The sequence below is a fragment of the Marinifilum breve genome (assembly GCF_003202155.1).
Lineage (GTDB): Bacteria > Bacteroidota > Bacteroidia > Bacteroidales > Marinifilaceae > Marinifilum > Marinifilum breve.
This window is the reverse complement of the sequence record NZ_QFLI01000010.1, coordinates 57,672-173,014: the sequence shown is the minus strand read 5'-3', so window position 1 is coordinate 173,014 and position 115,343 is coordinate 57,672. Positions and strand designations below refer to the sequence as shown.

The 115,343-nt window shown below is 35.4% G+C and carries 108 protein-coding genes, 1 tRNA gene, 1 pseudogene and 1 riboswitch (2 of these 111 cut by a window edge); of the genes and pseudogenes, 51 read left to right on the top strand and 59 right to left on the bottom strand.

The window, feature by feature from the left end; translation table 11 throughout:
• The 3 genes from DF185_RS19050 to DF185_RS19040 all read left to right on the top strand — a co-directional run.
• On the top strand, nucleotides 1-1,092 hold the 3' portion of the coding sequence (locus DF185_RS19050) for a CDP-glycerol glycerophosphotransferase family protein (protein ID WP_110362606.1). It extends 138 nt beyond the left edge of the window; only the last 1,092 of its 1,230 coding nucleotides appear in the window; its start codon lies beyond the left edge, outside the window; it ends in the stop codon at nucleotides 1,090-1,092.
• A 36-nt stretch (nucleotides 1,093-1,128) separates the two neighbouring features.
• Nucleotides 1,129-1,518 (top strand): FAD synthase family protein, encoded by a 390-nt coding sequence (locus DF185_RS19045; protein ID WP_110362692.1) that lies wholly within the window; start codon nucleotides 1,129-1,131, stop codon nucleotides 1,516-1,518.
• A gap of 79 nt (nucleotides 1,519-1,597) precedes the next feature.
• A complete protein-coding gene (locus DF185_RS19040; protein ID WP_110362604.1) occupies nucleotides 1,598-2,479 on the top strand; it encodes a lysophospholipid acyltransferase family protein in 882 nt (293 codons plus the stop codon).
• On the opposite strand, the gene DF185_RS19035 is transcribed toward DF185_RS19040, so the two are convergent.
• Nucleotides 2,476-3,948 carry an oligosaccharide flippase family protein gene (locus tag DF185_RS19035; RefSeq protein ID WP_165836077.1) on the bottom strand — a complete coding sequence of 491 codons (1,473 nt, stop codon included), beginning with the start codon at nucleotides 3,946-3,948 and terminating at the stop codon, nucleotides 2,476-2,478. The two genes, DF185_RS19040 and DF185_RS19035, sit on opposite strands and share 4 nt — an antisense overlap.
• A gap of 191 nt (nucleotides 3,949-4,139) precedes the next feature.
• Here DF185_RS19035 and DF185_RS19030 point away from each other — a divergent pair, with 191 nt between their 5' ends.
• From DF185_RS19030 to DF185_RS19005, 6 genes are all read left to right on the top strand, one after another.
• Nucleotides 4,140-5,012, top strand: coding sequence for a cell division protein FtsX (locus tag DF185_RS19030; protein WP_110362600.1), 873 nt, complete (start codon nucleotides 4,140-4,142; stop codon nucleotides 5,010-5,012).
• A gap of 101 nt (nucleotides 5,013-5,113) precedes the next feature.
• On the top strand, nucleotides 5,114-5,359 hold the full coding sequence (locus DF185_RS19025; RefSeq protein WP_110362598.1) for a DUF3098 domain-containing protein: 246 nt from the start codon (nucleotides 5,114-5,116) through the stop codon (nucleotides 5,357-5,359).
• A 55-nt stretch (nucleotides 5,360-5,414) separates the two neighbouring features.
• A complete protein-coding gene (locus DF185_RS19020; protein WP_110362596.1) occupies nucleotides 5,415-6,203 on the top strand; it encodes an undecaprenyl-diphosphate phosphatase in 789 nt (262 codons plus the stop codon).
• Between the two features lie 25 nt (nucleotides 6,204-6,228).
• Entirely contained in the window at nucleotides 6,229-6,933 is a 705-nt protein-coding gene (gene truB, locus DF185_RS19015) for a tRNA pseudouridine(55) synthase TruB (protein WP_110362594.1), read from the top strand.
• Nucleotides 6,934-7,014: 81 nt separating this feature from the next.
• Nucleotides 7,015-8,064 carry a tRNA preQ1(34) S-adenosylmethionine ribosyltransferase-isomerase QueA gene (gene queA, locus DF185_RS19010; RefSeq protein WP_110362592.1) on the top strand — a complete coding sequence of 350 codons (1,050 nt, stop codon included), beginning with the start codon at nucleotides 7,015-7,017 and terminating at the stop codon, nucleotides 8,062-8,064.
• 127 nt (nucleotides 8,065-8,191) lie between these two features.
• Nucleotides 8,192-8,416 carry a TM2 domain-containing protein gene (locus tag DF185_RS19005; RefSeq protein ID WP_110362590.1) on the top strand — a complete coding sequence of 75 codons (225 nt, stop codon included), beginning with the start codon at nucleotides 8,192-8,194 and terminating at the stop codon, nucleotides 8,414-8,416.
• A 43-nt stretch (nucleotides 8,417-8,459) separates the two neighbouring features.
• On the opposite strand, the gene DF185_RS19000 is transcribed toward DF185_RS19005, so the two are convergent.
• A complete protein-coding gene (locus DF185_RS19000; RefSeq protein WP_110362588.1) occupies nucleotides 8,460-8,891 on the bottom strand; it encodes a globin domain-containing protein in 432 nt (143 codons plus the stop codon).
• Between the two features lie 347 nt (nucleotides 8,892-9,238).
• Here DF185_RS19000 and DF185_RS18995 point away from each other — a divergent pair, with 347 nt between their 5' ends.
• Nucleotides 9,239-9,934 (top strand): TapB family protein, encoded by a 696-nt coding sequence (locus DF185_RS18995; RefSeq protein ID WP_133250089.1) that lies wholly within the window; start codon nucleotides 9,239-9,241, stop codon nucleotides 9,932-9,934.
• A gap of 66 nt (nucleotides 9,935-10,000) precedes the next feature.
• Here the strand turns inward: DF185_RS18995 and DF185_RS18990 are convergent, their stop codons facing one another.
• On the bottom strand, nucleotides 10,001-10,945 hold the full coding sequence (locus DF185_RS18990; protein WP_110362584.1) for an NAD(P)-dependent oxidoreductase: 945 nt from the start codon (nucleotides 10,943-10,945) through the stop codon (nucleotides 10,001-10,003).
• A 261-nt stretch (nucleotides 10,946-11,206) separates the two neighbouring features.
• Here DF185_RS18990 and DF185_RS18985 point away from each other — a divergent pair, with 261 nt between their 5' ends.
• A complete protein-coding gene (locus tag DF185_RS18985) occupies nucleotides 11,207-12,430 on the top strand; it encodes a hypothetical protein (protein ID WP_110362582.1) in 1,224 nt (407 codons plus the stop codon).
• Between the two features lie 375 nt (nucleotides 12,431-12,805).
• Here the strand turns inward: DF185_RS18985 and DF185_RS18980 are convergent, their stop codons facing one another.
• The 4 genes from DF185_RS18980 to DF185_RS18965 all read right to left on the bottom strand — a co-directional run bounded on the left by DF185_RS18980 (nucleotide 12,806) and on the right by DF185_RS18965 (nucleotide 17,041).
• Complete coding sequence (locus DF185_RS18980; RefSeq protein ID WP_110362580.1) at nucleotides 12,806-13,414, bottom strand: phosphoadenosine phosphosulfate reductase domain-containing protein; 609 nt, start codon at nucleotides 13,412-13,414, stop codon at nucleotides 12,806-12,808.
• 166 nt (nucleotides 13,415-13,580) lie between these two features.
• Nucleotides 13,581-15,395 carry an ATP-binding protein gene (locus tag DF185_RS18975; protein WP_133250088.1) on the bottom strand — a complete coding sequence of 605 codons (1,815 nt, stop codon included), beginning with the start codon at nucleotides 15,393-15,395 and terminating at the stop codon, nucleotides 13,581-13,583.
• An 82-nt stretch (nucleotides 15,396-15,477) separates the two neighbouring features.
• The gene (locus DF185_RS18970) at nucleotides 15,478-16,659 is read right to left on the bottom strand and encodes a winged helix-turn-helix domain-containing protein (protein ID WP_110362576.1); all 1,182 of its coding nucleotides are present in this window, start codon (nucleotides 16,657-16,659) and stop codon (nucleotides 15,478-15,480) included.
• A 25-nt stretch (nucleotides 16,660-16,684) separates the two neighbouring features.
• Nucleotides 16,685-17,041, bottom strand: coding sequence for a winged helix-turn-helix transcriptional regulator (locus DF185_RS18965; RefSeq protein ID WP_110362574.1), 357 nt, complete (start codon nucleotides 17,039-17,041; stop codon nucleotides 16,685-16,687).
• A 116-nt stretch (nucleotides 17,042-17,157) separates the two neighbouring features.
• Here DF185_RS18965 and DF185_RS18960 point away from each other — a divergent pair, with 116 nt between their 5' ends.
• The 3 genes and pseudogenes from DF185_RS18960 (at nucleotide 17,158) to DF185_RS23975 (ending at nucleotide 18,555) form a co-directional block, all read left to right on the top strand.
• Nucleotides 17,158-17,544, top strand: coding sequence for a hypothetical protein (locus tag DF185_RS18960; protein ID WP_207784699.1), 387 nt, complete (start codon nucleotides 17,158-17,160; stop codon nucleotides 17,542-17,544).
• 86 nt (nucleotides 17,545-17,630) lie between these two features.
• Nucleotides 17,631-18,212, top strand: a complete 582-nt coding sequence (locus DF185_RS18955) for a nitroreductase family protein (protein WP_110362572.1) — start codon at nucleotides 17,631-17,633, stop codon at nucleotides 18,210-18,212.
• Nucleotides 18,213-18,249: 37 nt separating this feature from the next.
• Nucleotides 18,250-18,555 (top strand): annotated as a pseudogene (locus DF185_RS23975) (monooxygenase).
• A gap of 234 nt (nucleotides 18,556-18,789) precedes the next feature.
• On the opposite strand, the gene DF185_RS18945 reads toward DF185_RS23975, so the two are convergent.
• Nucleotides 18,790-19,293 carry a (2Fe-2S)-binding protein gene (locus DF185_RS18945; protein ID WP_110362570.1) on the bottom strand — a complete coding sequence of 168 codons (504 nt, stop codon included), beginning with the start codon at nucleotides 19,291-19,293 and terminating at the stop codon, nucleotides 18,790-18,792.
• Between DF185_RS18945 and DF185_RS23635 the strand changes: the two genes are divergently transcribed.
• Both DF185_RS23635 and DF185_RS18940 read left to right on the top strand, forming a co-directional pair.
• Complete coding sequence (locus DF185_RS23635; protein ID WP_165836076.1) at nucleotides 19,281-19,418, top strand: winged helix-turn-helix transcriptional regulator; 138 nt, start codon at nucleotides 19,281-19,283, stop codon at nucleotides 19,416-19,418. The genes DF185_RS18945 and DF185_RS23635 overlap by 13 nt on opposite strands.
• A gap of 208 nt (nucleotides 19,419-19,626) precedes the next feature.
• Nucleotides 19,627-20,505 carry an FISUMP domain-containing protein gene (locus tag DF185_RS18940; protein ID WP_110362568.1) on the top strand — a complete coding sequence of 293 codons (879 nt, stop codon included), beginning with the start codon at nucleotides 19,627-19,629 and terminating at the stop codon, nucleotides 20,503-20,505.
• 72 nt (nucleotides 20,506-20,577) lie between these two features.
• Here the strand turns inward: DF185_RS18940 and DF185_RS18935 are convergent.
• The 5 genes from DF185_RS18935 to DF185_RS18915 all read right to left on the bottom strand — a co-directional run bounded on the left by DF185_RS18935 (nucleotide 20,578) and on the right by DF185_RS18915 (nucleotide 25,208).
• A tRNA-Arg gene (locus DF185_RS18935) sits at nucleotides 20,578-20,649 on the bottom strand.
• A 67-nt stretch (nucleotides 20,650-20,716) separates the two neighbouring features.
• Nucleotides 20,717-21,448, bottom strand: a complete 732-nt coding sequence (recO, locus tag DF185_RS18930; protein ID WP_110362566.1) for a DNA repair protein RecO — start codon at nucleotides 21,446-21,448, stop codon at nucleotides 20,717-20,719.
• Between the two features lie 6 nt (nucleotides 21,449-21,454).
• Nucleotides 21,455-23,710 carry a type IX secretion system anionic LPS delivery protein PorZ gene (gene porZ, locus DF185_RS18925; protein ID WP_110362564.1) on the bottom strand — a complete coding sequence of 752 codons (2,256 nt, stop codon included), beginning with the start codon at nucleotides 23,708-23,710 and terminating at the stop codon, nucleotides 21,455-21,457.
• A gap of 9 nt (nucleotides 23,711-23,719) precedes the next feature.
• On the bottom strand, nucleotides 23,720-24,301 hold the full coding sequence (locus DF185_RS18920; protein ID WP_110362562.1) for a non-canonical purine NTP diphosphatase: 582 nt from the start codon (nucleotides 24,299-24,301) through the stop codon (nucleotides 23,720-23,722).
• 79 nt (nucleotides 24,302-24,380) lie between these two features.
• The gene (locus DF185_RS18915; protein ID WP_110362560.1) at nucleotides 24,381-25,208 is read right to left on the bottom strand and encodes a universal stress protein; all 828 of its coding nucleotides are present in this window, start codon (nucleotides 25,206-25,208) and stop codon (nucleotides 24,381-24,383) included.
• A gap of 235 nt (nucleotides 25,209-25,443) precedes the next feature.
• Between DF185_RS18915 and DF185_RS18910 the strand changes: the two genes are divergently transcribed.
• The 4 genes from DF185_RS18910 (at nucleotide 25,444) to ahpF (ending at nucleotide 30,828) form a co-directional block, all read left to right on the top strand.
• Nucleotides 25,444-26,907: an adenylate/guanylate cyclase domain-containing protein gene (locus DF185_RS18910; RefSeq protein ID WP_110362558.1), complete on the top strand. Its 1,464-nt coding sequence runs from the start codon at nucleotides 25,444-25,446 to the stop codon at nucleotides 26,905-26,907.
• Nucleotides 26,908-27,072: 165 nt separating this feature from the next.
• Nucleotides 27,073-28,296, top strand: coding sequence for an aminotransferase-like domain-containing protein (locus DF185_RS18905; RefSeq protein ID WP_110362556.1), 1,224 nt, complete (start codon nucleotides 27,073-27,075; stop codon nucleotides 28,294-28,296).
• 309 nt (nucleotides 28,297-28,605) lie between these two features.
• Nucleotides 28,606-29,169, top strand: a complete 564-nt coding sequence (gene ahpC / locus DF185_RS18900) for an alkyl hydroperoxide reductase subunit C (RefSeq protein ID WP_110362554.1) — start codon at nucleotides 28,606-28,608, stop codon at nucleotides 29,167-29,169.
• A gap of 99 nt (nucleotides 29,170-29,268) precedes the next feature.
• Nucleotides 29,269-30,828: an alkyl hydroperoxide reductase subunit F gene (gene ahpF / locus DF185_RS18895; protein WP_110362552.1), complete on the top strand. Its 1,560-nt coding sequence runs from the start codon at nucleotides 29,269-29,271 to the stop codon at nucleotides 30,826-30,828.
• A gap of 97 nt (nucleotides 30,829-30,925) precedes the next feature.
• Here ahpF and DF185_RS18890 read toward each other — a convergent pair whose 3' ends face one another.
• From DF185_RS18890 to DF185_RS18875, 4 genes are all read right to left on the bottom strand, one after another.
• Nucleotides 30,926-31,942, bottom strand: a complete 1,017-nt coding sequence (locus DF185_RS18890) for a branched-chain amino acid aminotransferase (protein WP_110362550.1) — start codon at nucleotides 31,940-31,942, stop codon at nucleotides 30,926-30,928.
• Between the two features lie 109 nt (nucleotides 31,943-32,051).
• Nucleotides 32,052-32,846, bottom strand: a complete 795-nt coding sequence (locus DF185_RS18885; protein ID WP_110362548.1) for a DUF2797 domain-containing protein — start codon at nucleotides 32,844-32,846, stop codon at nucleotides 32,052-32,054.
• Nucleotides 32,847-32,849: 3 nt separating this feature from the next.
• Nucleotides 32,850-33,353 (bottom strand): peroxiredoxin family protein, encoded by a 504-nt coding sequence (locus DF185_RS18880; RefSeq protein ID WP_110362546.1) that lies wholly within the window; start codon nucleotides 33,351-33,353, stop codon nucleotides 32,850-32,852.
• 213 nt (nucleotides 33,354-33,566) lie between these two features.
• On the bottom strand, nucleotides 33,567-34,823 hold the full coding sequence (locus tag DF185_RS18875) for a peptidase U32 family protein (protein ID WP_110362544.1): 1,257 nt from the start codon (nucleotides 34,821-34,823) through the stop codon (nucleotides 33,567-33,569).
• 483 nt (nucleotides 34,824-35,306) lie between these two features.
• On the opposite strand from DF185_RS18875, the gene DF185_RS18870 reads away from it, so the two are divergent.
• The 6 genes from DF185_RS18870 to DF185_RS18845 all read left to right on the top strand — a co-directional run bounded on the left by DF185_RS18870 (nucleotide 35,307) and on the right by DF185_RS18845 (nucleotide 46,650).
• On the top strand, nucleotides 35,307-36,581 hold the full coding sequence (locus tag DF185_RS18870; protein ID WP_110362542.1) for a KamA family radical SAM protein: 1,275 nt from the start codon (nucleotides 35,307-35,309) through the stop codon (nucleotides 36,579-36,581).
• Nucleotides 36,582-36,893: 312 nt separating this feature from the next.
• Nucleotides 36,894-37,103: riboswitch (cobalamin riboswitch) on the top strand.
• 342 nt (nucleotides 37,104-37,445) lie between these two features.
• Entirely contained in the window at nucleotides 37,446-39,461 is a 2,016-nt protein-coding gene (locus tag DF185_RS18865) for a TonB-dependent receptor (RefSeq protein ID WP_110362540.1), read from the top strand.
• Nucleotides 39,458-40,621: a YncE family protein gene (locus DF185_RS18860; protein ID WP_110362538.1), complete on the top strand. Its 1,164-nt coding sequence runs from the start codon at nucleotides 39,458-39,460 to the stop codon at nucleotides 40,619-40,621. The genes DF185_RS18865 and DF185_RS18860 overlap by 4 nt, the downstream gene beginning before the upstream one ends.
• A 13-nt stretch (nucleotides 40,622-40,634) precedes the next feature.
• Nucleotides 40,635-42,350: a PKD-like domain-containing protein gene (locus DF185_RS18855; protein WP_110362536.1), complete on the top strand. Its 1,716-nt coding sequence runs from the start codon at nucleotides 40,635-40,637 to the stop codon at nucleotides 42,348-42,350.
• Between the two features lie 106 nt (nucleotides 42,351-42,456).
• Nucleotides 42,457-44,502 (top strand): hypothetical protein, encoded by a 2,046-nt coding sequence (locus DF185_RS18850; protein WP_133250087.1) that lies wholly within the window; start codon nucleotides 42,457-42,459, stop codon nucleotides 44,500-44,502.
• A gap of 96 nt (nucleotides 44,503-44,598) precedes the next feature.
• The gene (locus DF185_RS18845; RefSeq protein ID WP_133250086.1) at nucleotides 44,599-46,650 is read left to right on the top strand and encodes a hypothetical protein; all 2,052 of its coding nucleotides are present in this window, start codon (nucleotides 44,599-44,601) and stop codon (nucleotides 46,648-46,650) included.
• Between the two features lie 44 nt (nucleotides 46,651-46,694).
• Here DF185_RS18845 and DF185_RS18840 read toward each other — a convergent pair whose 3' ends face one another.
• The 9 genes from DF185_RS18840 to DF185_RS18800 form a co-directional block, all read right to left on the bottom strand.
• Nucleotides 46,695-47,210 (bottom strand): TlpA family protein disulfide reductase, encoded by a 516-nt coding sequence (locus DF185_RS18840; protein ID WP_110362530.1) that lies wholly within the window; start codon nucleotides 47,208-47,210, stop codon nucleotides 46,695-46,697.
• A gap of 70 nt (nucleotides 47,211-47,280) precedes the next feature.
• Complete coding sequence (locus DF185_RS18835) at nucleotides 47,281-47,943, bottom strand: HAD family hydrolase (protein ID WP_110362528.1); 663 nt, start codon at nucleotides 47,941-47,943, stop codon at nucleotides 47,281-47,283.
• A 5-nt stretch (nucleotides 47,944-47,948) separates the two neighbouring features.
• Nucleotides 47,949-48,338 (bottom strand): VOC family protein, encoded by a 390-nt coding sequence (locus DF185_RS18830; protein WP_110362526.1) that lies wholly within the window; start codon nucleotides 48,336-48,338, stop codon nucleotides 47,949-47,951.
• 82 nt (nucleotides 48,339-48,420) lie between these two features.
• On the bottom strand, nucleotides 48,421-49,212 hold the full coding sequence (locus tag DF185_RS18825; RefSeq protein ID WP_110362524.1) for a helix-turn-helix domain-containing protein: 792 nt from the start codon (nucleotides 49,210-49,212) through the stop codon (nucleotides 48,421-48,423).
• A 476-nt stretch (nucleotides 49,213-49,688) separates the two neighbouring features.
• Nucleotides 49,689-50,111 (bottom strand): hypothetical protein, encoded by a 423-nt coding sequence (locus tag DF185_RS18820; RefSeq protein ID WP_110362522.1) that lies wholly within the window; start codon nucleotides 50,109-50,111, stop codon nucleotides 49,689-49,691.
• Nucleotides 50,112-50,254: 143 nt separating this feature from the next.
• A complete protein-coding gene (locus tag DF185_RS18815; RefSeq protein ID WP_165836075.1) occupies nucleotides 50,255-51,049 on the bottom strand; it encodes an alpha/beta hydrolase in 795 nt (264 codons plus the stop codon).
• A 205-nt stretch (nucleotides 51,050-51,254) separates the two neighbouring features.
• Nucleotides 51,255-52,100 (bottom strand): DUF4349 domain-containing protein, encoded by an 846-nt coding sequence (locus DF185_RS18810; RefSeq protein ID WP_110362518.1) that lies wholly within the window; start codon nucleotides 52,098-52,100, stop codon nucleotides 51,255-51,257.
• A gap of 360 nt (nucleotides 52,101-52,460) precedes the next feature.
• Nucleotides 52,461-53,555 carry a TraB/GumN family protein gene (locus DF185_RS18805; protein ID WP_110362516.1) on the bottom strand — a complete coding sequence of 365 codons (1,095 nt, stop codon included), beginning with the start codon at nucleotides 53,553-53,555 and terminating at the stop codon, nucleotides 52,461-52,463.
• Nucleotides 53,556-53,720: 165 nt separating this feature from the next.
• On the bottom strand, nucleotides 53,721-54,629 hold the full coding sequence (locus DF185_RS18800; protein ID WP_133250085.1) for a carboxypeptidase-like regulatory domain-containing protein: 909 nt from the start codon (nucleotides 54,627-54,629) through the stop codon (nucleotides 53,721-53,723).
• 820 nt (nucleotides 54,630-55,449) lie between these two features.
• Between DF185_RS18800 and DF185_RS18790 the strand changes: the two genes are divergently transcribed.
• Complete coding sequence (locus tag DF185_RS18790; RefSeq protein ID WP_110362510.1) at nucleotides 55,450-55,902, top strand: nuclear transport factor 2 family protein; 453 nt, start codon at nucleotides 55,450-55,452, stop codon at nucleotides 55,900-55,902.
• 84 nt (nucleotides 55,903-55,986) lie between these two features.
• On the opposite strand, the gene DF185_RS18785 is transcribed toward DF185_RS18790, so the two are convergent.
• The 3 genes from DF185_RS18785 to DF185_RS18775 all read right to left on the bottom strand — a co-directional run bounded on the left by DF185_RS18785 (nucleotide 55,987) and on the right by DF185_RS18775 (nucleotide 59,839).
• Nucleotides 55,987-57,546, bottom strand: coding sequence for a M81 family metallopeptidase (locus DF185_RS18785; protein WP_110362508.1), 1,560 nt, complete (start codon nucleotides 57,544-57,546; stop codon nucleotides 55,987-55,989).
• Between the two features lie 281 nt (nucleotides 57,547-57,827).
• Nucleotides 57,828-58,508 carry a response regulator transcription factor gene (locus DF185_RS18780; protein WP_110362506.1) on the bottom strand — a complete coding sequence of 227 codons (681 nt, stop codon included), beginning with the start codon at nucleotides 58,506-58,508 and terminating at the stop codon, nucleotides 57,828-57,830.
• A gap of 2 nt (nucleotides 58,509-58,510) precedes the next feature.
• Nucleotides 58,511-59,839 (bottom strand): sensor histidine kinase, encoded by a 1,329-nt coding sequence (locus tag DF185_RS18775; RefSeq protein WP_165836074.1) that lies wholly within the window; start codon nucleotides 59,837-59,839, stop codon nucleotides 58,511-58,513.
• A gap of 177 nt (nucleotides 59,840-60,016) precedes the next feature.
• On the opposite strand from DF185_RS18775, the gene DF185_RS18770 reads away from it, so the two are divergent.
• Nucleotides 60,017-60,730 carry a hypothetical protein gene (locus DF185_RS18770; protein ID WP_110362502.1) on the top strand — a complete coding sequence of 238 codons (714 nt, stop codon included), beginning with the start codon at nucleotides 60,017-60,019 and terminating at the stop codon, nucleotides 60,728-60,730.
• Between the two features lie 50 nt (nucleotides 60,731-60,780).
• Here DF185_RS18770 and DF185_RS18765 read toward each other — a convergent pair whose 3' ends face one another.
• Together DF185_RS18765 and DF185_RS18760 are read right to left on the bottom strand one after the other, a co-directional pair.
• A complete protein-coding gene (locus DF185_RS18765; protein WP_110362500.1) occupies nucleotides 60,781-61,014 on the bottom strand; it encodes a zinc-ribbon domain-containing protein in 234 nt (77 codons plus the stop codon).
• Nucleotides 61,015-61,123: 109 nt separating this feature from the next.
• On the bottom strand, nucleotides 61,124-62,461 hold the full coding sequence (locus DF185_RS18760) for a YihY/virulence factor BrkB family protein (RefSeq protein WP_110362498.1): 1,338 nt from the start codon (nucleotides 62,459-62,461) through the stop codon (nucleotides 61,124-61,126).
• A gap of 144 nt (nucleotides 62,462-62,605) precedes the next feature.
• Here DF185_RS18760 and DF185_RS18755 point away from each other — a divergent pair, with 144 nt between their 5' ends.
• From DF185_RS18755 to DF185_RS18715, 8 genes are all read left to right on the top strand, one after another.
• Nucleotides 62,606-63,688: a serine hydrolase domain-containing protein gene (locus DF185_RS18755; protein WP_110362496.1), complete on the top strand. Its 1,083-nt coding sequence runs from the start codon at nucleotides 62,606-62,608 to the stop codon at nucleotides 63,686-63,688.
• Nucleotides 63,689-63,754: 66 nt separating this feature from the next.
• Nucleotides 63,755-64,438 carry a response regulator transcription factor gene (locus DF185_RS18750; protein WP_110362494.1) on the top strand — a complete coding sequence of 228 codons (684 nt, stop codon included), beginning with the start codon at nucleotides 63,755-63,757 and terminating at the stop codon, nucleotides 64,436-64,438.
• A gap of 3 nt (nucleotides 64,439-64,441) precedes the next feature.
• Nucleotides 64,442-65,698 carry a sensor histidine kinase gene (locus DF185_RS18745; RefSeq protein WP_110362492.1) on the top strand — a complete coding sequence of 419 codons (1,257 nt, stop codon included), beginning with the start codon at nucleotides 64,442-64,444 and terminating at the stop codon, nucleotides 65,696-65,698.
• 33 nt (nucleotides 65,699-65,731) lie between these two features.
• Entirely contained in the window at nucleotides 65,732-66,499 is a 768-nt protein-coding gene (locus DF185_RS18740) for a glycosyltransferase (RefSeq protein ID WP_243421798.1), read from the top strand.
• A complete protein-coding gene (locus tag DF185_RS18735; RefSeq protein ID WP_207784696.1) occupies nucleotides 66,496-67,134 on the top strand; it encodes a lipid-A-disaccharide synthase N-terminal domain-containing protein in 639 nt (212 codons plus the stop codon). The genes DF185_RS18740 and DF185_RS18735 overlap by 4 nt, the downstream gene beginning before the upstream one ends.
• A gap of 12 nt (nucleotides 67,135-67,146) precedes the next feature.
• Nucleotides 67,147-68,886 carry an ArnT family glycosyltransferase gene (locus DF185_RS18730; protein ID WP_165836073.1) on the top strand — a complete coding sequence of 580 codons (1,740 nt, stop codon included), beginning with the start codon at nucleotides 67,147-67,149 and terminating at the stop codon, nucleotides 68,884-68,886.
• Nucleotides 68,876-69,877: a GDP-mannose 4,6-dehydratase gene (locus DF185_RS18725; protein WP_110362488.1), complete on the top strand. Its 1,002-nt coding sequence runs from the start codon at nucleotides 68,876-68,878 to the stop codon at nucleotides 69,875-69,877. The genes DF185_RS18730 and DF185_RS18725 overlap by 11 nt, the downstream gene beginning before the upstream one ends.
• A gap of 440 nt (nucleotides 69,878-70,317) precedes the next feature.
• Nucleotides 70,318-71,661, top strand: coding sequence for a 4Fe-4S binding protein (locus DF185_RS18715; RefSeq protein ID WP_110362484.1), 1,344 nt, complete (start codon nucleotides 70,318-70,320; stop codon nucleotides 71,659-71,661).
• A gap of 43 nt (nucleotides 71,662-71,704) precedes the next feature.
• Here DF185_RS18715 and DF185_RS18710 read toward each other — a convergent pair whose 3' ends face one another.
• From DF185_RS18710 to DF185_RS18685, 6 genes are all read right to left on the bottom strand, one after another.
• The gene (locus DF185_RS18710; protein WP_165836072.1) at nucleotides 71,705-72,370 is read right to left on the bottom strand and encodes a glutathione peroxidase; all 666 of its coding nucleotides are present in this window, start codon (nucleotides 72,368-72,370) and stop codon (nucleotides 71,705-71,707) included.
• 79 nt (nucleotides 72,371-72,449) lie between these two features.
• Nucleotides 72,450-73,487: a glycosyltransferase family 9 protein gene (locus tag DF185_RS18705; RefSeq protein ID WP_110362482.1), complete on the bottom strand. Its 1,038-nt coding sequence runs from the start codon at nucleotides 73,485-73,487 to the stop codon at nucleotides 72,450-72,452.
• 266 nt (nucleotides 73,488-73,753) lie between these two features.
• Nucleotides 73,754-73,993, bottom strand: a complete 240-nt coding sequence (atpC, locus tag DF185_RS18700) for an ATP synthase F1 subunit epsilon (RefSeq protein WP_110362480.1) — start codon at nucleotides 73,991-73,993, stop codon at nucleotides 73,754-73,756.
• Nucleotides 73,994-74,093: 100 nt separating this feature from the next.
• On the bottom strand, nucleotides 74,094-75,605 hold the full coding sequence (gene atpD / locus DF185_RS18695; protein WP_110362478.1) for a F0F1 ATP synthase subunit beta: 1,512 nt from the start codon (nucleotides 75,603-75,605) through the stop codon (nucleotides 74,094-74,096).
• Nucleotides 75,606-75,699: 94 nt separating this feature from the next.
• A complete protein-coding gene (locus DF185_RS18690; protein WP_110362476.1) occupies nucleotides 75,700-76,674 on the bottom strand; it encodes a polyprenyl synthetase family protein in 975 nt (324 codons plus the stop codon).
• 52 nt (nucleotides 76,675-76,726) lie between these two features.
• Nucleotides 76,727-79,150 carry an efflux RND transporter permease subunit gene (locus DF185_RS18685; RefSeq protein WP_110362474.1) on the bottom strand — a complete coding sequence of 808 codons (2,424 nt, stop codon included), beginning with the start codon at nucleotides 79,148-79,150 and terminating at the stop codon, nucleotides 76,727-76,729.
• A 437-nt stretch (nucleotides 79,151-79,587) separates the two neighbouring features.
• On the opposite strand from DF185_RS18685, the gene DF185_RS18680 reads away from it, so the two are divergent.
• Entirely contained in the window at nucleotides 79,588-81,279 is a 1,692-nt protein-coding gene (locus tag DF185_RS18680; RefSeq protein WP_110362472.1) for a Na/Pi cotransporter family protein, read from the top strand.
• Nucleotides 81,280-81,663: 384 nt separating this feature from the next.
• On the opposite strand, the gene DF185_RS18675 is transcribed toward DF185_RS18680, so the two are convergent.
• On the bottom strand, nucleotides 81,664-82,083 hold the full coding sequence (locus DF185_RS18675) for an endonuclease domain-containing protein (protein WP_110362470.1): 420 nt from the start codon (nucleotides 82,081-82,083) through the stop codon (nucleotides 81,664-81,666).
• A gap of 223 nt (nucleotides 82,084-82,306) precedes the next feature.
• Nucleotides 82,307-83,059 carry a helix-turn-helix domain-containing protein gene (locus DF185_RS18670; protein ID WP_110362468.1) on the bottom strand — a complete coding sequence of 251 codons (753 nt, stop codon included), beginning with the start codon at nucleotides 83,057-83,059 and terminating at the stop codon, nucleotides 82,307-82,309.
• A gap of 134 nt (nucleotides 83,060-83,193) precedes the next feature.
• Here DF185_RS18670 and DF185_RS18665 point away from each other — a divergent pair, with 134 nt between their 5' ends.
• A complete protein-coding gene (locus DF185_RS18665; RefSeq protein ID WP_110362466.1) occupies nucleotides 83,194-83,892 on the top strand; it encodes a DNA-binding domain-containing protein in 699 nt (232 codons plus the stop codon).
• A gap of 196 nt (nucleotides 83,893-84,088) precedes the next feature.
• On the opposite strand, the gene DF185_RS18660 is transcribed toward DF185_RS18665, so the two are convergent.
• Both DF185_RS18660 and DF185_RS18655 read right to left on the bottom strand, forming a co-directional pair.
• Entirely contained in the window at nucleotides 84,089-86,146 is a 2,058-nt protein-coding gene (locus tag DF185_RS18660) for an ATP-binding protein (RefSeq protein ID WP_110362464.1), read from the bottom strand.
• 6 nt (nucleotides 86,147-86,152) lie between these two features.
• Nucleotides 86,153-86,818, bottom strand: a complete 666-nt coding sequence (locus tag DF185_RS18655) for a DNA-binding response regulator (protein WP_110362462.1) — start codon at nucleotides 86,816-86,818, stop codon at nucleotides 86,153-86,155.
• Between the two features lie 317 nt (nucleotides 86,819-87,135).
• Here DF185_RS18655 and DF185_RS18650 point away from each other — a divergent pair, with 317 nt between their 5' ends.
• The 6 genes from DF185_RS18650 (at nucleotide 87,136) to DF185_RS18625 (ending at nucleotide 90,577) form a co-directional block, all read left to right on the top strand.
• The gene (locus DF185_RS18650) at nucleotides 87,136-87,552 is read left to right on the top strand and encodes a hypothetical protein (RefSeq protein ID WP_133250084.1); all 417 of its coding nucleotides are present in this window, start codon (nucleotides 87,136-87,138) and stop codon (nucleotides 87,550-87,552) included.
• The gene (locus tag DF185_RS18645; protein ID WP_110362458.1) at nucleotides 87,549-88,556 is read left to right on the top strand and encodes a zinc ribbon domain-containing protein; all 1,008 of its coding nucleotides are present in this window, start codon (nucleotides 87,549-87,551) and stop codon (nucleotides 88,554-88,556) included. Before DF185_RS18650 ends, DF185_RS18645 begins: the two co-directional genes overlap by 4 nt.
• A gap of 10 nt (nucleotides 88,557-88,566) precedes the next feature.
• Entirely contained in the window at nucleotides 88,567-89,364 is a 798-nt protein-coding gene (locus DF185_RS18640; protein ID WP_110362456.1) for a zinc ribbon domain-containing protein, read from the top strand.
• An 89-nt stretch (nucleotides 89,365-89,453) separates the two neighbouring features.
• On the top strand, nucleotides 89,454-89,645 hold the full coding sequence (locus DF185_RS18635; RefSeq protein WP_110362454.1) for a hypothetical protein: 192 nt from the start codon (nucleotides 89,454-89,456) through the stop codon (nucleotides 89,643-89,645).
• 11 nt (nucleotides 89,646-89,656) lie between these two features.
• A complete protein-coding gene (locus tag DF185_RS18630; RefSeq protein WP_110362452.1) occupies nucleotides 89,657-90,163 on the top strand; it encodes a hypothetical protein in 507 nt (168 codons plus the stop codon).
• Between the two features lie 3 nt (nucleotides 90,164-90,166).
• Nucleotides 90,167-90,577: a hypothetical protein gene (locus DF185_RS18625; protein ID WP_110362450.1), complete on the top strand. Its 411-nt coding sequence runs from the start codon at nucleotides 90,167-90,169 to the stop codon at nucleotides 90,575-90,577.
• Nucleotides 90,578-91,194: 617 nt separating this feature from the next.
• On the opposite strand, the gene DF185_RS18615 is transcribed toward DF185_RS18625, so the two are convergent.
• Nucleotides 91,195-91,797, bottom strand: a complete 603-nt coding sequence (locus DF185_RS18615; RefSeq protein ID WP_133250083.1) for a hypothetical protein — start codon at nucleotides 91,795-91,797, stop codon at nucleotides 91,195-91,197.
• A 558-nt stretch (nucleotides 91,798-92,355) separates the two neighbouring features.
• Here DF185_RS18615 and DF185_RS18610 point away from each other — a divergent pair.
• From DF185_RS18610 to DF185_RS18590, 5 genes are all read left to right on the top strand, one after another.
• Entirely contained in the window at nucleotides 92,356-93,474 is a 1,119-nt protein-coding gene (locus tag DF185_RS18610) for a helix-turn-helix domain-containing protein (RefSeq protein ID WP_110362444.1), read from the top strand.
• Between the two features lie 103 nt (nucleotides 93,475-93,577).
• A complete protein-coding gene (locus DF185_RS18605; protein WP_133250082.1) occupies nucleotides 93,578-94,924 on the top strand; it encodes a hypothetical protein in 1,347 nt (448 codons plus the stop codon).
• Entirely contained in the window at nucleotides 94,857-95,561 is a 705-nt protein-coding gene (locus DF185_RS18600) for a hypothetical protein (protein ID WP_133250081.1), read from the top strand. The genes DF185_RS18605 and DF185_RS18600 overlap by 68 nt, the downstream gene beginning before the upstream one ends.
• Before the next feature lie 119 nt (nucleotides 95,562-95,680).
• Nucleotides 95,681-96,511 carry a hypothetical protein gene (locus DF185_RS18595; RefSeq protein ID WP_110362438.1) on the top strand — a complete coding sequence of 277 codons (831 nt, stop codon included), beginning with the start codon at nucleotides 95,681-95,683 and terminating at the stop codon, nucleotides 96,509-96,511.
• 3 nt (nucleotides 96,512-96,514) lie between these two features.
• Entirely contained in the window at nucleotides 96,515-97,513 is a 999-nt protein-coding gene (locus DF185_RS18590; RefSeq protein WP_110362436.1) for a S41 family peptidase, read from the top strand.
• Nucleotides 97,514-97,627: 114 nt separating this feature from the next.
• On the opposite strand, the gene atpG is transcribed toward DF185_RS18590, so the two are convergent.
• The 12 genes from atpG to DF185_RS18525 form a co-directional block, all read right to left on the bottom strand.
• A complete protein-coding gene (gene atpG, locus DF185_RS18585) occupies nucleotides 97,628-98,497 on the bottom strand; it encodes an ATP synthase F1 subunit gamma (RefSeq protein ID WP_110362434.1) in 870 nt (289 codons plus the stop codon).
• 79 nt (nucleotides 98,498-98,576) lie between these two features.
• Nucleotides 98,577-100,178 (bottom strand): F0F1 ATP synthase subunit alpha, encoded by a 1,602-nt coding sequence (gene atpA, locus DF185_RS18580; RefSeq protein WP_110362432.1) that lies wholly within the window; start codon nucleotides 100,176-100,178, stop codon nucleotides 98,577-98,579.
• A gap of 46 nt (nucleotides 100,179-100,224) precedes the next feature.
• Nucleotides 100,225-100,773 (bottom strand): ATP synthase F1 subunit delta, encoded by a 549-nt coding sequence (atpH, locus tag DF185_RS18575; RefSeq protein ID WP_110362430.1) that lies wholly within the window; start codon nucleotides 100,771-100,773, stop codon nucleotides 100,225-100,227.
• Nucleotides 100,774-100,841: 68 nt separating this feature from the next.
• Complete coding sequence (locus DF185_RS18570) at nucleotides 100,842-101,336, bottom strand: F0F1 ATP synthase subunit B (protein WP_110362428.1); 495 nt, start codon at nucleotides 101,334-101,336, stop codon at nucleotides 100,842-100,844.
• A gap of 99 nt (nucleotides 101,337-101,435) precedes the next feature.
• Entirely contained in the window at nucleotides 101,436-101,693 is a 258-nt protein-coding gene (gene atpE, locus DF185_RS18565; RefSeq protein WP_262493474.1) for an ATP synthase F0 subunit C, read from the bottom strand.
• Between the two features lie 61 nt (nucleotides 101,694-101,754).
• A complete protein-coding gene (atpB, locus tag DF185_RS18560) occupies nucleotides 101,755-102,837 on the bottom strand; it encodes a F0F1 ATP synthase subunit A (RefSeq protein ID WP_110362426.1) in 1,083 nt (360 codons plus the stop codon).
• A gap of 568 nt (nucleotides 102,838-103,405) precedes the next feature.
• Nucleotides 103,406-103,642 carry an AtpZ/AtpI family protein gene (locus DF185_RS18550; protein ID WP_110362422.1) on the bottom strand — a complete coding sequence of 79 codons (237 nt, stop codon included), beginning with the start codon at nucleotides 103,640-103,642 and terminating at the stop codon, nucleotides 103,406-103,408.
• A complete protein-coding gene (locus tag DF185_RS18545) occupies nucleotides 103,626-103,997 on the bottom strand; it encodes a bactofilin family protein (RefSeq protein WP_110362682.1) in 372 nt (123 codons plus the stop codon). The genes DF185_RS18550 and DF185_RS18545 overlap by 17 nt, the downstream gene beginning before the upstream one ends.
• Nucleotides 103,998-104,300: 303 nt before the next feature.
• Nucleotides 104,301-105,299, bottom strand: coding sequence for a beta-ketoacyl-ACP synthase III (locus tag DF185_RS18540; protein WP_110362420.1), 999 nt, complete (start codon nucleotides 105,297-105,299; stop codon nucleotides 104,301-104,303).
• A gap of 214 nt (nucleotides 105,300-105,513) precedes the next feature.
• Nucleotides 105,514-105,699, bottom strand: a complete 186-nt coding sequence (gene rpmF, locus DF185_RS18535) for a 50S ribosomal protein L32 (RefSeq protein ID WP_083464500.1) — start codon at nucleotides 105,697-105,699, stop codon at nucleotides 105,514-105,516.
• A gap of 16 nt (nucleotides 105,700-105,715) precedes the next feature.
• Entirely contained in the window at nucleotides 105,716-106,252 is a 537-nt protein-coding gene (locus DF185_RS18530) for a YceD family protein (protein WP_165836071.1), read from the bottom strand.
• Nucleotides 106,253-106,442: 190 nt separating this feature from the next.
• Nucleotides 106,443-107,531 (bottom strand): sensor histidine kinase, encoded by a 1,089-nt coding sequence (locus DF185_RS18525; protein ID WP_243421797.1) that lies wholly within the window; start codon nucleotides 107,529-107,531, stop codon nucleotides 106,443-106,445.
• Nucleotides 107,532-107,807: 276 nt separating this feature from the next.
• Here DF185_RS18525 and DF185_RS18520 point away from each other — a divergent pair, with 276 nt between their 5' ends.
• The gene (locus DF185_RS18520) at nucleotides 107,808-108,332 is read left to right on the top strand and encodes a YceI family protein (protein WP_110362414.1); all 525 of its coding nucleotides are present in this window, start codon (nucleotides 107,808-107,810) and stop codon (nucleotides 108,330-108,332) included.
• A gap of 1 nt (nucleotide 108,333) precedes the next feature.
• On the opposite strand, the gene mnmH is transcribed toward DF185_RS18520, so the two are convergent.
• Both mnmH and rsgA read right to left on the bottom strand, forming a co-directional pair.
• Nucleotides 108,334-109,365, bottom strand: a complete 1,032-nt coding sequence (gene mnmH, locus DF185_RS18515; protein ID WP_110362412.1) for a tRNA 2-selenouridine(34) synthase MnmH — start codon at nucleotides 109,363-109,365, stop codon at nucleotides 108,334-108,336.
• A gap of 91 nt (nucleotides 109,366-109,456) precedes the next feature.
• Nucleotides 109,457-110,383 carry a ribosome small subunit-dependent GTPase A gene (rsgA, locus tag DF185_RS18510; protein WP_110362410.1) on the bottom strand — a complete coding sequence of 309 codons (927 nt, stop codon included), beginning with the start codon at nucleotides 110,381-110,383 and terminating at the stop codon, nucleotides 109,457-109,459.
• Nucleotides 110,384-110,531: 148 nt separating this feature from the next.
• Here rsgA and DF185_RS18505 point away from each other — a divergent pair, with 148 nt between their 5' ends.
• On the top strand, nucleotides 110,532-111,299 hold the full coding sequence (locus DF185_RS18505; protein ID WP_110362408.1) for an exodeoxyribonuclease III: 768 nt from the start codon (nucleotides 110,532-110,534) through the stop codon (nucleotides 111,297-111,299).
• Nucleotides 111,300-111,668: 369 nt separating this feature from the next.
• Here DF185_RS18505 and DF185_RS18500 read toward each other — a convergent pair whose 3' ends face one another.
• The 3 genes from DF185_RS18500 to DF185_RS18490 all read right to left on the bottom strand — a co-directional run.
• A complete protein-coding gene (locus DF185_RS18500; protein ID WP_110362406.1) occupies nucleotides 111,669-113,255 on the bottom strand; it encodes an aspartate:alanine exchanger family transporter in 1,587 nt (528 codons plus the stop codon).
• 107 nt (nucleotides 113,256-113,362) lie between these two features.
• Nucleotides 113,363-114,073, bottom strand: coding sequence for a dipeptidase PepE (gene pepE, locus DF185_RS18495; protein ID WP_110362404.1), 711 nt, complete (start codon nucleotides 114,071-114,073; stop codon nucleotides 113,363-113,365).
• 46 nt (nucleotides 114,074-114,119) lie between these two features.
• On the bottom strand, nucleotides 114,120-115,343 hold the 3' portion of the coding sequence (locus DF185_RS18490) for a tetratricopeptide repeat-containing sensor histidine kinase (protein ID WP_110362402.1). 783 nt of this gene lie beyond the right edge of the window; 1,224 of the gene's 2,007 nt are visible here — the last part of the coding sequence; its start codon lies off the right edge, out of view — the gene reads right to left on this strand; its stop codon occupies nucleotides 114,120-114,122.

Here is a 115,343-nt window from a genome sequence, read left to right as displayed (position 1 = left end):
AACGACAATGTAAAATTCTTCTTCCTCTATTTGGCCGAGGAAAAACCCGATCAGGAATTCTATTTGCTAACTGCAAACAGGGATGTTTTCAACGAACTAAATCAGAAATACGACAATATTCTTTACTATCCTTCTTGCAAAGCTTATTGGATCATGCTGAGAAGTAAAGTGTTTGTGGTTGATAATTTTTCGTGGATGGACAATTGTCGTTTTCAGTTGTTTTGGAGAGCAAAAATTGTTCAAATATGGCATGGCATAGGCTTCAAGAAAATTCAACGCAGCAATAAGTTTTTCATTCAGGAAACCAGCTCATTGTATCGCCGATTCATTCTTAATTTTGTGGGTAAATTGCCAAAATATCAAGCGCTTATTTCAACTGGCAAATTCTTTACCGAAAAGTTCTTTAAACCAGCTTTTATAAGCGATCATTTTATTGATACAGGTTACCCTAGAAACGACATCATTGTAAATCCTAAGAAGTACGAGAATGCACTTTTAAATTCGGATGTAGAGACTATCCAAAAAGTAGCGGAAATGCGCAAAAATGGAATCAAATCGGTTCTGTATGCTCCAACTTTTCGCGATACAGGTGGCGATGGCATATCTGATGGGATTCTTGATTTAAAATCGCTAAATAAATTTGCCTTGCAGAACGATTTGGTATTTGTATTCAAGCTGCATCCTCTGCCACAATATCAAAGCATAAGCGATAATTTTGAACGAATTCTATGGTACGATAATGTAAAGGATGTATACCCTTTCCTTTCGGAAACCGATGCCATGATTAGCGATTATTCGTCCATTTACATGGATTTCATCTTGTTGAATCGACCAATTTTCTTCTTGCTTTACGATCGTGAAAAGTATGAAACCAAAGATCGTGAATTGCATACTTTCTTTAACGATTTTATTGTTGGACCAATATCTACTAACCAACAAAAACTTCAGAAAGATTTGATGGAAAATTTGAGCAATAAAGATAGCTTTGAAGGCAAGCGAGAAGAAATCATTCAAAAATCATACGATAACATTGATGATAAAGCTTCTGAGAGAATTTTTAATTTCATTCAAGAACATTATCTTCGCCAGTAAACAATGAACAGCCAACAAAAGACAAACAACAATCATATGAAACGCGTAATCACTTTTGGTACTTTTGATTTATTTCACATCGGACATTTAAGAATTTTAGAACGTGCCAGAGCACAGGGTGATTATCTAATTGTTGGAATCTCTACCGATGCTTTAAACTTCTCTAAAAAGCAAAAGAACCCTATCTACACCGAGAAAGATAGAATGAGAATCATTGAATCTTTAAAAGTGGTTGACGAGGTGTTCTACGAAGAATCGTTGGAGCTAAAAGGTGAATATATCAAGAAATACAATGCCGATGTTTTGGTTATGGGTAACGATTGGGAAGGAAGATTTGATGAATTCAAATCGCTTTGCGAAGTCATTTATCTAGAGCGCACTCCATCTATCTCAACCACCGAGATTATTGAAATCATCAAGGAATAATTTTTCCTTATTATCAAACTCAAATTTTATATTCCCGGAATGCTTCTATATTTGTGGGCGAACCACCAATATATTAAGCATGACACCACTATTGTATTACCTATTTCTAAAGCCAATATCTCTACTACCACTTCGTTTTTCATACCTGATATCAGATCTACTTTTTGTTTTAAACCATTATGTCATTCGATATCGAAAAAGTCTGATTTTGAACAATATTCGAAACTCATTTCCTGAAAAAAGTGATGAGGAACACAAAAGAATTGCCCGTGATTTTAATCGTTTCTTTTGTGATTTTATAGTAGAAAGTATCAGATGCTTTAGCATAGGTGCTGAAGAAGCTCAAAAACGATGTAGAATAAAAAATCTGGAAGTTATTGATGAATTGTATAGACAAAAGAAAAGTATTGTGCTTGCATTTGGGCATTACAACAACTGGGAAATGGTTGCGACTGCACTTGGCGGCTCGTTAAAACACAAAACCAGTGCAATTTACAAACCATTATCAAATAAATTTTTTGACAAGAAATTTAGAGAAACCAGAGGTAAATCAGGACTACAACTGATTCCTAAGCAAGAAACAAAAAGCTTTTTAGAAGATAAAAAAGACAAAACATATTTAGTAGGATTTGGTAGTGATCAATGTCCCAAGCGCAACAAAACAAACTTATTCTGGACTAAATTCCTAAATCAGGATACCGCTGTAATGTTTGGTACAGAAAAATATGCTGTTGATTTTGATTATGCCGTTGTCTTTTTAAATATTGAGAGAGTTAAGCGCGGATATTACGATGTAGAATTAAAGATCATCGAAGAAAACCCACAACAGGCTAAATATGGAAGCATCACAAAGCAACACACCAAACTGCTCGAAGATCAAATCAAACAAAATCCCGAATACTGGCTATGGAGTCACAAAAGATGGAAGTTACAAAAGCTAGATCATGAAATTTGTCATTAACCAAGCTTCATAAACTTTTTCACAAACTGATTAAAATCTTTCGATATGCCAAATGCGAAGGATAAGATTAGATATACTCCTCCAACTATGGATGATCTGATAGCAATATCGAAAACAAACCAATTCATTTTTGGTAATAATGTTCCCGCATAATAAGCAGCTACAGCAACTAACATCACCATTAGATATCGGTAATTAAAGGGTTGGAATTTGTATTTCTTTAGTAAGAATAAATATTTGGATAGGTTAAAAAAGAAAGTTGCTGTTACGGATGCAATGGCTGCTCCTGTAATTCCCCAAATCGGAATCATGATAAGGTTAGTAAGGATTACCAAAAGACCATAAATAGTCATGAATACAGCTTGCATTTTATAGTATGGCGACGATTGAATGACCACTCCACTCACTCCAGATGCCATTTGAATCACATGCCCGATACCAATAAAAAAGATAACGTATTTCCCATCAATAAAACGATCCGTTACAATTTCAATTACATTATCAATATTGATCCATATACCTACAAATAAAAGACATCCTACCATAAATTGATGTAATCCACTTTGAGAGTATATCTGAGCAATTGTTTTTAAATCTTTCTTTTTCCATGCCTCGGCAATAACCGTACTTGCAATTTTTTTTAAACTTCGGGCAGGCATCGAAACCAATACTCCAAAATTTGCCATTGTAGCATAAATCCCATTAGCACCCAAGCCTACATAGCTCACAATCATCACCTTGTCAATATGATTTGCCAACTTATCGCTCAAGCCATTTAAGATACCATAAAGAGAAACACTTATCATGGATTTCTTAAGTGTTGGACGAACAAATTTCAAATCTGACTTAAATGAAATTTTGCCTCTAAACCAAAGCAGTAGAAAGAGCAATACTGTTGGCAAACAATAAGCAATTACATACAACAGAACAAAGTCTGAAAAATCCAATATGCTTACCGAAAACAAAAGAATTATCGTAAGATTTAGGATTTTAAATACGATATCTCTAAAAAAGGTTCCTGAAACAGCATCGTATAACACCCGATTGTAAGCATCAAATAAATTGAAGAAAATGGTGAAAAATACCAGTGGAATCAGATATACCAAATAATCTAAGTACAGTGGAGATTCGTCCTGATATGCATCAACGGCAAAAGGATGCAAAATGAAATAGCTGATTAAAGCCAGAGCAAAGCCTGCCATTCCTACCCAAAACAAAATAAACAAATACCCGTTATGATTCCGGTTTTCATTTCTGAAATAGGGAAACAAACGCGCAGTAACATTATTGAATCCCAAAGAAGAAAATTGAGCAACTATGGCAGCCATTGGTCCGATCCAATTGATCAATCCAATCTGATCGGCTTCTAAAAACCTAGGAAATAGTATTCCCGTATTTATAAATCCCAAAATCGCTCCGATATATGAAACGAAACTTCCCTTAATGGTTTGTTGTCGAATAATTCCCAATGTACAATTGTTTGTTTGGTAGTGATACAATTACAAATTTAACAAAAAAGGTTTAGCGAATGTGTAAATGCATGAAATTGTGAATGTGTCTTGACTAGACTTGCGGAAACTTTCTCCTTTTGTTTAAAAATTGTATTTTCGCAAGTGACCAATTAATGATTGATCCTAATCGGTTTAAAACAAGCTAACATATGGCACAAAAAGAAAAAGGCTCAAAGCGCCGCTTGCGCTCCTCTTATATCACTTCTGTTATCAGTATTTCTCTGGTTCTTTTCATGTTAGGACTAACGGGTTTGCTAATTTTAAATGCGAATCAGCTTTCTAACTATGTGAAAGAGAATATTGGTGTCTCTATTATCCTAAAAGACAACGTAAAGGAAGTTGAGATAAGACGTCTACAAAAAAATCTGGATGCCACAGAATATGTCAAAGCAACCGAATTTGTCGACAAAGAAACTGCAGCAAAAGAGCTACAGGAAGAACTTGGTGAAGATTTTATTTCTTTTTTGGGTTACAATCCACTACAAGCTACAATCGATGTAAAACTATATGCTGAGTATGCCAATCCTGATAGCATTGCTGTTATCGAAAAAGATTTTACCAGGTACTCGCAAGTGCAAGAGGTTTACTATCAAAAATCATTGGTTCATTTGGTAAACGATAATGTAAAACGAATTAGTTTAATCCTTCTGGGCTTTAGTGCCATTTTATTTATTATTTCGTTTACACTGATCAACAACACCATACGATTATCAATCTATTCTCAGCGTTTAATTATAAACACCATGCAATTGGTTGGCGCCACACGAGGGTTTATTCGTAAACCATTTATAGGCAAAGGACTTCTTCATGGATTTTTAGGCGCATTAATTGCAAACGCAATGCTTTCTGGTGTTATTTATTTATCGCAAAAAGAACTAAGACAAGTAATAACTTTTAACAATATCGAGCTAGTAGGAGTATTATTTTTACTGATTATTCTAACAGGTTTATTCATCACCTGGATTTCAACTTTGTTTGCAGTAAATAAATATTTACGATTAGAATCAAGATCATTGTACTAAAGATTAGGAGTTAACAAAACTTAAGACATTTTAAATGCTGATTCAGTAAATTTTATTGTAAATTTGGCGTTGATTTCCGAACACGGATAAATTTTGAAAACATGAACAAACAAGATAACAAACCTGGTTTCGCTCTTGGCAAAGAGAACTACAAACTTCTTCTGATTGGTTTTGTAATTATCATTATTGGATTTTTGCTTATGATGGGTGGAGGGTCTGATGATCCTAATGTATTTGATGAAAGCATTTTCAGTTTCAGAAGAATTACGCTTGCTCCTTTGGTGGTATTGTTCGGATTTGCTTTCGAAATTTATGCCATTATGAAGAAACCAAAAGAAGACAAATAGCGTAATACCTATCTGATTCCGAATTTAATATCGGAAAAACATACTACTTAATTTTATGAATTGGATTGAAGCCTTAATCCTTGGATTACTCCAGGGACTTACTGAATTTTTGCCTGTTAGTAGCAGTGGGCACTTAGAGTTGGGAAAAGCTCTTCTAGGTGTTGATGCTGAAAATAATCTTGCTTTTACTGTAATTGTTCATGGAGCAACAGTACTTAGTACCATCATTGTTTTCAGAAAAGATATTCTTTCACTGTTTAAGGATATTTTTCATTTCCAATGGAACGAATCTACCCAATATCTTTTTAAAATTGCCATATCTATGATTCCAATCGGAATTGTTGGGGTTTTCTTTAAAGATGAAGTATCAGCACTTTTCGATAACAATGGCATTTTGCTTTTGGTAGGTTGTATGTTGTTGGTAACAGCAACTTTACTGGGTTTTACCTACTATGCAAAGCAAAAAGACAAAGAAATATCCTTTAAGGATGCCTTAATCATTGGATTGGCACAAACATTTGCCATTCTTCCTGGTATTTCGCGTTCTGGAGCAACCATTGCAACCGGATTACTGCTTGGCAACAGAAAAGCAGATATTGCAAAATTCTCTTTCCTAATGGTTTTGGTTCCGATTATTGGAGAAAATATTCTTTGTTTGGCTAGTGGTGAATTTACCTCACATGGCAACATTGAAGTTACACCTTTAATTGTTGGTTTCTTTGCAGCTTTTATCTCTGGATTACTGGCTTGCAGCTGGATGATTAAGCTGGTTAAGAAAGGAAAACTAATCTATTTTGCCATTTATTGCCTGATTATCGGAGTAATTGCTATTTTTGCAGCCTAATTGTAAAAATGGCAAATCACTTCTAATGATTCGATTCGAAACCGATAATGACTTTCAACAAGGGGCTTTTATTCTGCTGAATAAGCCATACAAATGGACTTCGTTTGATTTGGTGAACAAGGTAAAGTTCAAAGTCAAACACAAGCTTCGTGTGAAAAAAATTAAGGTTGGTCATGCAGGGACATTGGATCCTTTGGCTACCGGATTGATGATTGTATGCGTTGGAAAATACACCAAAAAAATTGATACTTATCAATCGCAGGTGAAAGAATACACTGCCACTTTGCAATTGGGAGCAACCACTCCTTCCTTCGATTTGGAGACAGAAATCGATCAGGAATATCCAACAGAACACATTACTCGTGAACTAATTGATGAAACATTAAAAGGTTTTATTGGAAGCATAGAGCAACGACCACCAGATTATTCGGCAGTTAAGGTAAACGGTAAACGTGCCTATGAATATGCTCGAAAAGGTCAGGAAGTTGAAATTAAGAAGAAAACTTTGGTGATCGATGAAATCGAAGTTCTCGAATTTGCAGAAAATGTTCTTAAGATTAGAGTGGTTTGTAGCAAAGGAACCTATATCAGAGCTTTAGCACGTGACATTGGTCAGGCTTTAAATAGCGGTGCTCACTTAACAGCTCTGCAACGTACTCAGATCGGCGATTTCAAAATCGACGATGCAATTGAAATTGAAGATTTTATAAAATTCTTAGAAAATTTATAACTATCTTGCAACTTTTTCGTAAAAGGGAATGCTTCGCGTTTTCCAATAACAAAAAATATATTTTAAAAGTCATTCAGCCTTATGAAGTTATCTAAGTTTAAGTATAAATTACCTACAGAACTTATTGCTTTACATCCAGCCTATAACAGAGATGAATCTCGTTTAATGGTACTTCACAAAGATACAGGTGAAATTGAGCACAAAATCTTTAAAGATTTGATCGAATATTTCGACGATGAAGATGTAATGGTGTTCAACAATACCAAAGTATTTCCTGCTCGTTTGTATGGTAACAAAGAGAAGACAGGTGCAGAAATTGAAGTATTCTTATTACGCGAATTAAATCGCGAACAAAGACTATGGGATGTTTTGGTTGATCCGGCTCGTAAAATCAGAATTGGTAATAAATTGTACTTTGGAGATGACGATTTGTTGGTTGCTGAAGTAATTGACAATACTACATCAAGAGGTAGAACACTTCGTTTCTTGTACGATGGACCATATGATGAATTCAAGAAAACACTTTTCGGATTAGGAGAAACTCCACTTCCAAAATTCATCGATCGTTCAGTAGAACCAGAAGATGCAGAACGTTACCAAACTATTTTTGCAAAACATGAAGGTGCAGTTGCAGCTCCAACAGCTGGTATGCATTTTAGCCGTGAGCTAATGAAGCGTTTGGAAATTAAAGGTATCGATTTTGCAGAGGTAACTCTACATGTTGGTTTGGGTAATTTCCGTACTGTTGACGTAGAGGATTTGACCAAACACAAAATGGATTCTGAACAAATCTTTATTGAAGATGAAGCTGTAGAGAAAGTAAACTCGGCTAAGAAGAAGAAGAAAAATGTTTGTGCAGTTGGTACAACAGTAATGAGAACTCTTGAAAGTTCGGTATCAACTATGGGAACTTTGAAACCATATGAAGGATGGACCAATAAGTTTATTTTCCCTCCATATGAATTCCATGTGCCAAACAGAATGATTACCAATTTCCACTTGCCACTTTCTACTTTAATGATGATGGTTTGTGCATTTGGAGGTTACGACAATGTAATGGCTGCTTACGAAGAGGCAATTAAAGAAAAATACAGATTTGGAACTTATGGTGATGCAATGTTGATCATCTAAGACAATCTATAAAATACTTTGCAAAGCTGGTGATTCATTAATCATCAGCTTTTTTTATGTAGTCTTAACATGAGTAGTGATAATTTTTACTATTTTACACATCCGTTTAACAAATTAAAATTTAACTATGGAAGTTGTTGTAGAAAGAAGCGACAAGAATTTTGTTGCGATGATACTATTGTGTCTATTCCTAGGAAATCTAGGAGTTCACCGTTTTTATGCAGGTAAAATTGGAACTGGAGTATTAATGTTATTAACATTAGGTGGATTAGGAATCTGGACTCTAATTGATTTAATCATCATTGCAGTTGGAAGCTTTAAAGATAAAGAAGGACGCTATATTAAAAACTAGATAGTAAAACTAAAAAAGAGATCTGTGTAACAGATCTCTTTTTTTATTCTTCGTTATTTATCATCCAGGTTGAAAATACATTCAGATAGTTCCAATAAGACATTAAAAGCTCATCTGAAAGACCAAGCTCTGGTAACAATTTCTGATAACATTCAAGCCAGATTTTTCTTCCTTCGGCCGTAATTTTAAATGGTTTGTGACGACGCACCAACATTGGCTCACCCCTATTCTGATTGAAATATTGTGGTCCTCCTAAAATTTGAATAAAAAAATCAGATGAGCGTAACTTGGCTGCTTCAAACTCTTTATCATCGGGAGGAAACATAGCTCCTATTTCACTTTCTCGCAAAAGACTGTAATGATCATCTACTAACTTTCTAATTCCTTCTTCACCCAGAATCGTTAATATTTCTCTATTTGGTCTGGTAACTTGAGGGCGTTCACCAAATTGATATTCTTTTATTTCCAGTTTCATCTGATTAAACTTTTATTTTTGGCCATATGGTCCCGAAAGCTTTCGGGATCTCGATGAATTTAAACATTCTTGTTTGCAATTTAGAATGCTAAAATTCATGTTCGTTTCATATTAATACTTGATTTAAACTTAAAAGTATCAAAGATTTTCTAAATCGCTACTGCTTTATTAAAAAAAAGACCCATCACTCTTAAATTTCAAAAATCTTCATAAAATTTATTTTTCTCACACATCATTATTTGATAAATTAGATAATCATTTAAAAGTTCCCACAAACTCTTATGGTTGCCACTTGGCGACTTGTACCATTTCACTTTAAACCCGGCTTTTTGCCACAATTAATTATCATGAAAAAGATATTTTATCTGATTCTTATTCTATTCTTGAACTCTAACCTTGTACTTAGCCAGGAATGCAACATTTACATTCCCAACACCGTAGGAACCGAGTTGCATTATGAAATGACTAATCAGAAAGGAAAAGTACTAGGCTCGTATACCCAAAAGCTACTATCGATTAAAAATAAAGGTGGTGAAACCATTTACTCCATGTTGCAAACCACGATGGATAAAAGTTCAAAAGACAAAGTTATTCTGTCGGACACCATTACATTCCGCTGTAAAGGCAATGAATTTTACATTGATATGGATCAGTACCTAAACCAAAAACAAATGGAGGCTTTCCAGAATATGGAGGTTAAAATTACCACGGATGATTTGATGTATCCCCCAAATTTAAAGCCTGGACAATCACTAAAAGATGGTTCAATTACCATTTCGATTGAAGGTGGAGTAATGAACATGAATATGACCACCAATATCGTGAATCGAAAAGTTGAAGCTTTAGAAAATATAGATACACCGGCAGGTAATTTTAAGTGTTACAAACTTTCTGAGGAGGTTCAAAGTAAGACTGGCTTTGTAAATGTTACCATCCGCAATGTAATGTGGATTTCGAAAGATATTGGTACCATTCGAAGTGAATCCTACAACAAAAAAGGAAAGTTAACCGGAATTACACAGTTGGTGAAGATTGTAAAGTAAAAAGTTCTGAGTATAAAGGAGAAAGTATTACTACATCTTACTTCCTCCTTTATACTTTATACTTAATTAGTTCATTATATTTCTTGGTTTACCCTGAAGCCAAAGCTTAATGTTTTCCATTACAATATCGATTCGTTTTTCGAACGATTCGTTAGTAGCATAAGCAATATGCGGAAGCATAATCAGGTTTGGTGCAGTAAACAAGATGTGTTCTTTGTCCAATGGTGGCTCTTTTTCGTAAACATCAACAGCTGCACCTGCAATTTCGTGTTCATCAAGGGCCCAGCACAATGCATCACTATCTACAACAGGTCCGCGAGCTGTATTAATTAGAATTGCTTCAGGTTTCATTAGTTTGAATTCATCCTTTCCCATTAAGCCTTTTGTTTCCGATGTTAATGGCACGTGCAATGAAACAATGTCCGACTCCTTCAATAAAGTTTCTTTATCGACGAATTTAACGCCTTCTACGCTCTTTTCGCTTCGACTATAGGCAAGAACATTACAATTAAAAACCTTGGCTATTTCGGCCACTCTAAGGCCTATTTCGCCAGCTCCGATAATACCTAATGTTTTTCCATTTAGCTCAGTTCCTAAAAATCCTCCACGATCACCTCCAAAACGAGTCATTGCATCTCCACCAACTATCTTGCGGTATACCGACAAAATCATGCCAATGGCAAGTTCGGCAACCGATTCATTAGAAAACCCGGCCGCATTGGAAACTAAAATGTTTCGCTCGTTGCAAGCTTGCATATCAATGTGGTCTACACCTGTAAATGCCACCGAAATCATGGAAAGATTTGGACAGGCATTAATAAAATTTTTAGTGATTGGAATATTGCTGACTACAATCGCATCGGCTCCTTCTGCTCGTTTGATGAGTTCTTGCTCGTCCTCATTTCGATCTCCAAAGAACACCAACTCGTGTCCCAACTCTTCAAATTCTTTTTTAAGTTGACCATATTTACAGGCGGTCATTCCTATTGGTTCAAGTATTGTGAATTTCATATTTTTACAATTATCAGTAAACAGTTAGTTGAGAACTGTTACTATTAATTATTATACATTTCAAGATTATTCAGACGTTTCACGATCATCAGACTGCTAAAGTAAAGATTTCATTTTTCAGAATCAATGAATTAGGGACTGATATCCTGCCATAGCTGTGTAAAAAAAGCATTCAGCAGGTAATTATTGGCTTTGAACGATTTAAATTTCATGCTTCGGATATTTTTCTGAATTTGTATCAGTAAATGAACAAATTACCAAATGATTGACCACACAAAAGCATACAACAAATTTCTAAATCAATTCATCAACAAATGGCTAAATTGCTCGGAAGAATTTCCTGTCAATAAGCCAAAGTTCTCTTTTATTGAGAAATACATCTGGGAGTTAAAATGCGAACGATTTCTCAGCTTTGTAAAATCGAACAGCGAAAAAGAAAATCTCGAAAATGAATTGCTTTTTAAAAAGTGTAAATCCTTCTTTAAAGAGGAGTTGTCATACTCCAATGATCAATTGCAATTGATTTTTTCTGATGATATGATTCATGCCACCAAGGATTTTATCCGAAAAGCCCTTCAGTTTGATTCGAACTTGGGTAACGAGGAACTTTTTCAGGCATTAAGAAACCAGTGGATTGTTTTTGGTCTTCAATCCTTGTTTGGATATCCTGTTCAAACCACTTCATCTACCCTGGCTTATAGCCTTCTTTATCCGTATACCGATAATTTCATTGATTCGCGAAGAATCTCTCATCAAGATAAGATTGAATTTTCGGAACGTTTTGAGATGCGATTAAAAGGCGAAGAAGTTATTGCAAAAAGTGAAGCTGAAGAAAAAATCTATCAATTGGTTGGAATGATAGAGGATGATTATTCTCGAATCAATTATCCAAAAGTGTATGAAAGTTTATTGGATATTCATCATGCCCAAACCAAAAGTATAGCACTAACGAGAAAAACGGTTTTAAGCGATATTGAATGCTTCGAGATTGCTGTGACTAAAGGTGCGGCATCGGTTATTGCGGATGGTTATTTAATTGCCGGGGAATTGAGCTATGATCAGCTTCATTTTCTATACGAATATGGCGCATATTTGCAGATATTAGACGATCTTCAAGATGCCAGAGATGATTTGTATGAAGGAGTTTTTACCTGTTTCTCTAAAAATCTGCATTCGCAATATCTCGATAGAATGCTGTGCAAAACGTATCATTTGGGAAAAGAGGTATTGGCCACCATTAAGAGTATATATCCAAGTGAAATTGCCTTCCAGGGATTGATTAAACGTAGTTTTGGATTGTTATTCGGTTCATCGGTTGTTACCAACCCTAAAGATTTTAGTCCCGAATTTATCCTTCAATGTGAACGTCACTCTCCTTTCCGATTTGCTTTTGCCGATAAACACAAAACTGAACTAAGTAATTTCTCGGTTCTTTTCGAAAAGAAGTTGGAAGAGTTTAAGAAAGAGGCTTTTTATGAGCTATAATGCTTGGGAATTAGTCTAATTTGATGGTAGGATTGATAAATCATGCTTCGGATTGACTTTTTAGTCGGTAGAATTGATGTTTTGAGTGGTAGAATTGGTTCTGCAAGCTCAAATTCGACAAATCTTGCGGTAGAATTGACAAATCAATTGGTAAGATCGATGATTTAGCCCTTCGGATGGTCTCAACGAGCGTAGATTCGTTTCCGCTAATGGTTTTATGCCTCCGCATTCGGTTTTATGCCCCCGCAGCCGGTTTTATACACCCGCAAGAGGTTTTATGGCTACTCAAACGAAAAAAACGCCTTCATCCACACAGGGACGAAAGCGTCTTTTTAATTCTTTGTAACAAACTTTAAGCAAGCCTACTGAAATACATTATCCGTGTAATCCACATTCGCGGTTACCAAGAACTTTTGTTGGATCGAAATATTTGGTTTCGATTCCTAAATTGTTCTCAGCAAGATATTTGTCCATATCCTCATCGCTCCAATCGTAAAACGGACTTACTTTTAACATACCGTCAGCTGATAAAGAAAGGATATCAATAGAATCGCGGAAAGCAGTTTGACCTTTTCTCAAGTTTGTGAACCAAACATCTGGTTTGTGCTCTTCCATTGCTCTGCGGAAAGGCTCCATTTTCACCTGCTCAGTAAATTCTTTGTGCTTAGGATCATTGATATCAGGAATACCCATAACCACATCGCGATGTGCTGCTGTTTGCTTAGGCACATACAATTTTACATTTAAGTCCAACTGCTTAATGGTTTCTTCGGCATGACGATAAGTATTAGAGGTATTGTATCCTGAATCACACCAAATTACCGGAATATCCTTCTTCACTTCGGCACAAGCGTGTAAAATTACAGCTTCGTATGGTCTGAAGTTGGTAGTTACCACTGCTTTTTTACCATATGCAATTGCCCATTCAATAATCTCTTTTGGAGTTTTACCTCTCAATTCCTCATTAAGTGCTTTAATATCCATTTTTATCTATATTAATCGTTTATTTTCTGATTTGTACCGACGAAATTATAAAAAAATCTGCTTCGAAATGAATTTATCCAAAAGATAAATCCATAATTCAATATGCATGAAAATAGCAAGGGTAGATATTAAAAGATTTTGGACAGGGAAGATACTTTTGGCTGGTCTATTTCGGGATTGTGAACGAAAATATGGATCCTTTGCCTAGCTCACTTGTGAGGCGGAAGTCGCCATTCAGCATTTGAACAAATGCTTTTGAAATGGATAACCCAAGTCCTGCCCCTTCATGCACTCTTGTTGCAGAAACATCGGCTTGCATAAAACGCTCAAATATTTGTTTTTGTTTTTCTTCCGGAACTCCAATGCCTGTATCTTTTACGTAAAACTCCATACACTCACAATTCTCAATACAACCAAACTCTATAAAACCTTTATTAGTATATTTAATTGCATTTTTAACCAGGTTTGAAATTATTGCATATAATTTTTCTTGATCTGTTTCAATAATTATTGGTGATCCATTCTTTGAATCTTTTAGGAAAAACTGCAATCCTTTTTCTCTTACTTCCGGTATGAAAAAAGAATGAATATGTTCCAATAGATCATTCACATTTGTTTTCTGAATTTTAAGCTCAACCAATCCCGCTTCGATCTTCGAAATATCCATAATATCATTGATGATATTAAGCATTCTTTTGCCACTGTCTCCTATAAGATCGATATATTCTTTCTGCTTATCTCCAGTTAAATCCGGATCTTTTAACAATCCTGCAAAACCAAGAATTCCATTCATTGGAGTTCTTATTTCGTGACTCATATTGGCTAAAAATGCAGATTTTAACCTATCACTTTCTTCTGCTTTTTCTTTGGCCTTAATAATTTCCAATTCTGCCAATTTTCTGTATGTAATATTGCTTGCAAAACAAGAAGCACCTACAACCTTACCTTTCTTTACAATCGGATTAAATGTAAATTGTACGTAGGTTAATTGCTCACCAATTGTGAATTCATCTTCAATGGTAAACTGTTCGTTTTTTAAAACTCTATAATAACGCAATTCCCAAGTTTTTCGAATGGGTTCAGGGATTAAATCAACAATACAATCCCCTGATTCAAGATGAATACCAAAAAGCTCGTAAAACCTATCTCTAAAAACCTGATTTAAGTACAAAATTTCATTTTGGGTATTGATAGCCCATATTCCATCTTTTGTCCCCTCAATAATTGCTGATATATTGGCATTAATTGCTTCTGTTGTCTTCTTCTCTTTCACCAATTCAATCGTACGCCCTTCAACTTTCTTTTCCAGATTTCTATTCAGATTCTTAATTAACACCTTTTCCTCATCTAATTTCAGATTCAGGAAGTAATTTTTTCTGGTCTGTAATTCCATATAATAGGCAGCAAACATTCCAATCAAATTAGCACTTACAAAAAAGAAATTGTTACTAATGATAACCGAATTCGAAGTTTCTATTACAAAATTTGCGATAACATTATAGGCTAACAAGATGAGCCATCCCGCACATGTGGCCCCAAAAAAGCGAAGTTTAACAAACAAATAACCAGAAAAGAAAATAAGAATTAATCCTGCATAGTATTCGTTGAATTCAGGTTCAAACTGAGTCATTGTAATGATCCCCATTCCACCAACCACATAGGCAATACCCAATAAAAATTGCCAAACTTTTCGAAATACTTTCAAAAAGCTTAGTAAGAAAATCAAGAAGATAAATGGGATAACCAAGTAAAAACGAAGCTTAATGAATGTTTCGGCATACTCAGGGAACATTAGAAAATCTAATAATCCGAAAAGACCGTATAGTATCATTACCAAAATCAGTGCTACACGAACTTGTACAATGGAATTCTTAAAGTATACTTTTCTAAAGTGTGATTCTATTTCGTTAGGAAAGGACAGAGTTATTCTATTGTAACTCATTTTCTCATTGATCATATTCTTAAGATCTATCCTACTCACGGGGCTAAATTTGAGAAATATTTTATTGATTCTTCAAATACAAGCTTTAAGTTAACAAAAAAATCATAATTACTTTATTTGCTTACATTGAAATTTTAAAACCCACAGGAGAAACTTTGTGAAAATGAATTTGTCCACAATTATTGAATTCCATAAATGATTCCAATTCCTTATTCAATGCCAAAGAAAATTTTTCGCCAGGTTTTAGCCTGGTTTCCAAAGCCAAGTGATTGATATGTAATATAGATGTCTTTCTGTCTGCCTTGCAATCCATTCTGGCAACCAATTTACCATCCCAAAGAATTGGCAAGGAAAAATATCCAAATTTACGTTTGACCTCGGGCACATAACATTCAATCTGATAGTCGTAATCGAATAAGGATTGTATACGCTTTCGCTGAATCAACAAGTTATCGAAGGGTGAAAGTATTTTAAGTTTGCTGCGCGACAAAGGTTTATTCAAGAGGTCAAGAGCATTTGGTAGAGCATAATAATTCGTCTCTCCTACTTTTATTTGCAGCAGTTCTCCACTGAAGTGCATTTCTTTCAGGTATCTTTCCACCAATGCTTTGGTATTTTTCAATAGGTAAGCCATTTCCGAAGCCAACCCTAATCCATTTGCCTCCAGATATCGAACAATCAGGAAACGAATGTACTCTTCTTCTGTTGGCATAGAAACATCAACATCTCTTGGAATTACCCTTTCGGTAAGATCGTAAACTTTATGAAAATTGTTTCTGCGGGGAATCATCAAATCGCCTTGCATAAACAGATTTTCCAAGGCCCTTTTGGCAGGCTTACTCGACCAATCTCTTCTTTTTTTGTCGGTATTCTCAAAATCTTTCGCCATCAAAGGACCTTCATCCTCAATTCGCTTCAAAATGGAATTCATTAATTTCTCATCTTTTTCGAACCAATGATTTTGTACTCCACTTGCTATTGCATGCTTACGTATCAAGCTAAAACGAAAATCGCGAATAGGCAGGTATGCAGCGGCATGTGACCAATATTCAAATACTTTTTTACCGGCAAGTAACTGGTCGAGATGTGAAGCTTGGTATTTTGGATTTCGAGCCCATAAAGTATGATGATGCGCTCGCTGAACCACCGAAATGGTATCAATTTGAATGTAGCCCAAATGCTCGATGGCCGAAAGACTGGCATCAATAGCTTTTCCCTTATGCTTTACCGGAGGGATTTGTTGAGATAACAAGACCAACTTTCTGGCTTGATCAAAAGAAAGAGTATCAGTAAATCGAGACATTGTTTTTATTCTATATGAGCAGAGATTATCCTATTATCGTTTGGCGATGTGTTAATCCCCAATCAATTATTTCCCCTATTAAACCATCTAATGTTCTGCCATGTTCTGTTATCGAATACTCAACAGTAATCGGTTTCGTATTTTTAACTGTTCGCGTAATTAACTTATTCATTTCCAGCTCATGTAAATCCTTCGATAATTTTTTGGGAGCTATTCCATTTAAAGTTCTTTTAAGCTCCATAAATCGCATTGTTCCATGCCGTAACAATGTACCAATTATCTGCATTTTCCATTTTCCCGATAAGAGTTCCATGGTATCTTTTATGGCTCTTATTTGCAAAACACATTGCTTGGATAAAATGACATCTTCTTTCTTCTCCATTTTTTCAGAATTTCCCTGTTAGTTACCTCGAGGATACCGGTTTCCTTGAGGAAATACATAGTAAATATACAGCATTCTATTTCTTTATTTGTACATGAAAATAAAATTAGATGGAGATGAAAAAAATAAGTAACAGTACTTTCCTAAAAGTACATAGTAGCATTTATGCGATTTTCGCAATTGGATTATTCTTTTTCCCTAAACTCATATGGCCTAATTATGGTGTACAATTAAATGACCAATATTCAACATTTTTATCTCAACACAATAGCATTTTCTTAGGCGGTATAGCAATTATAGGCTTTTTATTTAAGGATGCAGAAACTAAAAGTCTTACTGCACAAAAACTATTTAAAGGCTTGATGCTAACAAATGTTCTTGGCGTACTAATAACACTATATGCAGGTTTTACTAAAATCTTTGTTGGATTTGGATGGTCGGATCCAATATTTTTTGCCTTGCTGGCAATTTTAAGCTTTATAAAACTAAAAGACAATCAATAACACAAAACCAATGAGGCCCATCAAGAAAAGTCAATCAAAGTGCTAACATGTATGGGGCTGGTAGAAAAAATAAAAATTAAATCAGAATGGATGTAATAGATGTAATTAAAAATCGGAGAAGCATTAGAAAATATAAGGATGAAGAACTTGAGCCCGCCTTAATAGAAAAAGTATTGCAAGCAGCCAATTGGGCTCCATCAGCGGGGAATAGTCAACCCTGGGAATTCGTTGTTGCACGAGATGAATTTGCAAAAAAAATATCTGATGAGTTCTACAAGTTTGCCAAAGGATACATTCCTTTAGCACCTTATATCCCTGGAAAGGAAAAGCAAAAAATGCTGGAATACTCAAAAAATTTTGGAGGTGCTCCTTGCCACATCATTGTAAGCTACCCAAAACTAAAGGACAGCTTCAAAAGAGAAGAGGCTTTGAAAGCCAGTTGTGCAGCTATTCAGAATATACTTTTGCAAGCGAAGGCAATGGGTCTGGGTACTGTTTGGATTGGGAGCCGATTAAATCATTCTGAAAAGGTAAAAGAAATTTTAGCTATGCCCGAAGACAGGCTCATAGCTGGGATTATTCCAATTGGGTATCCTGATATGGAACCAATTGCACCACAAAGACAAAGTCCTGATTTAAAAGAAAAAGTAAAGTGGATGGGATTTTAAAATTCGATAAGTTATAAACAATTTAAAATAAAGTAAAATGGCAGTAATTATGTATGTAGATTTTCCTCACTCAGGACCTTTTGGCGAGGAAATGGCAAAGCAAATGAAAGATCTTGCAAATAGTATTAATGATGAACCAGGTGTAGTTTGGAAAATCTGGACTCAGAATGAATCTGACAAAACAGCCTGAGGTGTTTATGTATTTGACAACAGAGCAAATGCAGAAAAATATTTGGCAATGCATACCGAAAGACTAAACCAGTGGGGATATTCAGAAATTAGAGGGCGAATCTTCGAAATAAATGAAGAACTTTCAAAAATTAACAATGGGCCTTTCAACTAACGTTTAATAGTTTATCATACTGGCAAATTCATAAAAAAACATGCCTTTATATTCGACTTTCAATAAAACAAAAAAGGCAAAAATTTATTCATAAGTGACAAGAATACCTCTTTAATTGAAATAATTAAAGAGGTATTTATTTTTTTACCAAGCTATTTTCACCTCTCTCAACTGTTATGCTGCTTTTAAGCTTCTAGCAGGTAGGTCTGAAAAATCCGAATCTTGCGAAGTTTATTACCTTCTTGTATCAATTATATTCTGTAGTAAAAGTTTACATTTTCCACAATCGGTACCTGCTCCTGTCACTTCTCCAAGCTTTTCAACTGTATTGGCTCCATTATTAAAAGCATCAACAACCGCTTCCATAGTTATCATCTTACAACCACAAGCTAATCCCAATATTTTTTTTACATCATCAATACAATTCCCACAACCAGTACCTGCTCCTGTAATTTTTTTTATTTCTTCTACGGTACGAGCTCCATTAACCATCGCCATCCTAATATCACCATAGGTCACTTGTTTGCAGTGGCAGATAATTCTATTTACAGGAACCAGTAAAGCTGTTACGTATAAATCTCCATCAGTTTTAAGAGTATGCATCGAACCAGCTGGAGCAACTAAAACACCTCCTACGGTTAACTCTACTTCTTTTCCGTCTAGTATACCAATACCTTCTCCTTTTATACAATAAAATACTTCATCCTGAGCTGCATGTTCATGATATGGTACTTTCATATCAGAATGAATATGAAATTACAGAAAGAGGAAAATCATTATTAATACATATCAACAATTTGGTGGATTGGGCAGAAGAAAATATGGAAGCTATCATGGAATCGAGAACTAAGTTTGAGTCATAATTGTGATCTTAATTCCTTTACATCACTTATAATAAAGAAAAATACTAATAGTTTTTATAAAGGTCGAAGTAAAACAATAGATCAAACTTTTTACTTTATATTATTTAATTGTACAAAACCCAATAGTAAATTCATCATCGCTATTTTTCTCAGTATTTTACATCCATCAAAAAATGTTTTTTACGTATCTTACGTATAAAATATTGATATGAATAGAATTCTAACTGTATTAGCTTTATTTATATTATTTTCTTCATGTGATAAAGCGGAAGAAAACTCAGCTTCTATAGAGATATCATATCCTGATGGAAACGAATATTTCGTAAAGGGATTTGACTATAGTATTGTTTGGAGTTGTATCGTAGAAACTAGATTCAATATCGATTTGTTTAATAAAAATGAATTTGTAATGACAATAGCTTCAGATATCCCACACAATAAATTCAAGTGGAAAATTCCAAGTACTATCAAAGCTTCCAGCGATTACAGTATTAGAATTACAAATACAGAAAATTACATAAGCGAAAGCTCTACTTTTGAAATTAGAGACCAAAATGAAACTTCAGAATTCGTTGATAAAAGAGATGGGAAAAAGTACAAAACAGTAAAAATTGGTAATCAATGGTGGATGGCTGAGAACTTCCAATTCGAAACCAATGGAACTTTTTGTTATTCAAAAGAATTTTGCAAGGAGCACGGACTCCTTTATACTTGGAATGCAGCTATTTCAAGTGCTCCTGAAGGTTGGCATTTACCTTCTGATGAAGAATGGAAACAATTGGAAATCGAATTAGGAGTTACTGCTTCCGAAGTAAAACTTGAAGGTAGCAGAGGAGTTGGTCTTAGAACCAAATTGTACATTGGAGGAAGCTCGGGTTTCAATTTTCAATGGGCAGGCTATTATAACGCGCGAGTAGACGGAATTGGTCATACCGAATATGATACAAGATTCTGGACATCATCAAATCATCACAAACCAGAAAATATATGGGTTCGCTATTTTAATGCTTTTGAGGATGTGATTTTTAGAGTAAATATGCAAAAGGACTATGGTGCATCTGTTAGATATGTGAAAGATCTCAATTAAAGTATATAAATTGCAACACGAACAGAACAACATAAAAAAAAGCTGACAAAACTGTCAGCCTGCTCGATTAGGTAGCCCCACCAGGACTCGAACCTGGATCTATTGTTTAGGAAACAACTATTCTATCCCTTGAACTATGGGGCCATTTTAGTATTGCAAATGTATTTAATCAGCTTGGAAGATCAAAACAGAGCATAAAAAAATTTAATAATTAGTCGCCATTAAAAAGCTCCTCAATCACAGAAAGTGACTTAAGCGAAGATAATCCTTGACTTTGAAGTGCATAAAAATTTAGAATTCCCCGAAGGAGTATTCTTGATGTATTATAGCTAATTTTTAAATCATTAAGCTTATCAATTGAAGTATTAAACAAATCAAACAACACTTTACTTTCTTCCTTTTTTAAGCAATGAGCATGTGAATTAATTTCCGAAACAAATCGTCCATTGTCCATATCAAAGCAAGAGTTAAGTTCTGTCCAATTCATTTGAGGGTAAAACCCCAAAAAGCGAGTTAATTTGGTTAAAAAATAGAAGTGAAATAGCTCTACCGACTCATCCGTCAAATCAAGATATCGAATGCTATTGTACAAGAAAACAAATAGTTCTTGATTCGCTTCTTCCTCGCGTAAGACTTTCGAAAGAACTTCACTTAGAAAAAGAGCAATAGAACTTTTGTATACATCAAAAATCAGGCTATTAAAAGTTTCTGCAAGTCTGGCTTCTTTTAAGGACTGTATGTTTTTTCCCTCGCGATGGTACACTTCCATATCCAAAAGAAAAAAAGGTCGAAACAGATTGCTTTTGCTTTTCGACTTTTTTGAGTGACCACCTTTCACTATATAAGATTGACGACCAAACTTTTCGGTGTAAATATGAACAATCAGGCTGGTTTCTCCATACTGAACACGATTCAATACTATGCCTTTGGTTTGATACAGCATAATAGCTTAGTTAATGAATAGCAGCTTAATTACCTTAGATTTTGAACCATCGGAGTTGGAACAGAATATCAAATATACTCCAGTATGAACCCTTGATCCATTAAAGTTTTTTCCATCCCAAATAAATTGGCCTCCCTCCGATTTGCCTTCCCTAACCAAGTTTCCACTTACGTTGGTAATTTTCACAGTCGAATTGCTCATTAATCCACTTACAGTGATATCTCCTTTGTAAGTTTCTCTAACTGGGTTAGGATAAACATATAAGTCATTGTAATTTTCCGTTCCTTCAGTCACTTTTCCCCTGTATGATACCATTCCCTTATCTGTGACAAAGAAAACCTCACCTGTTCCTGGGTTAACCGATATCTTTTGAATGTTATTTGATGGCAAAGGACTATTCAATGTGTTAAAGTGAGTCAACTGCTTATCCCCATTTTCCGTGACCAAAAAAGCTCCTGAATTTTCTGTCCCAAGCCATTTCTGATTTGCCCCATTTACTTCGATACATTGCACATTCTCGGTAGAAAGTAAATATTGAGTTGAACCATCAATGGTAATCACGGGACGATATGCGAAAAAATTTCCATCTCTAAATATGGTTCCTGGATCTGAATACACAGCAACTCCACTTGATGTACCTAGCCAAACACTCCCTTTTTGATCTTCTGTAATATCATGAATTTGTGAACTGATATTGGAATTATTCTCATCGCGCACAAAGAAGTTACTCTTTACATCGTCATCATTATTCGCTATTGTACGATTGACATTAAACGCAAACAATGAACTTCCCAATCCTCTTAAAACCCATTTATCGCCATTCTGAAGTGCAATAATTTTTCGTAAATCCGAACGATTATCTATACTGCTATACGACAAAGAAACCCATTCCTTTTCGCTGGTTAAAGCTTTAATACTCCTTCCCGAATTGGCATCCAAGATCCATAGTATGCCTTCATCATCGGAATCCATAGAAACAATTCCATTATTGTCTAATGGTGAGTTAGAAGAATGATAGTAATTTTTTAATTCCTTATTTTCGAATTCAAATATTCCATCCCCCCAGGTACCAGCATAAATTATCGATTCATTTCTCGGATTACCCGCAATGCTTGTGATACTCTTTTTATCTTTTAGTTCCTCAACACTACTATCAGTAAAGTTCTCCCATTCCAAATTTGAAAACAGATACAACTCCGCAGGTAAATCCTCATTTGCCAAGCCAGCACTTGCCCATGTTTGCTTTCCAATAGAATATACTGATGTTATCTCTGATCTTAATGGTCCATCAGGTTTAATTTGTATAAATTCACCATTTGTGTGCTCTAAAAGAGAATTCTCATGATCAGCAATGAAAACTCTATCATTTTCCAATAAAATATCTCTAAAATTATTGATTTCAGAACTTGAAATAATGGCTATTTCATTACCAGAAGAATTAAATTCCTTTATTTCTTCATTTAAAACAACATACAACCCATTAGTAGAAGTTGGTATTGAATAAATAAGCTCTGAATTTGTGTAAAATAAATTCCAATTTTCATTACTGTATTGATATATCTCACTAGAAGATCCAATTGAATTTCTCAGAACATATAGTTCTCCATCAAAAACACTAAGCTTAGCACATGCCCTTGTATAATTTGGAATATTTGTAATTCGAGTCCAATTATTAAAATCTGCTAAATTGCCTGAATTTAAGTTGGCATTATAAATTCCATTTTCTGTTGCAGCCCAAATGCTAGTTTCGGTAGTAATTATATCATTTACTTGGATTTGAGATCCATTTTCACCAATCAAGTAGGTATCGGAAACTTCTTGTTTTCTCAAGTTAAGGTCTACAATTCCAAAACTAGTTCCAAGATAAGCAATGTTGTCTTTTACATGTATCGATCGAATCTGTTTATCGGCAAAACCATCAAAATTCTTAATGTCATCGATGTTTACAAGTTCGTTATTTCTTAAAAAATCTACATTTCCATTTGCGTAGACCAAAACGAGAGTCTCATTTTCATCAGACCAAGCTATAGATGACACATCAGAATCTGATAAAGTATTTGTTTTACTAAATGGTTTTATTTCATTATCAACTAAGGAATAAGAAAACAATCCTGATTCTGTAAGACAGAAAATATTATCTGAAGATGCTACCAACTGTTTTGCTTTACGATATGGTAAATGCTCACTCCACCCCACAAAAGTTTGCGATTGTACTGAGCTAAAGTAAAAAATCAACACAAAAAGGATAGCAATCTTTCTCATAGCAACTTATTAGTTTTTGTAATCCAATAAAAACTGAACCAATTTCTGAACAGCCAAACCTCTATGGCTAATTTTATTTTTTTCGCTCATTTCCATTTCAGCAAATGATACATTGTATCCCTTAGGTTCAAAAATTGGATCATAGCCAAACCCATCTTTACCTCTCTCAGACTCAAGAATATAACCATCAACTATTCCTTCAAACTGATATTCCTTATCATTTAAAAACAAAGAAATTACAGTTCTAAATCTAGCAGAACGATCTTCAATTCCATCCAATTTAGTCAATACCTTTTTCATATTGGCTTTTGCATCCTTATCTACTCCTGCATAACGAGCAGAGTAAACTCCAGGTTCATTATTAAGAGATTTGATTTCCAAACCTGTATCATCAGCAAAACAATTCACATTGTACTTTTTATAAATGTACTCTGCCTTTTGGGTTGCATTCTCTTCAAGGGTTTCATAGTCCTCTGGAATTTCATCATTACAATTGATATCCTTTAAACTTAGCAATTCAACTTTCTCACCAAGTAGCTGCTGTAACTCCTTTAATTTATTTATGTTATTGGTCGCAAAAACTAATTTCATCTTACTTTATCATTTACATCAAACAAAAAACAACGGCTAAAAAACCGTTGTTCAAATATAGATATTAATAAGATAAGCTTTAGTAAAAACTACCGTATTTAGATAAATCGGTTCTTGGGTTTACACACATCACCGGTATGTGAGCCGAATTGGCTATCACAAACTGTTCGTGTGCACCAAGCATATAGTCCTGGAAAGAAATATTTTTTGTGGTCATAATCAATATGATATCTGCATCAATTTTCTTTGCAAACTCAACTGTTTCCATCGCAAAATCATTGCCTCCATCGGCAGTGTCAATCTCATAATCGATTCCTCTACTTTCCAGGTATTTTTTAGCAAAAACCAAATTGGCTTTTGTTCTTTGCAACATCTGCCCTTCAGGCATCTTAGGCGTAATAATTCGCATTTTGGCTTTAAAGAACTTCCCTAAAAATTCAGCCCAACTTAATTTTTCCTTGTTCTCTTTCTTAAAATCAACTGGTAAAACAACCGAAGAATATTTTTTCTGTACGGGAGGAGCCTGCACAACAACAAATGGAACTCGGGAACCAACTATTACTTTAAGGGCCCAACTTCCTGTAAGTTTCTGCATACCTTTAATTCCATGAGTTCCCATAAGAACCAACATGGCATTCATTTCTTTGGCAACATCATTTATTGTTGTAAATATACTTCCATCACGAACAATGAATTCAGGTCGAATGTTTTTCTCCTTGTAGATTTTTTCAACAGCTTCCGTCATCTTGACTTTGGCATCCTCAACTTGAGATTCTTTCTTAACAATATGAACCAAAATAACCTCAGCTTCAACATTTTCCGCAAAAATACTTGCATGATCAAGAGCATATTCAGCAACGGTTGAAAAATCCCATGCAACAAGTAAAGATCTTTTTGTACTTTCCATAGTTTAGTTTAAAAGGGAAACAGTAAAAATATGTATTAACATAACTGGATTCAATTTAGGTATTTTTTGTTAAAACAACAAATTTATTCCACCAGTTAAAGTTTGTTGATTATTTTCTGTTTCAGTCCGATAATTAAAAATTCTTACCTATTTTTAGTCTCATCCTTTATATTTGGTTAATAATAGATCTGGAATGACTCATTACACTCTCTGCATACTTCTTGTAAAATCTAATATGGTGCTGCACATATTGGGACAAGTTGAAATTGGTTTATTTTCACAGAATTTAATCCTGTTTGGCTTGCTTCTCTCGATAATAGTAGTGTTTCTTTTTTTGTGGTTCAGAATTGAACTTCGAAGACAAAGAAGCGAGATTGAAAGAGAATTTTACAATAAGAATCAAGAGTTAATATTTAAGAAAGAAAAAGCAGAAAAACTGCTTGCTAATCTTCTTCCCAAACAAACCGCAGAGGAATTACAATCCAAAGGGAAAGTGAGTTCTCGAAGATTTAGAATGGTCACGGTTTTATTTTCTGATATTCATGGTTTTACCAAAATTGTAGAACAAATGAATCCCGAAGATCTGATTGATGAACTGGACAAATTCTTTATGCACTTTGATTCTGTTGTTGAAAAATACAATATCGAAAAAATAAAAACCGTTGGTGATGCTTACATGTGTGCCGGTGGTATCCCGAATAAAAACAGAACAAACCCAATTGAAGTGATTTTGGCAGCATTGGAAATTCAACAGTACATGAATAAGATGAAAATCAATTCAAAAGATGGTAAAAAAGCCATTTGGGGATTGAGAATTGGAATTCATACCGGACCTGTTATTGCTGGTGTTGTAGGCACAAAAAAAATCAGTTACGATATTTGGGGTGATACTGTAAATACAGCAAGCCGAATGGAATCTTCAGGTGCTGTAGGAGAAATTAATATTTCTGGAATGACATACATGTTGGTAAAAGACTTCTTCATCTGTGAATATCGAGGCCGAATGCCTGTGAAATACAAAGGAAACATTGATATGTACTTTGTGAAAGGGTTCTTACCAAATATGTCGTCAGATTTGAAAGGCTTACTTCCAAACGATTATTTCCTTACAAGTTTTCAAATGCTTCGTTACGATGACTTGGAAGAAACCATTCTTACAAAAATGGAAAATGAACTTCCAAAGAACTTGTATTATCACAACCTGAAACATACCATAGATGTGATTACGGAAGTAGAGATTATTGGCCGAAAAGAAGGAATTACGGAAGCTGAAATGCTTATCATTAAAACGGCAGCCCTTTTCCACGATACTGGTTTTATACTTTCTTATAACGATCATGAGGATTTCAGTGTAAAACTTGCCAGACATATCCTTCCGAAATACAAATACACCGAAAAACAAATTGATGAAGTTTCGAGTTTAATAATGCATACCAAACATCCACCACAACCTGAATCTTTATTGGAGATGATCATGTGTGATGCTGATTTGGATTACCTTGGAAGAACAGACTTCATTCCTGTTTCAGGAAATTTATATCGAGAACTTAAAGAATACGGCAAAATTAAAAGCATTGATGAATGGAATCGACTGCAAATCCGATTCATCTCAAATCATCAATATTTTACAAAGACAGCCAGAAGTATGCGAAATGTTAACAAGAACAAGCAGCTTGAAAAGCTTAGAGAGCTGATTTGATTGTTTTAAAGTTTTGAATGCATATTTATTATAAATTGTCATTCTGAAATCCCATTTGTTTATGATTCTATGGTTTTACCACTATAAAAACGTAAATTTATTAGTGGTCAAAATGCCTGATTTTCAAAAAATCACAACATAAACTAATCAAAAAGGGGGATCAAAATGATAACTAACTTAGAAAATATTCTTTCCGACAGTGCAAAAGGAATGAAGCGGTCGGTAATCAGAGAACTGTTAAAATTAACCCAGCGAGATGATATCATTTCCTTTGCTGGAGGCTTGCCTGCTCCAAGCTCTTTTCCAATTGATGATTTAAAGAAAATATCCTGTAAGATCCTTGATCAAGAAGGAAGTTCTGCCCTACAATATGGTGCAACCGAAGGTGATCGTAAACTTCGTGAAATTCTTACCAAACGATACCAAGATCAGGGTTTACAAATTACTACAGACAACCTTGTAATCCTTACTTCATCTCAACAAGGGTTAGATTTGGCTGGGAAGATATTTTTAAACCGAGGTGATAAATACATTTGTGGATTACCAAGTTATTTGGGCGGTTTAGGTGCCTTTTCAAGCTATGGAGGCATTCCGGTTGGAATTAAATTTGATGAACATGGAATGCGATCTGATTTATTAGAAGAAACTTTAGAAAAAATGCAGGAACAAGGCGAAATACCGAAGTTTATCTATGTTATTCCCGACTTTCAGAATCCTGCTGGAATCACAATGCCAGAATTTCGCAGATTGGAAATCATAGAAATAGCAAGAAAATACAATATTCTAATTATTGAGGATAGCCCATATAGAGAATTAAGATTCGAAGGAGAAGCTCAAAGAATGATGTACGAACTTGACAATACAGGACAAGTAATGAGTTTGGGAACTTTTTCGAAAATCTTTGTTCCTGGTTTTAGAATCGGATGGATTGTTGCTCACGAAGCCATTATTGACAAATTTGTAAAGGCCAAACAATCAACAGATTTATGCACAGCTCCTTTTGTACAAAAGATTGCTGCAAAATATCTTGAAGAAGGTTTATTCGACAAAAACTTGAAGAAAATTATTGAAATGTATCACCGAAAAAGAGATGTAATGCTCAAAGCTTTTGAAGATTTTATGCCAGAAGGTGTAAGTTGGACAAAACCTGAGGGTGGATTATTCCTATTTTTAAGATTGCCTAAAGATATGGATGCCGAAGATCTCTTTAAAATCGCTATTGAAAAAAATGTAGCTTTTGTTCTTGGTTCGGTATTCCACTGCGATGGAAGTGGTAAAAATACCATGAGAATTAATTTTTCGTTCATGGATGAAGAGCAAAACAGAATTGGTGTTCAACGATTGGCAGATTCAATTAAAGCATTAATGAATAATCGAGTTGAAATTTAAAAGCAAATCATTATTTTAGTAACATTGTTTGAGTTCATATTGAACCAAACACTTAATAGATTATAAATCCTAATTCTCACCTTACAATGAGAAAAACGAGTGCAATTCAGTTTGTGCTCGTTTATTTTTCACCATTACCCCACTTCTCTTTAATTCTCATTATAACCTATAAACAAACACCTTAATCTACACATATCGATTATTTCTATGTTTTTAGTATTATTATCTATTTGATTTATATCGAATCGTGAATTAGATTTGCAGCAGATAATAACAAAACAATAAAATAATCACATAAAAAAACAAAGTATGTCACAAATTGGAAAACAAGTAGTAGATTTTGAAGTACAAGCATTCGCAAACAACGATTTTAAAACCGTTAAGAAATCAGACTTATTAGGTAAATGGTCTGTCTTTTTCTTCTACCCTGCTGATTTCACCTTCGTGTGTCCAACTGAATTGGAAGATCTTGCAAACCTATATCCTGAATTTAAAGCTACAGATTGCGAAATTTACTCGGTATCAACTGATACGCACTTTGTACACAAAGCTTGGCATGATACTTCGGATACTATTAAGAAGATTCAATATCCAATGCTAGCAGATCCAACAGGAGTTTTATCTCGTGGTTTTGATGTAATGATTGAAGAAGTAGGTTTGGCTGAACGTGGAACTTTCATTGTAAATCCAGAAGGAGAAATTGTAGCATACGAAGTAGTTGCAGGTAATGTAGGTAGAAACGCGGATGAATTACTACGAAGATTAAAAGCATTACAATTTGTTGCTAAAAATCCATCAGAAGTTTGTCCCGCCAAATGGAAAGAAGGAAACGAAACTCTGCAGCCTAGCATCGACTTAGTAGGTAAAATTTAAGAATAAAATATACCCTAATCTGTCTCGAAGTAATCTTTAAAATATATCCGATTAAAGTTGAACCACTTTGAGGCAGGTTTTCCCAAAATCAAAAAAACTATGCTGGAACAAACAATAAAAAATCAGGTAATTGATTTATTTTCATCGCTTAAAAACCAATATACATTTCAGATACAAATAGCATCATCTCACTCTAATAAGCAAGAGTTGATCTCGCTTTTAGAAGATGTTGCATCATGCAGCGATAAGGTAAATCTAGAGATATCAGATGCTGATGGATTGGCATTTATCATTCTGAAAAATGGAGTGGAAACCAATGTCACTTTCAAAGCTGTACCTAATGGTCATGAATTTACAACATTACTATTAGCAGTTTTGAACCTTGATGGAATTGGAAAAAACTTGCCAGATGAAATGCTAACAAAAAGAATTCAAGCGATTTCTGAAAAAGTAGAACTAAAAAGTTTCATCTCGCTATCTTGTACCAATTGTCCTGATGTTGTTCAAGCATTAAACATTATGGCTTTCCTGAATCCGAATATTTCACACGAAATTATTGATGGAGCCATTAATCAAGAAGAAGTAGACCAATTAAACATTCAAGCAGTTCCAACGGTTTATGCAAATGGCAAACAATTGCACGTTGGTCGTTCATCTCTTGGTGAATTACTAAATAAATTGGAAGAACAATTAGGAACTGAATTCACACCTGAATCCCAACAACAGAAAAAGTATGATGTAATTGTAGCTGGTGGTGGACCTGCTGGAGTTTCTGCTGCAGTATATTCTGCGCGTAAAGGTTTCTCGGTAGCCATTGTTGCCGAAAAAATAGGCGGCCAGGTAACTGAAACGGTATCCATTGAGAATATGATTTCTGTTCCAAAAACAAGCGGAGCTGAATTATCAGGTAACCTAATGAAACACTTACATGATTATCCAATCGATATTCTGGAAAATCGTGTAATAGAAAACCTGGAGCTTGTTGATGGTATTAAAACCATTACTACTTCATTAAATGAAACAATCACAGCTCCAGCATTGATCATTGCAACCGGAGCTAGCTGGAGAAAATTAAATGTACCAGGCGAAAGCGATTATATTGGTTCTGGAGTAGCTTTCTGTACGCATTGCGATGGTCCATTCTACAAAGACAAAAAAGTAGTTGTAATTGGCGGAGGAAACTCTGGATTGGAAGCTGCAATTGATCTATCTTCAATCGCTTCAGAGGTTCACATTCTTGAATTTATGGATGAATTAAAAGGCGACCAGGTTTTACAAGATAAAATCAAAGAATTATCGAATATTAGCATCACCACCAATGCACAAACATTAAGTATTGATGGTGATGGAAACAAGGTAAATGCCTTAAAATACAAAGATCGAATATCCGAAAAGGAAGAAGTCTTAACTACCGATGGCGTTTTTGTTCAGATTGGTTTAACTGCCAACAGTAAAGTGTTCGCCGATGCGGTTAAAACCAATCAAATTGGCGAAATTGAAATTGATTCGCACTGCAGAACCAACCAAGCCGGCATATACGCTGCTGGGGACGTTTCTATCGTTCCTTACAAACAAATTGTAATTGCAATGGGAGAAGGTTCAAAAGCTGCTCTTTCGGCTTTTGATGATCAAATAAAAGGATTACTTCTGGCAAATTAATCCAAATTAATTACGAAATTACTTACAACAACAACGAAAAAGAGCATCAGGAAAACCCGATGCTCTTTCTATATTTTAAAAGGAATGTAGTTGTCGATTAAAACTCGATAATTGTATTCCAGTTGTGTTTGTCTTCAACAGTTCCGTACTGAATGCCGCGAAGAGTTTCGTATAGCTTGAAGCTTACCTCTCCTGCCTCATCACCATATTTGTAGTCAATCTTATTATCAGCATCAACAATTTTACGGATTGGAGAAATTACAGCAGCTGTACCACATGCACCAGCTTCTGAGAAATCTGCCAATTCTTCAACTGTAATAGGACGACGCTCTACGTTCATACCTAGATCTTCAGCAATCTGACACAAACTCTTGTTTGTAATAGATGGAAGAATGGTATTCGACTTTGGAGTTACGTAAGTGTTATTCTTAATTCCGAAGAAGTTCGCAGGACCACACTCATCAATGTATTTCTTCTCTTTAGCATCTAAGAATAATACTGCTGAGAATCCTTCATCATGAGCTCTTGTTCCACCTCTTAACGAAGCTGCATAGTTACCACCCACTTTATAGATACCTGTTCCTTGAGGAGCAGCACGATCGTATTCACGATAGATCACATAGTCAGTTGGTTTGAATCCTTCTTTAAAATATGGTCCAACAGGCATTACAAATACTGCGAAAGTATATTCATCTGAAGCCTTCACTCCAACCTGAGCACCATTACCAAATAATACCGGACGAATGTAAAGAGAAGCTCCTGATTCATAAGGAGGAATCCATCTTTCATTCAATTTGATAGCTTTGATTACAGCTTCACGGAATAAATCCAAAGGCATTTCAGCCATCATAATACCATGAGATGAGCTTTGCAGACGTTTACCATTTTCGTCAATACGGAAAACTCTAACTTTTCCATCAGGACCTTTAAATGCTTTTAAGCCTTCGAATGCTTGCTGTCCGTAGTGCAAACCTGTTGATGCAATGTGAACATTGATTTGATCAGAAGAAGATACTTCTAATTCTCCCCATTTTCCATCACGATAGTGACAACGAACATTGTAATCAGTTTTAGTATAACCAAAACCAAATTCTTTCCAGTTAATGTTTTCCATTTCAGATATGAATTTAGCAATTAGTGTTTTTGTTTCTTTAAGTTTTTCAAGTCTACACAAATGTATTAAGAAATTTGCTCTTTTTACCTACAATTTCTTGCATTTTTTATCAAATTACTTTCAATTCGATAAGATATCCGTTGTGTTTTCGAATATTTATAACTTTTCCTTCTTCAAAAATTAAGTATTGACCTTTTATACCTTTCAAAACTCCTTCGAATTCTTTTATTTTATCAAACCCAAAGCTGGTAATTTTTTTAGGCAACTCATCAACAGGATAATTGATGCTGTAAATTTCATCCTCCTCACTCAAATATTGTTTCAATTCTGGATGTAGCTTATCCGCTGCTTTCTTTTTTTCCTCCAATAGATCAATATCTGTGGAACCATCCTGTTTTAGCATTTCGCGCCAGTTGGTCTTATCAGAAAAATGCTCCTTTAAAGCCACCTCCATAACACCAGCTATATGTCTGTTTGGAGTTTTGGCAAGCTTTATTGCCTTGCTAGCCCCTTGATCAATCCAACGTGTTGGAACTTGCGATTCGCGGGTAACACCTACTTTTAAATTGCCAGAATAAGCCAAATAAACGTAATGTGGTGTCAACGAATTCTCTTTTGACCATGCCATATCACGTGAAATTCCCAAATAAGATAAATCCAACTCAGGACGAACAATGCTGGGATCGGTTTGAGGCAATGTGGTAAAACACGAATAACAATATCCTTGCGAAAAGGATGTTTTGGTTTTCTTTCCACAATGGATACAATTGATTTGATCCAAAAACTTCAAACTGATCTTCTTACCAATTAGTGAGTTCATTTCAGTTAAATCATCGCCGATAGGCAATTGATACTGCACTTGCTCCCCTAAATCGGTGTGCATTTTTCTAATATTTCCTTGCATGGATTATAAGTTTTCCTGAATGGTTTTAATCATATGGTCCATTTCTTTTTGATCGAATCCAACCCCTTGCCAAATGATTTTTCCTGTTTTATCGACAATAAAGTTACGAGGAATGTACTGACTGGCAAATTTTGAATAAACTTCACGCTTTGGATCCGGTGCAATGGGGAAGGTAAAGCCTTTCTTCTGATTCCACTTAGTCAATTCATCCTTTGTATGTTCGCGCCCAATTGAAACCATAGCAAAATTTTCATCCTTAAATTTCGGCCACATCTGTTTTTGAACTTCCGGCAATTCTTTCATACAAGGTCCACACCATGTTGCAAAAAAGTTGATCAGAACCACTTTACCTTTCAAATCTTTTATCGAAATTTCTTTCCCATCAAGTGTAGTAACTGTAAATTCAGGAACTTGATCTCCTGTTTTTAATAATGATCCTTGGTAATTCTTGGCTGTAAGATTTAATGCAAAGAATAAGAAAATAAATGTTAGAACAATTTTATTCATCTCTGTTTTGGGTTAATTATTTAGATTCCATTACAGTCGCATGAAGTCATCTTAAAATCTTAACCATAGTAGATGCGACTATTTAAAAACTGTAATATCACCTAGGGCGTTGCCCTAGGCTATAAATATTTTACCCCTTCAGGGTAATTCTTTATTATTGAATAATCCCTTTGGACTATTTGACCTTTTGGCTATTTGACTGTTCGAGACTTTCTACTGTATCAAATCATTAGTAACCTCAACAATCTTGTACAATTTATCCGATCGACGAATCATGGTATCCAAAGCAATGGAGAAACTATCTCCTTTTACTGCTTTTTCAACTGGCTTCAAATCTACACGAATCTCTTTGATTGTAGTTTCAACTACACCAGTGGTAAGTCCAGTAACCAAGATGTTATCTCCAACTTCCAACTCATTGGATTCCAACAGAAACTCCGCAACCTTAATCTTCGTGAAATAGTTTGTTCCTTTACCAATAAGTACCTTACGTTTGGTAGCACGGTTTCCGTATTCGTTACTCCACTCTCCCAGCTTTTGCCCCAGGTAATATCCATCCCAAAATCCACGGTTGAATACGGTTGACAAACGCTCCATCCAGGCATCAATCTTCTCTTTATTGTAGGATTCATCCAAATAAGAATCAACTGCTTCGTTATAACAACCAACAACAGTCTTCACATATTCCGGTGAGCGAGCACGACCTTCGAATTTCAAAACTCGAACCCCTGCATCCAACATTTTATTTATGAAACCAATGGTACACAAGTCTTTTGGCGACATGATGTATTCATTGTCAATTTCCAATTCGTTTCCGGATTCTTTTTCGGTTACCGTATAAGCCTTTCTGCAGGTTTGCATGCATGCACCACGATTTGCAGATGAGTTCTTCTCGTGTAGACTTAGATAGCATTTGCCCGAAACTGCCATACACAAAGCTCCATGAGCAAACATTTCGATCTGTACCAATTCTCCTTTTGGACCACGAATATCCTGCGCTACAATCTGATCGTAAATGGCTTTTACCTGATTCAAATCCAGCTCACGCGCCAATACAACAACATCAGCAAATTGTGCGTAAAACTTAACTGCTTCAATATTGGTAATATTACACTGAGTAGATATATGTACCTCAACATCAATCGATCGTGCGTACATTATCGCCGAAACATCGGATGCAATAATTGCCGTTACACCACTTTCTTTAGCAGCATCAACAATTTTGTACATCAACTTAATATCATGATCGAACAATACCGTGTTAACGGTAAGGTAAGATTTCACATTATTCTCTTTACAGATATTGGCAATTTTCTTTAAATCTTCAAATCCAAAGTTATTTGCTGATCTTGAACGCATGTTCAATTGCTCAATGCCAAAGTATATCGAGTTCGCTCCCCCTTGTATGGCCGCCATTAAAGATTCATACGAACCTACAGGGGCCATTAATTCTATATCACTTCTCTTCATTAAATTACTGATATGCAAAAAATACTTATTTAGAATGCATATGTAAGCTGTTAAATTACTTATTTAGCCCAATTATGCCTTCTTCCTGATCTTCAGCAAAAGTAATCTTTATCACCCATTCCTGCAATATAAATTAGGAAGGGCCTAAAGTTAAATCTATCACTAATACAAACACTTAACTCTCCAACAAGCTTGTTTAAAATTTTTAAATATTATACATTTGTGCCACAGCTATTTGATACGCTGGGACATTAGTCTTCCTTTACGGCTGACAATGAACAGTTTATATGGAAAATGTCCCAATTTTTCCCTAACTTGAATCTGGGGAATCTCATTTGTAGCCTTTAACTCTTACGAGTTACACACATATATCTGCGCTACCATATCCTAATAGCTTGATTTTGAGTAAATAATTACAACCAGGGGGAGTAATCGTGTTTACGCGCGCTTACTTGTTAAAACATCAAAACCAGATATTAGCCTATGAAGTATAGAGCTTACACACTGAAGACCTTTAAGAATATTCCTCAGATTAGTAAACTGAGCGATGAGCAGATTTTTGATATTGAAGTTGTTGGAGAGGTCCTTCCTTTTAAAGCAAATAATTATGTAGTTGATGAGTTGATCGATTGGGACAATTTCGAGAATGATCCGATTTATATCCTGACTTTCCCTCAAAAAGATATGCTTTCAGCTGAGCACTACAATAGAATGGCTGAATTGATTAGAAGCGGTGCTTCACGTCCTGAAATTACCAAAGCTGCCAACCAAATTCGAATGGAATTGAATCCTAATCCAGCAGGACAGGTTCACAACGTTCCTGAATTGAACGGTGAAAAGTTGGTTGGTATTCAGCACAAATACGACGAAACCATGTTGTTTTTCCCTTCTCAGGGACAAACATGTCATGCATACTGTACTTTCTGTTTCCGTTGGCCACAGTTCACAGGTATCGATGAGCTGAAATTTGCCATGAAACAGGTGGATTTAATCATTGAGTACTTGCGTCAGAATCCTTCGATTACCGACTTGTTGTTTACAGGTGGAGATCCAATGGTAATGAAATCGAGAGTATTCGAACAATACATCGATGCAATTCTTGCTGCTGAGATTCCAAACTTGAAAACAATCCGTATTGGAACCAAAACATTGGGTTACTGGCCATATCGTTACACTAGCGATGATGATGCTCAACAGTTGTTGGATGTTTTCAAAAAGATTCACGACAATGGCTTGAACCTATCAATTATGGCTCACTTCAATCACATTAATGAAATGAGTACTGAAGCTGTAGAACAAGCTGTGAAGAATATTCGTGCTACGGGTGCAGTAATTCGTACTCAGTCTCCATTAATGAAGCATTTGAATTTTGATGCTGATATGTGGGCTCGCATGTGGAGAAAGCAAGTAGATTGGGGAATGATTCCTTACTACATGTTTATTGCACGAGAAACTGGTGCTCAGGAATACTTTGCTGTTACATTAGAAGAAGCTTGGAATATCTTCCGAAAGGCTTATTCTCAGGTTAGCGGAGTATGTCGTACAGTTCGCGGACCAAGTATGTCGGCTAATCCTGGAAAAGTACAAGTTTCTGGAGTTACCGAAATTAATGGTGAAAAAGTTTACGTTCTAAACTTTATCCAGGGAAGAGATTCCGATTGGGTTGGACGTCCTTTCTTTGCAAAATATGATCCTAAAGCACTTTGGTTAGATGATTTAAAACCAGCTTTCGCTGATAAATTCTTCTACGAAGAATAGATAAATTATTATTATATTGATCAAAGCCTTCTCTAATGAGAAGGCTTTTTTTGTTGTTATATTTTACTTTTTTTAGACTTCAACAATCATTTGCCAAGACGAAAATGATTACTCTTAAAATATCAAAATTATTGTTTTGTAAATTTCTATGCAAAAACTTCTTACACCCCTTCATCTATATAATTAGATTACCAATAAAACTACATAATTTTAACACATCAATCTTAACTTACTTGTATTTTTCAGAGCTTTAAGTCTGATATTAAGAATATTTATTTGACAAGATTTTTTTGGATATTATTTAATAATAAATACTTTTGCACTCGCAAGGGTTTTCCACCTTTACCGCTAAAGGTGAAAATTAAAAGGGAATGCCGTGAGATTCGGCAACAGTTCCCGCTGCTGTAAGTTCCATTCCTTAGGGAAAAATTTACTTAATATCCTACGCCACTGGTTTATTAAACTGGGAAGGCTTTTAAGTAAGGAATAAGTCAGAAGACCTGCCTTTGTTGACAATAGATTTTGCAGTCTACGGGGATATAGACTACTATCAACTATAATATCAGGTTTTCACTGTCTTTTCATACATGTATTAGAAAGCATGACTGTTATCTGTAGAATCTATAATTTATTTAATGTTATTATGATTCCTAAAGAACAGATATGCTTAGAAAACAACCAATTAGTTCTACTTTAAAATTGAAGATAAGGTCCTATCCAAAATATCTTCATACAAAGTTATGCAGAACAGCTATTCAAAAAAAACATCATTCAGGTGATGTAAGCTGCCTCCCACTTTTCCATTCAATTTATATAATCCGAATCGTCCAAGTATAGATTTTTTCCATCTTTATTTATAAAGTCATGAAACAACTCCTAAGGCTTAGCTTTATAGTACTTTTTAATATAAGTCTAAGTCATACAACTAATTCACAAACAAAAGTAGATACAACCAAAATATACAATCTTCTTGAAGTTAATATTATTCGCGATAAAATTCGAAATGAAATTATTCCAGTTCAAGTCTTGTCAGGCAAAGAACTAAAAAGTCTTAACGCCTACTCTGTAGCTGACGCCATTAGATATTTTTCAGGAATTCAAATAAAGGATTACGGTGGAATTGGTGGTCTAAAAACGGTTAATGTTAGAAGTATGGGTAGTCATCATGTTGGTGTTTTTTATGATGGCATTCAAATTGGCAATGCCCAAAATGGTATTGTCGATCTGGGTAGGTTCTCTTTGGACAATATGGAATCCATATCAATCTATAATGGACAGAAAAGTGCTCTATTTCAGCCTGCAAAAAACTATGCTTCAGCAAGTGCTTTATTCTTGAGAACCAAGACACCGGTCTTTAAAAATTCAAAAACAAACCATCTAAACGTAGGATTCAAAACCGGATCCTTTGATTTATATAATCCAAGTGTTTTGTGGGAACACAAATTCAATGATAAGATAAGCAGTTCATTCAACACTGAATTCATGTATACATCTGGAAAATACAAATTTACCTATGCGAAAAAGGATGGGTACAAAACCACTGAAACCAGGAAAAATGGTGATGTTAAAATGTTACGTATTGAAGGGAGTCTATTCGGTAAAATTAAGAATGGACATTGGAAAACAAAACTGTACTTATATGATTCAGAACGTGGATATCCAGGGGCTTCTGTCAGAGAAGAGCCTGGTAAATTTAAACATCAAGACAGGCAGTGGGACAATAACTTCGTTGTTCAAGGATCATTTAAGAAAAAACTAACAACCAATTATAGCCTATTGCTGAATGCTAAATATGCTTACGACTATATGCACTATTTATCAGATCCCAGGTTAGATGTTTCTACGATGTATGTTAATAATCACTACAAACAACAAGAAGCTTATTTTTCTGCAGCACAACTTTATAGTATTAACTATTTATGGAGTGTTTCGCTAGCAAGCGACATACAGTTCAATATCCTTGATGCCGATTTAACTAATTTTGTTTACCCTGAAAGATATACCATTTTGAATGCCTTGGCAAGTTCTTTCTGTTTTAATAAGCTAAAAGTTCAAGGAAGTCTGTTACATACAAGGGTTATAAACTCAACTAAAGTTGAGGGGGGGAAGGCTAAAAACATGAGTGAATTTACTCCAACACTTGTACTCTCCTACCAACCTTTTTCTGAAGACAAGTTTCATATTCGAGCTTTTTACAAACGAGTTTTCAGAATGCCTACATTCAATGATCTGTACTACACTTTTATCGGCAATAAAAATCTAAATCCAGAATTTACCTCACAGTATAACATTGGAGCTACCTATCACAAACAATTCGAATCTGGATTGGTAAAAAACATCAAGATTAAAGTAGATGCCTACTACAACGAAGTAGAAGATAAAATCATTGCCATACCAACCTCAAATCAATTTAGATGGACAATGATCAACCTTGGAATAGTTGAAATTAGAGGAATCGATGCTTCAGTCTCCACAAAGTTCAAAATTAGAGATTTCTATATAAACACATTGCTTAACTACACCTATCAAAAAGCTCAGGATTTCACAGACAGAAACAGTGAATGGTACGGTGGTCAAATTCCTTATATCCCTTGGCATAGCGGATCATTAATTACAAACATTACTCATAAAGGTTGGGGATTCAACTATAGTTTCATCTATACAGGTGAAAGATATGAAGCTGTTGCAAATATAAAAGAAAACTATGCCCAACCATGGTACACTCATGACCTTTCTCTTTCTAAGGAGATAAAGTTTAACAAATATTTTTTAAGAATTACCGGAGAAGTAAATAATGTTCTAAATCAGCAATATGAGGTAGTACAATGCTATCCAATGCCTGGAACCAATGTGAAATTTAAATTAAATCTTATCCTATGAGAAGAGCCCACATAAAACTTTCAATTTTGTTATTAATCATGGGTGTATTTCTTGCATCCTGTCGAAAAGATGAAGAGGTAATCCGCCCTACAGAAACCGAAATTACAACACCAGACGATTCAGGTCCTATCAAAGGTTTCTTCCTTTTAAACGAAGGAAATATGGGAAGTAATAAAGCCACATTAGATTATTTCGATTATGAGACCGGGAAATACCACAAAAATATTTATGCCGATCGAAATCCTGGTGTTGTAAGAGAACTTGGCGATGTAGGCAATGACATTCAAATTTATGGCAATAAGTTGTATGCTATTATCAATTGTTCGCATTTTGTTGAGGTTATGGATGTTTGTACCGTGAAGCATATCAAAGCTGTATCCATTCCCAATTGTCGTTATATCACATTTAAGGGCAAATATGCCTACGTAAGTTCATATGCTGGCCCTGTAAAAATTGATCCCAATGCTCGTCTTGGATATGTTGCCAAAATGGACACTACAAACTTAGAAGTTCTTGATACTTGCGTTGTTGGATACCAACCAGACGAGATGGTAATAGTTGGGAATAAACTATACGTAGCCAACTCTGGCGGCTACAGGGTTCCTAATTACGATAGTACGGTTTCAGTGATTGATTTAGAAAGCTTTAAAGAGATCAAGAAAATAGAGGTTGGCATAAATCTACATCGAATGGAACTCGATAATTATGGCAATATCTGGGTATCATCACGTGGTGATTACTACAATACTCCTTCTAAAACTTTTGTTATCGATTCCAAGACGGATATCGTTACTGATGAACTCGATTTATTGCCCAACAGCAACATGACCCTATGTGGTGACTCACTATACATTTACAGCACTGAATGGAGCTACATAACCAATAGTAATACGATCACTTATGCTATCATGAACGTTAAAACCAAACGTGTAGTTACCCGAAACTTTATTAAAGACGGAACCGACAAAAAGATTAAAATACCATATGGCCTTATGGTGAATCCTGAAAATGGTGAATTCTTTGTTACAGATGCCAAAGACTATGTAACACCTGGAACTCTTCATTGTTTTGCAAGCGACGGAATTAGAAAATGGTCAGTTACCACTGGCGATATTCCTGCTCACATGGTATTCACGCGTAAAGCAGTAATAAACAACTAAATTTTTTTATAAAATGAAAAAAACAATTCTTAATGGCGTACTATTGCTACTATGCAGTATGGTACTCTGTTTGCATTCATGTGACGATGATGATGTAGAAGCATTACCTCCTACAATTGGCTTAGAGGGTGATAATGTAAGCTTTAATGTTAAAATAGGGAAAACATTAAACATTTCGCCTGTCTACAAATTTGCAGAAGATGCAGTATTTGCCTGGAAAATTGACGGGAAAATTGTAAGTACTTCACCAGCTCTTGAATACGAAGCCAAAGAACTTGGAGATAAGTTCTTAACTTTAGATGTAGTAAACAGTGTAGGATCAGCATTTCTGGAAATGAAAATTTCTATTGTAGATCTTATTCTACCTAAAATCTCTATCAACATTCCTGAAAATGGTTTCACCATTGTAAAAGGATCCAATTTAGATTTAAAACCAAACGTTGAAAATGGTGACAACTCAACGTATTCATGGTCAATTGATGGACAGGAAAAAGCAACTACCAAAGACTATTCTTTTTCCTCGGCTGAAGTAGGTGACTTTACACTAACAATAAAAGTTACCAATGAGGACGGATCAGACCAGATCAGTATTCCAATTAAAGTATGCAATGCTGAAGATTTACCTTTTTCATGGGTGTTCGATCAAACTGAATACAACATGTCTAAAGGCAGAACAATCAGACTAAAGGCATACGACATAAGCAATGCTTTCGGAGGTGAATTTATTTGGACTGTAGATGGAAAAGAAGAGCAGAAGGGTGAACTAGACTGGTACGCTTTCTCAAGTAGTGAACAAGGAAAACATACCGTTTCCGTGACCATGAAAAACGACTTTGCTCAAGTTACACAAAACCTAATCGTTAATGTTTGTGCTCCAGAAGGAACCTATAAAAGACAAGCTTCTTCGGCAATCTCATCAAGTTGGAACAAAGTATATAGTTTCTTACCAGCTCCTGGACAATTTGTAAACGAAAATTATAATGTGTACACAAATGAAGAAGCTGTTCAATATGCTGAAGAACGATTACAAATAGGAGGATATGTTTCCCTAGGTGGGTTTGGCGGTAGCATTGTTTTGGGTTTCGATCACAGTATTGAAAACGACGGTGACTATAATATTCAAATCAAAGGAAATTCATTTAAAGGATCATCGGAACCTGGTATTGTGTGGGTAATGCAGGACGAAAATGGAGATGGTCTACCTAATGATACCTGGTATGAATTGAAAGGTTCAGATACAGAAAGCAGCAGTACAATAAAAGACTATGCCGTAACATATTACAAGCCAAAAAGCCCAGGACTACCTGTACAATGGACAGATAATCAAGGTAACAATGGATGCGTTGATTACTTGGGAAGCTTTCACACGCAAGATTACTACTACCCTCTTTGGGTCGAGACCGAATCCTATACTTTAAGAGGAACACGATTAGAGGCAAAAACCAAAGAAGTTTCACCAGGGTACTGGGAGAATGATGAATTCGAATGGGGGTATGTTGATAATTATAGTTCTGTAGACAGATTAACGAATGACGATAACCAATACGCTGGTGCAAATGGTAATCACTTTAAGATTAGCAATGCAATTAAATATGATGGATCACCAGCAAATTTGAAATATATCGACTTTGTAAAAGTTGTGGTTGGTGTCAATACTAAAGCCGGATGGCTTGGCGAAATGTCTACTGAAGTATTTGGTGTTAATGATTTTAATTTAATAAAGAAATAGAAAGAAACCATCTGAATTTTAGCTCCGAACTTAATTTGCGAGTTAAGATTCATCAAAAGTTCTTCCCGATAGTTATCGGAATTGACAAAAATAAAATGATAAACAAATGAAGTCAATTATAAATAAATATTTAATGATTGTCATATCAGCTTTACTACTTTTTAGCTGTTCTGATGACGACAATCCCTTTGAAGGTAATAATGCTCACATCATCTCTTTTGCCTTAACAGTAGATGGTGTAAAATATCCAGCTTCAATAGCCAACAATGAAATCATTATTACGGTTCCTCAAAACATTAATTTAGCATCAGCCAGTGCTGAGTATACAGCCAGCGAAAATGCAAGCCTTCAACCAGATCCTAAAACTATTAGTAACTGGAACGAAGAGCAAATTTTCAGGGTTAATGCATGGAACAATGAGTTTGAAAGTTATAAATACACTATAAATAGAACGGATGTAGTTGACCCAAATAATGTTGTCCTATTAACACAAGATGATGTTGTTGAGTTTGCTAAAAAGGAAATCACTAAAATCAGTGGCAACTTGATCATTGGTCATACTACAATGCCATCTGTTGAATTTGATACCATTAAAGATCTTACTCCACTAAGTAAGCTTACTGCTGTTGATTTGAACATTGTGATTAACAGTTCGGCTACAACATGCAACTTTGGAGGATTAAGTAACATCAAAAATGCAGGTGGTATCTATTTTGGATCAGTACAGGAACAAGCAAAAGCAATTAAAATCACTGAGTTAGAGTTTTACAATTTAGAAAAGCTTAACCGATTGGTTATTAATTCTGATAGTGTTCAATCAGTATCCTTTCCAAATCTGAACACGGTTGATGAAGTTTATATCAACTCAAAAGAACTAAAAGCAATAGATTTTTCTTCTCTTGAGAAATGTTTAGGTGATTTTAACTTGAAAGGAGTTCGAAATAGCAACTACGCAGAGAAAAATTCAAATACCTCTATTCGAATAATTGGTCTTCCTAAATTAAAGCATGTTGGTGGTAACCTTTGGATTGAAAATTTCTGGAAAGCCCAAGAATTAAATCTATCTAAATTGAACAAGGTTGATGGTGATCTACAATTGCAATACATTAGATCCATTGCAAAAATAAGTTTACCTGAACTAAATTCGGTAACCAAACTTTTAAACATTAAGAATAATGATGGATTGACTGAATTTTCAGCTCAAAAACTAAGTTCAGCTTCTTCTATCTACATTTCAAGTTTAAATGAATATAGCTTGAACCTTGCAAACATCAATTTGCCAATCTTAAATGAAATTGAAAAGGATCTTACAATTCGCTTTGCTTCTTCTAATAAACTTAATTTTCCTGAACTAAGCACTGTAAAGGGTGAACTAGCTGTTGAAACGGCTCCATTCTTGGAAACTATTTCTGTACCAAAACTAAGCAATTGCGGTAGTTTAGTGTTATCAGGAACAAAAAGTCTTTCCAATTTTGAAAACCCAAATATGACAAAACTAAATAGTCTACAACTAGCAGCCTGTAGCAAACTAAAAGAGTTAAATACTCCTGCTGTACTTGATGGAAATTTAGGACTTAATTTCGAAGGAAAAGATTACGATATCACAACACTTATTGGCTTAGAAGAGGTAAAAGGAACACTAGAAATCAATTCTTGTGGAGCTAAAAATGTTAACATTACAGGAATTAAAAAAATCAATAAATTCTATTTCAACTATTCAAGTGAGATTGAAGCCTTAAGTTTTTCAGATCTCGAGGAAGTAACAGAAGACTTTGAGATTAGTAGTCTTGAGAACTTAGCAAGTTTTGCAGCTCCTAAGCTATCAAGCGTGGGAAATGATTTTATCATTAAAGCTTGTGTAATTCTAACGGATATTCAGCTGCCTAAATTAACAAGCATTACCGGACAGTTAATATTTTACGGTGGAAGCAGCAGTTGGAATGCATCTAATAGCATAATTACAAACATGGATGCTTTTTCAGCATTAAGCAATGTGGGTAGCGTGGATATTAATTATGCTGGAAACTTAAACGATTTTTCGGGTTTAAAAAATGTGATCGGATCTTTGACCGAAGACAAATGGTCTGTTCAGAACTGTATGTATAATCCTGATTATACAGCCATGAAAAACGGTAATTACAACAACAATTAAGTCTTAATAAATGATTTTGCAATGACGAAATAATAAGAACAAATTAATTATTTCAGTCCTGCATTTTCTATTTAGTTAAAAAAGAAATTACAAAAAATGAAGAATAGAATAATAATGGCCATATTAGGCCTTTTCATTGGTCTTTGCAGTTGTAGCGATGACGATAGTCCATTCGAAGGAACTGACAGTTATATCAGTTTTTTCCAGTTGGAAAAAAATGGAAAACAATACAATGCATTAATTACAGGCGATAACATTACAATTGAAATTGACGCCAATGTAGACTTAAGCAATGCTAATGCAGAATATAAAATCTCTGAATTATCCGAAATCACACCAGATCCTAAAACGGTAAACAATTGGGAAGAAGCTATTGACTTTACTGTAAAATCGTACAATAATGAAGAAAAAACATATCATTTTTCGCTCGTTAAAAACGAAGTAAGCAGCAATGGTGACGTGAGTTTATTAACACAAGATGATGTTGATGCATTTTCAAGTTTAGGTGCAACAAAAATCGATGGTAATCTAATTATTGACGATGTTGAGAATCTTGATATATTGAATCAAATTACAGAAGTGTCGAAAAACATTGTGATTAAAGATTCATTTGGACTGGAACAATTCAATGCTCTTAAAAACCTTAAAAAGGCTGGAAACATCTATTTTGGAAACCCTAACAAAGCTTTCAACCCTAAACAAGAAATGGAGATTCATTTCGAATCTTTGGAATCTGTAGGTGAAATTTATGTGAATACAGCCAAAGTTAAGAACGTTGATTTTCCAAAACTTGAGAATGCATATGCAATTACAATCAACTCCAGTTCTATAGAATCTGTTGCATTGTCATCTCTAAACAATGTTTATGGTAATTTAAGTATTCAATCAGAAAGAAATGATGTTATTGAAGGATCAAACAATGTTCTAAAAGAACTCCACTTAAACAAACTTACATCAGTAATTGGCAACATCACTTTTAGTCAATTAAGCACAAACGAACTAATTGACTTATCAAAACTGACCAGTATTGGTGGAAAATTACAGATAAGTAATCTAGCAGCCTTAAATAGCTTGAAACTTGATGTGCTTAACAATGTTGATAATGCAATAAACCTGGAAGGACTTGATGCTTTACTTGGTTTAAACTTGCCAAAATTAACACTAGCTGGCTCTATCATATACAATGGTGGTTGGAATGGAGCTGTTCTTGAAGAATTAAATCTTCCAAACTTAACCATGGTAAGCAATGATATCACCTTAACTGGCATTGTTGCTTTGCTTAAAGTAGAATTTCCAAAATTAACTGAAACAGGTTCTTTTGAGCTTTCAGGTAGTTGGGGAAAAGCTTTCGTTGAGGAAATCAAATGTCCTGAACTTACAAGTGTGAAAAACGAATTGTCAGTTTCCTTTGTGGCTGTAAAAGAATTCACATTCCCTAAACTTACTTCTTGCAAATCTATAAACCTAGATAATGTCACCCAAATAAAGAGTCTCGACTTATCACAGGTCACTAATCTTGAAAAAGTAGAGTTGGTAAGTGCCTTTGCTCTAGAGAAGTTTACCTTACCAAAAAGTATAAATGAATTGGTACTTAATGGAGGTAATATGTCCACAGTTTTCCCAACACTTGAAGGTATTGAAAGCATATCTGAAAAACTGGAAGTAACCAACTACAATCTGCCTAAAATTACAATTGCATCGGTTAAAGACTTAAAAGCGTATTCTCAAACCTATGCTCCTGGTCAAACTGATTTGGAATTTACCGATTTGGAAATCATTAGTGAATTAGAACTCGCATTGGATGAGTTACATACTTTAAAAGCTCCAAAGCTTAAAAAAATGGACAAATTAAACCTTAAGAATCCATGTGCATTGGAAACCATTGAATGGCCACTTTTAAAAGAGATTACTAGCGAATTAAAAATAGAAGTAGACTTTTGGTACAATTGCCCTATGGCCAATCTTAATGTGTTTACAAGCGTAACAAAATTAGGTAGCGTAGATATTGCGAACTGTGCCATGCTAAACGATTTTTCAGGTTTAAAAAATGCAGTAGCTTCTTTAACTGAAGAGAAGTGGAAGATAGAAGGTTGTGCATACAACCCAACTTTCCAAAATATGAAAGATGGCGAGTTTATAGGCCAATAAAGACTAAAACAAGGATATCTCAAATCTTTACTTCCCCTTGCATTTCATTTTGCAAGGGGATTTTTTGTGATTACTCCCATCACCTCATCATAAGAGTGCGGAAGCTTATAAACCAAAATCTCTTTGTCTCGATTTACAAGAAAAAAAACAGGAATACCTCCTGTGAAGATCTTTTCATTAGGAAAATTGGAGTTAAGAAACTGCCTGATGCCAATGGATTGAAATTTGCCTTTATCAGGACCGATAAAGTTCAGGAAATAGGAATTGTTGTTTAAACCACTTGCCTCTACCAAGGAGTCCACCTCTGCCCTGTTTTTACTTACTGCAATCAGCAACAATTGGTACTCTTCCTCATTGATGTCTTGTATCAACTTAGGCAATGTTTTCTCCAGACTCTTTCTGCAGCCACTACACCATGTAGTCCAAATGTATACCAGTGTTTTCTCCTTTTTTGAGATGATCTCATCGAACTTCTCCGAATCGATAATTCTTTTCTTATCAACAGGATGGCTGCATGAAAAAGAAATCAGTAATAATGTAACTAGCAGTAGATATCTCATGGCATTGCGATTAAGATACTTTAAGTTACAATTTGTGTTTGAGGAAATAAAATCCTTTTACCTAAAGCCATTAAGAATTGATACCTACACAATATCGATGAACAGAAATGGATTTCCTTTTTTTACAATCAGTCGAAATACTAAACTTTTTTAATTCATGAATCAAATCCATACCTTCTTCTACATGAATCGTCTTAAAAACTAGGTTATTTGCCGCTTTTATATTATTCACATTATCATCTATAAAAAGCGTCTCTTCTGCCTTTAGCTCGTATCTCTCCAACAACAAGTTGAAGATTTCTTCATCTGGTTTCACCATTTTCTCTTCTCCTGACACCACTATCCCCTTCAATTCTTTAAAGAATTCAAATCGAGAGTAAACCAAAGGAAAGGTTTCTGCAGACCAATTTGTCAAGCCATACAACTGATAGTTTTGAGATAATACAGGAATTAAACTAGTATGTTCCCTGATCTCACCTCCTATCATCTCTATCCAATCATTTTGATATTTTCTGATCTCTTTTTCGTTATGAGGAAACTTTTTCACCCGTTCTGCAATTGCTTCATCAAAGGAAATACCAGCATCCAATTTTTGATTCCAATCAGCATGACACACCTCCTTTAAAAATAGTTCCAATTCATGCTCATTCCCAAACACTTTTCGATACAAATAACGTGGATCCCAATCGATCAGTACTCCACCAAAATCAAATACAATATTCTTTATTTCCATCTTGACTATTCCGTTATTTCCACACGATTTCCCTCACAATCCAACACAACACTTTCATAGTAGCCATCTCCTGTTGTTCTAGGTTCACCAACTATTCTGCATTGATCTGCTCTCATGAGTTCAGTCAGTTCATCAACCTTGTCTTTGCCTCCCACCGAAATCGCGAAATGAGTAAATCCAAAACAACTCTCCCTATCCTTACTTTCTTTGGTAATATCATCCCTATGCATCAACTCAATCCTGCTCTTTTCCCCTTCAAAGGATAAAAAATAAGAAGTAAACCCTTTCTTTTCGTTGTGGTACTTTTTGCTGCTAATCATCTTAAAATACTTCACATAGAAGGATCTCATAGATTCTAAATCACGAGTCCAAATTGCCAAATGTTCTATTCTCATGTCTTTTTGATTTTACACCATTTAAATTTCAAAAGACAAAGCTATACTGCTTCCAGCAAGCAGAATTGTATATTTTAAGCACTTAAAATAATCTGAAGTTGTAATTAATGATTTGTGTATCCTTATCCGCCGATTGGATCAAGGATTGGTAGGTAGACGGGGTACAATGAAGAAACAATTTGAATTCACGTATAAAATGGGCCTGATCGAAATAACCAGCATCAGCACCTATCTCGGTTAGTTTATCCTTACTATCAATTAAATTGCATAACGATTTTCGGAATTTTACTAGACGTTCAAACTTTTTGGTACTTAAGCCTGTAATAATGGAAAACTTTCGGTTTAAGGTCGTGTAGTTAGTATCATTCAATTTGCAATATTCTTCAATCGACATGGAGTCCTCACTCCATCGAACAGTCTGGTAATAATCTTTTAGGGGTTTAATTCTTTGATAGGAAAACTCATCGTAAAGCACATGTAGCATATGATAGACTTCATTCAACAGTTCCTCATCATTCACGGCTTCAAGTCCCAGTTTTCCTGGAAGTGTTACTTCCATCATTTGATTCAGTAAATCCTTTCCTTCGCATTGCAGAAAAGGAAATGCTCCAAATGGATAAAAGCGAATGCCCAAAAGTTTTGTTCCTGCAGGATAATGCACACAATTGGTCTGCAAACTAATGCCTTCAAGCACATTCTTACCATTGGGCCTGCCATTCCAATTGTATTCAGAGCCTTCCAATGGAACCAGTAATTGCATGTACTGACTTGGTGGTATTAGCACATCAATTGCTTCATTGCCAGATTCAAGTACCCAAATTCGTTCTATCAAATCGGAATACTGTTTGGGCTGATATGTTCTGATATCCAACATCGCTTACAAATATAACTTGATTTTCACAAAACAATTGTAATTAGGTAAACCACAGAGTACACAGAGGAACACAGAGAATTTAGACATACTTGACCCTATGGGCTCTGTGCATGTCTTTCAGATTAAACAAATTCTCTTCTTCACTTAAGAAAGATGTACTTGTCCTGATGCAATTTCATTCTTAATTTATTTAAGATTGTCTTATTCAATTCTAAACACAGGGGAACACAAAGAAATAATAATCCTCTGTGTTCCCCTGTGTACCTTTGTGGTTGTTTCAACGATTAAGTATCTCAATAATGTCATTTCATATCTGTGTTAAAAAGTAGCTAAAAATAAAAGGGAACAGCACAATGCCATTCCCTATAAATTTTGTTTCTTATAAATTGATAATCTTAGCTTATAGCTTCACTACCTTGCTTAGAAATAATGAATATCACAGCTATAAGTATTACATAGAAATCTAAATCCTAAAATTAAAAGTTTAAACTAATTCCAAATTTAGGAAGTAGTTTGGTTTTATCTTCAAAATCAGAATTCAACTCCAATCCTAACATTAGATTTATATTTTCTGCTAAAACATCCTTTTTAACAATGTACAAGGGGACTCTAAAATTTCCAAATTCTCCATCTATTACAGATGCACCAACTCCCCAAGAAAGGTTTACATCAGAAGCTAACTCAACAGATAAATCATTACGAACAAACAACGATACTTCTGTATTATCAAAGTATTCATTCTCAGCTTGAATTCTTAACTCGGGATAAAATTGTCCTTGCGTAAACAATGCAATTCCTAATTCATTTTTGTGATAATAGCTTGCAGTCCAATTTTTAGTTTGTGCAGAACTTACAAAGAAAATTCCAATAAGTGATGTGATTAGTAAAAGCTTTTTCATTACAATTTTTTATTTAATTTAATTTTCTTGAAAGTAATATTTATAAATAAATCAAACAAATATTCTAATAAGCTTTTAAAAGATTAGGGAACAGCACAATGCCATTCCCCCCATCAAGTCTGTGTGTAATAAACTAAGCCTAACTAATTCTTTATATCATTTAAAAAAGCACCAATTGCAGTCCAGTACTCCTCTCCTCCTTGCTGATTGATCCAAAGCGCACGTGAACCATGATGCCCCGGACCTTCTGGAATAAAATGTACCTGCTTTTCTATCATTTTATGCTTCTCCAACAATTCTTTTACGTATTTGGCTTCATAATTCGAACTGGTAATAAACATTGGCTTTTCAAATCCTTCCAGCTTATCTATAAGAGATCCTTTTTGATCCGCCATGTAATTTCCCGGACTGAAAGAGATCACTGCTGAAACTTCATCCAGTTCTACACCCAAGTAAAGTGCTAAGGTGGAAGAATAGGAAGATCCCCAAAGAATCACCTTATCCGAATAAGTCTGACTCACATATTTGATCGCTGCTCGGATATCTGGCTCTGCATCCACATAAGATATCTCCAATCCTTTTTTAAGGGCACGCAAGTAAGTTTCGTTTTGTGTTTTTCCGATAGGTCCACCCGAACGCTGATCAATTGCCATGCAGTTAAAGCCCATTTCGTTCAGCTTCTCAGCAATTCCCGAATACTCGAACTTGTTGAACCTGGCTTGGTGACAAAGCAGAATGAAAGGTGATGTTTTATCAATTTGATACAGATGAGCTGTAATCATCAAAGAATCCATCGATGGAAATTCCACGACTTCTGGATACTCAACTTTCTTTTCCGTTTCAGATACTTGAGATGTATCATCATCTTTTGTGGTCTTTTGCTGACAGGATACCAGGAATACACCCAGAACGATCAGAATAATAGGTAGTCTTTTCATCATTTTGTGTTTAGTGTGCTATATCAATGATGATTAAATGTAAGAATACCCTATGTGAAAATGAATTTTATTTTGAATTGGCAGTTAGCGGTTATCAAGGAATGATTTAGACGCAGATCATTATGATGTTTTATGATTGACTTTGATTTCTTTCGAATATGAGGTTGTTGCTAAGCACCTTGTAAATACTTAGCAACTTATTGAATTACTCTTTATTTTGCTTTCTCTTTCTTCTTATTCTTTTTAAGAGATAGATAATCAAGACGATTATAATCCAGAATGGCCAAATCATAACCAGATCTAACAGAAAATCAACAAATCCATACCAACCTTTCGATAATGATTGCTTAATTCTTTCTGAGAATTTGTCGCGTTTATCTGGGTTGTATTTAAAGTCTTTTTTCTTGTGAATGTTTAATTTAAGTGTACTATAATCAACCAAATCACCTAAATACTTCAATCGACCCGATGTACTTTCAATTTCCTCTTCTATGTAGCGGATTTTTTCTTCTATTTCAAGTATTTCCTTTACAGTTTTGGCCCTTTTTAAGAGATCCTTATATTTCTTCGCATACGCTCGTTTGTTCTGAAGTCTTGTTTCCAAATCAATAAACTGTTCCGTTACATCTCTGGCATCGATTTCTTTATACAATACTTCTCCCTTACCCTGCTCAATTGCACTTATAAAACTTTCAAAATGCACAGAAGGAATTCTAACTGTTAAGTTATAAATGGTTTCCCAATCTGTATTATTCAAATTTTCGTTGGAATAATACGCACCATACAATTTCACAACAGAATCGACTCTTGCCTTGGCAGCATCAACATTTGTAACCTTTAGGCCTATTCTACCATCTTTAATGATTTTCTTTTTAACGACTTCCTTATTGTCTATAGGCATTAGCGGTGCACCACCTTGCTGTCGTGTAATGGGCACTAATTCTTCTTCTGCCATTTCTGACAAAGCTAAAATTCCATCTGAATTATCAGCTTGATTACAAGAAGTTATCATCGCAGCAAAAAGCAAGAGTAAGTATAAAGAGTTCTTCATTGTGTTTTGTTTTGGATTAGTTAATTATTGGGTAAAAATTAATTTAATGATTAGACAATAATGAGTTTCATCGCTTTTTCAAGTTTAGTTTTTCCCTCCTAGGGAACCGTAGCGTAGCGGAGTTCGTGAACACAGTTGAAAATTGAATTAATGTGAACAAAATCCCGGCAGGGAAAAGGGTGAAATAAGAACAATATAATCAAAAATACACCCTTCTGGCTGTCGCCTCCGTCAAAGCTTTCGGGATTCCCTAAATAAAACCTTTCCATTATTTTTTAATTTATCTTTTCAATCCTTGATTCGCATTAATTACGAACCTCACTAGAATTATTCAGAAAAAGAAATTCACTTCATAAATCACTATAAACTTGGAGTATTTTTATCATGGTAAACTATTGTTTTATTCATAGAGTTGATACGTCCCTGCGTCAACTCCTTACCAATAATAAGATACCTTCTTTCCAATTCTTTTCGAAATTCCGGATCAATAATATTGTCCATACCCCATGAAATCATATGTTCCGATAATGGATTGTAAAAAATAAAATGATCAAAAACCTCATTCCATTTTAATTTGATCCTGATATATGGATAATCATCAAAACGATCATTTCCAAATGGCGAATCTTTCAATGCAAAGGCTACAGGTTTATTATCATTTGCTTCAAATGCCAGATCCCATTTTTTATGTGCATGAAATTTACCTTTAATGGAATAACGTCGGTTGGCATAGCTATTTAAAAATACATTTGTTAATTCATCTGGAAACTCTTCTTTCAAATATCTTCCAACATTATCTGTCTTCCTGTTCTTTTTCCAGTATATGTTCCCATAGGCATGTCTATAATTCATAATTATTAATGCCTTGCTATTTTTGTGTGATAGATACCAATTGCTAATATTCTTAGCCATAGCTCGATCCCTATCATTTAATGTTTCTTTAAAATCCTGATAATCCTCTTTTGTTTTAATATTCTTCCACGAAAATTTCATATCAGCACCTATAATCCTGATTTTCTTTTCAAGGCTACGATCTCTATTCAATTGTGCAACTCTCATAATAAAAGAATAAAAATTTGTTTTTTCCCACAGTACATCAAAACTTAAGTACTGATAGATGTGCTTTGTTTTTGCCTCAATTTGAGCATCTGATAAGTCATTTGCCAACAGCAAATCATCCAATTCACTTTGAATGCTTACCGATGGACTTTCAAAAATGATATTTCCCACTTCTTCAGAAAACCAATCTTGAGAAACAATATCATACAACAAATCATACTGAGTAATTTCTCGATGATCTCTTTCACATATCATTACCAAATCTTTCTTCTGAAATAATGTTTCCATGTAATCAATTGGTGATGAACCATTCTGCTTCAAAAAATCTACATATGGGTTTTGTGCATTGATTACAATTGATAACAAAGCAAGTGATAGGGTTAATAATGTCTTCATTTTTTTGTTATTGGTCTTCTACTAATGATTCAGATTAAACTCTGTTTTATAAACTCTATAGTATCCCAAACCTACAAAATTATATTCAATTCATCACTCTTTTATAAAATATAATATTCCATTATCCTTATAACCCCTCCCTGATAACTGATAACTGATAACTGATCATTGTTCACTGTTCACTGCAACCATTACTACATCCAACCTGTACACAGAATCGTTTGTAATCATCACTGCCTTTTTAACCGTTTTATAGTTCTTGCAAGTAAAGACCAGGTTATGCTGTCCACTCGTTAGATTCTTGATGAAATAATTGCCCTTTGTACCTCGTTTCACCATTGGCTTTTTCTTGTCTACAGAAAGTCTTGGCCGATGTATTGGACGGCCTTCCTCATCCTTTATTGTTCCTGCCAGACTAATCTTCCTCCTGGGAATCTTATTGTACTTCAATACACTTTCCATTCTAGAAACCAACTTGGGATTTTCACCAGCATACTTCCCCTTTACATAGGGAATGATCACATCATTCAGCAAATTTTGGTATTGCTTTAAGCTTTCCTGAATTTTCTCTCCTGTTCTCTTCAATTTTTTCTTGTTCCTTTTCGGATCCTCCAACAAATCATCGAACATGGCAATGCTGTTCATCAAGGCTTCTTTCAATGCACTCCCAACTCTGGCCTTTTTACTTTCATCAGGATATTCATCAAGAATTCCCTTCAGTTTTTCTGAATTTATTAATAAATTTATTCCTGAGTATTTGTAAAGCTGGTTCTTGCCAAAACCTTTTAAGGAAGAGAAAGGAATGAATTCATGAAAGTTACCATAGCTTTTTAGCAGGTTGGCTACTTGAAAACATTGGTTCTCCAATTGTTCACGATGAGATTGTTTGTAATAAGCTTTTTTACCTTTGTGAATTTCCTGCTTAATCGTAAGCTCTTCTAACTGACTCACAAGATGAAGGAGCTTGTTGTGGGTTTTAAGATAGAAAGTATCGTTTTGTAAGACTGAGCTTTCTGCTCCGAACTTTTGCAAACGTAAAGCTTGTTTGAATATTCGCATTTGGGCTTTGTCCATATCGTGTGATTTGAGTATTGGATTTATTTTGATTTGATGTATTGCTTCTTCTTTACGCACACTTACACAAGCACACAAATCATCAACCCTTTCTCTTCAACACCTTGCTTACGCAAGCAAATCATCAACATTCGCTCAGCCCACATAGGATTTCGCTTTTAAAAGCCATCCTTTCGCACCACACACAAAGGCATTCGCACTGCAACGGTTTACCTCCGCGTTAATCTCATTTACCCTCTCTTTACGAAGCTATGCCCTCTCGTTTCTCTCATGATTAATTTCTGTAGGCCTTAAGCTTGTTTATTTCTCTTCATACATTATTTCTATGTTCGAAACCATCATTTCCATCATGGCCAAATCAAAAAACAAAAAGCCTAATGGCATTTTTTCTTTGCTTACATGCAATTACTAAGGTAACAATAAGTTTTTTAATGCTTTATAAATAATTTCATTTTTCTCTTAAGACATTTTTTGGGGCTCATGATGAGTTTCTTAATGCTTAGACTTTGTTTCTCAATTCTCTCTTTTAGTCTACAAAAGGACAGGATCATATTCCAGAGTCTTACCCTTATTCCCGAGTCTACTTGTTGTATATTCCTACTTGCTAAAGGTTCTTTCCTTCTCTTTACTTCCATCCCGACAAAGCTTTTTGCTGTATGCAGACATTACAAAGCTCTTTGCAGTACTTTTTAAACCGTTTACAAGAGGTTTTCTGGCCTTTCACAAGCCAATGCACTAACTTTGTATTAATCCTATCTATCGGCGCTTCTATCCTCTTCTATCTATAAAAAAACTTTATACCCTTAAACATCAATCCACCATGAATACAACAAGATTACTACTTTTAATGCTGTTGGCTCTTTGTACCTGCCAGCCTCAAGAAAACAAACCCGATATAGCCAAAGAAAAAGAAGCGGTACACCAAGTGATGCAAGATTTCTTTACGGCACTTGAAACCAGGAATTGGGACCTTTTGAAAAGCTCTTCTACCAGTAACTTCATTCTCATTGAAGATGGATTGCACTGGACCAACGACAGTCTCATACACGCCATGGATAACAAATGGGCTAATTTCGATGTTCGTTATAAATTTAACCTGATTAAAACCGAAGTGAATGCGTCCATGGCCTGGATGTATTACGAAAACAATGCCATGGTAAGTTCTCCTGATACCATCTTTCCTATCCATTGGCGAGAAAGTCTCATTTTCCACAAGGTAAACGGTGAATGGAAGCTGGTTTTGGGTCATTCCACTACTATCCCTAAGAATTAGGGATTAATACGTGTCATCTGCGAAATTCGTGGTAAAAAAAAGAGACGTACGGCCGTACGTCTCTACTGTATATTTTTATTGTATTTATTCGTTCGATAGTGGTATCATTCGTGCTGATAGATCCGGATTTTCCATATCTGCATCGAAAGGGAACATTGGGCGTTTAATGCGTTTGTGTCCCAAACGAATCAAATCCTGATCAACTCCACCTGGTGTTAGCGCCATCAACCAATCGCCACGCATGTTGTACAATTCAGGAACCAAATAACCAATCTTCACCATCACGATATCCGATTCTCTCGGATTTAATCCCAGATTGGTAAAATCAGCTTCGTGGTGATATGGTTTACGGATTTTGGTTACAATAACATGCATGCTTCCTACTTTCACTACCACTTCGGTTTCGGCATGCTTGTCGCCATGTTTAATCTTTTCAATCTTACCTTTCAATTTCACAGGTCCCGAGTAGCGTGAATCTACATTTGCGCCAGCTTCGGCCTCAATCATGGCTCCCTCGCCCAACTTCACAGCCTTTTCAACGAATTTTGGTCCAGGAATCGATGCGTAAATCAAAGATGGTCCGTCTGCCTTCTTAAATTCAGGTCTCTTTAAAAGCTCTGCCAAAGTCCATGTTACATCACCCGCACCACCTGCAGTTGGGTTATCGCCCATATCACTAATGATAAATGGCTTCTTATCACTTTTAATGGCTGCTTTTAAACTTTCATGCAAACTAGCCACCGGCGCTACAAATTCGAATTCTTTTCTTACATCCCAGAAACTTTTTGCCAGGTATTCGGCTGCTTTGGCAACCTCTTCCTTGCTATCTCCATAAGCAGTAACTGTAGCGGTATTTCTTGGTGCATCGCCCCATGCATAACCTACCCAAATGGCAGCATCTATCACACCTTCCTGTTTGGTTAAAGGATCAATCTTAGCATACAGGCTTTTTCCCGGCTCAATACGAGTACTGGTTTTCTCTCCCGGCAATAATACCGGAACCGGAATCCATGCTTTGTATTTTGGTTTGCCTTTTCCGCTCTCTAAACGATCCAAAAGGTTTTTCACGGCTCTTCTTCTGGTTTCCATGGCATCTTCGTGCGGAGCCAGACGGAAGCAGGTTATCAAATCGGAATGCTTTACCAATTCAGGAGTTACATTACCATGCAAATCCATGCTGGTTGAAATCATACAATCCGTTCCAACCACTTCTCTAATACGAGTGATCAGATCTCCTTCCGGATCATCCATTCCCTCAACACTACTCGCTCCGTGAACATCCAAAAACAAGGCATCGAAAGGTCCATTCACCTTTAGTTTTTCCAATATTTCGCTTACGAAAGTTTCGTAGGTTTCCTTGGTTACTACTCCTCCAGGAATTGCACGTGCCCTTAGGGTTGGAACCCATTTGGCTTGATTTCTTAATGTAGAATCTTTCCCGAAGAATGGATAGTAATCGAAGATCTCATCTCCCCTTAGTTGTTTGAAGGAATTCACATCGCTCTTGGCAGGTGAAAAGGTACTCGACTCAATCCAAAATCCAGCAATGGCAATTTTAGGCAGATCTTTCTTCTCTTTCTTTGCGCATGACGAAATCAAAAGCATGCACAATGCAAAGATCGCGATAACAGACTTGTTGTTCATTAGTTTGAAATTTTAGATCCCGATAGTTATCGGGATCAGATATGGCTTTTGGGATACCTTAATATCTCAATATTCAGGTAAAAATAATGATTAATGCGATTCGATGGATGAAATCAGTTAATTATTAAGGTTCACTTTCTTAATTGTTCATTATTCATTCTTAAAACACCTCTCTCCCTGTCGGGTCCCGATAGCTATCGCGGATCCCCTGAAAGGGAGAAAAAAACAAATTTACTTGTTGCAAGTTGGAAGCTATCCTCTTAATTATTAATTACTCATTGTTAATTGTCAATTGTAAAAATAAATCCCTTTCCATGAATATTGTCAATGCTTATGCGAGAGTCTTTAGCCAAATACTTTCTTAATTTTGAAATAAAAACATCCATACTCTTCCTGCTAAATTCATCATTTGTCCCCCAAATCTCATTCAATGCTTTCTTTCTTGAAAGCAAGTTATTTCTATGCTCACATAACATGAAAAGCAATTCAGATTCTCTGCTTGTTAGCTTTATGACTTCATCCTGATATTTTAACTGGAATAGTTGAGGTTTAAATTCGTAAGTACCTATTGCAATACTATCATTTTCTCTTTCACCATTTTTGTTTTGGCTCAGAATTGCATTAATCTTAGCAACCAACAGTTCTTCATCAACTGGTTTGGTTATATAATCAATCGCACCTAGTTTAAAGCCTTTCAGTTTATCAATCTTCAACGATTTAGCACTAAGAAATATGAATGGTAGATCACCATGGTTTTTCACCATAACTTTCGCCAATTCAAATCCATCAATTCCAGGAAGCATGATATCCAAAAGTGCCAAATTAAAATTGCCATTCTCTAATAAGTTCAACACTTCTTCAGCTGTCTTGACCCATACTACATTAAATTCCTGCATTGTCAGGTACTCAGATAGTATGTATCCAAAACTTTGATCATCTTCTAACAGTAAAATTCTTTTCATACTTATAGCTCAATAACAAACTCACAACCATTGGGATAATGATTTACCAGTTCTATATTTCCTTTGTGTCCTTCAACTATGCTTTTCACATAACTTAATCCGATACCGAATCCTTTTCCTTTGTATTGATTTCCTTGATTTGCCCTAAAAAAACGATCGAATATTTGTTCTTCATATCTGGGATCTATTCCCGGACCATCGTCTTTAATCCTAATCGTCCTCTGTTCCCCATCATCATTTGTTGTAATATAAACACAAACCCCTTCTTGAGAATACTTCAAGCTATTCTCCACAATATTCACAAAAGCACTTGTGAGCATTTCTTTGTCTCCATAAATCAAGGATTGATTAGAGCCTAAGTTAAATTCAATCTTTGCAGCATTTCTCTCAATAAGTATCTTCAATTTCTCTGGAATACCTTCAATGATTTCATGTAGATCCAGTTCTTGATTCTTAATTTGTGAAAATTCACTTTCAAACATCGAAATTCGCAGCAATTTGTCTACTTGCTTTTCCAACAGTTCACTCTCTTCTTCAATAATCTTGTGATAAGAATGATTCTTTTCCGGATTATTCGATTGCCTGAGAACCTTTGAAGCCAAACGAATTGATCCTATCGGCACTTTGAATTCATGAGACAGATTATTAAAAAAATCTGTTTTTATTTGACTCATTTTCTTGTGCTTCGCCAAGGATCTTAATAAATAAATTAATAGCCCGAAGAGAATAATCAATAAAGCAATACTTAAGCAAAATTGCCACATTAATGTGATCATGATATCAGACAACTTCTGCTCTTGATATAGAGAAATCCATAAATCATTGTCATTTGATTGTCTTAAGCCTTTAACCGGACTAAAGTATTGAAAACTTGACTCTCCATATATCCTTGACTGATACTCTTCTTCAGATTCTCCTTCCCTTTTGTTTGTTCCATCTTTAACTACAGAAAAAGAAACAATATCACTTATACAAGATTTTATATCCGATGATAAAAGCTCTTTCCTATACTTATAGGCATTACTAAGAAATACTCCATTTGATTGGTGTTGGTATATCGCAAAATATACTTTCCCGTAAAAACCATGAAGCATTAATATCGAATCGATTTTATTTGTAATCTTCTCCCTGGGTAAATCAACAACAAGAATATTCTGTCCATGAAATAAATTGTGATCAATACCATTTACCTCCATAGCTATAAGGGGAGCCAATTGTTTCAGCTTTTGATGCGTTTCTTTCTTTTGATAATCAACTGTTGAAGAGAACCAATTTACCTGAATAACGATAAGAAGAATCATTATTGCAAAGGCAACTGAACTTAGAAGCAAATAGTACTTTTTAGAAGGAATCATTTATCAAAAATAGAAATATTTAAGACTTATTTATCCCTTCTTAAGTTTTCATTAAGTTATTTAAGTTTTTGTTTAAACACTTTAATATATCGGTATCAAAAACATTAATTCGCTCTTTGTTTCTTTGAGATATAACAACAAAATCAACTCATTATGGAACGAATTTATCTTATTATCATTCTACTTGTAACTCAAAGTTTTTCAGTTATTGGCCAAACATTAATTAAAGAAACAGATTTAAGTAATGATGAAATTGCCTATCTTCAACAGCTTTCTGAAAAAATTGCATGCAACGATCAGAAGTACAGAAACTACTTGGCGAATAAGACATTGGATGATCAAATCATTGCAAAAATTGATTCCGTTTTTGACAATCATGGAATGCAAGAGGGATTATCCTATAAATCATCTCTCAACTTATCTCTTGATAAGCAAGTAAGAGATTCGTTATGGCAATTACAGCACCAATTGGATTTCGAAAATCATCTTTTACTTCGTGGCATGTTGAATACCTATGGATATTTATCCAAATCAATTTTAAAGGAAAAACACTACATACAAGTACTGCTATTGCTTCATCCTCCGAAAGATTGGGATGTGAGGTTATATCAGAAAGCTTATTCAAAGCTGTTTTTACATGAAATAAAGGAAGGGCGTATGCCTGCTAAAGATTTCGCAAACTTTTATGACAATATGCAAGCTAAAATCTTGAGAGAGCCGCAGCTTTATGGTACCAATCAGCAATTCGATCCTAACAGCAAGTCCATTCTTCCTCCTATGATTGAAAACATTAAAGAAACCAATAACGCCAGAAAAGAAATAGGTTTACCTCCATTAAAGGATGGTGAGTACAGATTATTCAAATAGGAATTACATGCAGGTCGATTTTTTTTAAAGTCGACCTTTAAGCTTATTTGTTATCTCATTCTTTCATATTCCTCTTTCTCCAACTGCCTTCCATTCCTGCAAATCGGACAATAGTAGATGTATCTGGTTTTGATCGGAAAAACTGAAATGAAGAACAAACTGGCAAAAGTCGCATTCTTTTCCAATGTCCAATGAGTAGTATTATTGCAGTTATAGCAATGTTCCTGCTGGTAAGATTGTCTTTGTTCTATTACTTTATCGTTGGCTCCGAAGATGAAGATCATATTTTTGCTAAAATTTTAAATATCAAATATTATTAATTGATCATTGTTAATTACTAATTATTCTATCAAGCGGTGTTCTTCTCTCCTAAAGGAGAGAGATAGAGTGAGGTTAGATATCCTTTAATAGTATTTCTCTTCCCTCAACCGAGAAAGAATTTCTATACTCCGCTACAATGAGTTTAAGATCGGCATAGACTTCTGTTTCCAAAACCGGGATATTATCAGAACCTGCCTTTTCTAATGAATCAATAACCTTACTAACCGTCATCTCATTGATATCAAAGGCAGGTTGATAAGCCATTTGTTTGTCCTTCTCAGTGGTTAGCTCCGAAATCAAACCAGAATTTAGCAAATTGAATAGTATTTCGCGCACCAAACGGATTGGCATTTCCAGTTGATGCGATATTTCTTGAGAACACAATGGCTTGTTATCCTGTTTAAAGTTTTGAACGATGAGGTTCAACACATACAAACTCAATAGTCTTTTGTAATCGTAAGAGATCTCTGTGGTTTCAGCTTCGTATTCGTAGTTCTCTACATTTTGCTCTGCAAAGGATATTTCTGCTCCAAACAACACCACCAACCAACTCAATTGCAACCACATCAAGAACAAAGGCAAGGCAGCAAAACTACCATACACGGCATTGTAAGTGGTTACCATTCCCTGAAACTCGATATACAACACCTGGAACAACTGATAAATGGTTCCGGCAATAATACCGGCAATCAATCCCGATTTGAACTTCACATGCGTGTTTGGCATGAATGTATAAAGCAGCGTAAACAATACCCACACCAAGAAGAAAGGTGCCAAATTGATCAGGAAAGTTAGAAATGGACCTACAGTTTCCATTAAGCCACTTCCTTGAGTGATTTGTTCAATCATGGTCTTTAGCACCACTGTCACCCCGCTCGATCCAATCAATAGAATCGGTGCAAATATCATCAAAGCAGTATAGTCACTAAACTTTCGTCCCCAGGTTCTTGACTTTTTAATGCGCCAAACATCATTGAATGATTCTTCGATATTACTTAAAACTTTTACTACTGACCAGAATAAGATTACAAATCCCAAACCTGCAATTAATGATCCCTTGGTATTTTCCAACATTTTATTGGCGAATTCTATCAACCAGGTCAGTACTTCTTGCTGACCAGCTAAATTGGCTTTCAATTCCGCTTCAAGCTTTGCTTCCAAATTGAATCCTTTCGCAATACCAAAACCCATTGCCAATACCGGAACCACCGATAATAATGAATAAAAGGTTAGTGCCGAAGCTCTCAATTGGCATTTGTCCTCATAAAAGCCTTTCACTGCCAAAAGGTAAATTCGCAATTGCCTGATTAGGAAATATCGGTGTCCCGATAAATCTTTCAAACGCATGTTCCACACTCCCCTGCTCAGGAAGTTCATAGTCAGGTCAAAATATTCGCGAATCTTACTCATCAACAATGCTTTTTATAATAGTTTTTATAGTTCGCAAATTAATCAAAAGCATATGATTTGGCAAATGCTAAACATGGCTAAATCAGTACAGTCATATTTGAATTATTTTATAATTTTAACTCATCATCCATCAAAACAACACTTATGAACTTTACTAAATCATTACTGGCATGTCTTTTTGTCCTTCTAGTTTTATCATGCCAGAGTCAAAAAACAGAGTATGATAAGCCTATTGAACAAGCCATTGAATTGACCAATGACTTTATCGCTAAAAATAAAATTCCAGGATTGGCCATTACCGTTTCAGTTAAAGGGGAGAACATTCTTTCCAAAGGATTTGGGTATGGAAACCTGGAATCTCAAGCTAAAGTTGATCCTGCCGTAACAAAGTTTCGCATTGGAAGTATTTCCAAACCAGTGAGTGCTGATGCACTTATTCAATTGTGGGATCAAAACAAACTTCAATTGGATTCATCCATTCAATACTATTTGCCTGATTTTCCAAAGAAGCAAGCTAAAATCACCAGTAGAATGGTAGCGGGTCATTTGGCAGGCATTCGACATTACAATGGGAATGAATTTTTAAGTGCCAAACACTACGATAATATTGATGACGCACTTGAAATCTTCGAAAATGATCCTTTGATCTCTTATCCTGGAAAGGAATATCATTATTCAAGCTATGGTTGGAACCTGTTGAGTCGTATAGTCGAAAAAGCTTCCGGAGAAGAATTTCTTTCCTACATGCAAAAACATGTTTTTAATCCATTGGAAATGCACAATACCATTGCCGATCATACTGATAGCATTGTTGTTAATCGCACTGGATTTTATCAAAGAACCAACGATAATAGAATCATAAATGGTCCGTTTGTTGATAACAGCATTAAATGGGCAGGTGGCGGCTTTTTGTCAACATCAGAAGATATCATGAAATTTGCCATCGCTCATAGCAAACCGGGTTACCTGAGTCAAAAGCAAATTGATGAATTGACTCGTTCTCAAAAAACATCAGAAGGTAACATTACCGAATACGGAATTGGTTGGGCGAGCGGAACAGATCATAAAGAGCATTATTACTATGGTCATTCAGGAGGTTCCATTGGTGCAACAACCCACATGATCATTTATCCCAAAGAAGAAGTCTGTGTAGTAGTTTTAACCAATCTTTCAAACGTAAGATTTCTAAACTTCAGTCATGAAATTGCCAATCTATTTATGAAATAGGCAAGATTTCGAGCAAATTCACGTTTATTTGCAATATAATGACCCCATTTCTTAATTTCCACCCACATGAATAGAGAGATCTTACTGATTGAAGATGATTTAAGCTTGCAAAAAACCATTGCCGACTATTTGAATTCCTCAGGATTCACATGTATTTGTGCCAATACAATAGCGCAAGGAAAAGAGTTTTTCGATAAGAAGTTTTATCCCATTGTATTGCTTGATTTAGGTTTACCCGATGGAGATGGTTTGGATTGCATTCCCTTTATCAAATCCATTTGGAATGAAACTGGTGTAATCATTATTTCGGCACGTGATAAGCTGGAAGATCGTGTGGATGGATTAAACCTTGGTGCAGATGATTATTTGGTTAAACCTTTTCATTTATCAGAGTTGAATGCAAGAATAAATGTAATTCTAAGAAGAAATCCTCATTTTGAGAAAAGCAGTCTGCAATTTGCTGACATAAAGATAGACACCTACTTAAACAGCATTAGCATATCGGGAGTCCCGGTTGAGTTTAGTCGCAAAGAATTCGATCTACTACTTTACTTTTTTGAGAATCAAAATCGTGTCCTCACAAAAGAAAATCTATACGAGCATGTTTGGGGGGAAAACTCTGTTTTCATGGATAATTCTGATTTTATTTACACTCATATTAATCGCTTAAGAAGGAAGATTAAAAAGCATACAGGTAAAAACTATATCAAAACAGTTCACGGTATTGGATATAAGTTGGAAAATCAATAGACTATGAAGTTACTTACCAGAATTAATCGCAACTACTTAAAGTTTGGCAGCATACTATTTCTTCTAATAGATGTTCTCGTCATTTTTGTAGTATCCCATACAGAACGGAAAGAAACCTTTAAGGATATGAAGAATGGGGCAATGGAAGTGGTAAGAGTAATTCAAAATCATGGGCACTTTCCTGATATTCCACCTGTATATTCTGTCGACATATTGGATTCTGATCAGGTAGTAGAAGGAGTTTTTAAAGATACTCTCATGTTTGATCCTGAAGATCAGCATATGGATGACTTTCTGGAGTACAAGTTTTCAACTAAAATTAATGGTACGAACTATCTTATCATACATCGACACAGAACCTTTACTTATCCAGAACTTATTTTTGAGGTTACTTTAGTCATTACCAGTTTTCTGCTAATAATCTTCTTGGCTTTATTTTTCTATACTCGTGTAATGAGTAAACAAATATGGGGCATATTTGAAAGGAATTCTGAGATTCTAAAACAATACTCCTTCTCTACTCCAAACAAACTGGTACTGGAAAAAACCAATATTGATGAGTTTGACAATTTGAATGGTATACTCCAAAAAATGTCGGACCGCTTAAGTAAGGATTATATCGCTTCAAAAGAATTTTCAGCCAATGCAGCTCATGAACTGCAAACACCTCTGGCAATTATAAAAGCAAAGTGTGAAGATCTTTTTTCTAAAGATGAACTCTCAGAAGAAAGCTTACATTCCATTCACGAGATATACAAATCTACAGATCGATTATCAGGTATCACCAAAGCTTTATTATTGCTGGCTAAAATAGATCACGGACAATTCAATGAAGAGGAAAAAATCTGTCTGAAAGAGATCATAGTCGAAAAGTTAGATTTCTACAAGGAAGTTATTGAAGAGTATGGCTTGAAATTCAATTTCACCATTGAGAACTCTTGTCAAGTTTTCATGGACAAACGATTGGCTACCCTCTGGGTTCAAAATATTCTTGTTAATGCCATTAAGTACTCTCCAACTCATAAAGAACTTGATATCTCTTTGGACCAAAATAGAATTTCAATCAGCAACTACGGAGAGGAAGCGATCCAACAACCGGAACAAATCTTCAACCGTTTTTATAAAGAAGGTGATGGGAAAGATTCTTCAGGAATTGGTTTGGCAATTGTGAAGAAAATTGCGGATCATTACGGAATGGAAATCAGCTATTCTTTTAAGGATTTTAAACACACTTTCACATTTCAATTTCCAGCATGTTAGATTTTTGTTAGATCTGTGACAGACTTTTGTTCCATGTTTTTATTTGGAATGGAAGAACTAACAGATCATATCATGAATTTATCGCATCCAAAATTTGAGCTTACCATTGTTGTTCCCGTATACAACGAGGAAGATAACCTAGCGCGAGTTAAAGAGGAATTTAATTCATATTTTTCCGCTTCACCCTATCGCTCTAAGGTGTTATTCGTAAATGATGGATCATCTGACTACAGTCAAATGATGATTGAAAAGATTTGTAAAAGCTCTGATCGTTATCAATACATCGAGTTAAATCAAAACATGGGATTGAGTGCCGCTCTTAAGGCAGGAATTGATCATGCTGAAACCGAGTTTGTAGGATACATTGATTCTGACCTGCAGACCTCTCCTTTCGATTTTGATTTCCTAATGGAATATCGTCATGATTATGCTTTGGTTACAGGCTATCGAAGAGACCGAAAAGATAGTTTTGTAAAAAATATGAGTTCGACCGTTGCCAATAACTTCCGTCGATTCATGACCAAAGATAAAGCCATTGATACAGGATGTCCTTTAAAAATCATGCAAACAAAATATGCCAAGAAGATTCCATTCTTTACTGGCATGCATCGATTTATTCCGGCCTTAATCATGTTACAAAATGGTGAAATGAAACAAGTTCCCGTTCGTCATTTCCCTAGAATTGCAGGTGAAGCAAAATACCATTTGTTCAACCGAATGATTGGTCCTTTTAAAGATTGTTTTGCCTATCGATGGATGAAAAAAAGATACATCAATTATGAAATATCAAACCAGGGATGATAGAAAGTTACCATATTTATGCCATTGGATTTCTGGCTCAGGCTCTTTTTTCAGCCCGCCTAATTGTCCAATGGGTAAAATCTGAGAAAGCTGGAAATTCTCTTTCTCCTGCCATATTTTGGCAGTTGAGCATTTTGGCTTCCTGGCTATTGTTTGTATATGGTTTATTGCGTAACGATTTTGCAATCATCTTTGGGCAAATCATTGCCTACACCATCTATATTCGTAATCTACAGTTACAAAACCGCTGGGAAAAATTGCCTTTAATTACACGAATACTGGCTCTTGGTACTCCAATTATAGCAATAGCGAACATCATATATAACTGGGAATTGCATCAAAATCTCTTGTTTAAGAATGATGATATTCCTGTCATGCTATTGATTTGGGGAATTGCGGGACAAATCATTTTCACCTTCAGGTTCATTTATCAATGGATTTATTCGGAACAAAAAGGAGAATCCTGTCTCCCTTTAGGATTTTGGATTATTAGCATTATCGGATCATGTATGATTTTGTCTTATGCTATCTATCGAACAGATCCGGTATTGTTTATCGGACAAGGGTTTGGAATGATTGTGTACACTCGAAACATCATTCTGATCAGGAAATATAAACTTCATCATAAAACCTGAAAAATGACATCAATGAATATTAAATCAATATTAGATAACAATAGATACGGACATGGCATTTTGCTAATTGTTGTTTGTTATATCTCGTTCTTCCTGTTCAACGATGAGTTCTTCGTGAATATCATGGAAGCACGAAACTTTGTGACAGCTCGCGAAATGATTGAAAAAGGCAATTGGCTTGTACCAACAATGAACGGAGAATTGCGATTGGCAAAGCCTCCATTTCCCACTTGGATTACCGCAATATTCGGAAGCATATTTGGTATGGAAAATTTAAGTATGCTTAGATTTCCAGCTGGAATAATGGGCTCATTGATGGTATTGTTTATGTACCAATTTATTATTAGTTTAAACGGAAATAGAATAAAAGCTTTAACAAACTGCCTAATTCTTGTTAGCAGCTTTTATGTACTTTATATGAGCAGAACAGGAACTTGGGATATATTCTGTCACAGCTTCATGTTGGGTGCCATCTGGATTATTTACAGCGCCTTTAATCATCATAACAATGATAGTTTATGGATTAAGTTTTCGTTCGCCGGCGTTTTGTTAGGATTGTCCTTTCTAAGTAAAGGTCCAGTGGCATTTTTTGCTCTTCTTCTACCTTTTTTAATTGCGTATTTCTCAGTTTATAAGAAAATAAACTTAAAACAATACTGGAAACCCATTGCTCTTTGTCTGCTTATATTTGCAATCATTAGTTTTTGGTGGCCAATTTACATTTCAATTGCACATGCTCAAGAAGCTGCCGCTGTAGCTAAACTGGAATCTGGTTCTTGGATAAATCGCCATGTTCGTCCTTTCTATTACTATTGGAATTTTCCTATTCAATCTGGAGTTTGGACAATAGCCATTTTTACCAGTTTACTATTTCCCTACGCAATCAAAAATTTCAAGGCAAAAGAGGAATACAAATTTGCATTGATATGGACTTTATCATCTGTGATTCTTCTTTCATTAATCCCTGAGAAAAAAGACAGATATCTTTTGCCTGTATTAATTCCAAGCGCGTTATTGGCAGGACAGCTATTTCATCATCTATACCTTGCTTTTAAGAATGAAAGTGCTAAAAAAGCAGACCATATTTTATTTGGGATTAATACATGGACCATTGCCATTGTCGCTTTTTCGATGCCAATTATTGTTTTTGTAATGTTTCTAAGGGAGAACTTGATATCAATTCATTCTTTCGCGCTTTTTTCTATTTTTTCAGAGATCATTGCAATGCTTGTGGTAATCTGTTGGATCAATCGAAATGTAAGAGGCATGGTACTCAACACAACAGCATTGTTCCTTATCGTTGTAATCTTCATTATTCCCAACACAGGTGGAATCTTAAATAGAAATCCTCATTTCAAGAGCATAGCTGAGATTAGAAAACTCACTAATTTCCATGAATACAACTATTATAGTATAGGTGAAGATCATCTCGCAATTGAATTGGTTTATGAAATAGGTAAAGAGGTAAAACAATGGAATACCTTGGAAAAACCTGACCTACCTGAAGAGAAACCCTTTTTGGTCATCTCAACTGAAAACCCAAAAGCTTTGTTTACCAAAGCCCAAATGAACAAAATTAAACTTGACATTATAGGTCAATACGATAACAATAAGAACAGGTTTGGGAAAAATCGATACAAAGAACATTTTAAGAAATATGTCAGTTTGGTAAGTCCCATTTCAATTGCTGACAAAACATTTTCAGAAGCTACCGCTATAGAAATGAATAAAACAAAGGACTATGGAAATTAAACAAGAAAACAGATTAAAAGAAAGCATTCTTGTAACAGGATGTGCTGGATTTATTGGTTCGCATTTGTGTGAAAAGCTTTTAAATCTGGGTTATCAGGTTGTAGGTGTCGATAATTTTGATCCCTATTATTCCATAGATTTAAAGATGGAGAATATGGAAGGATTTAAAAGAAACAAAGCTTTTAAATTTTACCAATTAGACCTTTGTCAAACTGGTGTATTAAACATGATACAGGAAGATGTATCTCTCATTGTCCATCTGGCAGGAAAAGCTGGTGTTCGACCATCAATTGAAGCTCCCCAAAGTTATATCGATAGTAATATTACCGCTACCCGAAACATCCTTGATTTCATGAATGAAAAGGGAATTAAAAAACTGGCCTTTGCATCATCCTCATCGGTGTATGGAAACAACGCTACAGTTCCATTCACTGAAGATCAAAATGTCGATCATGTGATTTCTCCTTATGCTTTTTCGAAAAAAGCTTGTGAAGTTTTGAATCATAGTTATCATCACCTCTACCAACTAGATATCATTAACATGAGATTCTTTACCGTTTTTGGTCCTCGTCAGCGACCAGATCTGGCAATCCACAAGTTTCTGAAATTGATGATAAATGACGAAACCATACCCGTATTTGGAGATGGTAGTACAGCAAGGGATTATACTTATGTAGATGATACTGTTGATGGAATTGTTAAAACTTGTGAGTTCCTTTTTAAAAGCGAAAATGTATTTGAAACTATTAACCTTGGTAACAGTTATCCAATACCCTTAAATCAAATGATAGAAGCCATCTCTAAAGCTTCTGAAATTATCCCAAACATCAACCGTCTTCCAATGCAAGCTGGTGACGTAAATCAAACATTTGCTGATATAAACAAAGCCAAAGAACTTATTGAATATTCTCCTAAAGTTTCATTTGAAGAAGGGATTAAACTTTTCGTAGAATGGTATAAGAAAATAAATGTTAGAGAAATCGTTGCATAATCATTAGATTGAGAAATCTGCAATTCATATTATTACTTGCACTTCTTTCCTCTATTTCGGAAAGGATTATTCCACATAAACATGATATTCATGCTGAAACAGGAGAGGTAATTGAATTTTGGAAGAACAATACATCTCAAAACGAAGAGAAAAATACTGACGAATTATTACATGCTGTTTATTACCTAAATTTTAAGGATAATAACCAAAAACTTCCCTTTCCACACTTAGAATTCACAGAGGCTAAAAACTGTAACTGCTCCTCGGTTTTTTATGAATTTGAAATTCTTACTCATAACAACGTAATATTATATGAATCAGATCGCTTTTTATATTTGAATAATTCATTATCCCCACCTTCATTAATTTAACACATCCAATTTCTACGAATCAGTATGCCTATTGATTCCCAATTCTCATGTTAAATTACAAATGAAAAAATGATTGAAAAATTATATAAATCTAAACTCTACCCTCTTGTATTTCAAATCCTATCACTGCTAATATTTACATTTCTTGTTTTAGGAGCAATTAATGTTACAACCAGTGACCCTGCTCTTGTAAAACAATTACGAAATACCAACTTATCCAATTTAATTGTATGGTCGTATTGGTGGCCTGTAATTGTGTTAACTGCCGTATTTTTCGGACGACATTGGTGTAGCATCTGCCCAATTGAATTTTTATCAGCAATTGCTAATCGTATTGGTTTGAAGCGAAAAGTTCCCAAATTCATGAAATCAGGATGGATGATTACCATTTTATACGCATTTATTGCCATAGTTGCCATACATACCTGGGGAATTCATCGTTATCCTAACCTTATGGCTTATTATCTTTTATCACTAATGGGCTTGGCTGTAATCTTGTCAATCATTTATGAAAAAAGAGCCTTTTGTTCCTATTTATGTCCTGTAGGTAAACTATTAGGATTGTATTCTCTTCTGTCTCACTTTGGCATAAGAGTTAAGAATCAGGTCACTTGCCATTCATGTAAAACCAAGGATTGTATCTCAAAAGAAAATCAATACAAACTTGTTGGAAGATCTTGTTCTTCAAACTTGTATCCGGCTAACATTACCAATAACAGAACTTGCATTCTTTGTACTCAATGTGTAAAATCCTGTTCAAACAACAATATCACTCTCAAAAGAATTAAAAGTTCTTACCAAAATTTCGACTCAAAAAAGCTTTTATGGTCTGAAATAGGAATGTTGATGGTACTTCTTGGTTTTGTTTGCTATGAGAACCTTTCATCTTGGGAAACAAGTAATACCATTATTCGTTTCATACCCTCACACCTCAACAAATTAATCGGTAGTCTGGCTATTCCATACGGCTTGTTTGAAGCATTGATTCTCTTCCTTCTTGTTCCTGCTATTTTTATGGGATTCATCTCTTTCCTACTTAAAGTAAATGGTAAAACTTCATGGAAACAAAGCCTTCAAAAACTTGCCATTCATCTTTTGCCATTGGTGGCATTTGGACATGTATTCAAGGCCTTGCTAAAAACCAGTTCCAGAATTCCATATTGGCAATATGCCCTCGAACAACCAGATGGTTTGCAATATGCAAATCTTATTTTCAATAAGGAAATTGCTCTCAATCCGTTAGCTTGGGTGAACAACCTGGTTCTTGTTTTGGGAATTTTGGGGCTTTGTTATGCGACATATATATCTGTAAAAAAAGTAAGTAAAACCGACTCAGATAAATGGATTCTCTATATCACTATCCTTTTCCATCTTGTGATATTTTTAATTGGTCCTATTTCTAGCTTTTTTTAAAACTATAAAATAAAAAAGAGCTCCAAATTGGAGCTCTTCATTATTATAGTAATTTCTTAATATCTTCTTCCATACTTTCAGGAGTGATATTGGGTTCTATTCGCTGAACTACCTTACCATCTCTGTCGATTAAAAATTTTGTGAAGTTCCATTTTACGCCATTACCCTCATAGATTTCAGGAAATTTTTGACTTAAGAAGCCCTTGAATTTCTGTCCCGACTCTGAATCATCAAATCCCTTGAATTCTTTTTCTGAAGTCAACATTTTATACAATGGATGAGCATTCTCGCCACGAACTTCAATCTTTTCAAACATTGGAAAGCTCACTCCATAGTTTTTCTGACAGAACTCTCCAATTTCCTCAGCTGTTCCTGGCTCCTGTCCTAAGAATTGGTTACAAGGAAAACCCAAAATCACCAATCCTTGATCTTTGTATTTTTGATACATGGCTTCCAAACCTTTGTATTGTGGTGTTAAACCGCATTTACTGGCCGTATTAACCACCAAAACCACTTTTCCTTTGTATTTCTTTAATTTTACCTCATCGCCTTGCAGAGAGTTCATTTTATAGCTGTAAAAATTTTTGCTCTCACATTTCTTCTTGGAACAGCATTCCTTTTTACATTCTTTTTTCTCTTTACTTTGGGCAATTGCCTGACTGGTATAAACTCCTACTAATACAATAAGGAGTAATGCTACTTTTTTCATGAATTCTTGTTTTGATTTGCAAACTAAGATATCATAAAAAATAAGAAGTCGGAAGAATTAAAATACTTATTGGTCTGATTTAAGATTCCATTAACATTTTCACCTCATCTGCAAGCCACTTAGGAGTAATATCGACCATACATTGCTGGTAAATATTCATCTTACATTTTCCGGATCCATCCTTTGTACAAGGACGACATTTCATATCAACTTCGAGGGTTTTAATGTGGTCTCCTGTGGTAAATCCAAATGCAGTTGGTCCCATTAAAGAAAGAGCTGGTATCTTAAATTTATCTGCGGCATGCAAGAACCCTGTATCACCAGATACTACCAAATTTGATTTTTGAACCAGGTAGCAAGATTCCAATAGATTGGTTTTTCCACTCAGGTTCAACACACGTTCAGGAGCAACTTCTACAATCTCCTTGCAGAACATATCATCCGGACCGGCCAGAATCATAAAGTGATAATCAGGAAGCAAATCAACTAACTTCTGCCAGTGAGAAACGGGCCATCGTTTCATTTGCCAGGCAGCCGATGGAACCAAAGTCACTAATTTTCTCTTGTCTCCTTTTAGGTTCTTAAAAACCTGTTGCTCCATCTTTTCTTTCAATTCCGTAGGAAAGAACCAGTCTTCATTGAACTTGGAGTAATCCTTAATTCCCCATTTTTCCAATGGTTTACGAAACGAGAGCATTCCTTTAAAAGGCATTGGGAAACAATCAATTCCAAATTTGAAGAGTAAGATCCTTTTGAATCTTTCCTTACTTCTCATGGTAAATTTGGGTCCGATTCCTAAATAGCGCTTCCAAATTGGTACCAAAACAGACTTTAGAATGAGAGAGCGGATATTTGAGTGTGCATCATATATATAATCGAACTTTTCCTGTTTAAGCAGTTTTGCTTGCTTTAAAATGCCTTCAAATCCATTTTGGCGATCAAATCCCCAAACTTTATGAATTCGTTGATCCATGGCCAAAAAAGAGGACATATCTTTTCTCGCAATCCAATGAATTTCTGCGTCGGGATAGTGGTTTAAAATACCGTCAACAGCTGTCATGCATTGAATGATATCTCCAATAGAACTAAATCGAATGATTAGAAATTTTTTAGGCATTTTATCGTATCAGGTATTTCGTAACTAGTACCGAGATGATTTACACTTTATTTAATCTAAGATAGACAAAAGTAGAAAATTTTTGCTTAACAGTGAACTATGAAGGTTCATATTCTTAAAAATGCCATTAATACTTAGATAATAGCAATTAATGGAATATTAATACATTATAATAAACGAAAAAAAGAGACTTTGATTTAACACCAAAGCCTCTTTTTTTAATATCTATCATCAGCACTAATTCTTTGTGTGCTAACTTTTATCATCTAACTATCTGCCAATACTGAAATTACATTTTTCTTGCATTCAACTACTCCTCCACCAATCTCGAAGAAAATATCATCTCCTTCATATGGTCTCAATTTGATGGTCCCTTTTTCTAAAGTGGATACAATTGGAGCGTGATTTTTCAGTATTTCAAAAGATCCATCTTTTCCCGGAAGTTGAACCAAAACAACTTCTCCTGAGTAAAGACTCTTTTCTGGTGTTACTATTTCTAAATGCATGTTTATCAATTATCAGTTAACAATGATCAGTTAACAGGAATCAGATACAAATTAAGAATCTATGTAACTTTTACCTTTTAACTTTTACCTTGAAGCTTGATTATGCTTCTGCTTCAGCTAGTAATTTTTCACCTTTCTCAATTGCTTCTTCAATCGTTCCTACAAGGTTGAATGCTGCTTCCGGATATTTATCCACTTCACCATCCATAATCATGTTGAAACCTTTGATTGTATCTTCGATTGATACCAAACAACCTTTCAAACCAGTAAACTGTTCTGCAACGTGGAATGGCTGTGATAAGAATCTCTGAACACGACGCGCACGATGTACCACCAACTTGTCATCTTCAGAAAGTTCCTCCATACCAAGAATTGCAATGATATCTTGAAGCTCTTTGTAACGCTGAAGAATCTCTTTTACTCTTTGAGCACATGTATAGTGAGCATCACCCACAACATCTGGTGTTAGAATTCGAGATGTTGAATCCAAAGGATCTACCGCTGGATAAATACCCAACTCAGCAATCTTACGATTCAATACAGTAGTAGCATCCAAGTGAGCAAATGTTGTTGCTGGCGCAGGGTCAGTCAAGTCATCTGCAGGTACATAAACTGCCTGTACTGATGTAATTGATCCTCGCTTGGTAGAAGTAATACGCTCCTGCATGATACCCATCTCTGTTGAAAGAGTTGGCTGGTAACCTACTGCTGAAGGCATACGACCCAGAAGTGCTGATACCTCAGAACCTGCCTGAGTAAAACGGAAAATATTATCAACGAAGAAAAGAATATCGCGACCACCTGATTTTTCATCACCATCACGCAAACTTTCCGCAACTGTTAATCCCGACAATGCAACACGAGCACGCGCTCCAGGAGGCTCATTCATCTGACCGAAAACCAGTGATACCTGTGACTTATCCAAAGCATCTTTGTCTACTTTAGATAGATCCCATCCACCTTTTTCCATATCTTCCTCGAATTCATCTCCATAACGGATTACTTTCGATTCGATCATTTCACGAAGCAAGTCATTACCCTCACGAGTACGCTCACCTACTCCTGCGAAAACAGACAAACCATCTTGTCCGATTGCAATATTATTAATCAACTCCTGGATCAATACGGTTTTACCAACACCGGCACCACCGAACAAACCAATCTTACCACCTTTTGCATATGGCTCGATCAAGTCGATAACTTTAATACCTGTATAGAAAACTTCCGATTCGGTACTCAGTTCTTCAAAAGCTGGAGGTGTTCTGTGAATAGGATATCCACCCTCTTTATCGACAGCATCAATCCCGTCGATTGTTTCACCAACAACATTCAAAAGTCTACCTTTGATTTTATCACCGGCAGGCATAATTATAGGAGAACCTGTTGCAATTACATCCATTCCACGGCGTAAACCATCCGTTGAATCCATTGCAATTGCGCGCACAGTATTTTCACCAATGTGCTGTTGACACTCAACTACCAAATTTTTACCGTTTTCCATCACGACCTCAAGAGAATCGTAAATCTCAGGAAGCTTAGCACCTTCCTTTTCAAAACTTACATCGATTACAGGTCCGATTACCTGTACAATTTTGCCTGTATTTTGTGACATTTACTATTAAATTTTTGGATCATTAATATCGCGTGATGACAAATTTAAAATTTTTTACGAATAAAGGAGAATCTTATCTTAAATTTTAACACACTTAAACGGAACGATTTACTAATTTCTTCACCAAAGTGTACAATTCTTTTTTCTTTTCGGCTGGAACATTCACCTTATCCAAATACTCTAAACAAAGGCTAAAATACTCATCGATCTTCGCTTGCGATTGATCTTTCACCTTCAGTTTTTCATATATAGACCTAACTGCAGTAATTTTTTCTTCTGCATTAAAATCTTTGGCTGAAATCCATTCTTCCAATTCCTTTTTATCATCACCTTTTGCCAATTCAAACGCTTTTATCAACAAAAAAGTCTTTTTGTTACAAAGAATATCTCCACCAATCTTCTTACCAAATACTTCTTCATCACCAAAAACATCCAGATAATCATCTTGCAATTGGAAAGCCATGCCCAGATTTACTCCAAAGTGATAAAGTAAGTCAGCATCTTTAGCATCAGCATCGCCCATTACCGCTCCCATTTTTAAGCTTCCTCCCAAAAGTACAGCTGTTTTCAAGCGAATCATTTCCAAATACTCATCGATCTGAACATCGCCTCTATCCTCGAATTCCATATCGAACTGCTGCCCTTCACAAACCTCAAGAGCCGTTTGGTTAAACACGGTAAGAACATCACGCAAATGGCGATCTTCACAACTTACAATGTATTGGTATGCCTTGATAGACATGGCATCACCGGAAAGAATGGCAACATTACTGTTCCACTTTTCGTGAACCGTAGCCTTGCTTCTACGAATTGGTGCATTATCCATTACGTCATCGTGCAATAGGGTAAAATTGTGAAATACCTCTATTCCAATGGCTGGTAGATAAATTTTCTTTAAATCTTCTTTAAATAAATTGGCACTAAGCAATACCAAAATCGGACGAAGGCGCTTGCCACCAATCCCAAGAATGTACTTCATGGGTTCGAACAATCCTTCTGGGGGTGTAGAAAACTCCAGTCCATCAATTTCTTTCTGCACTATATCCTGGAGTTCTTTGAAACTATACATGTGAGCTATAAGTTTAGTGTGTAATTTTTACAGCTCACTAAAATATAAAAAATTAGCTCGCAGCAGATTCTTTTTCCTCTTCTTTATTTTCAATTACTGCAATTCGAAGATCATCCAATTCAATATCTTCTTCTTCATCAAAAATTTGAAGAAGAGGTTCTTTAAACGATCGGTTGGTAATTGCTTTTTCAAGAGTTAACAGCAAAGATGGCAGCAAGACCAAATTCGAAAGCATAGCAGAAAGCAAGGTAAGAGATACCAAAACGCCTAATGATACGGTTCCACCAAACTCAGACAATGCAAAAATTCCAAATCCAAAGAAAAGAATAATGGATGTATACATCATACTTTGGCCTGTCTCACGAAGAGCCAAAACAACCGATGAACGAATGCTCCAATTGGTTGCTTTTAGTTCCTGACGATACTTTGCAAGATAGTGAATGGTATCGTCTACCGAAATACCAAAGGCAATACTAAATACCAATATGGTAGATGCTTTAATAGGAATGCCAAAATAGCCCATTAGAGCTGCTGTAACGATCAATGGCAACAGGTTTGGTATTAACGCTACCATAACCATCCTTTTGGATGAAAACATCCAGGCCATGAAAGAGGCTATCAAGAAAATTGCCAAGGCCAAACTCAAAAATAAGTTTTTGATCAAGTATTGAGTTCCCTTAAAAAAGACAATGCTCGATCCGGTTACATGCACTGTGTATTTGTCTGTAGGGAAAATTTCATTTACATGTCCCAAGATGGTTTTTTCCATTTCGGCCATCCTGGTAGTTCCAATATCTTTCATTCTAAAACTCATTCTGGTAACAGATTGAGTAGAATCAACAAAAGTTTCCAATACTTTGGAATCGGCACCAGTTTCGGCCTTTGCCAAGTAGGAAAGAATAATATCCTTAGTCTGGTTACTTGGTAGTTTATAGTATTTCTCTTTTCCGTTAAAATAAGCCTGGTTGGCAAACTTTGCAGCTTCTACTACCGATACAGATCCTGATATTTCAGGGTAAGCTCGTAAAGAATCATTTAGTTTATTTAAACGTCTTAAAGTAGAAGTTTTTAGTACTCCAGCTTTTTTCTTGGTTTCTATCATCACCTCTAAAGGCATGATACCATCCATATTGTTTTCGAAGAACTTAAGGTCCTGATAAATTTCATTATCATGTGGCAGGTCATCTACCATGTAACCTGTACTCTTCATTTTGCTAATGCCATATCCTCCAAGAACCAAAAGCGTAATGGCAACAGCATATACCAAGCTTCTATGGCCCAATACAATCTTCTCTAATCTACCAACAAACCAAACAGTCATCTTATTATCAAGGTGCTTGGTAGCCTTTTGATCTGGCGGAGCCAAAAAGCTAAAAATAATAGGAATCAATAGTAGCGACAGAACAAATACTACCATGATATTTAAAGCAGCAATAACACCAAACTCTTTTAAAATCTGACTTGAAGTCACAATGAATGTAGCAAACCCTGATGCCGTTGTAAGATTGGTAAGAAAGGTTGCATTACCAATTTTGGCAACTACCCTTTGCAATGCCTTAATTTTGTTGTTGTGACGAATGTACTCTCCATGATACTTATTAATCAGGAAGACCGAGTTTGGAATTCCAATTACCACCAAAAGTGGTGGAAGCATCGCAGTAAGCAAGGTAATTTTGTAGTCGAACAGCACCATGGAACCTACTGCCCAAATTACACTTAGACCAACCACCAGCATACAGAAAAACACTACTTTGAACGATCGGAAGAACATGAATAAAATTACAGCGGTTACCAAAAGCGAAAGGTAGATAAACATGTTCATCTCACCCTTAATCATTTGAGCGGTTACCACTCGAATGTATGGCAAACCTGAATACTTCATGTTCAAACCGTACTTCTCGGTAAAAGCATCGGTAATTTCACGAACTTTGGCTACCATTGGCTCACGGGCTTTTGAGTTAATGATTTTTGCATTAACCGTAATCCCCATTAAATAGGTATTGCTTTCTTTGTTGATTAAGATTCCATGATAGAATGGTAAAGCTTCTGCAATTGCAGCTAAACTATCCAGTTCGGCTTGCGTTTTTACCTTATTTGGAAATATGGTTCCGAATTCGAAACGTTTCTGCTTTTTATTTTTGTTGATGTTCCAGGTATGGGCAATGGATACAACTGCATCGATTCCATCCAATGATTTAAGGCTATCGCCAAGAGCAATCCAATCGTTGAATTTCTCCAACTCATAAAAATCAGGATCTTGCACGGCAAAGAACATCTGGTTACCTTCCTGTCCAAAAGTATTTCTAAATCGCTCGTACTCTATCGATGCCGGATCATCATCGGGAAGTAAATTCGCATAGGTATAGGACATCTCAACAAATTGAGCCTTATAAGCCATAAATGATGTTATAAGCCCAACTACCACCAAAAGTAAAATCCTATTTCTCAGAATTAATCCTGCAATCCTATTCCACATACTATTCTATTTATTTCCCTGTTTCTTTTAGAGTTCGGCGAAAATACGACTTAAAATCATCTTTTCAAAAGATCCAAAGTTGCTTCCAGCCTTCTTTATCATTATTGATTAAGGCAATGACATAAAATTAAGGAAAAAGCACCAAACCTTCTGACATTTAAATAATTAATTGTAAAACATTATCATTTTACTCAACTTCCTGCTTAATTATCGTTAAGTGGATCATCAAATTGCTTGCTCTAACATTTAATTTACTCCTATATTTTACTGATTTACTGCACAATATCTATACGTTAAAAATCCTTAAATCGAACGAATCTAATTAATCTCTTAACCTTAAATTTTCTTTTTCTTAACATTTGCTTTACATGTAAAATATCCTATTTTTGCCCACCTTATCAAACTAACAAATTGAATACAAACAAAATTAGTCTATTATGGATTATGGATTAGCCGATATTTTAAGGCTTATTGGTTCTCTCGGATTATTCCTTTACGGAATGAAACTAATGAGTGAGGCTCTTCAAAAAGTAGCTGGAGATAAAATGAGATCGATTCTTGCTGCTATGACCTCAAACAGAGTAAAAGGTGTGTTCACCGGAATTCTGATTACAGCTTTAATTCAATCATCATCGGCAACTACAGTAATGGTAGTAAGTTTTGTGAATGCAGGATTGCTTTCACTAGTTGAATCGGTTGGTGTGATTATGGGTGCCAACATTGGTACTACCGTAACCGCATGGTTGATCTCGATTCTTGGGTTTAAAGTAAGCATGAGTGCCATCTCACTACCTTTAATTGGTTTGGGACTTCCATTCTTATTTTCACAAAATCGTGGTAAGAAGAATTGGGGTGAGTTGATCATGGGATTCGCTTTATTATTTATTGGCCTACAGTTCTTGAAAACATCAATGCCAGATATCAAGAACAACCCGGAAATCCTTACATTCCTGACTAATTATACCGATATGGGCTTTGCCACTACCCTATTGTTTATGGGTATTGGTACATTGCTAACCATTTTAATTCAATCTTCATCGGCTACCATGGCACTTACATTGGTAATGTGTAATTCGGGATGGATTAGTTTCGAAATTGCAGCTGCAATGGTATTGGGTGAAAACATTGGTACAACCATTACTGCGAACCTTGCAGCTATGATTGCCAATACATCTGCAAAACGTGCTGCTCGTGCCCACCTTATCTTTAACTCGATTGGTGTGATCTGGATGCTAATAGTATTGCCTTATTTCTTAGATGCAACAGCCTGGGTTAGTCAAAACTTCTTTGGACAAGGCGATGCATTTACCGATGCCGCAGCTGTACCAGTAACTTTATCATTATTCCATACTGGTTTTAATATCCTGAATGTATTGGTGATGATCTGGTTTGCCAAATTCATTGTGAAAGTAGTAACTACATTGGTTCCTGTTCGCGAAGATGTTGAAGAAGAATTTAAACTACAACACATTAAAACCGGAACTTTATCTACTCCTGAAGCAAACCTATTCCTTGCTAAAAAAGAAATTAGCACCTATGCCAAGAGTACGAAAAAGATGTTCGGTTACGCAAAACAGGCTTTTAACGAAACCAACGATAAGTCTTTCAACAAACTATTCGATAAGATCAATCAGCGTGAAGACGAAAGTGACGACATGGAGGTAGAAATTGCAAACTTCCTGACTTCAGTTTCGGAAACTCGCTTGAGCAAAGAGAACTCAGAACGAGTAAGAGCTTACTTTAAAATGGTGAGTGATATTGAAAGTGTTGGTGATTCAGCATTAAACCTGGCCAAAGCCATGAAGCGCAAGCGTGAACAAAAAGCTTGGTTCCCTCAGGAATTGAGAGACAATATCAACAAGATGTTCGATTTGATTGACAATGCCTTGGATATGATGCTTGACAATACTACCAAAGATTTCTCTGAAATTAATGTGAAAAAAGCATGGGAAATTGAGCGTGAAATCAACGATTATAGAACGGCTCTAAAAGCTGAACACTTAATCAGTGTTGAGGAGAACAAGTACAAGATTCAAGCAGGTATCATCTACAACGACATGTTCTGCGAATGTGAAAAAATAGGTGACTATTGTATCAACGTAAGTGAAGCAATGAGCGAAGTAAAATAAGCTTTTACTTCTTTAGATATTGAGAATCCTCATCCTATACTTGGATGGGGATTTTTTTGTGGACTTGATTGTTGTCATCCCAAGAAACCGAGGGATCTCATTCTTGGATAGAGATCCTTCACTTCGTTCAGGATGACCAGATTTTGCAGTCATCCTAAAGTATTGAGGGAGCTGTACATTCTATCTAAATCTCCTCCTAAATCCCCTAAAGGGGACTTGAACCCCTGCATCAATTAAGCCCCTTTAGGGGTTTGGGGTATGTAAGCAACGCATAATATGTAAGAATTTCCATGAGAATACCGCTCAAATGTTGAAAGGTAAATGCACAAATTCCTCTCGATCACCCCTAAATCCCCTATAGGGGAACTTCAAGCCCTGAACCAATTAAGCCCCTTTAGGGTTTGGGGTATTTAATTCCTTTATTCGCTTAGTACAAAACTCATTAATGGTAAGAACAACCTTATTTATGTCTGCTGCTACTTCGTCATTTGTAAAACGAATGACTTTAATGCCCCAATGATTAATTTCTGCCTCTCTACCAATATCATACTCTTTTTGCTCCGTAGACAAGTGTATGCCTCCATCTAATTCAACTACCAACTTTATAGAATGACAATAAAAATCCACAATAAAGATATCGATAGGGTGTTGTGCTCTAAATCGCAAACCTTGTATCTTTTTCCCCTTCAAATGATCCCACAATTTCAATTCTGCTTCCGTCATATTTTGTCGAAGCGATTTTGCCTTTTCAAAAATATGAGGCTTTGCATTATAGAACATTGTAACCTGATCACTAATACTCATTACTTAATAGAATTATCTTAATCACTCTTAAACTTACTGGATTCTTTGTAGATTCCTCTAAATAGGCTGTCTCAAAAGTAACCTATGTGCACCTTCTACGACTTTTACCCCTAAATCCTCCCGATTCTCGGGACAGGCTCTAAAGGGGACTTCAAGCCCTGCACCAATTAAGCCCCTTTAGGGGTTTGGGGTCTATTTTTGAAATGCGTCTCCCCAATACGCACTATCGAATTATCCCCACCTTTACCGCCTTTTTAATGGCCTCTGAGGCATTGTTGGCATTCAGCTTTCGTAGGATGCTTTTTCTGTGGTTGTTTACGGTAAACTCGCTGATGAAGAGTTTCTGGGCAATTTCTTTGCTCACATAGCCTTCCGATATCAATTCGAGAACTTCTCTCTCCCTTCGCGATATGCAACCGCTTTCGGTATCTCCATATATGGAATATATAATCTCGTTGCGATATACATGCTGCAGAAAAGAGCTAGCAGGCCTATCACTTTCCTGGTCGGGATCTAGATGGATTATCCTTAATCCTAACCAAAAATTACCCTGCTGATCCATCTCCAATACTGAATGCTGTACATCATTACGAAAACACTGATTCGCCTCACTGCAAATTCTAAAGTTGTTGACCAACTTGTAATCCTTTCTCTCTTCTATTCTCTGCTGATATATGTATTTTCTGGCTCGTTGTATGGAATCGATAATCATACGATCATCGGGGTGGATCTGGAAGTTTTGCAAAATAACTTCTGTAGAGTAGGAATCGATCTTGAACTTGGATTTCAATCGCTCCGAAATAAACAAACAGTTGTTGCTATGGTAATCTTTAATCAGAAAAAAACATTGACTTATTGGGTCAATCGTATTAAATATTTCTTGATACTCCTTTCGTTTATTTAAATCAATATCACCTTCGCTTATTTCATACTCATGGTAATATTGCAATACCCTATCAACAAAATCATCAGTCATTGCAGTAACATTATAATGTGCGTAGTCTTCTCTTATAAAAATAGTTAAAAACAGCTATTGACCAGCACAATATCATGACATAATTTTATTTCTGTATTCGATAACACATTTGTTGAACCAAAAAAACAATAGAGATGAATTATTATTTGAAGGAAAACCAACTAACCGAAGATTTTAATTATGCAGCTCGCGTTTTAACCAAAGAATCTCACGATTTAGACGGAATCATTCGTTTGATGTTGGAGAAAAGAAGTGTAATCAGTAAAACAGATATTGCCGCTGTTTTCACAGCTTTTTTCCAAATTGTAGAAGAATGCATTCAGCGTGGCGAGAACATCAATCTTCCCATCTTTAACCTTGGTTACTCCATCACTGGTGTATTCGAAGATGATACAGATTTATTCGATCCTGAAAAGCATCAAATTAATGTAAATCTTAGCAATGGAATACAAGTTAAGAAAGCCATTGAGCAAATTGAGTTAACAAAAGTAGACAGTGTACAAACCGATCCTGCAATTACAAGCTTTATCGATATTGCTACCCAAAGTAAAAACGATAAACTTACTCCAAATAGCTTATTCGAAATTCATGGCAAGCGCCTAAAAATAGCGGGTGAAGATGCTAGCATAGGTCTTTTCTTTGTGGCAGAAGATGGCAGTGAAACAATGGTAGCACAGATAGCTGACAACGGACAGAAGAAAATCGTTGGTTTAGTTCCTGATCTGACTGCTGGTAAGTATAGAATTAGAATAAAAACACAAAGTACATTTGGAGCATATACAACCAAAGGAATTAAAGAAACTACAAGTAAGTTTTCATTGACCATCAGTTAAAAGCAGCCTACTGAGTGTTTGAGTACATACACTTTGAGTGTCAAAGTGTATGCAGTTGTCGACTCAAAGTGTATGCAGTTGTTGAGTCAAAGTGCTATAAGGTAATAAATGAAAGTAAATCCTCACTTTATTGGGAAGTGGGGATTTTACTTTTGAAACCTATCCTAATACATATCCTACAAAAGGATAAGGATAACTATATTTTTATACAGCAATAGAAACCATTATCAGGCTGACTATCGAATTCTAGTGTACCTTTAATATATTTCACTCGATCTTTAATATTTCGTAGGCCATTGCCAAGGGAAATTTGCTCCATGTCGCAGCCCTTTCCGTTGTCCTGGTAAGTGAGTACTATGCTTTGCTTTTCTTGCTCGAAACTAATTTCTACACTACTTGCTTCGGCATATTTAATGGTGTTCTGCACCAACTCCTGGAGAATTCTAATAAAATTGATCTTCACCTCAAAATCTTTTACTTCAAATCCTTCCGGCATGTTGATGGCAAGCTGAATGTCTTTGGGAAATTGGTTCAGCATTAAAGCATCGTAAACGGCTTCCTTGATGCCTTGGTTGGCCAAAGCACTCATGTTCAATTTATGAGATATCCCTCTCACTTCTTTGCTTACCGATTCGATATTCTCTACCAAACTGTTGCCTTCTGTTCCCGATTCCAATAGGTAACGAATGGTAGTTAAGCTTCCCGAGACACTATCGTGCAACTCTTTTGCGATGCGGGTACACTCCTTGTTCTCACTGTTTATGCGAGCCTCTAACACCTTATTTTGATTGCGCTGACGGGCATAAAAGCCAACAGGAACAACTAGTAAAACCAACAAGCCCAGTCCGGCAAACATCATTTTTCTTTCTTGTTCTGCCTTTTCTAAACTCAACTTTTGGTTTTGATTGTTTGCTTCTAACAGTTGAATTTGTTGTTCTTTCTTTTCGGTTTCGTATTTTGACTTAAGGTTTTGAATAACTTGATCTTTGTTTTCTTTTTGAATTTTATTATTAACCTCTCTTAGACTTTCAAAAGTTTCTGCTAGGACTTTATGTCTCTTTAGGTGTTTATATACTTCCACTAAGTTTTCATAAGTGATCTTTTTCCTTTCCAAATTAGAACCATAACCTAAAGCCAATATTAAATACTTCTCTGCTGCTTTATATTTGTTTTGCTCCATCAATATTTCAGCTTTCAAATTATAATTCAAACTTATGCGCCTATTGTCTTTATTTTTAATAGATATTTCCAAAGCTTTATTAATAAGGTCAAGTGATTTTTGATATTGTTTCATATCAAGATAAACACTTCCCTGGTTACTTACCAATGCAGCAATTTCATGCTTTAATCCTCCTTCATAGGCATAACTTTCCGCTTTCTTATAATATTCTAATGCTAATTCAAAGTTTTTTAATCTTTCATGATTTACAATTGCTGACCTCTGATAAGCCATGCAAAGAACTCTGGCTGATTTCGATTCCTTACTTATTTTTAGAGTCTCATTTGTAAATTCAAGAATTTCCTGATCGTTAAGCGTAGAATTTAAAGCATTAAATAAATTCGATCTAATGAGAGCTATTTTTTCTATTGGATAATTATTTTCCTCATAGTGACTCAAAACAAAAAGGCCACATTCTGCTGATTTGTTCATATTGCCTAATCGTTCATAACAAATTGCAAAATTGGATTGGCAAGACATAATCATTCCCTGATGACCAATACTATCTGCATATTCTTCAACCTTACTATAGAAATTAATAGCTTTCTGATATTCGTTCTTCCCTAAATAAAGAGTTCCAAGAAAAAAATTAAGTCGGTTGATTGTAGCCTTATTATTGACCTGTTTTTTTAATTCCAATGCCTTATTAAAATAGAACTCACTGGAATCAATTTCTCCATTATAACAATAATTCGCACCTATATTTGTGAGTATATTACATTCAATATTAACTTCTTTTAATTCTTTGGAAGCAGGAAGTAAGTCTTTATAGATTTTATTTGATTTTCTATAATCAATATCAGCTATCGTTTTTCCTTTGTGATATCCTAACTTCAACCTAAACAGACTATCACCCTCTTCCTTAGTGTATTCTATTGCTTTTTCAAGATAATATAAACAAGAATCAATACTAGTTGAAGCTACTTTTTTAGCCTTATTAAAATATTCTACTGACTTCTTACTTTCTTCTTCTTTACCTTCATTACAAGAAAATAGAAGCATGATAGATAAAAATATGATTATAAATTTTTTCATAGATAATTAATTATTACAGTCAATTGATTGGTTAGCATACAAAAAGATCCCCTCCTTACTCTTCACGCCCAACTTCTTATAAATACTGGTAATGTGTTTCTTTAATGTATTGAGTTCCATTTTCAAATCAATGGCCAGATCTATGTTTGCAACTTGAGGGTTTTCAGATATCTTCTTACACACCAACTTCTCTGTTGGAGTAAGGGAAACATTTCGTTCATAATTTGAGGTAAACACTTTTTTCTCAACAACTTTACGTTCATGCATAAAGCTTTTGTAAGAATTGCTCTCGTAAAATACTTTTGAAGATTGTTGCATTACCTTATCTATACTTAGCAACAATTCTTTCACAGGCATTTCTTTGCAAACATAGGAGTTGAAACCATTCTTTTTTAACTCGTTAAGAATAGAAAAGATCTTGTGAGTAGAATAAGCAATAATTCTAAGTTTGGGAAATCGTTCTCTTAAACGCTTTGACAAATCTAAACCGCTCTCGTCATTCTTAAATTCAAGATCGGTGATTAACAGATCTACCTCTGTCCAATTGGTTTCCAATTCGGCTTTTGCAGGAGTGCAAAATCCTTTAATAAATGGATCATCTAATTTGTTCTCTAATATGTCGGTTAACCCATGTAAAAGAACAGAATGATCCTCAACAACAACAACATTCATGTAGTGGGATAGTTTTGGTTCGTATTGTTAGAATCTTTTTTTATGACTATCGAATATAACCAAAAATGAGCATGAGTAAATGCTTTTGTAGCATTTATATAACTGCTCACATTACAAAGCATAATACAAAACAGCTTTCTCCCCTTTATTTTTAACATCTCCCTACATTTTGATTTGTGTGATGTTATACAGCACATCGGGTTACACAAACAGAATGTATTAAACTAAAGATTTAGCACTAAGTGCTATTCTATCTTTTTTCACATGGTATTTTCTTTACACTATAATTACATAAACCAAATCTAATTTACATCATTATGAAAAAACTTCACTTTCTATTTTATTTAATGTTATTTGTTTCAATGTCAGCATTAACATTTCAATCTTGCGATGTTGAAGACCCATCAAACGAAGATGAAACCGAAGAATTCAGAGAAGACATTAGGAAATACAACAACAGCTTCAAACACGAATTTGGAATTAAAGTTATTGACGTAAGAACTAAAGAAAATATTGATTTCACCTATTACTATTATGTGGAATATATGGAAGATGGTGAAAAAAAGACCTCGGATGTTAAATCCAAATATTGCTCAGGTCCAAAAACAATACTTTACAATGCAGATAAATGTTACGTGGTTAAAGTTACAAGTTCAGGCTATAAAAAGTGGACTGGAAAACGGAAAATGCCAATTAATGGCGAGACTGTAACCTTTAAACTATCCTGGCAATGAACAATCAAAAGTTTTGCACTAATTGTGGATCCGAGTTATTAAACAGTCCTAAGTTCTGCTCCTCATGTGGCATAGAGTTATTCATTAATTCCTCTACTGCAGAGAATATTGCAATAAAAAAAACTAAAAGCAGCATACAATATCCTAAGTATGTTAGGGTAATAGCAATTATATCAATCATATTTACAGTAATTCTTCTTATTTCTGGTTTGATCGGCCTTAGAGATATTGAAGACAAGCTAGCATTAACAGCAGTCTTAGTTGTACCTCTCATTTTAAGTTTTGCTGCATATCATTATAGGCTATGGGCTCTTTATACAATTGCAATCTGCTATTTTATCTCAACAATCAGCATTGTCGTTTCAGGTTATAATACTATAAACAATCTATCCTATTTCTCTGATAATTTGGGAACTATTAAACTGATATATTTTCTTAAAGGCTTAGGAGCATTCGTAATGTTTATTCTTTTTTTAAATGCTATTAGTAAAGTTAAGGACACCAATAACTATAAAAAGTATTCAGGTATTCTCGGCAACTCGGATTTAAGCATGAATAAACAAAACCTGCTTGCGTTTAAAGAATATTTAAGTGAAAAATTCAATAATAAGACTCTATTTACTGGAATATCATATTTGAAATGGGATATTGTAGAAGCCTTTAACAATTTAGAACTTCTGAACTATGAAAATAGCATTGAAATTCCTGACAATAATGATACTTTCAAGTTTGAATCCTTTGATACCATAAAATTAGATAGTGGATTTGGAGTACTTTTAAATGCAATAAGAGTAACAGATTCAAAGGAATTTCAAATTCCACTTACTGCATTAAAAATATCCCCTCCAGCAAACAAGCAACTCAAACACTCTCAAAGCCACATTAGTGCTCAAAAGGCTTTATCTCTATATCAGAGTTGGGTTACTTTTTGTAAAAATAATTTTTCAGACAACGTGGAAAGCAAGGATATGATTTCAGAAACAACTCCATACGAAAACATATAAACCCTTTACTATGACCAATCTAAAAAACTGTCCTCATTGCGGGAACTCTAACCTGGCAACTGCAATTTTTTGCCAGGAATGCGGTAAAAAACAAGATGATAATTTAAAATACTATTGTCCAGTATGCAAAACTGAATATGACAATGCAACAAAATTTTGTAAAAATGATGGAGAGCAGATACTACCCGAAACAGCATTTGTGCGTCATTGCATCAAGTGTGGTAAAGAGTATGACAATTCCCACACATTCTGTCCTGTAGATGGAGGAAAAATCATGAGTGACTATCAAAAAAGTCAACAGTTCAATCTTTCCAATATTGCAGATACATCACAGTTTGATTTCTCATCGCTAGAAGGTATAAAATCAGTCATTATTAACATTGAGAAGAAACTAAGAATACCTTTAAATATTTCTAATGGTTCAAGAATTAGTGCATGGCTATTATATGCAACAATTCTTATTAGTATTATTAGTATTCCAGCAACATTTCAAACATTTAACAATCAGCCATATTTTCAAAGAGGTAGTGGATTCTTAACCTCATTTATATGGTTAATTTCAGTCTCTCTAACTTTCTTTATTGCCTACAAAATTCATTTAGGAAAAAAATGGGCCAAAGTAACTTTCCTGGTATTCTTTTGTATTGGATTAATTTCACAAGTAGCTCAATTTTTTATTGATGTTCCAGATTACAGAAGCTATTGGATGAAATTTTATACTGTCATTAATACAATCCTATATATAGGAGCGGCAGCCTTTCTTATTAAGGAACTCTTCCTGAATAAATCTAAGGTTAAATTAAGGTAATCATTATCCACCTAGACTATATAATATTATAAATAATACTTCTTATCTCATTATTAAACAAAGTAATGAGATTACATTAAACTATAACTATGGGAAACTTTTCAGAACAAATAAAAAGGAACGAAGAGAACTACGATGAAGATTATTTCGATCCAGATAATATAAGAAATCAACTAAGTAAAAAGTCTAAAAAGAGAGAATTAAGTACATGGTTAATCATACGAATTATCATGTTTATCTGCTTTGCAGGATATATACTTTATACCATTAATCAAATCTAATTTTTCAAGCTATGTTTAAAATAATAAGTGTCGTTATCGGAATTATTCTTGCAATTGTTTATGCAGTTAATGCTGCAAAATTAAATAAAAACAAAAAAGAAGTTATCAAGTTAGTTGAAGAAGGTGAAAGACTAGAGGCTGAAGGAGATTTAAACAAAGCTTTGAGTCAATATTTGTATTCTCTTCATAAAATTCTTGATTTTGGAGATCTTATTGATCTTAGCGCATTAGGTCTCTTGGAACAGATGAAAGTCTATGGTGGAGAAATAATGAATAAAATAATCAACATACACCCTGAAGATATTAATAAGGAGGCTAAAGAATTTTTTGAGATACAAGGTAGAATTCAGGAAATAGTTGAAAATACAGAGTATCTAGATAAAGATGGTGATGTAACCAAAGAAGGAGAAAGGCTTGTTGATATACAAAAAGGGAAGTTGAAAGTTTTGGTGGATAGAATTAAAGAGACTAGTACTCTAAAAGAAAAAACTGTTACACCTCACTCTGAAATGGTATAAAACATGAATAAATTATCTTTAACATTTGTTCTAATCCTTTTAACTTCCGTTTCCTTTGGGCAACAAAATAAAATACATATCTATTTGAAAAATTTAGTGGAACCATATTTCTCAAGTGTTGATATTGATCATAACCAAAAGAAAAATATAGTTCTACTATTTGATAATGGGTTAAAGAATATTCCACCCGTTCACGTTAAGGGTGTACGCGCCTATCCTATTGATGCTAAATATATATTATTTGTTCAGAAAAACTATGAGGATGGAGACAGCTATATCTACATCACTTTAAATGACACCCAAAGTTACTATGGATTAAATAACCTTATCAATCACATTTATTACTTATTAAAAACTAAGCAGGTAGAAATTGTTCCACTCGTAGGAGGCAATTTACTGCTGAAGAAGATCTAAAATCTTGATAAAATACAAATCCTATGAAAACTTACAATCATATAATTTTCTTAGTATTTTCAATTTCTACATTAATTTTATTATCAACATCTTGCAATAATTACAACGGAAGTTCTTTTGATCTGATTTTAAAGAAATTATTACATTCGAATAATTCTGAATTTGTTGTAACCTCTGATACTCATGATGGTTCCGAAAATTGGAACCAAGTAATTAAAAATGAATTTGGGGACTCATACCGAATAGCAGATTGGAATGATCTTAAATCATACCATGATAAGGGAGGAAATATTCTATAGTTATTTGATAATTTAGGATTAACCAAATACAAAAATAGTATTGCGGTTACAAAAAATGGTAAACAATCCTACTCCTATACCAGGTATTATTTTGCTGAGCGACATGAAACAAATTGTCCTTCATACTTTATGGTTCATAACCAAATTGGTAACAGTATTATCAGTCTAGGATCATGGAAAGGTAAAAGAAAATTACTTGGGATTAAGCAATAATACTTTAACTCTTTTCATTCAATGAAAATCCTTTGGACGAACTCCATTTAGTAAAGAATCAAAAACACGCCCCACTCTTTCGAATGGGGCGTTTGGCTTTCTACACTACTTCAAAATGTGATATTGTTCGATCTCCTTATTGGTCATCCAGTGGATTTCTTTGTAGTTGGCGGCATTAATGGTAAATAAATAGAACCCTTTGGCCTCCTGCGTACTAAAACCTACCTGAATATAATAATTCATGTATGGCTTGTGGTTGGCATGATTCAAGTTAAAACTTGTAGCTGGTTTAATTTCTCCATGCGATTCTATACTCCAACACTGTACCCCTAATTTGGCATTTTTGCCCATGGTTCTTTTATTTCCGGCTAAAAAGAAGTCTGTTCCCTCAACCGCTACCGAACCATTATCCAGAATGTGAGTATTGATTTTATTGCCGTGAACCAAAAATGATAATCTTCTAGAACTTTCTGTATCGCTTGCTCCTTCACACTCCTGAATTTCCACTCTTTTTATACTTTGATATTGGTTTAGCAGATCGGTAAAATCCTTATGCGAATTCTTATCAATTGTACCATTCATGCTAACCGTTTCTGCATCTTTTACTGTAAAAATGCCAAACTTGGTTTTTAAACCATCATCCCCCTTGTCGCAGCCAAAAAATGCAAATAATGCACTTAAAGCCATTACTACTGTTACTCTTTTCATGTGATTAAATTTTCTTTTAATTGACACATGGAACTCACTAGAAATTTTAATCATTACCCTTGTGTGTAATTTTTAAGATTAAAATTTACATGTTCGTTTCATCTAATCTTGATTTTATTACCCAAGTAATATTTCGTAAACTTTAATTGTTTACAAAAACATAAAAATTAGGGGATACAATTTGCTTTATAAAACAAGACTCTGTTTTGATAGAAAGGGGAAGTCTAACAATTGCATTAATGGTAATTTACCTTACCAATATCATGATATTACTCAAGCTTAATTATTAACTTAATTTGCAAAAATAACAGTATCTTTTTATTTAGCAAATCAACACTTAATGACTCATAGGATTATTCCATGAGCTAGCTAAGTATATAAATCCTCCCTACTCTTTTGGGTGAATTGTTACAATATCAATGGCTTGACTAAGCAAATAACGACAACCAAATCACCACTTACACGTATCCAATCTAACCGAAATAAGCAGTATTTTGCAACATATGATTATAGTAATCAAAACTATACTTTTATAGCTTAAACAGTGAAACTTAAAATATGGAACTGGACAAGATTTTCATCCTTTTATTGGATACAATTGACATGTGGCAAGCCATTTCTGTGGGTTTGTTTCTTCTAATTTTAAACAGTAAAAAGAAAAACTCTTTGCTACTATTGGGTATTTTTCTTGTAGTTTCAGGATTAAGCGCCTTATCCGAAATATTTGATTTCTTCAACGCCTATATGAAGAATCCTTTCCTGGATATCTTGTCCTTTAATTTCTTATGGCTTCTTCCTACACTACTGTACTTGTATGTTGAGAGAGTATCCATTGAAGAAACGAAAAAATCGAGCTATTATCTCTTAATTCCGGGAGGTATTGATTTTATACTCAATATCGGTAAGTTCCTTTTGCCTCTTCAAATGAAAACGGCAATTGAAGAGTCGCTTGCCTATGCTTTATTCGAATTGATTGGAGTTCTTTTTGGCTTAACTTTAATAGTACTCATCTTCAGAAAGATTCGAAAGCATTCAAAACTGATAAAAAACCAATACAGTTCCATTGAAAACCGAGAATTAAAATGGTTACACACAGCCATTTTAACCATTATCATATCCTTTTTATTTGCCATTGTTTCAGAAATTGTATTTTCTGGCTTTATCGCTGATTTATTTCAATCGTTATTGGGCTTGTTCATTACATTTTGGATTGCTTACAACGGTTTACTGCAACAAACTTCTATCAATCTGGTTGATATTGATAGCAATCTTACAAGCAAACCAAAAGATAGTGCAAAAGGTCTATTGGTAGATGATAAAAAGGAGAAACAAAACCAGGTTGTAACGAAAATTAAAGAACTCTTAAGTGAAGAGAAATTGTTCTTGAATTGCGATTTGACCATTGTTCATATTGCAGATAAGATTGGTGAACATCCTCGCCTTGTTTCCGGAAGTATCAATAGCATTTGCAATGTAAACTTCAACCGATTTATCAATAGATACCGCGTTGAGGAAGCCAAAAAGCTCTTACAAAATAAAAGTTCAGAACACTTAAACATGGAAGGTGTCGGTTTTGAGGCAGGTTTTAATAGTAACAGCTCTTTTTATAGTGCTTTTAAAAACGAATTGAATATCACCCCATTACAATTTCTTAAAAATTCGAATTTAGGAATTTAATAGTCTTTTCAGAATTCCGAAGTGCTCTAACATCATTTCGGAACACATCCTAATTTTTTCTCATCTCCTTTGCAGTTATCAAACCAAATTAAAGGAGAAGAAAATGAGACAACTTATTTTATTTGTAGCAATCGTTGCACTTATCGCATGTATGGCATTTGAAGGATCTGCACAGAAACTCTCTGTTGTAAAATCCAATAGTGTATCACAAAACCAAGATGATTCAATTAAATACCTTTTAAATAAAGAGTGGCAATACTCTTTTGAATCAAGCACATATTTGTCACAAAAAGTTTACCAAGAGATTATTACTTCATCCAAGAAAAGACAGAAGAATAAAATACTGAAGAATGAAAGTGATTTTAAGGAATATCTGAAAGAGATGTTCCTTGGGACAAAATTGCTGTTTGAAGAAGACAGCATCACCAGTTTTTTACCAGATCAGAAAGTAAAACAAAGCTGGAGATACTTCCCGGAAACTCATGAAATTGTTTTTAATACAAGTGATAGCGTCGAAAGTAATCATTCCAAAATTATTTCGCTAAATGAACAAGAATTCTCTTTTTTAGGCAAAGACAGTGTTAAAATTACAATGGTACCTGCCATTCAGAAATTAGATTCCACTCATTTTGCCAAGATCAAAGATTTGGCTGTGTTTTACGGTAATCCTTCATCAGATATTGTAATTGTAAATACACAAGGGGGACCTGTAAATGAGCTTTTCGAAGATGAATTTATTAGTGTAATCCGAAATGCAGAGCTGCAAAATCAATTGTATGTAAACGTGCATCAAGCACAAACCCAAAATCCAGTAGAATTCGTCAATCAGGAATTCACTTTTGAACAGGCAAAAAGTTTTGATAAAGTAAGTGTTGCAAACTTGTATAAAGTGATCAGCTATTTCAAATCACAAGGCAAACAGGTTTATGTGCTAGGAATTTCATTCGGTGCTTTCATGACCCAGGAATTAATTGCTCAATATGGTACTGATGTAGCAGATGCTTATTACATCATGGTTGGAAGACTTGATATCAATCCTGAGATGTGGAATGCCTTTAGCGAGGGAAAAAACGGCATGTTCCTACATAAGGCAAACAATGAATTCAAAATAAAGCTTAAAAAGCAGAAAGATATTCTGGATCGAAACATGAGTAAACTAGCTGCAGGTTTGGGTCATAACAGATATACCTCAAAATTAAAGGCCTGCAAAAACCTATCGAAAGTAACTTATGTATTTGGCACTACTGATGAACAAGTTGGAAGCTTAAATGAAAAAGAAGTACAATTTCTAAAAGAGAGAAAAGCCAAAGTAATATCAGTTGATAAAGGCACACACAATTCAGCAATTAACGAAGGAATTAAACTTTTAAAAGATATAAACAATGAACCAAACAATTCAAATAGCAGTTGGCTTCGTTCTCGCTCTAATCCTGAGTTCATGCAGCTTTAAAGATGCCATTCAGTTTCATAAAAGAATGACGAATACGAAAGCAGAATCTGTTGATTTCAGCTCCAATAAAAAATCGGTTCACTTTATAAATATGATACATATTGGACAACAGGAATTTTACGACAATGTAGCCCAGGAGGTAAAAAAATACAAGGAAGATGGTTATGTCCTGTTTTATGAATGGATTGATTACGAGACTGCAGATACCCTTACGCTTCGAAAAACAAAGAAAATTGTTGGTATGATTCCTTCCAAAAAAGGATACAGTTTAATGATTGAAAGAATAGAGGTTGAAGGTGTGGTTTTTCAAGAGAACGAACAATTTATGAATCAGGTTAACTCCCTCGATTTTAATGTAGATATCACACCTCAGAAGCTGATTCAGGAATACGAAAAAAGACATGGGGAAATTCTGCTTAGCAATGACGATTTACAAGTGCCATTGTACGAAGATTTTAATTTCAACAACGACAAAATTGTAATGGATATCATCTTAAATCATCGCAATAAAGTCGTTGCAGAACATATCCAAAACTCAAAGTATGATAAGATCATTGTGATGTATGGTGCTGATCATCAAAAAGGAGTATTAGAAGAGCTCCAGAAAATAGACTCGAGCTGGAAAAAAGTGAAATAATTTTCATTTTCCTATACGTGTAGGGCAAATGCTTTTTGTCTCACCATAAGACAAGCATAACATTTATCAAACAAATTAAGATAATGAGCTAGTTATAGCGCAAAACACAATAAAATTTCATGAAAAAAATATTATTAGTTTCTACAGGAATTTTGATTGCTAACCTAAGTTATAGCCAAGGAAGTTTTGGCAATCAAAATCAGGATTCAGGCAAATTTATAAAAATCGCTGCCGGGTTAAACAGCATTAAAATGAGAGATATGGCTACATCTCCCCTATTTTATACAGGTGGGCTAAAGCATTTCGAATTGGGATTTGTGAAATGGAAAGAAGGAAAAGAAAGAGACCTGTCGTTTTCAATTTCAACAGGACAAGCAAGTAATACAACCAACGATCATACTGCATCTTCAACGGTATCCATTTACAACTTATCGTATTCAAAGCTTTATCCAATTTGGAAGCAGGACAAATTGAACTTGAAAGTGGGTGGTGAATTGCGTAACTCATTTCATATTCGCAATAACCCATCATTTCAGAATAATGCTACTGGCATAGAGGTGTTTTCAACTCTTTTTGCAGCTGGAAAATTGTCTTGGGATATTTCCAATGACAGCAGGTCCAAGTTTCTGTTTTTTAATGTGAAGCCAAAAAAGAGAGCATTGTCTTTTAAGATGAAATTGGCTTTAATGAATAACACTTTCCGAAATGGTTATATCTATAATGACAATTCGGGTATTACTAATGACCCAAATATTTTTGACAATCATCAACTCAAAATGTTTAGTGGATATCGATTAGGAACAGAATTGAACTACACTGTTTTTCTGAAAAACAAAAATGCCATTCGATTGGGATATGAGTTTGATGCTTATAAAACTGGAGGAAATCTTGACAAGTTCGAGATGGCAAACTACAAATTAAAAATTGCCTTACTATTTAAAACCAAATAGATCATGAGAAAATACTTTTTAATATTAATCATCCCATTTTTAGCTTCTTGCGAATCAATTATATTGGATAAAGATTTAGAATCAACAGATGCAAAAACCAACTTTGAATACCTTTGGAAACAATGCAATGAAAAGTATTCCTATTTTGATGTAAAAGATATCGACTGGGACGAAATTAAAATCAAATACGAAAGCAAAATAACCGATAAAACCACAGATGTACAGTTGTTTGAAATATTGGGTGAGATGCTTTCTGAATTAAAAGATGATCACACCAACCTAATGTCGAACTTTAATATTTCACGATTTGGAGTGCAATATCAGTCGCAAGACAATTTTGATTGGAGAATTATTGAAGACAACTATTTACCTCGAAATTACCTTATCACAGGGCCTTTCCAGCATGATTTTATCGAAAACAATCAAATTGGTTATATCAGATTTCCTGCCTTTACAGGGACTGTAGATGATGATCAGTTGGATTTCATTTTAACCAGGTATAAAAATACCAAAGGATTAATTCTGGATTTAAGAGAAAATGGTGGCGGTGCTGCTACTGATATTTTCAACCTCCTTGATCGATTTGTTGAAAAAGAAACCACTCTGTACTATTCAAGAATAAAAAATGGAAAAGACCATGATGCTTTTGGTAAAGCCGAGCCAGCAATATTAACTCCGCATGAAGGAATCAGATATCAAAATAAGGTTATGGTTTTGGTTGACCGATCTACATACAGTGCTGGTTCATTTACTGCTCTTGCTACAAAAGCCATTGATCAAATGACATTGATTGGAGATTATACTGGTGGTGGTCTTGGTATGCCTAACGGAGGACAGTTACCAAATGGCTGGACCTATAGATTTTCCATTACACAAGCACTTAATTTGGACATGAGTCCTGATTGGGAAAAGGGAGTTCCGGCTGATATTAATGTTCAAATCGACTGGAATAACAGATCGCATGATGAAATTATCGATCGCGCTATTCAGGAAATTTTATAGTGCAAATATCATAGTTTAGTTCAAACAATAAAGGCTGTCCAAATGGACAGCCTTTGCAGCAATATAAATCTTTTAAATATGGTCTTTTTATCCCTTTTAAGACACTTTTTTGTCTTATTGGGCCAAGGCATTTGCTCCAGACACAATCTCCAAAATTTCGTTGGTAATTGCAGCCTGACGGGCCTTGTTGTAAGTAAGGTTCAAATCTTGTAGCAGGTCAGATGCATTATCGGTTGCTTTATGCATTGCAGTCATACGAGCGCCATGCTCCGAAGCAAACGAGTCTAACATTGCTTTAAAGAATTGAGTCTTTAGTGATTTAGGAATCAAATCCTGAACAATTTCTTCTTTGTTTGGCTCAAAAATGTAATCCGCCTGAACATTGTTCTCCTCCTCTTCATGCTGAACAGGTAGGAATTGTTCTGTAGTTAGAATCTGAACTCCGGCATTTTTAAACTGGTTGTACACCAATTCTACCTTATCGTATTTTCCTTCTACAAATTCGGCCATGATTGATTCTGCCAATGCCGAAACATTTTCAAAACTCAAATCATCGTACAAGCTATTACGCTCACCAATTACTTTATGAGTTTTCTTTAATATTTCATTAGCCTGCTTACCAATACAAAGCACATCAACATGTCCTTTTTGATTTTGATCGGCATAAATCCCCTCAGTAAGAACATTTATTTGCTTTATTACATTTGCGTTAAAAGCACCACAAAGTCCCTTATTCGAAGTAATTGCGATCAATAATATTTTGTCGGCTTTTCGCTGTACACCATACAAATTATCATCAGGATTTAAGCTTCCTGTAAGATTCGAAAGAATCTCATGTAATTTATCGGCATACGGACGAATTTGTACAATGGCATCCTGAGCTTTTTTCAGTTTAGCTGCAGAAACCATTTTCATCGCTGCAGTAACCTGTTTGGTTTTCTGAACCGACGAAATACGAGTACGAATTTCTTTTAAATTAGCCATTTGATTCAATTAGTAATTAGTAATTAACAATTAGTAATAAATCCTTGTTCATTACTAATTGATAATTGTTAATTGATAATTATTTATACTTTGCAGCTACTTCTTCAGCTACTTTACGCATAGTATCCTGAGCTTCCTTGGTATATTTTCCGGTTCCAAGTTCAGCCAACACATCTTTATGCTTTAATTCCATAAACTGAAGGAAATCATGCTCAAATTCTTTCACTTTGTCAGTTGGAACATTTCTTAACAAACCTTGAGTTCCACAATACAAAATAGCAACCTGCTTATCAACTGTAACAGGAGAATATTGTCCCTGCTTCAGGATCTCAACGTTTTTGGCTCCCTTATCAAGTACTGATAGAGTTGCTGCATCCATATCCGAACCAAACTTGGCAAATGCCTCCAATTCGCGATACTGTGCCTGGTCAAGCTTCAATGTTCCAGCAACCTTCTTCATCGACTTAATCTGAGCATTACCACCCACACGTGATACCGAGATACCTACGTTAATTGCAGGACGAATACCAGCATTAAACAAGTCTGATTCCAAGAAGATCTGACCATCCGTAATCGAAATTACGTTGGTTGGGATATAAGCAGATACGTCACCTGCCTGAGTCTCAATAATTGGAAGTGCTGTTAATGAACCACCACCCTTAATGATTGATTCTCCGTTTTCATCCTTGGCATTCTTCAAGCTCTCAGGAAGATCATTCATCTGACGCGCAATTTCATCAGAGTTAATCACCTTAGCGGCACGCTCTAATAATCTTGAGTGAAGATAGAATACGTCTCCTGGATAAGCCTCACGTCCCGGTGGACGACGAAGCAATAGTGATACCTCACGGTAAGATACTGCCTGCTTTGATAAATCATCGTAAATGATCAATGCAGGACGTCCTGTATCACGGAAGAACTCACCAATAGATGCACCCGCAAATGGTGCGTAGAATTGCAATGCAGCCGGATCTGATGCGGTTGCAGATACAATTGTTGTATAGGCCATAGCTCCGTTTTCTTCAAGAGTTCTGGCAATGTTCGCAACGGTTGAACCTTTCTGTCCTACTGCCACATAAATACAGTAAACAGGCTCACCTTTGTCGTAAAATTCTTTCTGATTGATAATGGTATCAATTGCAATCGCAGTTTTACCTGTCTGACGGTCACCAATGATTAGCTCACGCTGTCCTCGTCCGATAGGAATCATCGCATCAATTGCCTTCAAACCTGTTTGCAAAGGCTCATTTACCGGCTGACGATAGATTACCCCTGGAGCTTTACGTTCCAATGGCATCTCGTAAGTTGTTCCCGTAATTTCACCTTTACCATCGATCGGCTCACCAATGGTATTGATAACACGTCCCAACATGCCTTCTCCAACATTGATAGAGGCGATACGTTTGGTACGTTTTACTACGTCACCTTCTTTAATACCTTGTGATTCTCCCAAAAGTACTGCACCAATATTGTCTTCCTCTAAGTTCAAAACAATACCCAATACCCCATTTTGGAATTCGATCAACTCATTTGATTCTACATTCGATAATCCGTAAATGCGAGCGATACCATCACCTACTTGCAATACGGTTCCGACTTCTTCCAGTTCTGCTTCGGTTTTTAATCCTTCTAATTGCTGCTTTAGAATTTCCGAAACTTCTGCAGGTTTAATACTAGCCATATTTAATTCTTATTAGACTGATTTATATTCTGAATAAGCTTAGCTTTTAGCTAATTCTGTTCGTTAGTAATTCTCGTTTGATTTGATTCAATTGACTGGCAACTGAAGCATCCAATTGTTGATCTTCAACTCGAATTACAAAACCACCAATGATATCCTCATCGATTACTTCTGTTAATTCTATCTTGGAATTGAAAGATTTTTCAAGAAGATCAGATATTTTCTGCTTGCTTACATCTTCAACTTTGGCTGCTGATGTAAGAGTTGCCGATAATATTCCCATATCTTTTCTACATAGAGCCAAGAAGTTTCTGGAAATATCTTTGATGTAGATTTCTCTTCTGTTTTGTAGAACCAAATCAAGGAAATTCAATGTCATTGCATCAATATTACCAGTAAATATCTGCTTCACTGTCTCCCTTTTCTGAAGAGTTTTCACCACCGGACTTTCAATCATCAACCAAAAATCAGAACTTTCTTTAATCAGATCATCAATAACTTTAATATCTGATATAAAAGTTTCGATCATATTCTTCTCTTTTCCTAATTCGAAAAGAGCTTTGGCATATCGAACCGAGATTTTACTTTCGTTCATATTTTTTTTATTAGATAAGAGATGAGAGAATTACTATCTCATTAACTCTCCCGATATCTATCGGGATACTAATTAAGCTTTACTTCGTCCATTAATTTCTTGAAGTAATCTTTTTGTTGCTGATCATCTGCAAATTGCTGACGAAGAACTTTCTCTGCAATCTCAACAGAAAGATTAGCCACCTGAGCTTTAATTTCGTTTAATGCAGCAGATTTTTCGCTCTCAATGTTCGCTCTTGCTGATTCAACCAGCTTATCCGCTTCCTGAGTAGCTTTTTGCTTTGCTTCATTCACAATTTTAGAACTCATTTCTTTTGCCTCTTTTAGCATTGCTTCACGCTCTTTTCTTGCCTCCTGAAGAATTCTTTCGTTGTCGGCTTGCAATTCAGCCATTTCTTCTTTGGCACGATCAGCAGAACGTAATGCGTCTTCAATCGACTCTTCACGCTCTTTTAAGGCATTCAATATTGGTTTCCAGGCAAACTTTTTAAGGATAAAAAGTACGATGGCAAAAGCCAAAAACATCCATATAAAAGTTCCTAATTCAGGTGTTACCAAGCCCATATTATTCTATTTTTTTCACCTTACGGTGGATTTTAATAATCAATTGTTACCACAATTTGCCTCAGGCAATCCCTTTTTGGCAAATTGTGGATAATGCTATTATAATACGATAGCCAACAAACAGATGATGATAGCAAAGAAAGCAGCACCTTCAATAAGAGCAGCAGCTACAATCATGTTTGAACGAATATCTCCAGATGCTTCTGGCTGGCGAGCAATACTCTCAAGAGCAGAACCACCAATTTTACCAATACCGATACCAGCACCAATAGCAGCCAAACCAGCTCCGAATGCAGCACCCATTTTAGCAACTGCCATACTAGCTGCAGCCTGAAGAAGAATTGATAATGTAATCATAGTGTTTTTATTTAATGATTAAAAAACTATAAAATAGCTCCATTTAAGGAGTTGAAAATTCTTAATGATGTTCTTCCGTAGCCATACCAAAGTAAAGCGCAGAAAGAAGCGTAAATACGTATGCCTGGATCAATGCTACAAGTAGCTCCAACATATCCATAAAGATCACAAACAGTACAGAGATAACCGACGTTCCGTATCCTAACATTGGGCTGATCTCACCGAATATGAAGATCAAGCTCACAAATGCCAATACAATCATGTGACCTGCCGTGATGTTTGCAAACAAACGAACCATTAAAACGAATGGTTTTGTGAACACACCCATAAGCTCAACCAGTGGCATCAATGGTACAGGGAACTTTAACCACCAAGGTACTCCTGGTGTATTAAAAATGTGAACCCAGTAATTTTTATTTCCACTAAATGTTGTGATGATGAACGTAAATACTGCCAATACCATTGTAATGGTAATGTTACCTGTAACGTTAGCTCCACCTGGAATCAACGGAACCAGTCCCATTAAGTTATTCAACCAGATAAAGAAGAAAATGGTTAAAAGGAATGGCATGTATTTTTCGTATTTCTTTTCTCCAATAGCAGGCTTTGCAATCTCATCACGCACAAATAAAATTAGTGGCTCCATTAAAGACTGCATCCCTTTAGGAGCTTGTCCTTTTCTGCGGGTATATGCTTTTGCAACAGATATGAAAATCCACATCAGGAAGATCATACTAATAAGCATGGCAACCACATTCTTGGTCATGGAAATGTCGAATGGTCGAACTTCATGACCATCAATCTTTTCAACTACCTTGCCTCTGAATTCACCCTCTTGTGCAATGTAAAATCCTTTGTAAGCATCATGACCATGATGGAATTTACTTGACATGAACATGTGAAAACCCGATTGTTCAGATATCACAATAACAGGAAGAGGAACAGACACATGTTTGTCTTTATAGGAAAGGATATGCCAATCATATGCATCGGCAATGTGATCCATTATAAAGTTTCCTGGTTCAAATTTTTCCTTTTTGTGAGTATCGTGGTGAGCATGTTGGTCATGTTCATCAGATGCAAACGCTGGAACCGCGCTAGCAATAAAGAAGAAGATTAGTAGAAATCGATGAATGTTTTTCATACTTACATCACTTGCTATGAATAGGTCTAAAATAAAAATCAGATCTATTCAATCTGTTATTTTAATTGTCAATAGACTTTTTTACCAAACTGGCAGCTTAAAAATTCACCACCTTTGATTTTTGTCCCTCAAATTTAATAAAAAAAGTTCTCCACAAAACTTTTTTAGCTTATTTAATATTTCCCGACCTTAAAGTCTTAGATAGCGCAATTACTTCAAAGGTGGTATAAACCACATAACAAAACGCAAAGAAAAGTACGAAACTCAATGCCTGCGCCCTGTTCAGCAACACGTAAACGATTACAAAACTTAGGTTAAGAAATAATTTTATTCCAAACCAAGCCATATAATTTGTATGGAAAACTCGAGGATCTCCCTTGGATAATTTTAATAATTTGAAATGTTGAAAGGAATTGAATAGAAAAAAGTACAAAATCACAAAAGGAAAAATATAATTAAACCATGGTTTTAGAACTGTTAGGAACAATGTGCTCGACCCAATTAGTAAAAAAACTGATATTAAACCTAGTCTAAGAATGTACGATTTGTATTTTTTTTCCATAAATCTTTACTTCATTTTCATAAAATCTTTCAGAGCGAAATAGAGGGACAGGATCACGCCTAAAAAAGCTCCAATAACGGTAAATAAGGGAAATTCTTTTTGTAGGTATTCATCCAGTTTCATACCTCCGTATAAAACCAATAGAATCACTACAATCATTTGAAAAGCCAAACCGGAGTATTTAATAACTCCGCTTAGCTGTTTTCTTTTTTTATCCTTTTCCGGATTATTTTTTCTTTTCATCCTTTGCAGGTGCCGCTTCACCCATTTTACAAGATCCGGTAAACTTAGCACCAGGCTCAACAGAAATCTTATCTGTAGCAATATTTCCTAATATTAAAGCTGTTGATTTCAGATTCACCATTTCTGAAGCAATAATATTACCTTCTACTCTACCCGAAACATCAATTGTTTTGCAATTAATATCTCCCTCGATTTTACCTGTATTTCCTACAACTACCTTTCCGTTTACCTGCATTTTACCATTTAAATATCCATCAATACGGATATCTCTTGATGCTTGAACATCTCCTTTAATTGATGTTCCATCACAAATAAGGTTTACTGCGGTTGGTTGTACGTCGTTGTTTCTGCTCATTTTATTTTTTTTACTAAACATGTTTGAAATCTTATTGATGTGGACAAGTGCAATTGGAAATTCTTAGAATATCAGTCTATTATTCACCTCTTTTATTGCCCCGAATTGACATCTATATCAACTCAATTTTTCTAAAAAAAGTATACGAACAATCTCTTTTATTATTCCAATCTACAGCACCTATGTTCGCGGACCATACAAATATAAAAAAATGAGGCAGAAATCCCACTTCTATGTCAAGTTTGAAAGCAAAAAAAAGGCTTCCAAATGGAAGCCTTTATAATATCTTGTAGTAATAAAATTCTATTTAGGATCGTAACCCCATTTCAACAGAATAGATCCCCAGGTAAAACCTGCACCAAATCCTGAAAGAATAATATTATCTCCTTTTTTCAATTGATCTTCCCACTCCCATAAACACAATGGAATGGTAGCAGAGGTTGTATTACCGTATTTCTCGATGTTAATCATCACTTTTTCCTTAGCCAAGCCCATTCTTTTAGCTGTAGCTTCGATAATACGATTATTTGCCTGATGTGGAACCAACCAAGCCAAATCATCAGCTGTCATGTTGTGTTTTTCCATCATTTCTACAGAAACATCAGCCATGTTAGAAACCGCATGTTTAAATACGTGGTTACCTTCCTGATAAATGAAGTGTTCGCGAGCATCAACAGTTTCGTGAGAAGCTGGCTTACATGAACCACCTGCTTTTTGATGCAAATGCTTACGACCAAAACCTGCCGTGTGTAACATTTCATCCATTACACCTACCTCTTCAGTTGTTGGTTCCAATAGAACTGCTGCTGAACCATCACCAAAAATTGGACATGTTTGACGATCAGTATAATCAACAATTGATGACATTTTTTCTGCACCAACAATCACAACTTTCTTATACATACCAGACTGTATGTATTTTGAGCCTGTTGCTAAGGCAAAAAGAAATCCCGAACAACCTGCATTCAAGTCAAAGCTAAATGCATTATTAATTCCGGCTTTATCACTAATAATGTTTGCTGTTGCAGGGAATTGCATGTCAGGAGTTACTGTTGCACAAATCACCAAGTCAACTTCTTCAGGAGAAGTTCCTGTTTTTTCCAGCAACTGATTAACAGCTCTCACACCTAATTCTGAAGAACCTTGTTCTTCTCCTTTTAGAATTCTTCTTTCTTTTATACCAATACGAGTCATGATCCACTCATCAGAAGTGTCAACCATGGTACTTAATTCGTCATTGGTAAGAATATAGTCGGGAACATAAGCCCCAACTCCTGTTATAACTGCATTAATTTTTGACATTGTTTAAGCTTACTTAGTGTTCATCAGATAATTCAGCTTACAAGTATACAGATTTTTCTCTAGCAAATCATGGATTTTAGAGGTTAATCTCACACCTCTAATATCAACAAGCTGGGTTCAAGCAAGAACGATCATGTATAACGCAAATTTGCCCCTAAGAAGAATCTGAGGAGCAAATTTAATATAGCTTCAAACCTGATTAATTGTACTCAGGTTATGCTGTAACTTCTTTTTCAATAGCTAATTTGCCTCTGTAATAACCGCACTCAGGGCAAACAGTGTGATATTTAACAGTTGCTCCGCAATTTGAGCAAGATGCTAAAGTAGCAGGAGTTGTTCTAAGATGACTTCTTCTCTTATTTCTTCTCTGCTTCGACGTTCTGTGTTTTGGATGTGCCATTTTTCAACCTATTTAACTAGTTATTATCAATCAATTTTCTTAAATCATTCCATCTCGGGTCAATCTTCTCTTCCTCATTCACCGAGAGGTCATTCAATTTTTGAATCATTTTTTCATTACAAGTGCTGTTTCCTTCTTCATCATCAGGATGAACAAAGCTTAATGGTAAGCTCAATTCAAACAGCTCATAGATGTATTGTGCTACATTGATTTCGTTATCCGATTCTGCAAGAACAATAACATCATCAGCCAACTCTTCGTGTTCTTCACCAAATTTCAAATGTAGAGAATTTTCACCCTCAACCTCAATCTCCAGATCTTCCAAACACCTGTCGCAGGCTACGTTTAACTTTCCTTTTAATTCAAATTGTAAGGTGGTTACCAGAGTTTTTTTATTGAAAGTGATTTTTACATCAGCTTTCGCCTGATAAACATCTTCCTCTTGAAAATACTCAAAGAATTCATGATCTACTTTGAAATCAAATTCATGTAAACCATCCTTTAAACCCTTAAAAGGAATCGTATATTTTGTTGGATATTCCAAAATATTCAAATAAAACTTTGCAAAAGTATAAAAATTAATCTTACGAATTCACAAAAAAATACATCTTTTTTGTCAATTTCAAGCAATTACTGATGCTAAACAAGCATTCAATAAGCAATCCCGCCTAAAAACGGGCTGCAAAAATAAGGAGTTCTTTTTTGGTTTCAAAACTTTTCTGGTGATTTGAAAACCAGAACTTTCAGTTTAGAGGCAAAATAATTCTAAAAACCGTGCCTTTTCCCAATTCAGAGCTAGCAACAAAAATTTTTCCACTATGGTAATTTTCTATAATTCTTTTGGCCAATGACAAACCCAAACCCCACCCTCTTTTCTTAGATGTGTAGCCTGGTTTAAACACAGTTTTAAATTGACCTTTGGCTATTCCTTTCCCAGTATCCTTGATATCCAAGACTATTTTTTCTTTGCCTTCAGTTAAAGAAAAGTGTAATTTTCCCTTTCCTTCCATGGCATCAACCGCATTTTTGGTCAAATTTTCTATCACCCAGGAAAATAACTCTTTGTTTAAAGGCACCAATTCATTTTTTAATTCAGTATGGGCAAAAATAAATTCTATTTTATCCGATGTTCTTTTCTTCAAGTATTCTATGCTCACTTCAATAATTTCATTCAAATTATGAGGTTTTAAGATCGGTTTTGAGCCAATTTTCGAGAATCGTTCGGCAATTACCTCCAACCTGGTAACATCTTTCGACATTTCTTCAACCATTGTCGGACTAGGATTTCCCGACTTCATCAATTCCATCCAAGCCATAAGAGAACTAATTGGTGTTCCCAACTGGTGAGCAGTTTCTTTCGACATCCCGACCCAAACACGATTCTGTTCTGCTGATTTTGAATAGGAAAAAGCCAAAAATGCAATAACAATGAAAGTAATAATGGCTCCTAGTTGAACAAATGGGTACCAAGCAAGGCGCTTTAAAATATTTGAATCATCGTAATAAATGTAATTTTTGCCGTTAATCAATTCGATGGTAATGGAATGATTTTCATCTTTCATTTTAATCAATTCCCTTGATACTACTTTCTCTTCTTGATTCTCAGGAAAGTTTATATTTCTATGAGCTATTATATTATCATTTTCATCGGCTAAAATCATAGGTATTGTCTCATTGCCTTCCATTATCCTCTGAATCAAGGCAACATCCTGGTTTGGATTGGTATCTAAACTCTTTAAACCAATAGCCCAAAGTTCTACTTTCTTTGCTTCCTCGTGGGCCAATTTCTTCACCAAACTATTGGTATAAAGTAATGAAACAGCCACAATCACAACTGCAACAATTAAAAAATGGTATTTCCAATTCCGGTTATTAAGGTAAAAGTCCAATGCTGAATATTAATTGGTTTCTGATAAAGGTAACGACAAATCAATTTAAATCTTATTCCAGAGTAAAAAAATATATCCTAATACTGCTTATTTCACACCCAATACCATTTTAGCATTCCAAATTTAATTTTGCATTGATCATCCTTTATGGATTATATTTGTTTATAAGCAAAGGCTTTATATCCTTTTTCAAGTATTAAATCCATAAAAGCATATCATATGATCAGAAGGTTGATGTTGTTGGCAATGATTATTGGAGGGATCCATTTTACATGTTCATCCCAGAATATTAATACCGAAAAATCCAAAATTGAGTTTCGAGTGGCCAATCTTGGTGCAAACAAGGTTAAGGGAAACTTTTCAGGCATGAAAGGAAGTGTAAAGTTCGACCCCAAAAAGATATCCTCTGCCTCCTTTGATGTCTGTATTGATGCTACAACATTCAATACCAGAATGAAGAAGAGAGACAAAGTAGTAAAGGGAGAAAAATACCTGGATGTTGTCAATTACCCTGAAATTTGCTTCAAATCAACAGGTGTATCCCGTAATGGAATGAGTTATAAACTTACCGGAATCCTAACGATGCATGGCGAAAGCAAGGACGTAGAAATCATTTTTAACTACTCTCGCCAAACATTTACCGGCAAATTACAAATCAATCGCCTCGATTTTAAAGTGGGGCCTCAAAGCGGTGTATTGGTTGGCAAAATAATAGACGTAACAATTACCTGTGTAATTGAATAAACTACTTTTTAAGAGAATTATAGAACTCTATTACCTTTTGAGCGTTTTTTGCTGGATTGTCTTTTTCCAGCTCCAAATAATGAATGGTTTGGCCTTCTCTTTTCGATAAACCATGTCTATAGGCTTTGTCGTAGTAATTCAATGTAATATCCGCAACCGTGGCATAATCTCCGTTCTTTAAACTTTCCTCTGCTAGTTTTACATTCAGTCCTCCTAACCTTTTCCCAATTTTAGAGATCATGTGAGCTAGAACCTCTGAGTCGAAACAAGCATATTCTTCCACTAGTCTTTTTATTCTTTCCGATTTTGGAATTAGAATTTTTATTACATCGGTCTGTCTCATGCGATGAAATAGAGCATCATTAATCCACACTGAACCTATGGATTTGCTTTCATCTTCCACCCAAATCGGCTTGTCAGCATCTAAATCCAACCACACTTTAGCCAATTCATTCTCGAAATTCTCATTGCTTGGCTGATCGGTTTGTCCTAATGCACCAAATACAGATCCTTTGTGATGAGCAACCCCTTCTAAATCGAGTACCTGAGCACCTTGCTTTTGCATTTCGTGTAGAACTTCAGTCTTTCCGCTACCAGTCATGCCACCCAACACCACCAATTCCGATTTTTCGGCAAATTGCTGGCGAATGTATCCTCGATATGCCTTATAACCTCCTTTTAGCAAATAAACCTTAAACCCTGCTGTTTCGAACAACCATGCCATGCTACCACTGCGCATTCCACCCCGCCAACAATGCACCATGATTTCTTTATTGGGAGCAAATCGCTTGGCTTGTTTCACAAAGCTTGCCAGTTTTGGACCAACCAATTCTAATCCTAAAAGCACTGCAGAATCCTTACTGGCTCGTTTGTATTTGGTACCCACCAAAACTCTTTCTTCATTCGTAAAAATGGGAATGTTTAAAGCATCAGGAATGTGTCCTTCTTCAAATTCTGCTGGTGTTCTTACATCAATCATTGGAAGTGATTTTCCCAATTTAAGGAATTCTTCCGGGCTAAGTACTTTTGCCATTTTTCGGGTTCTTTTCAGCTATTGCGTGATCAAAAAAGCACGTAAAAAATACGTGCTGAATTCTGTGTTTTAACAGTGATCTATTCTGTAATTAAATTCTGTATTTACTATCCTCATCTTCCATTACCATGCCCAGGTAACTTTCGTAACGAGTAATACTTATTTCTCCTGCTTCAACAGCTGCTTTCACAGCACATTTTGGTTCATGTATGTGACTGCAATTGTTGAATTGACATTCTTGTGAAGTTTCGAATATTTCCGGAAAGAAGTGTGACATTTCCTCCTTCTCCATATCGATGGTTCCGAAGCCTCTAATTCCTGGTGTATCGATAATATAACCTCCAAAATCCAACTCAAACATCTCTGAAAAAGTAGTTGTGTGCTTTCCTTGAGAGTGAGCCTCTGAAATCTCCCCGGTTTTTAAATCCAATCCTGGTTGAATCGCATTGATCAATGTTGATTTACCAACCCCAGAATGTCCGGAAAGAAGATTGATATTATCCTTTAGAGCATCTTTAATGATATCCAAATGAGTTCCGTTCTTTGCAGAGATTTCGTAACACTTGTATCCTATTTTCTCATAAATTCCCTTCAACTCATCCAATCTGTCCATATCATTAGGGCGATATCGGTCTATTTTATTAAAGATCAAGCGAACCGGAATACGATATGCTTCGGCGGCAGCCAAAAATCGATCGATAAAAGTTGTGGTGGTTAAAGGATAGTTTACAGTTACAATCAAGAATGCCTGATCAACATTGGAAGCAATGATCTGACTGTGCTTCGACAGGTTTGATGACTTTCGAATGATATAGTTCTTTCGATCGTGAATACTTACAATCACTTTCGACTCCTTATCTTCCTCAAAATTTACTCTGTCGCCCACCGCAATTGGATTGGTGGTTCTAATTCCCTCCATTCTGAATCGCCCTTTGATACGGCAATTGTGAATTTCTCCATCGTTGGTTTTAACAGTATACCAACTTCCTGTCGATTTTATAACCAGTCCTTCTTTCAATGTCTATCTATTTTTGTACAAAAATAGTTGATTTTAAGGAAAAGAGCGCATTTTAGCGGATTTGTTATTTGCCAAAGTGCGAATATGGTACTTATCTTTACTAAATTGCATTTTGAATCATTCGTTAAAATAAACACACACCAGATACATGAAGAAAATAATTAGCTACAATGTAAACGGCATTAGAGCTGCATTGGGAAAAGACTTGATTGGATGGCTAAAACAGGAAAATCCTGATATTTTATTGATACAGGAAACCAAGGCACAACCAGAGCAAATAGAATCGCATTTGTTTGAGGAGTTGGGATACCATTGCTACTGGTTCTCTGCCGAGAAAAAAGGATACAGCGGTGTTGGTATCTTGAGTAAGGAAAAACCTGATGCCATAATTACAGGAGTTGATAACGACAAATACGACATTGAAGGAAGGGCCATAAGAGCCGATTTTGGCGATATCTCGGTATTTAGTACATATCACCCATCAGGAACTACAGGAGGGCCAAGACAGGACTATAAAATGGAATGGCTGGCCTATTTCCAGGAATACATCAACGAACTGAAAAAGGAAAGACCAAATCTTGTAATTGGTGGCGACTTTAACATCTGTCACAAAGCCATTGATATTAGTAGACCTGAAAAGAAAAAAGGCGTTTCGGGCTTTTTACCTGAGGAAAGAGAATGGGTAAGCCAATTTCTGGAAAGTGGTTTTATTGATTCTTTCCGTGTTTTCGATCAGTCACCTGATAAATATAGCTGGTGGAGCTACAGAGCTGGCTCAAGAGGCAAGAATCTGGGCTGGAGAATCGACTACCACATGGTAAGTGAAAGTTTGCAAGAGAAGCTTAAAGGTGCCTCTATCCTTTCTGATGTTGTGCATTCCGACCACTGCCCTATCGTTGTTGAAATGGACTTTTAACTTGATTGGCTGTTGACAATCAGCTAACACTTTGATTAACACCTTCCCGGACAAGCTTAATGTGCTCCCGGACAAAAGTGACCTTCTCCCGGACACTTGGGAATGCTTTCCCGGACAAAGAGTTAGGCTTCCCGGACACAAAGAAGGGCTTCCCGGACAAGCAGGTAGGCTTTCCCGGACATGGACATGATCTTCCCGGACAGGAATATTCAAGATACTCTTATCCGGGACGTTATGCCTGATGGTCAGGAACAAGTTTCATCTGTCCGGGAGCACTTATACACTGTCCGTACAAATAAAAAACTTTGTCTTTCCTAACTTATTTATGGTGTGATGCATTCCACCGAATGGAATATTGAGATCGGTCTCTTACAACATGCTTAAAATCTGTACACAAACAATTAAAAACACCATTGCAATGGGATAAACAGTTGCGTAGGCTATGGATTGTGCACTGGAATCGGACATGCCATCAACTGCAGCCAAACCAGGAGTACTGGTCATACTGCCCGTTAGTGCGCCCAATAAATTGAGAATGTTCATTTTTAATACAAAGTGACCAATTAGGGTGGTAAGAATCATTGGCAACAAGGTAATTGCAATGCCAATTGCAAACAGTGCCAAACCCGATTCCTGGAAAGTTTTTACCAAATGTGCCCCTGCGCTTGTTCCCACCACGGCCAAAAACATGAGTAATCCAAGCTGACGAAGCAATTGATTTGCCGATCCGGACATGGTCCAAAGAATAGGTCCGGTTTTACCAATTCTGCTCAAAACCAATGCTACCATTAGCACACCGCCTGTTAGTCCTAAACTGAATGTAAATTCATCGGAAAAGGAAATTTTTAACTTCCCTACCAACACACCAAGTACAATTCCTGTTGCAATCGGAAAGAAATCTGTATCAGATAACTTCTTGCTATCGTTCCCAAAAAGGTGACGTACGTTGTTGATATTAGCGGTTCCACAAGCTACAACCAGTTTATCGCCAAAACGGATTTCCGATTTTGAACTGGCTACCATATCAATTCCTGCTCTTCGGATACGGGTAATACGAGCATTGTAGTTGGCCAAAACGTTTAGCTGCCCTATGGTTTTATTCACCACTTGCTTGTTGGTTACCAGTACCGATTCCACCACATATTCTCGGCTTAAAGGAATCTTCTCCCCAGTCTCTTCACCGATGATCATCTTTGCTCTTTCCAAAGCCTGTTCCGTTCCAATGAGTTTCACGATATCGCCACTTTCTAAAATGGTATTGGGCGTTGGAACAATACTTTCTCCATTGTGCATGATTCTTGAAATATTGGCTTGGGTCATCGATCGAATTTTAAGCTCGGCAATGCTTCTGCCAACAATATTTTCGTTCTCAACTACAAAATTCTTGTTGAATAGTTCAGGAAAGTTCTGCTGAGCCTCATCTTCCAACTTTTGTGCTTCCTTTTCAATATCCACCTTAAACAGTTTAGGATACATTCTCACAAACAATATTACCCCAATAACACCGAAAGGATAAGCAATACCGTAACCAATGGATGCCATTGCTGATTGAGTAGATTCGATAGCTGCAGCAAGTCCAGGTGTACTGGTTAGCGATCCTGTTAACAACCCTATGGCAATATCTGTATCAATTTTAAAAATTAAGGCAAGCAAAATGGTAACCAAGGAGGCACTACCAACCAAAATAAAAGCCAAAACGATTAGCTCTCTCCCATTCTTTTTAAAAGATTCAAAAAAACCTGGTCCGGCCTGAATTCCTATGGTAAAAATGAACAGGGTAAGTCCAATATTTTGGATATCCTTAGGAATGCTTACACCAAAGTGCCCAAAAACCAAGGCCACAAAAATAACTGCCGAAACATCTAAAGAAATTCCTTTTATTTTAATGTTTCCAACAATAAATCCGATAGCAACAATAAGAAATAGAACAAAATAAGCCGAGGAAAGTAAGTCCATGAGTAAGTGTTTGTTTAAACTTTTATTTCGGCCACAAAGGTAGAAATTCAAAATAAAAAAAGCGATTAAGTCTCCCTAATCGCTTCTTTATATTTTTAGTAATGATCTTATTTCAACAAGAAATTGAAATCGTCATTTGCACTTAATTCGTAGGTTTCAATGCCATTTTTGAAAATTCGACACTGTCTGTCACCAATTAACTTGATGTTGTTATCCTCTACCAAAAACATGGTTGCTTCTCTTAATCCAGCAATGTATACATCTGGATTCAACACCATAAACTCGTTGATACGATCTTCGCGGGTTTCTCCTCCATGTCCTTCCGGATTTTTATCCAAATAGTGTGGATTAATCTGGAAAGGAATCAAGTTTAAAGCATCGAATCCCATAGGGTCGATAATTGGCATATCGTTGGTTGTTTTGATGGTAGGACAAGTTAAATTCGATCCTGCACTCCAACCAATGTACGGAGCCTTTTCGTTGATTACCTTGTTACGAATTGGTTCGGTTAGGTTGTACTTGTGAATCAAATGAAGCAGGTTCCAAGTGCTTCCACCACCTACAACAATTGCCTCCGCTTCTTCAACTGCTTGCACAGGATTCTCGAAACGGTGGATCGATACGATATCATGTCCCACTTCGTTGAATCTTTCTTTTACTTTAGCTTCGTAATCATCGAAAGATACGGTTACACCTGCGTAAGGAATGAATAGTGCTTTTACTGGTTTTTCACCTAAAAACTCTTTGATATTGTGTTTTGGATAATCCAGGTACTCTTCCCCTGGATTCGTAGAATTACTAATCAGTAATAATCTCATGCGTATGTAAATTTAGTTTAAGCTAATGTGTATTTCAGCTCTAAATTTAACTATTAATCAAGAAAAGAAGAGGCTCTTTTTCTACTAATTCCAAATATTTTTCATGATTCATTGGACGGCGTGGAATAATAAAAGCAAAAGTACTTCCCTTATCTACCTCACTGCTAACAATCATTTTACCATGATTTTTAATCAAGAAGTCACGACAAAGTGTCAAGCCTAAACCGGTTCCTTTCTCAGCTGCCGTTCCGTCAGTGGTTTTTCCATCGTAAATGTTATCCACCTGATCAGGTAGCATTCCAATACCATCATCAATTACCGAAATCTTCACAAAATGCTCCCCTATTTCCGATTTAATCTCCACGCTACCACCTTTATTGGTGAATTTAATGGCATTGGAAATCAAGTTTCTCAACACGGTATTTATCATGTTCCAATCTACAAATACCTCAATGTTTGGATTCTCTGAGGTAAACAGATTAATGGATTTAATTTTGGCCAAATCACTCAACAAACCAATATTGGAGTTGATGATCGAACAGGCATCAACCATTTGTTTATTGGCTGAAAGCGTTGAAGTTTGATTCTTTGCCCAATACAAAAGGTTTTCCAGAAGTTCATAGGCATTATCCGAAGAATGAAACAGAGCTTGCAAAAACTCCTCCTTATCTTCCTCTGAAAGGTCTAAATCTTCCTCCCCAAGGTACATTCTCAAGCCATTGCTGATATTACCAATAGCACCTCTTAAATCGTGCGCAATTAATGAGAACATTTTATCCTTGGTATCATTAGCAACACGAAGCTTATCTTCACTCACCTTGATTCGCTTCATGGCTTCAATCAGCTCCTCTTGATGCTGATGAACCAAGCTGTTCTTTAAATGCAATAATTCGTTGTCTTTCAGATTATTTCTATATCTGATAATCAAGATAAAAATCACCGAAATGAAAACCATTAAAATCAATAACCCAACGATATACTGACGAGTAATTTTTAATTGTTGCTCCTGATTTTCATCCCTTAACACCTGATTTTCCTGATTCTTGATACTAATTGCATGGCGCGAATCCAGCTCCTCAATCTTATTGCTTAATTTGTCATCTGCAATAGAATCCTGGTATTGTTGTAACTTCTGAAAAGCCGTTACAGATTCTTTTTGCCTGCCATTTTGGATGTGATAATTGGCCAAGATTCTGTAATAATCGCGGTATAACCTTTTGGATCTTAAATTGACCGCAACGGCATATCCTCTATCCAAATGTATTTTTGC

Excerpts from the sequence above, each read along its gene's own strand:
- DF185_RS19045 (WP_110362692.1), top strand. The coding sequence starts at position 1,129 with ATGAAACGCGTAATCACTTTTGGTACTTTTGATTTATTTCACATCGGA.
- DF185_RS19040 (WP_110362604.1), top strand. The coding sequence starts at position 1,598 with ATGACACCACTATTGTATTACCTATTTCTAAAGCCAATATCTCTACTA.
- DF185_RS19030 (WP_110362600.1), top strand. The coding sequence starts at position 4,140 with ATGGCACAAAAAGAAAAAGGCTCAAAGCGCCGCTTGCGCTCCTCTTAT.
- DF185_RS19025 (WP_110362598.1), top strand. The coding sequence starts at position 5,114 with ATGAACAAACAAGATAACAAACCTGGTTTCGCTCTTGGCAAAGAGAAC.
- DF185_RS19020 (WP_110362596.1), top strand. The coding sequence starts at position 5,415 with ATGAATTGGATTGAAGCCTTAATCCTTGGATTACTCCAGGGACTTACT.
- truB (WP_110362594.1), top strand. The coding sequence starts at position 6,229 with ATGATTCGATTCGAAACCGATAATGACTTTCAACAAGGGGCTTTTATT.
- queA (WP_110362592.1), top strand. The coding sequence starts at position 7,015 with ATGAAGTTATCTAAGTTTAAGTATAAATTACCTACAGAACTTATTGCT.
- DF185_RS19005 (WP_110362590.1), top strand. The coding sequence starts at position 8,192 with ATGGAAGTTGTTGTAGAAAGAAGCGACAAGAATTTTGTTGCGATGATA.
- DF185_RS19000 (WP_110362588.1), bottom strand. The coding sequence starts at position 8,891 with ATGAAACTGGAAATAAAAGAATATCAATTTGGTGAACGCCCTCAAGTT.
- DF185_RS18995 (WP_133250089.1), top strand. The coding sequence starts at position 9,239 with ATGAAAAAGATATTTTATCTGATTCTTATTCTATTCTTGAACTCTAAC.
- DF185_RS18990 (WP_110362584.1), bottom strand. The coding sequence starts at position 10,945 with ATGAAATTCACAATACTTGAACCAATAGGAATGACCGCCTGTAAATAT.
- DF185_RS18985 (WP_110362582.1), top strand. The coding sequence starts at position 11,207 with ATGATTGACCACACAAAAGCATACAACAAATTTCTAAATCAATTCATC.
- DF185_RS18980 (WP_110362580.1), bottom strand. The coding sequence starts at position 13,414 with ATGGATATTAAAGCACTTAATGAGGAATTGAGAGGTAAAACTCCAAAA.
- DF185_RS18970 (WP_110362576.1), bottom strand. The coding sequence starts at position 16,659 with ATGTCTCGATTTACTGATACTCTTTCTTTTGATCAAGCCAGAAAGTTG.
- DF185_RS18965 (WP_110362574.1), bottom strand. The coding sequence starts at position 17,041 with ATGGAGAAGAAAGAAGATGTCATTTTATCCAAGCAATGTGTTTTGCAA.
- DF185_RS18960 (WP_207784699.1), top strand. The coding sequence starts at position 17,158 with ATGAAAAAAATAAGTAACAGTACTTTCCTAAAAGTACATAGTAGCATT.
- DF185_RS18955 (WP_110362572.1), top strand. The coding sequence starts at position 17,631 with ATGGATGTAATAGATGTAATTAAAAATCGGAGAAGCATTAGAAAATAT.
- DF185_RS23635 (WP_165836076.1), top strand. The coding sequence starts at position 19,281 with ATGGTACTTTCATATCAGAATGAATATGAAATTACAGAAAGAGGAAAA.
- DF185_RS18945 (WP_110362570.1), bottom strand. The coding sequence starts at position 19,293 with ATGAAAGTACCATATCATGAACATGCAGCTCAGGATGAAGTATTTTAT.
- DF185_RS18940 (WP_110362568.1), top strand. The coding sequence starts at position 19,627 with ATGAATAGAATTCTAACTGTATTAGCTTTATTTATATTATTTTCTTCA.
- recO (WP_110362566.1), bottom strand. The coding sequence starts at position 21,448 with ATGCTGTATCAAACCAAAGGCATAGTATTGAATCGTGTTCAGTATGGA.
- porZ (WP_110362564.1), bottom strand. The coding sequence starts at position 23,710 with ATGAGAAAGATTGCTATCCTTTTTGTGTTGATTTTTTACTTTAGCTCA.
- DF185_RS18920 (WP_110362562.1), bottom strand. The coding sequence starts at position 24,301 with ATGAAATTAGTTTTTGCGACCAATAACATAAATAAATTAAAGGAGTTA.
- DF185_RS18915 (WP_110362560.1), bottom strand. The coding sequence starts at position 25,208 with ATGGAAAGTACAAAAAGATCTTTACTTGTTGCATGGGATTTTTCAACC.
- DF185_RS18910 (WP_110362558.1), top strand. The coding sequence starts at position 25,444 with ATGGTGCTGCACATATTGGGACAAGTTGAAATTGGTTTATTTTCACAG.
- DF185_RS18905 (WP_110362556.1), top strand. The coding sequence starts at position 27,073 with ATGATAACTAACTTAGAAAATATTCTTTCCGACAGTGCAAAAGGAATG.
- ahpC (WP_110362554.1), top strand. The coding sequence starts at position 28,606 with ATGTCACAAATTGGAAAACAAGTAGTAGATTTTGAAGTACAAGCATTC.
- ahpF (WP_110362552.1), top strand. The coding sequence starts at position 29,269 with ATGCTGGAACAAACAATAAAAAATCAGGTAATTGATTTATTTTCATCG.
- DF185_RS18890 (WP_110362550.1), bottom strand. The coding sequence starts at position 31,942 with ATGGAAAACATTAACTGGAAAGAATTTGGTTTTGGTTATACTAAAACT.
- DF185_RS18885 (WP_110362548.1), bottom strand. The coding sequence starts at position 32,846 with ATGCAAGGAAATATTAGAAAAATGCACACCGATTTAGGGGAGCAAGTG.
- DF185_RS18880 (WP_110362546.1), bottom strand. The coding sequence starts at position 33,353 with ATGAATAAAATTGTTCTAACATTTATTTTCTTATTCTTTGCATTAAAT.
- DF185_RS18875 (WP_110362544.1), bottom strand. The coding sequence starts at position 34,823 with ATGAAGAGAAGTGATATAGAATTAATGGCCCCTGTAGGTTCGTATGAA.
- DF185_RS18870 (WP_110362542.1), top strand. The coding sequence starts at position 35,307 with ATGAAGTATAGAGCTTACACACTGAAGACCTTTAAGAATATTCCTCAG.
- DF185_RS18865 (WP_110362540.1), top strand. The coding sequence starts at position 37,446 with ATGAAACAACTCCTAAGGCTTAGCTTTATAGTACTTTTTAATATAAGT.
- DF185_RS18860 (WP_110362538.1), top strand. The coding sequence starts at position 39,458 with ATGAGAAGAGCCCACATAAAACTTTCAATTTTGTTATTAATCATGGGT.
- DF185_RS18855 (WP_110362536.1), top strand. The coding sequence starts at position 40,635 with ATGAAAAAAACAATTCTTAATGGCGTACTATTGCTACTATGCAGTATG.
- DF185_RS18850 (WP_133250087.1), top strand. The coding sequence starts at position 42,457 with ATGAAGTCAATTATAAATAAATATTTAATGATTGTCATATCAGCTTTA.
- DF185_RS18845 (WP_133250086.1), top strand. The coding sequence starts at position 44,599 with ATGAAGAATAGAATAATAATGGCCATATTAGGCCTTTTCATTGGTCTT.
- DF185_RS18840 (WP_110362530.1), bottom strand. The coding sequence starts at position 47,210 with ATGAGATATCTACTGCTAGTTACATTATTACTGATTTCTTTTTCATGC.
- DF185_RS18835 (WP_110362528.1), bottom strand. The coding sequence starts at position 47,943 with ATGGAAATAAAGAATATTGTATTTGATTTTGGTGGAGTACTGATCGAT.
- DF185_RS18830 (WP_110362526.1), bottom strand. The coding sequence starts at position 48,338 with ATGAGAATAGAACATTTGGCAATTTGGACTCGTGATTTAGAATCTATG.
- DF185_RS18825 (WP_110362524.1), bottom strand. The coding sequence starts at position 49,212 with ATGTTGGATATCAGAACATATCAGCCCAAACAGTATTCCGATTTGATA.
- DF185_RS18820 (WP_110362522.1), bottom strand. The coding sequence starts at position 50,111 with ATGAAAAAGCTTTTACTAATCACATCACTTATTGGAATTTTCTTTGTA.
- DF185_RS18815 (WP_165836075.1), bottom strand. The coding sequence starts at position 51,049 with ATGAAAAGACTACCTATTATTCTGATCGTTCTGGGTGTATTCCTGGTA.
- DF185_RS18810 (WP_110362518.1), bottom strand. The coding sequence starts at position 52,100 with ATGAAGAACTCTTTATACTTACTCTTGCTTTTTGCTGCGATGATAACT.
- DF185_RS18805 (WP_110362516.1), bottom strand. The coding sequence starts at position 53,555 with ATGAAGACATTATTAACCCTATCACTTGCTTTGTTATCAATTGTAATC.
- DF185_RS18800 (WP_133250085.1), bottom strand. The coding sequence starts at position 54,629 with ATGGACAAAGCCCAAATGCGAATATTCAAACAAGCTTTACGTTTGCAA.
- DF185_RS18790 (WP_110362510.1), top strand. The coding sequence starts at position 55,450 with ATGAATACAACAAGATTACTACTTTTAATGCTGTTGGCTCTTTGTACC.
- DF185_RS18785 (WP_110362508.1), bottom strand. The coding sequence starts at position 57,546 with ATGAACAACAAGTCTGTTATCGCGATCTTTGCATTGTGCATGCTTTTG.
- DF185_RS18780 (WP_110362506.1), bottom strand. The coding sequence starts at position 58,508 with ATGAAAAGAATTTTACTGTTAGAAGATGATCAAAGTTTTGGATACATA.
- DF185_RS18770 (WP_110362502.1), top strand. The coding sequence starts at position 60,017 with ATGGAACGAATTTATCTTATTATCATTCTACTTGTAACTCAAAGTTTT.
- DF185_RS18765 (WP_110362500.1), bottom strand. The coding sequence starts at position 61,014 with ATGATCTTCATCTTCGGAGCCAACGATAAAGTAATAGAACAAAGACAA.
- DF185_RS18760 (WP_110362498.1), bottom strand. The coding sequence starts at position 62,461 with ATGAGTAAGATTCGCGAATATTTTGACCTGACTATGAACTTCCTGAGC.
- DF185_RS18755 (WP_110362496.1), top strand. The coding sequence starts at position 62,606 with ATGAACTTTACTAAATCATTACTGGCATGTCTTTTTGTCCTTCTAGTT.
- DF185_RS18750 (WP_110362494.1), top strand. The coding sequence starts at position 63,755 with ATGAATAGAGAGATCTTACTGATTGAAGATGATTTAAGCTTGCAAAAA.
- DF185_RS18745 (WP_110362492.1), top strand. The coding sequence starts at position 64,442 with ATGAAGTTACTTACCAGAATTAATCGCAACTACTTAAAGTTTGGCAGC.
- DF185_RS18740 (WP_243421798.1), top strand. The coding sequence starts at position 65,732 with ATGTTTTTATTTGGAATGGAAGAACTAACAGATCATATCATGAATTTA.
- DF185_RS18735 (WP_207784696.1), top strand. The coding sequence starts at position 66,496 with ATGATAGAAAGTTACCATATTTATGCCATTGGATTTCTGGCTCAGGCT.
- DF185_RS18730 (WP_165836073.1), top strand. The coding sequence starts at position 67,147 with ATGAATATTAAATCAATATTAGATAACAATAGATACGGACATGGCATT.
- DF185_RS18725 (WP_110362488.1), top strand. The coding sequence starts at position 68,876 with ATGGAAATTAAACAAGAAAACAGATTAAAAGAAAGCATTCTTGTAACA.
- DF185_RS18715 (WP_110362484.1), top strand. The coding sequence starts at position 70,318 with ATGATTGAAAAATTATATAAATCTAAACTCTACCCTCTTGTATTTCAA.
- DF185_RS18710 (WP_165836072.1), bottom strand. The coding sequence starts at position 72,370 with ATGAAAAAAGTAGCATTACTCCTTATTGTATTAGTAGGAGTTTATACC.
- DF185_RS18705 (WP_110362482.1), bottom strand. The coding sequence starts at position 73,487 with ATGCCTAAAAAATTTCTAATCATTCGATTTAGTTCTATTGGAGATATC.
- atpC (WP_110362480.1), bottom strand. The coding sequence starts at position 73,993 with ATGCATTTAGAAATAGTAACACCAGAAAAGAGTCTTTACTCAGGAGAA.
- atpD (WP_110362478.1), bottom strand. The coding sequence starts at position 75,605 with ATGTCACAAAATACAGGCAAAATTGTACAGGTAATCGGACCTGTAATC.
- DF185_RS18690 (WP_110362476.1), bottom strand. The coding sequence starts at position 76,674 with ATGTATAGTTTCAAAGAACTCCAGGATATAGTGCAGAAAGAAATTGAT.
- DF185_RS18685 (WP_110362474.1), bottom strand. The coding sequence starts at position 79,150 with ATGTGGAATAGGATTGCAGGATTAATTCTGAGAAATAGGATTTTACTT.
- DF185_RS18680 (WP_110362472.1), top strand. The coding sequence starts at position 79,588 with ATGGATTATGGATTAGCCGATATTTTAAGGCTTATTGGTTCTCTCGGA.
- DF185_RS18675 (WP_110362470.1), bottom strand. The coding sequence starts at position 82,083 with ATGAGTATTAGTGATCAGGTTACAATGTTCTATAATGCAAAGCCTCAT.
- DF185_RS18670 (WP_110362468.1), bottom strand. The coding sequence starts at position 83,059 with ATGACTGATGATTTTGTTGATAGGGTATTGCAATATTACCATGAGTAT.
- DF185_RS18665 (WP_110362466.1), top strand. The coding sequence starts at position 83,194 with ATGAATTATTATTTGAAGGAAAACCAACTAACCGAAGATTTTAATTAT.
- DF185_RS18660 (WP_110362464.1), bottom strand. The coding sequence starts at position 86,146 with ATGAAAAAATTTATAATCATATTTTTATCTATCATGCTTCTATTTTCT.
- DF185_RS18655 (WP_110362462.1), bottom strand. The coding sequence starts at position 86,818 with ATGAATGTTGTTGTTGTTGAGGATCATTCTGTTCTTTTACATGGGTTA.
- DF185_RS18650 (WP_133250084.1), top strand. The coding sequence starts at position 87,136 with ATGAAAAAACTTCACTTTCTATTTTATTTAATGTTATTTGTTTCAATG.
- DF185_RS18645 (WP_110362458.1), top strand. The coding sequence starts at position 87,549 with ATGAACAATCAAAAGTTTTGCACTAATTGTGGATCCGAGTTATTAAAC.
- DF185_RS18640 (WP_110362456.1), top strand. The coding sequence starts at position 88,567 with ATGACCAATCTAAAAAACTGTCCTCATTGCGGGAACTCTAACCTGGCA.
- DF185_RS18635 (WP_110362454.1), top strand. The coding sequence starts at position 89,454 with ATGGGAAACTTTTCAGAACAAATAAAAAGGAACGAAGAGAACTACGAT.
- DF185_RS18630 (WP_110362452.1), top strand. The coding sequence starts at position 89,657 with ATGTTTAAAATAATAAGTGTCGTTATCGGAATTATTCTTGCAATTGTT.
- DF185_RS18625 (WP_110362450.1), top strand. The coding sequence starts at position 90,167 with ATGAATAAATTATCTTTAACATTTGTTCTAATCCTTTTAACTTCCGTT.
- DF185_RS18615 (WP_133250083.1), bottom strand. The coding sequence starts at position 91,797 with ATGAAAAGAGTAACAGTAGTAATGGCTTTAAGTGCATTATTTGCATTT.
- DF185_RS18610 (WP_110362444.1), top strand. The coding sequence starts at position 92,356 with ATGGAACTGGACAAGATTTTCATCCTTTTATTGGATACAATTGACATG.
- DF185_RS18605 (WP_133250082.1), top strand. The coding sequence starts at position 93,578 with ATGAGACAACTTATTTTATTTGTAGCAATCGTTGCACTTATCGCATGT.
- DF185_RS18600 (WP_133250081.1), top strand. The coding sequence starts at position 94,857 with ATGAACCAAACAATTCAAATAGCAGTTGGCTTCGTTCTCGCTCTAATC.
- DF185_RS18595 (WP_110362438.1), top strand. The coding sequence starts at position 95,681 with ATGAAAAAAATATTATTAGTTTCTACAGGAATTTTGATTGCTAACCTA.
- DF185_RS18590 (WP_110362436.1), top strand. The coding sequence starts at position 96,515 with ATGAGAAAATACTTTTTAATATTAATCATCCCATTTTTAGCTTCTTGC.
- atpG (WP_110362434.1), bottom strand. The coding sequence starts at position 98,497 with ATGGCTAATTTAAAAGAAATTCGTACTCGTATTTCGTCGGTTCAGAAA.
- atpA (WP_110362432.1), bottom strand. The coding sequence starts at position 100,178 with ATGGCTAGTATTAAACCTGCAGAAGTTTCGGAAATTCTAAAGCAGCAA.
- atpH (WP_110362430.1), bottom strand. The coding sequence starts at position 100,773 with ATGAACGAAAGTAAAATCTCGGTTCGATATGCCAAAGCTCTTTTCGAA.
- DF185_RS18570 (WP_110362428.1), bottom strand. The coding sequence starts at position 101,336 with ATGGGCTTGGTAACACCTGAATTAGGAACTTTTATATGGATGTTTTTG.
- atpE (WP_262493474.1), bottom strand. The coding sequence starts at position 101,693 with ATGATTACATTATCAATTCTTCTTCAGGCTGCAGCTAGTATGGCAGTT.
- atpB (WP_110362426.1), bottom strand. The coding sequence starts at position 102,837 with ATGAAAAACATTCATCGATTTCTACTAATCTTCTTCTTTATTGCTAGC.
- DF185_RS18550 (WP_110362422.1), bottom strand. The coding sequence starts at position 103,642 with ATGAAAAGAAAAAATAATCCGGAAAAGGATAAAAAAAGAAAACAGCTA.
- DF185_RS18545 (WP_110362682.1), bottom strand. The coding sequence starts at position 103,997 with ATGAGCAGAAACAACGACGTACAACCAACCGCAGTAAACCTTATTTGT.
- DF185_RS18540 (WP_110362420.1), bottom strand. The coding sequence starts at position 105,299 with ATGTCAAAAATTAATGCAGTTATAACAGGAGTTGGGGCTTATGTTCCC.
- rpmF (WP_083464500.1), bottom strand. The coding sequence starts at position 105,699 with ATGGCACATCCAAAACACAGAACGTCGAAGCAGAGAAGAAATAAGAGA.
- DF185_RS18520 (WP_110362414.1), top strand. The coding sequence starts at position 107,808 with ATGATCAGAAGGTTGATGTTGTTGGCAATGATTATTGGAGGGATCCAT.
- mnmH (WP_110362412.1), bottom strand. The coding sequence starts at position 109,365 with ATGGCAAAAGTACTTAGCCCGGAAGAATTCCTTAAATTGGGAAAATCA.
- DF185_RS18505 (WP_110362408.1), top strand. The coding sequence starts at position 110,532 with ATGAAGAAAATAATTAGCTACAATGTAAACGGCATTAGAGCTGCATTG.
- DF185_RS18500 (WP_110362406.1), bottom strand. The coding sequence starts at position 113,255 with ATGGACTTACTTTCCTCGGCTTATTTTGTTCTATTTCTTATTGTTGCT.
- pepE (WP_110362404.1), bottom strand. The coding sequence starts at position 114,073 with ATGAGATTATTACTGATTAGTAATTCTACGAATCCAGGGGAAGAGTAC.